The sequence below is a fragment of the Arthrobacter sp. IK3 genome (assembly GCF_051337705.1).
Lineage (GTDB): Bacteria > Actinomycetota > Actinomycetes > Actinomycetales > Micrococcaceae > Arthrobacter_B > Arthrobacter_B koreensis.
The window spans coordinates 112,763-228,105 of the sequence record NZ_JBPPSW010000006.1 but is presented as its reverse complement, the minus strand read 5'-3'; the positions used below and the strand labels follow the sequence as shown (position 1 = coordinate 228,105).

Below are 115,343 nucleotides of genomic sequence, written 5' to 3'. Positions count from 1 at the left end.
GGTAGCGGATGAAGCGGAAGTGCTCTCCTGTGACGGAAGTTCTGCCGCATCCGTCTCAAATGTGTCCGATTCAACCGAATCGTCGGCGAAGGGATCACCGTTGCGCTCTGCGTCGTAGAGCTCCGGCTGCAGCATTCCATTGCGCTTGGCAACGATGGTGGGGACCACGGTCTGTCCGGCAACGTTCACGGCGGTGCGGCCCATGTCTAGGATGGGGTCGACGGCGAGCAGCAGGGCAACGCCTTCGAGCGGCAGTCCCAGGGTGGACAGGGTGAGCGTCAGCATGACGACGGCGCCGGTGGTTCCGGCAGTTGCCGCGGAACCCAGGACGGCGACGACGGCGATGAGCAGGTACTGGCCGATGCTCAGGTCAATGCCGAAGAACTGTGCCACGAAGATCGCGGAAATGGCCGGGTAGATTGCGGCGCAGCCGTCCATCTTGGTAGTGGCACCCAGCGGTACGGCGAAGGATGCGTAGGCCCGGGGTACACCGAGGTTGCGCTCGGTCACGCGCTGGGTCAGCGGGAGCGTGCCCACGGAGGAACGGGAAACGAACGCCAGCTGGATTGCCGGCCATGCGCCGGAGAACCACTGGCGGACCGAGAGGCCGTGGGACTTGATCAGCACGGGGTACACCACGAACAGGACGATGGCCAGGCCCACGTAGATGGCGAGGGTGAACGTACCCAGGGAGCCGATGGTGTCCCAGCCGTAGGTGGCTACGGCACGGCCGATCAGGCCGACGGTACCCAGCGGAGCCAGGCGGATGATCCACCACAGGACCTTCTGGATGACGGCCAGGGCGGAGGCATTCAGTGCCAGGAACGGCGCGGCAGGCTTGCCGACCTTCAGGGCGGCGATGCCGACGGCGATCGCGATGACCAGGACCTGAAGCACGTTGAAGTTCAGCGAGGTGGTGAGCGTCTCCGAGGTGGAGGCGGTCAGGCCCAGGAAGTTGCCCGGGATCAGGCCGGTGAGGAAACCGATCCAGCTGCCGGTGCCGCCGTCGTATCCGTCCGGGGCGGTGGCATCGGCGTTGGCGCCGGGCTGCATGATCACGCCGAGCGCAATGCCGATCGCGACGGCGATCAGGGCGGTGATGGCGAACCACAGCAGTGTCTGCCAGGCCAGGCGCGCGGCATTGGATACCTGGCGCAGGTTGGCGATGGAGCTGACGACGGCGGTGAAGATGAGGGGTACGACGGCGGCCTTCAGCAGCGAGACGTAGCTCGAGCCGATGGTGGACAGCGTGGTGGTGAGCCAGTTGGGCTCGCCGTCAACGGTGCCCATGTTCTTGGCCAGCAGGCCCAGGCCGAGGCCGACCAGCAGGGCTGCGATAATCTGCGGGCCGAAGGAGGTGGCCCAGCGCGGAAGCCGGCGCCGGGTCTCGGCTGCGGCGGGGGACTGTGGGGAGGTCTGGGGTGATGTCACCGTTCGATGCTAGACGTGATCCTTTATCAGAGCCGTTTCGGTATTGCGAAATGTTACGCGGCCGCAAAGGGGGCACCCTTGGAAGAATGCGCGTGCGAGCCGTTCTGTGGCGCGGACCCGCCGAAGTGGACTTCTTATTCCCCGCCCCGCTGTGACGATTGTCCCATCCTTGCCCCCGCCCGTCCGGAGCGCTCCCGGCGTGCTGGGCAGCAGAAACACGCACCCGGCAGAAACACCTGGGCAGCAGGGGAGACGACTGCAGAAACACCCGGAGAACAGGGACGCCCGGCCGGAAACCGGCCGGGCGTCCAAAAGGGGGTTAGCTCTAGTTTTCCAGCAGGGCCCGGCGCAGGGTGTCCAGGCCTACCGAGCCCAGGCGCAGTGCCCGGGTGTGGAAGGTCCGCGCGTCGTAGGCGTCGCCCTCGCGGGTGCGCACTTCGTCACGGATCTGCTCCCAGAGGCGCTGTCCCAGCTTGTAGGCCGGTGCCTGCCCCGGCCAGCCGAGGTACCGGGTGAACTCGAAGTTCAGCTGGCCTTCGGAGATGGCGATGTTCTGCTTCAGGAAGTCGTAGCCCTTCTCCGGAGTCCAGGTGCCGGTTCCCCAGCGCTCGGGGACCTCAAGCTCGAGGTGGACGCCGATGTCGAAGACCACGCGGGCGGCGCGCATGCGCTGGGCATCAAGCATGCCCATCCGGTCTCCGGGATCGGAGAGGTAGCCCAGTTCCTCCATCAGGCGCTCGGCGTACAGTGCCCAGCCCTCGCCGTGTCCGGAGACCCAGCAGACGTTGCGGCGCCAGCTGTTGAGGGTGTCGCTGGCGGCGGTTGCCGTGGCGATCTGCAGGTGGTGGCCCGGAACGCCCTCGTGGTAGACGGTGGTGGTCTCCTTCCACGTGGTGAAGGTGTCTTCGCCTTCGGGGACGGACCACCACATGCGGCCGGGGCGGGAGAAGTCCTCCGACGGGCCGGTGTAGTAAATGCCGCCCTCGTTGGTCGGCGCAATCATGCACTCGAGCCGGCGCATGGGGCCGGTGATCTCGAAGTGCGTTTCGGAGAGCTCGCTGACGGCGCGGTCGGAGAGTTCCTGCATCCAGGCCTGCAGCTCGGCGGTGCCGTGCAGCTGGCGCTCCGGGTCGGCGTCGAGCAGGTCCATTGCCTCGCGGACTGAGGCGCCTTCCTTGATCTGGTTGGCCACCTTCTCCTGCTCCGCGATGATGCGGTCCAGTTCGGCCACGCCCCAGGCATAGGTTTCTTCCAGGTCAACGGCGGAGCCGAGGAACTGGCGGGAGAACAGTGCGTAGCGCTCTGCTCCCACGGCGTCCTTTTCCGGGGCCGAGGGCAGCAGTTCGGTTTCGAGGAAGCTGACCAGCGAGCGGTAGGCGGCGCGGGCGGCGTCGGAATTCTCCTTCAGGGCCGCCTGCAGCTGCTCAGGCAGCGCAGCCCCGTCCGGAAGTGCGGCACCGGAGGTGAAGGAATCGAAGAATCCGCCGTCGTCGGCGTACTTCGACGCCTGCTCCATGACGATCTTGACCTGCCGGCGGGCAGCTACCCGGTCCTGCTCGGCCCCGTGGCGCAGCGAGGTAATGTACCCGGCGACGGCGTCGGGAACGTTGTGCAGGCGGCCGGAGATGTGTTCCCAGGCTTCCACGGAGTTCGTGGGCATGAGGTCGAAAATGGCACGGATGTCCTGCGCCGGGGAAGCGATGTTGTTCAGGTCTGCCAGGTCCCAGCCGGATTCGTGGATCTCCAGCGCCAGGCCCAGGCGCTCACGCATGGCGTCCAGGGTGACGCGGTCCACGTCGTCCACCGGCTGCAGGTCCTCAAGGCGCTCGAGGGTCTCCCGCATTGCCTCGGCCATGGATTCAAGGCCGGCGGGGGAGTAGTCGGCGTACTCGGTTTCGTGGCCCGGAATGCCCAGCGTGGTGGCAAATGACGGATCCAGGGTGAGCAGATTCTGCGTGAAAGCTTCGGCGACGGCGTCAATCGCAGTGGGGGTGCGCGAACCGGCGTTGGACAGGTTATCTGATGAGGTTGTCTGTTCAGTCACACGTCCGAGCGTAGCGTGTCAGCGGTAGCTGCGCCGCCACGAGCCCGGCCCTGGCGTGGGCTGAAGGCTCAGCGCACGGCGCCGGGTCCACGCCCTGCGGGTGCGCGCGGGGTCCTTCTCCGGGAGTGTTCCAGAGGACAGGTCCGCCTCGGGGGAAGCGGCCCCCAGGCCAATAACGACGGCGGTAAGGGCCGCCAGCTCCTCCTCCGTCGGGTTGCCGCAGACAACCTGCAGGAACGGCTCGGCGGGTACGGCCGGGCCCGCGGCTTCGGAGCCGGAATCAAAGACGCTCACAGCGGAATGTTTCCGTGCTTCTTGTGCGGCAGGGCCGCGCGCTTTTCGCGCAGTGCCCGCAGTCCGCGGATGAGCTGCAGCCGGGTTTCGGACGGTGCAATGACGGCGTCCACGTAGCCGAGTTCAGCGGACTGGTACGGGTTGAGCAGTTCCTCTTCATAGGCGGTGATGTAGTCCTGCCGGACTTCTTCGACGTCGCGTCCTTCGGCAGCGGCGGCGGCGAGCTGGCTGCGGTACAGGATGTTCACCGCTCCCTGGGCTCCCATCACGCCGATCTGGGCGGTGGGCCAGGCCAGGTTCAGGTCCGCGCCGAGCTTCTTGGACCCCATGACGATGTACGCCCCGCCGTACGCCTTGCGGGTGATCACGGTCAGCTTGGGAACTGTGGCCTCGGCGTAGGCGTAGAGCAGCTTGGCGCCGCGGCGGATGATGCCGTTGAATTCCTGGTCCTTGCCGGGCAGGAAGCCGGGCACGTCCACGAAGGTGAGGATGGGGATGTTGAACGCGTCGCAGTTGCGGACAAACCTGGCTGCCTTCTCCGAGGCGGCAATGTCCAGGGTTCCGGCGAACTGCATGGGCTGGTTGGCCACGATGCCAACAGTGTGCCCTTCCAGCCGGCCATAGCCGATGATGACGTTCGGTGCGTAGAGGGCCTGCATCTCCAGGAAATGCCCGTCATCCACCACCTGCTCGATCACGGTGCGCATGTCGTAGGGCTGGTTGGCGGAGTCCGGGATGAGTGCGTCCAGAGCCAGGTCGCCGTCGTTGGTTTCCGGGTCCTGGTCAAACGGGACCAGCGGGGCTTCGGCGAGGTTGTTGCTGGGCAGGAAGTCCAGCAGTTCGCGGACGAAGTCCACGGCGTCTTCCTCATCGGAGGCGAGGTAGGTGGAGGTGCCCGTGGTGGCGTTGTGCTGCCGGGCGCCGCCGAGGGTTTCCATGTCCACGTCCTCACCGGTGACGGTCTTGATGACGTCCGGGCCGGTGATGAACATGTGGGAGGTCTTGTCCACCATCACCACGTAGTCGGTGAGGGCGGGGGAATACGCGGCACCGCCGGCGGAGGGGCCCATGATCAGGGAGATCTGGGGAACGACGCCGGACGCGTGGACATTGTTGCGGAAGATATCGGCGAACATCGCCAGGGAGGCAACACCCTCCTGGATGCGGGCTCCGCCGCCGTCGAGGATGCCGACGACGGGGCAGCCGTTGCGCAGCGCGAATTCCTGGACCTTGACGATTTTCTCACCGTTGACCTGGCTCAGGGAGCCGCCGTAGACGGTGAAGTCCTGGCTGTAGACCGCAACCGTGCGTCCGTCCACGGTGCCGTAGCCGGAGACCAGGCCGTCGCCGAGCGGCTTCTTCTTCTCCATCCCGAACGCGGTGGAGCGGTGGACGGCGAGGGCGTCGAACTCAACAAACGAGCCTTCGTCCAGGAGAAGATCGATGCGCTCGCGGGCTGTGTGCTTGCCGCGGGCGTGCTGCTTGGCAACTGCCGCTTCGCCGGAGGGCACCAGCGCCTGTGCCTGGCGGCGCCGGAAGTCGGCGATTTTCCCGGCGGTCGTCTGCAGATCGATGTCCTGGTCGAGGCTCATTTACTCTCCGGTGCTGGGTCTGGCGGGCGGCAGGTGGATCGCCACCCCGAGGGCCGCACGGCGGTTCAGTAGGTTTCTTACAAGCGTGCGGGCGATTCACCCAGTCTAGTGAGCACCCACACGCGGGCAGGGTGTAGGAAACCTACAATTTGTGTCTGCGTGCCTTGGCCTACCTGAAAGCGCCCGGCGGTTTGGCAGCCGACTGCCGCTGCCGGCGCGCCTCCGGGACTGCGCGTCGACCGGGAGCCGCATGTTACTGGCCAGTAACATTTTCGACGCAGGTGCATTACCCTGTCCGTATGACTTCGAACACAGCATCCTCTTCCCCGCGTTCGCTGGCCGGCCGCACCATCCTCATGTCCGGCGGAAGCCGGGGGATCGGCCTGGCAATTGCCCTCCGCGCCGCTGCCGACGGCGCCAACATTGCGATGCTCGCCAAGACTGCTGAACCGCACCCGAAGCTGGAAGGCACTGTCTACACGGCGGCCGAACAGCTCGAAGCCGCCGGCGGCAAGGCCCTGCCGATCATCGGCGACGTGCGCCGCGACGAGGACGTTGCCGGGGCCGTAGCGGCCACGGCGGAGCATTTCGGCGGCATCGACATCGTGCTGAACAATGCATCCGCGATCGACCTGCGCAACACCGACGACGTCACGATGAAAAGCTATGACCTGATGCAGGACATCAACGCCCGAGGCACGTTCCTCCTGTCCAAGACAGCGCTGCCGGCCCTGCGCGAATCGGACAACGGGCACATCCTTACCCTTTCCCCGCCGCTGAACCTGGACCCCAAGTGGGCCGGAAGCTACCTCGCCTACACAATGGCCAAGTACGGCATGTCGCTGACCACCCTGGGCCTGGCAGAGGAACTCAGGAAGGATGGCATCGGCGTGAACTCGCTGTGGCCGTGCACTTCGATCGACACCGCCGCGATCCGCAACATGCCCGGTGGATCCGAGCTGGCACAGGTTTCCCGCAGCGCGGACATCATGGCAGACGCAGCCCACGCGATCCTCACCCGTCCGGGCCGCGAGGCAACCGGCAACTTCTACACGGATGAAGAGGTGCTCCGGCAGGAAGGCACTACTGACTTCACGAAGTACAGCCTGGGTGCACCCGAAGACAAGCTGATGGCCGATTTCTTCCTCTAACCGTGGGGAGGTCAGCGGGTCCACCGGGGAGCGGGGGAGGCGGCGCGTAAGATCGGGAACATGCACCTGCACTACTCCAGCATGGAGCGCCCGCCCCTGGAACCGGAGCGCCTCCAGGCCAGCCTTGTAGCACCTGCGGGTCCGCTGGCCCGCCTGGACGTCGTCGCCGAAACCGGATCCACCAATACGGACCTGGCGGACTCCGCGCGGCTGGTGCCTTCCGAGTACCCGGACTTGTCCGTGCTGACTGCCGAGCTGCAGACCGCGGGCCGCGGGCGGCTGGGACGTTCCTGGCAGGCGCCGGAACGTTCCTCGCTGTTTGTCAGTGTGCTGCTGCGCCCGGTCAACCCTGCCGGGCGGCCGCTGCCCACCCAGTCCTACGGGTGGTTGTCCCTGCTTGCAGCGCTGTCGCTGACCAAGAGCGTGGCAGCCCGCACCGGCGTCGAGCCCCGCCTCAAATGGCCCAACGATGTCCTGGTTGACGGACGGAAACTCGCCGGGGTCCTGGCCCAGCTCGTTCCGGAAAGCTCCGGCAATCCGCCCGCCGTCGTCGTTGGCACGGGTCTGAACGTCTCACTAACGGACGAGGACCAGCCGGTTCCCACCGCCACGAGCCTGCTGATGGAGTACTCCTCCACCACAGACCGGAACATCCTGCTGCAGGACTACCTGCTGCAGCTGGCCGGGGATTACCGTGCCTTCTGCGCCGTCGACGGCAATGCGCTGGCCGCCTGGCCCGGCGGCGGGAGCCTGCGGGACCTGGTAGCCGCACGCATGACCACCCTCGGCCAGCACGTCCGCGCTGAGCTGCCCGGCGGAGGTGAGCTGACCGGCCGCGCGGTGGACCTGGACGCCCACGGCGGGCTCGTTGTGGTGGACGCGGAGACCGGAAAACGGCAGACCGTCACGGCCGCCGACGTGGTTCACCTGAGGCCCGCGCAGGCATGACCAAACTTCGACTCCCCGGATTCCGGTGCGGATGAGGCTGGAGCCCGGCGAGCAGGTGATCGTATCCGCACGGCCGCACGCGGGTCCGCTGGCCGGTCCTGTGCTCCTTGCCGTGCTGTCCTGCGCTGCTGGCGGTTTCGCTCTCGGTTACCTCGGGCGGGACTCGGTACCCGCGTCACTGGCGGAATGGACGCCGGTGCTGGCTCCCGCCGTCGCCATTCTGGTGCTCTTGATCCTGCTGCGTTTCTGCGTCCCGGCCGTGCTGCGCTGGAACGCTGCACGGTATGTGCTGACCAACCGCAGGATGATCCACCGCCGCGGAGTGCTGAGGCGGCGCGAACACGACCTTCCGCTGGCCTCCATCTACCAGCTGGAAGCCAGGCAGGGGATACTGCAACGCATGCAGCGCGCCGGAACCCTGCGCGTGGATCTGGGCAGGGGGAGGGTCATTGACTATCCGTCGGTTCCGGAAGTGCACCGGTTTAAGTCGATTGTGTTGGCCACCATAGAAGAGCTGCCAATGACCGTAATGTTCGATGGTGTAGATATTGAAGGAAGCGCGGTCTACGACGACGAATGGAGCAGCGATGAGTGAGCAGGGCCAGGACGCACCGGATGGTGCCGCCGAGCCCGAGCCGCTGACACTGTCGATGAACGCAGTCCCCCTGCCGGATAAGCCCGCAATTCCGGGATCTTCCGGTTCGATTGACCGCGAGGATGTCCGGCGGCTCGAAGCGCAGCTGATCGGCGGCCCCCGGACACTCAAGCGGCGCGAGGCCGCCGCAGGGGCAGGCGTGTCCCTGCTCTCCGCCCGCAAGCTCTGGCGCGCCATGGGTTTCCCGAACCTCGACGACGACGCCGTGTTCTTCACGGAGGCGGACAAGGACGCGCTCAGCACCGTGATCGAGCTGGTCCGCGAGGAACGGCTGACCGAGGAAGCCGCGATCTCGATCATGCGGTCCATCGGCCAAATGACGGACCGCATGGTGGTGTGGCAGATCGAAGCGCTGGTCGAGGAAATGGTGGTCCAGCGCGGGATCACGGACGCCGAGGCGCGCAAGCGGCTGGTTGCTGCCCTGCCGGACCTGGTTGAACCGCTGGAAAAGACGCTGGTCTATGCCTGGAAGCGGCAGCTGAATGCTGCCATCCAGCGGCTCGCGCTGCGGGCCGAGGCCGGCCTTGCGAGCCATGAAGGGGAAACGGATGACAATCCGCTGCCGCTGGCACGCGCCGTTGGCTTTGCCGACCTGGTTTCCTACACGAGCCTCTCCCGGCAGATGAATGAGAAAACGCTGGCACAGATGGTGCAGCGTTTCGAGCACAAGTGCTCCGAGATCATCTCGGTAGGCGGCGGCCGGCTGGTGAAGACCATCGGTGACGAAGTCCTGTTCAATGCGGAGACTCCGGAAGCGGGAGCCGAGATTTCGCTGGCCCTGGCCAAGGCGTTCACGGAGGATGAACTGCTGCCCTCCGCCCGCGTAGCCATGGTGTGGGGACGCGTCCTGTCCCGGCTTGGCGACATTTACGGGCCCACCGTGAACCTGGCTTCCCGCCTGACCTCCCTCGCGGAGCCCGGAACGGTCCTGACCGATGCCTCGACGGCGGCGGCGCTGCGCAACAACGAACGGTTCATCCTCATTCCGCATTCCCCGCGCAACGTGCGCGGTTTCGGGGAGATCCACCCGGTGACGCTCGCCCGGGGCACCGGCCCCGGCCTGGTCCTGGACTAGTCCGGCAGGCGGAGTCCGGGTCAGGGATCCACGCGTGCAGCCGGAGCGATCCCCGGAGAACTCCACACCCCTGACTTTTTTGGGCAGGAACCTTAGCAATATGCGACACTAAGTCCGTCTGCCTGCGTTCTGCCGCCCAGCGATTGGACACCGCATCAACAAGGCGCGGAGAACCGGCACGGCTTTTGGGGATCGCAACAGGGGGAACCACGTGTCAGCATTGAGGGGGGCTGTGCCCGCGCGTCTGCGTGCGCACCGCAAAGCCATCTCGGCCGGCGCGGCTGTGGCAGCCGCGGGAGCACTGGTGGCGACGGCCATCCTGTACCCCGGTTTCGCCCGTGCGGACGTGGATCTCAACGACGGCGGCGTCTGGGTCACCAACCAGACCCAGGGCATGGTGGGCCACCTCAACTATCCTTCCCGAATGCTCGACGGCGCGTACGCGGCCAACAGCGACCGCTTCAACGTGACGCAGCACGAGAGCACCGTTTTCCACTCCAACACGGACCAGTCCAAGATCTCCCCGGTGGACGTGGCCAACGTGGCCCGCGGCACCGAAGTCCAGCTCCCGGCGTCGGCCGTGCTCAGCCAGGGCGGAAACGCCGTCGCCGTGACCGACCCGGCGGCAGGAAACGTGTGGCTGACCAGCACCGGTTCCCTTCCTTTCTTCAGCGACACGGAGCTGGAGCCCGCCGTGCAGAATGCGCCGGGAGCCGCCGCGGACGTTTCGCCCGAGGGCGCGGCCGTGATTGCCGACCCGCGCGGCGGCCGCATCTACAGCTACCAGGTTGCCGCTGACGGAAGCTACGGCGAGCCGTCCGTCACCGAAGCCGAGGAGCTCAAGGGATTCGGCGACGTCCAGGTGGCTGCCGTGGGCAGCAGGCCGGTGGCGTTCGACGCCGAATCGGGAACCCTGGTGTTGCCCGGGGGACGCACCGTGGAGTTTGATGACACCCGCGGTGCGCAGCTGCAGGACTCAGGTCCCGAGGCGGACGTTGTTGCGCTGGCCACCGCCACTGCGCTCATTGAGCAGCCGCTGAACGGTTCCGAGGCAACGGTCACCGAAATCGAGGGGTCCGGGACACCTGCTCCGCCGGTGATGGTGGACGGCTGCGTCCACGCTGCCTGGGCCGGCGCCGGAACCTACGTGCGCAACTGCGAGCAGGAAGCGGACAACCTCCGCGAGGAGATCCCCGGAATCGGCGCTTCCTCGGACCTGGTGTTCCGGGTCAACCGCTCCGTTGTGGTCCTCAATGACGTCAACGGCGGCAACGTGTGGCTGGTCCTCGAAAACATGCAGCTGGTGGACAACTGGGGAGACGTGATCCCGCCCAAGCAGGATTCCAGCGACGACGAAGAGGAATCCGCCAGCGAGAACCCGGTGAACACCCTCCCGGACCGTACCGGGGAGAACCGGCCGCCGGTCGCCTCCGATGACCGCTTCGGCGTGCGGGCGGGCCGGACCACCATCCTGAACGTCCTGGACAATGACACCGATCCTGACGGGGACCTGCTGACCGTCAGGCTGACGGGTGAACAGCCCGCCGCCGGCGTGGTCCAGGAAATCTACAACGGCGCCGGCCTGCAGATTGTGGTGCCAGCCGACGCCTCCGGGACGAGCACGTTCACATACGAAGTCAGCGACGGACGGGGCGGCACTGCCTCGGCCACGGCTACCGTGCAGGTCCGCGGCGCGGGGGAGAACGCTCCGCCCGAGCCCAGGCGCTCCACCCGGATCCTGGTGGAGCAGGGCAAATCCGTCAGCCAGAACATCCTGAATGACTGGATGGACCCGGACGGGGATGACCTGGTGCTGCTCGCCGCGGAACCAACCGCCGACGGCGACCAGGTGCGCACCCGCTCCGACGGCCTGCTGACCTTCCGGGACATTGGCAAGACGCAGGGCGTCAAGGACGTTGCCGTCACCATTTCGGACGGTACTGAAACAGCCACCGGAACCATCACTTTCGACGTCCGCCCCGCCGGTGTGCTTCCGCCGGTGACGAACTTCGACCACTTCACGGCAACCGTCGGAGAGGCCGTCACCCTGTACCCGCTGCAGAATGACCTGGATCCTGCCGGCGGCCAGCTCAGCCTTGCCCGGGTGGAACAGGAGCAGGAAGACGGCTCCGCACTGGTGCCGAACTATGAGACGGGCGCAGTTTCCTTCACGCCCGCGGCGGCGTCGACCTATTACCTGGAGTACCTGGTGACCAACGGCCCGCAGAGTGCTGCCGGCCTGATCCGCGTGGATGCCCAGGAATCCGGCAGGCAGGGCGCGCCCGTGGCCGTCCGCGACGTTGCGCTGCTGCCCCGGGGCGGAAGCGTGCTCGTTGACGTTCTGGGCAATGACACGGATCCCACTGGCGGGGTGCTGGTAGTCCAGTCCGTCAGCACCGGGGCCAGTTCACCGCTGGACGTAGAGGTGCTGGACCACAACATCCTGCAGATCCATGATGTGCGCGGCATGCAGGAGCAGGGTGTCATCCGCTACACGGTGTCCAACGGTTCGGCCAGCGCCAGCGGCGAGGTGAGCGTGCTTCCGGTGGAGCCGCCGGAAACGCTGCTCCCGCCCGCCGCGTCCGCTGACACCGCCACCGTCCGTGTGGGTGACGTGGTGGATATCCCTGTCCTTGAAAACGACACTTCGCCCACCGGTGATGAGCTCACCCTCAACCCGGTACTTCCGCAGGACGTGGACCCCGCAGACGGCCAGCTGTTTGTCTCCGAAAACATCCTGCGCTTCGTTGCCGGTGACACGGCCAAGACCGTTTACGCGATCTATGAGGTGCGCGACTCCAGCGGCCAGAGCGACTCGGCCCAGGTGCGCATCAACATCCTGCCGCGGGATGACGAGAAGAACACCCCGCCGGTTCCCCGCAACCTGGAGGGCCGGGCGATTGCCGGGACCACCGTGCGGATACCGGTGCCGCTCAACGGGCTCGACGCCGACGGCGACTCGGTCTACCTGGACGGCATCGCGGCAGCCCCGGCACTCGGTGCCGCAGTTCCGGGCCCCGACTACATCGACTACACCGCCTCCGCATCCGGCCGCGGAACCGATTCGTTTACCTACACCGTGCGGGACCGCCTGGGCCTGGTGAACTCCGGAACCGTGCGGGTGGGAATTGCGCCGGCGGCGGAAGCCAATCAGAAGCCGGTGGCGGTGAACGACGCCGTTACCGTGCGTCCGGGACGCGAGGTGGCCGTTCCGGTCCTCGCCAACGACTCAGACCCCGACGGCGATCCGATCTCGCTGGACCCTGACGGCGTGAGCGCCCAGGAACCGTCCATGGACGCCCGCGCCGACGGGCCCCGGGTCCGCTTTACCGTGCCGGATGAACCCGGAACCTACAACGTCCGCTACGCCGTAAAGGACAACCGCGGTGGATCCGCGAACGGCAATGTTGCCGTTGTCTCGGACCCCAACGCTGAACTGCTGGCCCCGATCGCCCGCGATGACCGGGTGGAGGTCGCCGAGATCCGGGGCCGCACCGCGGTTGATGTGGCGGTGCTTGAGAATGACGAGGACCCCGACGGCGTTGCCGAGGACCTTGAAGTGTCAGTGGACCCGCTCCGCACCACCGCCTCGGTGGTTGCGGACAAAGTACGGGTGCAGCTGACGGAAGAAGCGCAGGCCATCCCCTACACGGTGCAGGACATGGACGGCGGCACGGCAACGGCGGTGGTTTGGGTACCGGGCCTGAGCGCGCAGTATCCGACCCTGCGCAGCTCCGCGGTCCAGGAGGTGCAGGCGGGGGACACCCTTGACCTCGAACTGGGTGACCTGGTTGAGGTGCGTGAGGGCAGGACGCCCCGCATTACCGAGACCGCCAAGGTCAGCGCTATTGGCTCCTCCAACCGGGACACGTGGGTGGCGGACGAGGACACGCTCGCCTACACGGCGGACGAGGATTACGCCGGGCTGGGGGCGATGACCTTCGAGGTGACGGACGGCTCCGGTCCGGACGATCCGGAGGGCCTCAAGGCCACGCTCACCGTCCTGATCAACGTGATTCCGCTGCCGGAGCAGAACCTCCCGCCGGTGATGAACCCCGGGTCGCTGGAAGCGGCCAAGGGCGAGGACTCGGTGCGGCTGGACCTGGCACCGCTCGCGTCAGACCCTAACCCGGAGGACGCCGACCGCCTCGAGTTCGCCCTGGCCGGTCCGGTTCCGGAAGGTTTCGAAGCGAGCCTTTCGGGCACCATCCTGGAGGTCGCCGCTGCCGACAGTGCCGCCGTCGGGACAGTGGGCCAGCTTGCCGTGACCGTTACGGACGGACGCAGCGACCCGGTACCCGGACGCGTTGACCTGACGGTGCTCGCCTCCACCCGTCCGCTGCCGGTTGCCGCGGATGATTCAGTGGACGACGCCGTGCAGGGCAAGCCAGTCACGGTGGATGTCCTGGCCAATGACGACAATCCCTTCCCGGAAACGCCGCTGCGGATCCTGGAGGCGACAGCAGACGGCAACGGCACAGCGCAGATCAGCGGCGACTCGATCGTGGTTACTCCCAACCCGGACTTCGTGGGAAGCATGAGCGTGCAGTACCGGGTGGAAGACAAGACCCGGCAGGCAGACCGGCAGGCTTCCGCGCAGATCCGGCTTTCAGTGCAGGGACGGCCTGACTCGCCGTCCACGCCGGTAGTGGAGAGCACTCGCAGCCGCACCGTTGTCCTTTCCTGGGACCCGCCGGCATCGAACGGTTCACCCATCACCGGATACACGGTCACCGGGAGCAGCGGTTTCAGCCAGGACTGCCCGGCCACCACCTGCACGCTGGCCGGGCTGACGAACAACGTTGAGTACACCTTTGCCGTAACGGCAACAAACGCCAACGGCACCTCGGACCCGTCCCCGCAGTCGGCGGCCGCCCGGCCGGATACCCAGCCCGCCCAACCGGCTCCTCCGGTCCTGGCGTTCGGTGACCGGCAGCTGGACATCTCCTGGAGCGCACCGGCAAACGACGGCTCTCCCATCGAGAGCTACGACCTGCAGATCTCTCCGGCTCCGCCCGGGGGCACCGCCCAGAAAACCGTTCCTGCATCCATGACCCGCACCACGTGGACGGGCCTGGCCAACGGCACCAGCTACCGCGTGCGGGTCCAGGCACGCAACGCGGCCCCCGAGCCGTCAGGGTTCAGCGAATACTCTTCCCCTGAGGTTCCCGCCGGTGTGCCATCCGCTCCCGGAACACCCACCACGGCCAAGGCCAATTCGGTGGGCGTGCAGAGCCAGCTCACCGTTGACTGGGCCGATTCTGATCCGAATGGAGCAGACGTTACCGCCTATGAGCTGCGGGAGTACCGCGGCTCAACCCTGGTGCGGACCCTGGAGGCCGGCGCTGCGTCCAATATGACGGTCCGGGTGGACAACTCCGAGCAGAACTATTCGTACTCCGCCCGCGCCTACAACAAGGCGGGCTGGAGCGAGTGGGGCCCAACCTCCGCGCCGCGCCGCGCCGTCGGAGCTCCGGATGCGCCTGCGGCGCCCGTACTGGCAGCTTCGCGCACCGGAGCCGAAGGGCGGGCCGTCACCATCACCTTCACTCCGCTGGCCCAGGGCGCACGCAACGGCGCGCGGGCGGAGGAAATCAGCTACCGGGCAAGCTTCAGCGACGGCCGTTCCATGATGGTGAGCAGCGGCCAGGAAATCACAGGCTTCAGCAACGGTGCCACGATCACCGCGAGGCTGACCGCCGTCGTGAATTCCGACGGCTCCTCCTACGACAGCGCCGCCTCCGCTGCGTCCGCCGGCGTGAAGGTCTTCGGCAGCCCTGGAACGCCGTCGGCGTCGGGCTCCGACGGCGGGCAGGGAAGCCGCACTGCCAGGCTGTCCTGGGCCCCGCCCAACCAGAACGCGCACGACGTCGCGCAGGTCCAGATCTCGGTCAACGGCGGCGGGTGGGAGAACGTTGGCGTCTCCGGCAGCCGCGATGTCGGTGACGGGTACAACCAGACGGTGAGCATCCGGGTGCGGGTACTGAACTCGCAGGGGACCGCCGGCGGAATCGCGGAAGCCTCCGCGCGCACCGGCAGCGAGCCGCCGCCTGCCACCTGGACCCTGACTGTGGGCAACCAGCTCTCCAGCGGGGACCGGCGCACCTGCATGGACCCTGTCAACGGCACCAACTACACCAGTGACGGACGCTGCCTCAACAACCACTGGGCCTACATCGGAGACAGCATCGAGACCCGCTGCTACATCGTCCGCCGCAGCGGGGAGATCTGGTACCGCCAGCTCTCCGGACCCAATGCGTCCAACAACGGCCTGCACATCAAGGGCATCCACACCAACTTTGGCTACAATCCGCCCGGCGGGATGGGCCAGTGCTAAACCCGCTTACGAACACCCAATCCGCACCACCTAGGGGAACACCACCATGTCCATGACCGAAGAGCAGGCCGCCTGGTTCGCCGAAACCTTCGCCAAACTGGTCACCAACGTTGGCCAGGCAGTGCTGGGCAAGCCGCAGGCCGTGCGGCTGATCCTCACCTCCATGCTGGCTGAAGGACACGTGCTGCTCGAAGACGCCCCCGGCACAGGCAAGACCATGCTCGCCCGCGCGCTGGCTGCCACCGTGCAGGGAACCACGTCCCGCATCCAGTTCACTCCGGACCTGCTGCCGTCCGATGTCACCGGCATCACGATCTACGACCAGAAGACCCAGGCCTTCGAGTTCCACCGCGGTCCGATCTTCGCGAACGTGGTCCTGGCGGACGAAATCAACCGTGCCTCGCCCAAGACCCAGTCGGCACTGCTGGAGGTCATGGAAGAGTCACGGGTCACCGTGGACGGCACCACCTACACGCAGGAGCGCCCCTTCATGGTGATCGCGACGCAGAACCCGATCGAGCAGGCCGGCACCTATCGCCTGCCGGAGGCGCAGCTGGACCGGTTCCTGATCAAGACGTCCATGGGATATCCGGATCATGCGGCCACGGTTGAGCTGCTGGCCGGGTCCGCCACACGCGACCGGTCTGCCGCGTTGACCGCCGTCATCACCTCCGCCGCAGTGCGGGACATGGCTGACCTTGCCGCGTCCGTGCATACCGATACCTCCGTGCTCGAATACATCGCCCATCTGGCGGCGGCCACCCGCGAGGCTCCCGAAACCCGCCTCGGCGTCAGCGTCCGCGGCGCCCTGGCAATGGTCCGGGCCGCGAAGGTATGGGCTGCGGCCGAAGGCCGGAACTACGTACTGCCCGACGACGTGCTGACGCTCGCACCCAGCGTCTTTACCCACCGCCTGGTCATGGATCCCGAAGCCGAGTTCGCCGGCGCCACGGCTTCCGCCGTGCTGGACCAGGTCCTTGCATCCACTGCCGCGCCGCAGCAGCGCGTCAACGCCTAGGACCACCCGAGTGCCCAGTTTCCCCCGGATTCCCGCATCCGTCCTCCGCGCGCCGAAGGCTGTCTTCGCCAGCGTCACGGCACTGGGGTGGACCGTTGCCGCCCTCGCCGCGGCGTGCTGGCTGGCCGGCGGACTGCTGGGCTGGCGCGAGGCGCTGATCGCTGCCCTGGCGCTGTCGCTGGTGCTCGCCGCAGGGCTCGCCTTCGTCCTGGGACGGCAGGCCTATTCGGTGCGCCTGGACCTCACCCGCACCCGGGTAGCCGTGGGGGATGACGCCGTCGGCTCCCTGACCGTTGGCAACCCCGGGGCGCGTCTGCTGCTGCCTGCACTGCTGGAACTGCCCGTGGGGGCAGCGACCGCCGTCTTCGAACTGCCGCGCATGGCACCGGGAACCGAACACGAGGAACTGTTCCGGATCCCCACGCAGAAGCGGGCAGTGATTGTGGTGGGGCCGGTGGAATCGGTTCGCCGGGACCCGTTCGGCCTGCTGGGCCGCCGGCTGCGCTGGACGGACCCGGTGGACCTGTTTGTCCATCCGCGGACCGTGAACCTGCAGGGCTCGGCCACGGGATTCATCAAGGACCTGGAGGGACTGCCAACGCGGATCCTCAGCACCGCCGACGTGTCCTTCCACGCGCTGCGGGAATACGTACCGGGAGACGACCGCCGGCACATCCACTGGAAGACCACGGCACGGACCGGCACGCTGATGGTCCGCCAGTTCGAGGAGACCCGGCGTTCCCACCTGGCGGTAGCGCTCTCCGGACGCCGCGCGGACTACGGCAGCGAGGACGAATTCGAGCTGGCGGTGTCAGTGGCGGGATCCCTGGGCCTGCAGGCACTGCGCGAGCAGCGTGACCTGAGCGTGCTCACCCAGGACGGGTTGATGCGCAGCGGCAGCGGAACAATCCTCCTGGACGGCCTGACCCGTCTTGAAAGCACGGACCGCCGGGAGGGAACCCGGGAACTGGCCGGCCTCACTGCCGACGCCGTGCCCAACGCCTCAGTGGTCATCCTGGTGACCGGTTCAGTTCCGGGCGCCGCAGAACTGCGGTCCGCGTCGACTGCGATTCCTCCGGGTATCCGTACCCTTGTGGTCCGGTGTGCCGAGGGCGGAGCGCCGGGTCGCCGGGACATCGCCGACCTCACGGTGCTGGCGTGCGGCAACCTGGATGATCTTCCAGCGCTGATTCGGAAGGGCACGGCGTGAGCACCGAGACACCCCTGCGGCCCCGCGAACGCAACCGGCCGCGCCCCGTCAGGCCGGCCGGCACGGAACTGCTCACCCCCGAGGCAACGCGGCGGAGCCTCGAAGCGGCTGCACTGGCGCTGCTGCTGACCGCCGGCGTGCTGGGCTTCGGCCCGAGCTTCGGCGGGGACGCACGCTACCTGGTTGCCGGACTGGGCGGAGTAGTACTCGGGCTTGGCCTGGCTGCAGCTGCTGTTGCCCGCCGGTGGGGCGGTTGGGCGATTGCCGGAGCTGCCGGTGGAACCTACCTCGTCTTTGGGTCCGCCCTGGCGGCACCGGTCGAAGCAGCCGCGGGAGTGCTGCCAACCCCCGGATCGCTGCGGGTGCTGGTGCTCGGCCTGGTCTTCGCCTGGAAGGACCTGCTGACCGTTGCCCCGCCGGTAGGGACGGCAGGCGGCATGCTGGTGGTCCCGTTCCTGCTCAGCCTCCTGGCCGCACTTGCCGCCGGGCTGCTCGCGTGGCGAGTCCGCGGCGCGTACTGGCCTGCCCTTCCCATCCTGGCCCTCTTCGCCGCCGGCATTGCCTTTGGCACCAAGGATGTTCCGCTGCCGGGCCTGCGGGCACTCCTGCTGGCTGCCGGGCTGCTGGTTTTCCTGTCCTACCGCCGCGCCCGCGCGCAGTCCGCTTCCGCAGCACCGCAGGCTGCCCTGGGTTCGGCGCCGGCACGTGCTGCCCGGCTGCGCCGCAGGGTATACGGGGCGGCAGTCCTAGCCGCAGCGGCCGCGCTGTCGCTGGCGGCGGCACCGCTGCTCGGGACGGACCTGGACCGTAAAGTCCTCCGCGACACGGTGGAACCGCCCGTAGACCTGTTCAACTTCCCGAGCCCCCTGACTGACTTCCGGCGCTATGTGAAGGACAACGCGGAAACCACGCTGTTCACCGTCCAGGGCCTGCCGGAAGGCCAGCGGGTCCGTCTCGCGGCGATGGATGCCTACGACGGCGTGGTGTACAACGTCAGCGGACAGGCTGCAGGCGGTTTCGCCCGGGTAGGAGACGCAGGCACGCTTGGCGGCGGCTCCGCAGACGGCGAAGCGGCAACCCTGCAATTCGAAATCCGTGACTACAACGGTGCCTGGCTGCCCTCCGGGGGGGACGTCCGTGCCCTCCGCCCCGGCGGTGACCGTGCACGGGACATCGCTGCCGGGCTGTATCACGATGCCGGGACCGGCACGATGCTCGCCACGGCCGGCGTCCAGTCCGGCGACAGCTACGAGACGGCGGTGGTGTTCCCGGAGGAATACGACGACGCCCAGCTGGCCCAGTACGGTTTCGCCCAGACCGCGATGCCGCGGCTGCAGCAGGACCCGCCCATTATCGGGGCCAAGGCAGCGGAGTTCGCGGGAGAGGAAACCACCCCCATCCAGCGGGTCAGGCAGCTGCAGCAGATCCTCGCCACCGAGGGATACTTCAGCAACGGCAAGGACGGACAGACTCCTTCACTGCCGGGTCACGGTGCCGCCCGGATGGTCAGCCTGCTCGACGCCGAGCAGATGGTCGGGGACGACGAGCAGTACGCGGTGGCCATGGCGCTGATGGCGCGGAAGCTGGGAATTCCGGCGCGCGTAGTGATGGGTTTCTATCCTGACTGGGAGGAGCTCGAGGGCATGCCGGAGAAGGTTGAGATCACCGGCGATGACGTACATGCCTGGGTGGAAGTCGAGTTCGAACGGGTGGGCTGGGTGCCGTTCTTCCCCACCCCGGATGAGGACAATGAACCCGTCCCGCCGCAGCAGCAGCCCAAGTCCACGCCCAAGCCGCAGGTTCTCCAGCCGCCGCCCCCGCCGCAGGAACCCGCTGAACTGCCGCCGGACACGGCAGCGGACCCGCAGGACGCCGATGAGAAGGACGAGGATCTCTGGAAGAGCGTTTCCGGGATCCTGCGCATGCTGGGACTGGCATCCCTGCCCCTGGTTCTCCTGTTCGGCCCGCTGCTGCTGATCCTGGCGATCAAGCGCAGGCTGCGCATCAAGCGCCGCACTTCGGGAGGCACCGCCCAGCGGGTCGCCGGAGGCTGGCGGGAAGTGCTGGGTGCCGCAGCGGACCTGGGCGTTATGGTCAGCGGCCGGCGAACACGCCGGCAGGACGCCGCTGCCCTGGGCCGGGCCTTCCCGCTCGGGGCGGAAGCCACTGCCGCACTGGCGCGGCGTGCCGACGCCGGCGTCTTCGGCCCCGGCGATCCCACCGAGGAAGAGGTGGGCGCCTATTGGGAGGACGTGGAAAAGGTCCGTGTATCCCTGACCGGAACCGCAGGCTTCTGGCAGCGCCAGCGCGCCCGCTATTCGCTGCGTTCCCTCCGCCTTGAATCCAGGCTGGCGTCGCGGCCACGGCCTCATGGCGCGCGCCGCGGATGGTTCGCGGGACTGTTTGGGCGGCTGCGTGGAGGAGCGTCGAAGGTGACCCGCCGCACCGGCGCTGCTCAAGATCCCCGGGGTCCGTTAGGGTAATGGAGAGAACAGGTAAGACAGATCACTACAGTGAGCAGCTTCCGGATAGGGCATGAATGAACTCCGACGAAAAGACATCTGAGCCCCTGGAACTAGAAGCAGTCTTTGGGTACGCCTCAGACCGCGGACTGCGGCGGGAGCTGAACGAAGACTCGCTGATCGCGGCAGACCCGGTGTTTGCCGTGGCAGACGGCATGGGCGGACACGAAGCCGGCGAGATTGCCAGCAGCATCTGCGTCCGCACCCTGGGGGATTCGCGGCTGGTGGGCGAACACCTTCCCGAGGTCCCGGCTGCGGAGATCGAGGAACTGCTGGCCAAGGCAGACCGCCAGATCCGCGAAGCCACCGGAGGCCGTGCCGGAACCACCCTCACCGGTGCAGTGCTGGTCCAGGAAGAATCCCGTCCGTACTGGCTTGTCTTCAACGTCGGTGACTCCCGTACCTACCGGCTGTCCAACGGCGCGCTGGAACAGATCACCGTGGACCACAGTGAAGTGCAGGAACTGGTTGACCTTGGCCAGATCACCCCGGACGAGGCGCTGGTTCATCCACGCCGGCACGTCGTCACCCGTGCCCTGGGCACGGGCAATGACACCAACGCCGATTTCTGGCTAATTCCCGTTGAGCCGGGGGACCGGCTGATGGTCTGCTCCGACGGTCTCACCGGTGAAGTCAGCGACGGGCATATCTTCCAGGTCCTTTCCTCCGTCAGCAACCCCCAGGACGCCTGCGCGGCGCTGGTGCAGGCAGCCCTGCGCGCCGGCGGCCGGGACAACATCACCGTGCTGGTCATCGATGCGCACTCCGGAACGTCAAACCCCGATTCAGGCGCGATCACGCTCCCAGGACTCGCAGCACCGAACCCGGCGGACAGCACACCGGCATCCCCCGCGGCGGAGCCGGCAGAAAACGGACAGTGATTAGCTGATGGACGGACTGCGGTATCGGCAGCACCCCGGCGCGGCCTGGCTGGTGCTGGTGCGCGGCACCCGTGTGGTGCTGCTGCCGGCGGAGACCAGCCAGGAGCGGCTGGATGGAGTCTGGGCGTCGCTGCAGGGCAGCGCGCCGCTGGAGGACCTCTTCGACGCCGTCACGGGCGGACTCGCCGGCTCGCTGAGCAGGCTTCCCTCTTTCGGGCTGGTCTCGGTGGACAGCCAGGTGACTGTCCTGCTGCGTGGCCCGCTGGAACTGGATGTTGACGGGGCTGCGGCTGCCTCCGGCAGCAACCTCCGTACCTGGAGCGAGCAGGTCTTCCCCGCTTCCGGCAGGCTGGTGCTGCGCCCGGCCGGCAGCCGGGAGGAGCAGCCGTCGTCACCGCTTCTGCTGCTGCGCGAGGGCATGGCGCCCGTGCAGGGCATCGAAATCGACCTGGCGGCTGCCCCGGCCCCCGCATCCTCCGGGCCTGCCGCTGCGGTCCCCGCAGAAGCGGCTTCCATCGATATTCCGCCCGTCCCGGCGGAACCGCCGCCCGCTTCCTCCGAGACGGCGCCTGCCCCTACTGAATCGGCCCTACCGGCCGGCGCGGGACCGGCCGAACGTGAACCGTCCATACCGGATACGGCCCCACCGGCCACGCCCGATACAGCCGTGCCGGCCCCGGCCCCGGCCCCGGTCGAACCCGAACCGGTTGAGCCGGCACCTGCAGCAGGGCCTGACCTCAGTGCCGCTGTTCCCTGGCTGAACCTCACGCCGCCCCCGCTGTCCCCGGACGACTCCGCGCTCACCCGGGAAACCGAATCCGCTCCGGATGGCGGCGAACCCACCGAGACCCTCCCGCCCATGGACCATGACGGCAACACGGTCATGGGGTTCAGGCCCCAGCCCGGCACGGCGGTACCCGGTACCCCGCTGCCCGCCACGCCTGCCCCGGACGCCGGAACGGGTGAAGCCGCGGATTCGCCTGTGGGAGACGAGGACGACGGCGAGACGATCCGTTCTGCCCCGGCTGGGCCGCGCCCATCCACCCCGTCAGCGGGGACTGCACCCGTCACGGACACCGGGCCCACTGTGCTGGCCCGTACCTGCAGCCGGGGCCACGTGAATCCTCCAACCGCTGCCGCCTGCCGTTTCTGCGGAGCGGAACTGTCCGGGGATCCGCAGCCCGTTCCCCGGCCCAGCCTGGGGCTCATGCGTCTGTCCACCGGTGCCGTGTATGAGTTGGACCGGAACATCATCATCGGACGCCAGCCGTCGGCGTCGCGCGTGGCCGGAGCACAGCTGCCAAGGATGGTCCAGGTGCCCAGCGACAGCGGAGACATTTCCCGCTCCCACGCCGAGGTCCGGCTGGAAGGCTGGCACGTGATGCTCCGGGACCTGTTCTCGACCAACGGGACGGTACTCATCCGGGACGGTGCGCTGCCGCGGCGCCTGGCACAGGGCGAGACGGCGATCCTGCTGGACGGAGACGTCGCCGAACTGGGTGACGGGGTCACGCTCCGCTTCGAAGGGCTCGCATGAAGAAGCGGCCGCCCGCGCCGCCGCCCGCCATCCCCGGTTTCCGTTTCCTGGAGCACCTGGGATCGGGTGGCTTCGCCGACGTCTATCTGTACGAACAGGACCGCCCGCGCCGCCGAGTGGCCGTCAAGGTCCTGCTGTCCGATCTGCGGAGCGACTCAGCACGGGCCGGGTTCGAGGCTGAAGCGAACCTCATGGCGCAGCTTTCCTCCCATCCGTACATCGTCACGATCTACGAGGCGGACACGACCGCCGAAGGCCGTTCCTACCTGGCCATGGAATACTGTTCCCGGCCAAGCCTCGATGCCAGGTACCGGCAGGGCGGGCTCCCGCTGGCCGAGGTACTGGCCGTCGGTGTGCAGGTGGCATCGGCCGTGGAGACCGCGCACCGGGCAGGAATCGCCCACCGTGACATCAAGCCGGCGAACATCCTCACCACGGACTACAACCGGCCCGCGCTGACGGACTTCGGAATATCCGGGACGATGGACGGCGACGAGGACGATGATGTGGGGATGTCCATTCCCTGGTCGCCTCCGGAAGCCCTGTCCGGCGCCCGCGTGGACGGCATTCGGGCGGACGTGTATTCCCTGGGGGCCACGCTGTACACGTTGCTTGCCGGCAGGTCACCGTACCTCCGCCCCGGGCGGAGCAACGCACCGCGGGATTTGGTGGACCGGATCGTTTCCGAGCAGCTGACCCCCACCGGGCGCAGCGACGTGCCAGAATCCCTGGAACTGGCGCTCGCCACAGCCATGGCGAAGAGCCCCGAATCCCGGTACTCATCCGCCTATGCCTTCGCCCTGGCGCTGCAGCGGATCCAGGCGGAACTGAACCTGTCCGTCACGGAGTTCGCGGTGCTGGACGAAGCCGGCCGCCAGGAACCTGCACAGGACGACGGCGAACGCACCCGGGTGCGCAGGGTCGTCTCGATCGATCCGGCGGCAACCACCTTTCCTCCGACACTGCGGGGCGGCACGGGCCTGGCTCCGGAAACGTACGAAGACACCGCCGACGGAACCGTCCTCCGTGCCCCGGCCGTACTTTCTGCCGGCGCCCAGCCGGATAACGCCGGCGTGGACGCTGCCGGAACGCAGGCGGCAGCCCCGTCCGGGGCGGGGGTGCCCGGGGGACCCCAGACGCACCCGGATCCGAACGGCACACCGTCCCGCGCAGCAGCCGGCCGGCAAGTCCCGCCGGATCCTGATCCGGGCATGCCGGTTGCCGGAAAACGAGCTCCGCGGGGACGCCTCATCGCCGGACTTGCCGGAGCGGCGCTGGTGGCTGCCGTAGCGGCTGCGGTGGTCCTGGCTCCGGACCCGGACCAACGCCCGGATGCTGCGCAGCCGTCCCAGCCGCCGTCGAACGCACTGGGCGGGCTGGAAGGTTCGGTGGCGCCGCCGTCGGACCTCACCGGTGTAAGGGAAGCGGATAACGCGGTGTTCCGCTGGGATAATCCGGCCCCCCAGGAAGGGGACATCTACCTTTGGCGGAGCGTCACCGCCACGAGCAAGGGTGAGCTGGTCCGCACGTCGGAAGCTGAGGCCGTGATACCGGCGACGGGGGCGCAAACCTGCATTGAGGTCCAGGTGGCCCGGGCCAACGGACGGGCCTCGGAGCCCGCGGCGGTGTGCACCGGTTAGCACACGCGCCGCGCGCCGGGAGCACCGGCACGGGGATGGGCCGCGGATAGGACATAATAAGCCGTTGGGGAGCGCCAACACCGTGCTGCCCAGGCAAGGCTTCCGCTGCAGGAAATGCGCCGGGGCCGCTACGAAGGAGAGGGATCTTGGGGGATCTGGCGATCGATTTTAGCGGGGAGTGGCACGAGCCCGGTGACGGGGCTGTGTTCCGGATCGGACGCGAGGGGGACCTCGCCATCGATGACAACCCGTACCTGCACCGGCAGTTCCTCACCATTTCGCAGGAACACGGCATCTGGTGGCTGACCAACATCGGAAGCCGGATCTCAGCGACGATCTCCGACTCAAAGGGCGGCATGCAGGCCTGGGTTTCGCCGGGTGCCCGGATACCGCTGGTGTTCGAGCAGACCCGGGTGATCTTCACTGCCGGTCCCACCACCTATGAGTTCGATGTCCACCTCAAGACACCGTCATTCCGGCCGGACCCGCTGGACGGATCCGGATCGGGGGAGACCACGATCGGCCCGGTAATGTTCACCGAGTCGCAGCGCGCCGTGATCGTGGCGCTTGCCGAACCAATGCTGCGCCGCGACGGCACCGGCTACAGCGCACTGCCAACATCGGCGGACGCAGCGGCACGGCTGGGGTGGTCCCAGACCCGGTTCAACCGCAAGCTGGACAATGTGTGCGACAAGCTGGACCGGGTGGGAGTCGCCGGGCTACGCGGCGGGCCTGGAAAACTGGCGGTGAACCGCAGGGCACGCCTGGTGGAGCACGCCGTGACGTCGCAGCTGGTGACGTCGGCGGACCTCGTCCTGCTGGACCAGGTCTCCGCTGAGCCGGAGGCTTAGGACGGAAGCTGTTCCCACCCCGGGCACGCGGAAAGAAATAACGCTAGGAACGAAGAGGCAAAGGTGACCAACCCGAATCTTGTGAACGCGACGGCAGGCCAGAGGCTGGCAGCCCGCGCGGTGGACAGCGTGCCCCTGGTTGTTCTTGCGCTGGTCGCAGTGCTCGTTCCGGGCCAGCCCGCGCTCCTGGTGTGTGCCGCCGGCGCTGCCGGATACCTGGCCTGGATCTGGTGGTGGGAAGCGGCCAGCGGGCAGACTCCTGGCAACCGGGTCCTAGGACTGAGGACGGTGAATGAAGACGGCCTTGCTCCGGGCTTCGCCGCTGTGCTGGTCCGCAACCTGCTCCTGACCGTCTCGGCCGTAACCGTGGTGGGCCCCTGGATCATGACCGTCTCCAACCTGTGGGATCATCCCACCCGCCGCCGGGGCTGGCATGACAAGGCCGCCCGTACGCTCGTTGTCGATATCCGGGCCGGCCGCGACCCGCTCTTGACCGGTGGACGCTGGGCCGGGGCAGCCGCGCCGGCGCCGGTCCCTGCCGGCGCGTCGGCTACCGGGTGGGTGCCGGGGCCTTCGACGACGCCGGGGCCTTTGACGACGCCGGCCGCACCCGCTGCGCCGATCAGCAGCGTGCCCGGGGCCCGCAGCACGCTTGAAACAGCCGCACCCGCAACCGCACCCGCAGCGCAGACCGCTGCCGGCATCCCTGCCGCGGAAGATGACGAGGACGTTGAGCTCACCCGCATCGTCTCCCGCGGGCAGGGGACCGGATGCCGCTTGGTGTTCGACGACGGCGCCGCCGTCCGGGTCACCGGCACCGCCCTGCTGGGCCGGAACCCCGCGGCGGCCATCGGTGAGACAGTGAACCAGCTGATCGACTTCGCCGACATGGGCCGCTCCGTGTCCAAGACCCACCTGCATCTGCAGTCGGACGGTTCAACCGGGCTTTGGATTACGGACCGGGGCTCCACCAACGGCAGCTCGATCGTGGCTCCGGACGGCCGGCACGAGGCCCTGGCGCCCCACAGTCCCGTGCTCGCGCCGTCGGGCAGCACGGTCTATTTTGGCGACCGCCACTTCACGGTCGGCTGACCCTGCACGGGACTCCTGGCCGGGACGTTCCACCGCCCCTTAGACACCTCGCTCGTTCCTCGCTCGGCGATGCGGGGCTACATGGAACGTCCCGGCTAGAGAAGCGGCTCGGGTGCCAGCTCCACGGCCAGGCGGGCGTAGGCCTCCAGCGGATGGAGTTCTCCCGGCAGCTGTTCCAGTGAATACCGCACACCCAGGGACTGGGCCGGCGCCGCGCCAATGAGGTCCGCACGGGGGCCGGCGGAAGCCAGGGCGGACGCTGCCTGCCGTCCGGCAAGGGCCTCCGGACCGAAGAGGGCAGCGCCGGGAACTGCTGTGCCGGTAAACCGGGCCGGCCGCAGCAGATCGCGGTATCCGAGGCCGTAAGCCAGCACTGCAGTGCGTGCCCGGGCGGTGTGCATGGACCACAGGAACTCATCCAGCCCGGCATCGTCCAGCGGAGCCCGGGCACCGGCCAGCAGCTCGACGCTCTCCATCACACCGGAGCGTGTCCGCTCCACGGTGACTACTGCGATTGAACCGCTGCGTTCCCCCGGGCCGGATACCGAACCCGGGGCGGAACCAAGGACCACCAGGCGGCTGGGCAGCGGAGCCCGGCCGTAGCAGTAGTCGGAGAAGGCCGCGGCGTCCCACGTTTCGCTCACCGGTTCATACAGTCCCCAGCCCACGGGCAAAGATCCCGTGACAGCGTCAAAGACGCGCTCGGTGAACGTTCCGGCCCGGGTGGAGAGCGACGCCGGGTGCACCACGGACGCGCGGACATGGAAGTAGGCGCCTGGGCTCCGTTCCGCGGCGAGGAAATCGTCCGCCACGGTGCCGGCGGGCTGCAGGGTGCCGCCGTCCCAGGTTTGGGCCTGGCCGGTCACGGCGTCGAAGAACCCGCCGTCGGAACCGGTGGCCATCCAGGACGCGCTGTCGCCGTTGAACAGGGCGGACAGCGGAAGCGTGAGGGAAGACGCGGAGGGAGTCAGCAGCACGAACCGGCGGCCGGACTCCACCGCTCCGGCGTGGGCCCGGGCGAGCCAGGGACTCAGGCCGGCCACCGGCTGGTCGCAGAAGACCATCGCAGTGGACGCGGTGAGGAAGTCGTACGCAGAATCGTGCATCAGGAACGCACCCCGTCAGGCAGGAGGACCACGCCGCCGGTTAGCCGCGCCAATGTGTGGCTGAGCGCGTCAGCCAGCCTTCCGCCGTCGGGCACCCCTCCGGTGGCATGAACCTCGAGCCACCACAACGGTGCCGCGGACCCGGTGCCCTCGGCGGTGAAGAACTCCGGAACCGCGGACCCTGCCGGAGCGCTGACGTCCGCGCCGGAGAGCAGCCGCAGCACTTCCCCCGGCAGCCGTATGAGGCGGGGGAGCTCCAGGACCAGGGGGACGCTGTCTCCGTCGAGTATTTCCAGGACCTGCCCCGCCGCGGCTTCGCGCATGCTCTTCTCCGGCATGGTCTCGGCGAGGGCCTGGACCACGGTTCGGCGATCCGGTTCTCCGGTGCTGACCACCACCCACCGCGCACTCACTGGCCACCCACAGGGGCCACGGCGCCGGCCGGATCATTGAGGAACAGCTGGATCATTTGCACCGGACGCCCGGGCTGGATCAGCTGGGCACGGCCGGGGGGCAGCGTACGGGCCCGGACACCGTTGATCAGGCCTCCCTCGGTCCGGTCGCCGGAGAGGATCAGGGCCGCGCTGCCGGAGTCCCGCAGGGCAGTAAAGAAGGATTCATACATGCCGCGGCTGGCGCCCCGCACCCGGCGCGACAGCACTGCGTGCAGCCCAATCTCCGGGGCCAGGGGAAGGTACGGCGTGAGGCGCGCGAGCGGTGAGGAACCGCCGGCCGTCAGCACGTCATAGTCATCGATTACCAGGACCACACGGGGGGCCGCCGCGATCTCCTCGGGGGAGGCACCCACGCGTTTCTCCAGCTCGGACGCGACGGCAGCCGCCAGCTTCTCGGCCATCGCCGCGCTGGTCGCGTAGCCGCCCAGGTAGTCCTCCTGCACCTCGCCGGCGAGAGCCCGGCGGGGATCGAAGACAGCAAAGACGATGTTCTCGGCAGTGTGCTGGGCAGCGAGGGTTCGGACCACGCTCCGAAGCACGTTGGATTTGCCCGAGGCATCATCACCCATGACCACCAGGTGGTGCTCACGGCCCTGGAGATCCAGGTTCTCGGTCCCCAGATCGGTTTCCCGCAGTCCCAGCGGCACCAGGCCCGGCACGGACGGCACCGCCGCGGGATCCGCCGGTGCCACGGCAGGCAGCACACGGACCGCCATTGCCCGGCCGTCGGTGGACGCGGCAACGGCAGCAACCAGGTCCCGCGTTCCCTGGATGGCGGACCCGTCATCCGGATTTCCGTCGATGCGCGGCAGGGCGACGTGGCCCTGCAGTTTGCGGTCCGTCAGTGCCCGGCCCGGCGTGCCGGGGCTTAGGGCTTCGGCCAGCTTGCGGCCGTGCGCGGACTCGCCGGGATCGGCCAGCCGCAGCTCGATCCGGTTGCCGAAGAAGCTCTGCTGCGCAATCCGGATTTCATTCATGCGCGAGCAGGTGACCACCACGTGGATGCCGTAGCCGCCGCCGCGGGAAATGAGGGCGTGGACGGACTTTTCAATGTCCTCGAACTCGTCTGACAGTTGTCCGTAACCGTCGACCAGCAGCACAATGTCCGCGCTGGAAAGTTCCGGAATCCGGCCCTGGGCATGCAGGGTCCGCAGCGTGCCGAGCGAATCGATCTGGTACTTCTCGAAGATCCGCTCGCGCTGGTTCAGCATGCCCAGTACCTCGTCCACGGTCCGGCGGACGACCTCCCGGTTGGTGCGCACGGCTACGCCGCCCACGTGGGGGAGTCCTTCCAGCGGGAGCAGGGAGCTGCCGAGCAGGTCCACCGCATAGATCCCTGCCTCGGACGGCGTGTGGGTCAGGGCGAGCGACGCCGCAATGGTGCGCAGGGCGGTGCTCTTGCCGGTGGAGGGCCCGCCCACTATGGCGGCGTTCCCGCCGTTGGCGGCCAGGTCCAGGTGCCAGATGCCCTGCCACTGCTTGGCCGGGTCATCCAGCAGGCCAATGGGGATGGACAGGTTACCGCCGGCGTTCAGCCGCAGCCCCTGGCTGGTGGTGAGCACTCCGCCGGCAGCGGTGTCCAGCGCCAGGCCGCGGGGAAGCGGCGGCAGCCAGATGGGGTCCACTGCGCGGGGGAAACGGGCCAGGGTGTCCATGAGCGTGGACAGCACGGTAGGCCCGGTGGTGCGTTTGGCTGACGACGCCGAGGCAGGCGCGGGAGCGCCGCCGTCCCCGGGAGACTCCAGCGAAGCCGCGTAGCGGGGAACTTCGAGGACCGGCGGCTGTTCATCCGCTTCCTGTTCTGCGGGGGCAGCTGCGTCTTCCAGGGGGCCTGAGACATATCCGGCCTTGAAGCGGGTGTAGGTGGTGGTGTCCACCTTGAGGTAGCCGAAGCCCGGCACGGGCGGAAGGTGGAAGGCGTCCGGCGTGTCCAGGACAGTCCTGGACTCGGATTCGGAGAGGGTCCGCAGGCCGATCCGGTAGGAGAGGTACGTGTCCAGGCCACGCAGTTTGCCGCCCTCGATCCGCTGGCTGGAGAGCAGCAGGTGCACGCCGATGGACCGCCCGATGCGGCCAATGGAAAGGAAGAGTTCAATGAAGTCGGGGCGTGCGGTGAGCAGTTCACCGAATTCGTCGATGATGACCACCAGATGCGGAAGCGGCGGGAGGTCCTCGCCCTGGCCCTGGCGGTGTTTGCGGTGCAGCTGGTAGTCCGTGATGTTAGCCAGGTTGCCGGCGTCCTTGAGCACTTCCTGGCGGCGCTGGATTTCGCCGGACAGGCTGGCATAGACGCGTTCGATCAGGCTGACGTCATCGGAAAGGTTGGTGATGACGCCGGTGACCTGCGGGGCTTCCTCGAACGGTGCGAAGGTGGCTCCGCCCTTATAGTCCACAAGGACCATGGCCAGCAGCTCGGGCGGATGCGTGGCCAGCAGGCCCACCACCAGGGAGCGCAGCATTTCGGACTTGCCGGAACCGGTGGCGCCCACGCAGAGGCCGTGCGGGCCATGGCCAAACTGTGCTGACTCCTTGAGGTCAAGCAGCGCCGGACGGCCGCGATCGTCGGCCCCGAGCGGTACCCGGAGGAAGTCCACCTCGCTGCGCGGCTGCCAGAGCCTGCGGATATCTGCCTCATCCAGCCGCGGAGAAAGGCCGAGCATGTCCAGGAACCCTTCGGAGCTGCCGGTGCTTTCATGTTCCAGGGAATCGGGGGAGAGCCGCAGCGGAGCCAGGCTCCGTGCGAGTGACTCGGCCAGCTCCACGGGAAGGGAGTCCAGCGTGCCGCTGTCCAGGCGCGGCTGGACCGGATCCTCGCGGTAGTTCTCCAGCAGGAACCCCGAGTCGGTTTCGGAAATGCGAACAGCTACCTCGCCCGGCTCCTGCCCTCTGTCCGCGGCAAGGTAGAGGGTGGTGATGCCCAGCTGGCCCGGAGCGGCCTGCCGGTCCGGCAACGTCAGTTCGGACGGCAGCATGCCGTAACTGTCCGAAACCACCAGCAGGCGCGGAAGGGCTGAGCCGATTCCGCCGCGCAGGAAGTTCTTGCGGGCCTCGGCGGCCAGGTTGGAGCGGCGGGAAAGGTCGTCCTGGACCAGGTCGGCCAGCGAATCCATGCTGGGCGCGATCCGGCGGACGGGACCGGTGCGGTGGGTTTTGTCCTGGTCCGCCAGGTGCGGAAGCCAGGAAGCCCATTCCCAGTCCGCGCGCGTCTGCTCAGGGGAGACCACTGCCAGGTGCAGGTCTTCGGGTGAGGAGAATGCCGCAGACTGGAGTACCAGCAGGCGCGAGACCCGGAGCACGAATTCCCGCGAGCCCACCACGCTCACCGTTCCGGCGCCGTCCAGCGGAACGGTTACCGGCAGGTCGGGACTCGCCTCATAGCGCCGCTTAAGGATTTGCAGTTCTGCAGTCATGAAGGTGTCGTCGCGGGCCAGCGCGGACCCCGAATCCATAACCGTGATCTCCCGGTTGCTCCGGGTTCCGGTGCCAATCCTGGTGCGGAGGAAATCTTCGTTGTGCCGGCGGCGTTCCCAGACCCGGCGGTGATTGCGGATGATGTCGAACAGCGCCTCGGGCGGCGGATTGGCTGCGCGCGCGACGGCGGCCGCCTCCTGTTCCTGGACCCGCAGTGTAGTGCGGCAGCGCTCCAGGTACTCGAGGTAGTTTTCCCGCTGTTCCCGGCGCGCGCGTCCCTGTTTTCCGCGCTGGCTGACCATCATCACGATCGAGGCGAGGATGGTCACGATCATCATGAGCGCACCGACTGCCGCGAGCGGGGAGCCGCGGAAGAGCATCATCACGGTCATCGAAACGCCGGCGCCGAGCAGCGGCACCAGCGACATCATGTTCATGCCGCCTTTTCCGCCCTCGATCTGCGGCGGCGCGTCCAAAGTGAAAGCTTCCATGCTGCGGGCCGGCGGGGTAGTGCGGGCGGGGCGGTGCAGCAGTTTCACGCTCATACCCGGGCCCTCCTCCCGGAGTTGTTCTCCGCTTGCCTGGCTGCGGCGGGCTTTCCGGGCCGGCCGGGCGCGGAAGACGCAGCCGCGAGTACCCTGGCGGCCAGTTCGGCGGCCTGCAGCCGGGCGGCACGGGACAGGAGGCGGGGCTGGATCTCCACGCCGGCGGCCAGATGGGCGTCGTAGTCCAGCACTGCGGTGTCTATCCCGGAACGGGCGAGCCTGCGGGCCTCGGCTGCGGGCTTGAACGCACTGCGGGCGGAACGGGTGAGCAGCACCAGCAGCGGCACCTGTGCCAGTGACTGGTTGCTGCGCCAAAGCTCGGCGGCCTGCACTGCATCGTCGATTCCGGCCACGCTGGCCGGGGTGACGAAAAGGGCCAGATGGGATTCGGCCAGGGCCCAGTGAACGGCGTCGGATCCGAGACCCGCCGGGCAATCGAAGAGGGTGACCGGGCAGTACCGGGAGAGTACCCGGGAGAAGTGCGTGGCGTCGTCGTGCGTGGCTTTCCGGGTTCCCGCCGCGGACCGCCGCCCGGTGACCAGCAGGTTCTCCGGACCGGGAGACGCCACAATGTTCCGCACTTCGGCGAGCGAACCGGGGATGGTGCGTGCCAGCCTGGACGACGCGGCGTCCAGGGAAGGTGCATCCGGCGCCGCGAGGCGCAGTGCGAGCGTTCCGGCTTCGGCCAGGTCAACTGCGGCAGCGGCGTCGGCGCGGAGGGAAGCATAAGTGCGTGCCAGCAGGGCCGCGGCCGTGCTCCGTCCGGCACCCCCGCGGAAACCCGTCACCGCGATCCGCCTGCCGGTTGTCACAGGACGCTGCACGCCCGCGGCGGCTTCCGCCAGGGACTGAGCGTAGTCGTCCCCGCGGAACATGTCCGCGGCCTGCTGCAGCACCCGGCGTGCTGGGCCTTCCGCCGGGCGGGTGCGCAGCGTGCGCCGGAGGCGCTGGGGCGTGGACTCGAAGCCGTCGCCCTGGGCTGCTGCAGGCGCCCCAAAACCGTTACCGGGAGTTATCTGTGTCATCTAGAAGCTCTCCAGCAGTTGCGCGAAGATACCGAACATTCCGGCCGCGAGCGGGACGGACGCGAGGATGGCGAGGGTTTCCAGCCGCTTTGCGGCCAGCCGGAACCTGGCCTGGGCATGGTCCGGAAGGTCCAGGGACAACGCGATCCAGACTGCGGCGGCGAGCACCAGCACCGTAACCCCGGTTACCCAGGGCTGGTCCGCGAACCAGCGGCTGCCGCCGGCCGCGAGTGCGGCCAGCCCGACGGCGGTGGCGGCGTAGAGTGCCAGCCGCTCCGGGGCCAGCGGGAAGGCCCGGGCACGCAGGAACACCGCCAGCGTCAGCACGGCGACCAGCGGCAGCGACCAGGACTGCTGGGCTGTATCCGTGCCAAGGATCCACAGAGCGAGGGCAGCGGAAGCGGCGGCGGCTGCGGTGCCTGCTACCAGTCCGCCGTGTGCCGAAGCGATGGCCTCGAGGGCGTCGGGGCGTCCCACGTGGCCGCCCTTGGCCCGGCGGTCATCCAGTGCCGCTAATCCGGAGGCGGCCAGAGCCAGGCCCGGAAGCAGGCCAAGCAGCAGTACGCTGGCGATTCCGGCGAGGGCCGCGGCCAGGACAGCGGTTCCCGTGAGAACCACCGAGGCGCTCCAGAATGCCGCGGTGAGAGCCGTTACCAGCGCGCCGCTGTACATGACCCTGGGGTGGCGGTTCGCTGCGCCGAGGGCCAGGAGTGTTCCCGCGGTGGACCCGGCGAGAAGCAGGCCGGCGCGCGCGTAGTCGCCGTCGGTCCCGCCGAGGACTCCCGCTGCGTGGAGGGAGGATCCCAGCCCGGCCAGCCAGCCGGCTCCGAGTGCGGCGGGTCCCGCCGGAGAGGAGGGGCTGCGTCGGCAGACCAGGATTCCTGCGCCAGCGGCCAGCACGGCGAGGGCGGCGAGCAGCCACCAGGCTGCCTCCGGTGCGGTCGCTGCGATGATTAGTTCGGCACCGGCCCAGAGACCGGCGGCTGCGAACACACCGGCGGTGGCGTTTTTCCAGGTCCTGGTCCATCGTCCGCGAACTGCCTCGGTTTCGGCGACCACGAGGTCAGTGACGTCGTAGACGACCGGGGCTGGCGGGGCCTCGGACGCATTGCACAGCGCAAGTGCAGTGCCATCCAGCACCTCGGCCTGGGCAAGGGTATCTGTGGGGGTGAGTTCGGACCCGTCCGGGGTGACGAGGACCTTGGCGGCTACGTCCTCGGCAGGTTCGTCGCCCAGGAGATCCAGTACCTGCGGCAGAAGAGCCGCAACCGGCTGGTCCGAGGGCAGCAGCAGGTCCAGATGGCGCTGCCGGCCCACCAGCGTTACCCGTGTGTAGGCATGCGCCATGGCTGCCAGGCTCCCGTCTCGTGGCTCAGGTGTTCACTGCGTGTGTCTTGGGGGTCCAGACCGGCGCCGGCTGGTCCCGCTGCACTTCCGCCCTCGTGCCGTGGACCGGCTGCGGTGCTTTGCTGCTGCTGTTCCTGCTTGGCACGGTTCTGCTCGAGCAGGTTCGTGACGAACGAGTAGCCAACGCAGACGGCTGCAATAAGGGCGGCCACGGCAACGCTGAAGAGGAACAGCTTCACGGTGTCCGCCCAGCGGCGTTCGTTGGGGTTTCCCCCGTAGAGCAGGGCTGTAAGCAGCCGGTTTCGGCGGACGGCAACAGACTCAATGAGCTGGTTGTCGTAGTCGCTTGCCATGATGCATGTCCCCCCAATCACAAGTACGCTACATATCCTTACATGCCCCGGGCAGATTACCGGCGCGGCCGGGCGGTTATCCACATGGGTAGTTCTCCCCATTGCGGGTCGGAGGAAGTGCGGCTTGTATGAGGGGGTACCGCGCGGAAGCCAGGCCACCCTGTGTGGCCCTGGACGGCCGGAGCACCGGCAGCGGGGGGAATGACCGGACGAATGGCACGCAGGTGCCGGAGGTGGTAGACGAATGAAATTTGATATGGGGTCCTCGACCCTGGGCACACTGACGCAGCAGACGGGACACTCCAATGAGGACCTGGGCCAGCTGGTCCGCAACCTCATGGACGCCGTCACCCCGCTCCAGGGCAAGTTCAACGGCCAGGGCCGGGTGCGCTTCGATGAGTTCAAGGCCCGCACCGATGAGATCGCCAATGAGCTCAACAGCTCCCTGTCGGCGATCCTTATGGGCCAGTCGGAAATGGACCGTTCCTTCCAGATGGGCGACCAGGAGTCCGCGGACAACGCAGCCCAGCAGCAGGGCGCGGCCAGCTTTGACGCCGCACGCTTCGGCTCCTCGCGCTAACTCCGTCCCGTTTCCATAGTCTTAGAGAAGGAATTGCCATGTCCCAGGACCGTTTGAGCTATGACACCGATACTTCCGCTGCCGTGCAGGGAGACATCCAGACCATTGTTGCCCGGCTTGAGTCCCTGATCGCAGAACGCGAGAAAGCCGTGAACGCGGCTATGTCCGACTTCCAGGCGGACGGCGTCTCCGAGGAGTACCAGGCGGTGGAGAACCGCTTCCGCAATGCCGCCAACGAGACCCGCAACATCATCGCGCTGGTCAAGCAGACGCTTAACCTGAATGACCAGACGGCCTCCAGCGCGGGCTCCCGTGCCAGGAGCGCTGTCCAGAACATTGGCTAGCCGATGAGCTACAACGTCAACCCCGGCGCCGTAGCCGGAGTCCTCCAGCAGGTGGCACCCCTGCTGGAGGAATACGGTACCGAATTTGCTGCCGTGGGGGAGAAGATCAGCGAGCTGGCCACGGCCTGCATGGCTGAGCCGGTGGCAACCGAACTGGGTTCCCTCACCGAGAAGCTGATCAACCCGGCTTTCACCAATATTGCCGGACGCTCCTCGAACGCTTTGAACGCGGTCAACAACGTCTTGGCCATCCTGCTCGAATCAGACGGGCAGATGGCCAGCGATGCCCGCGAAGCGTCCATGCGTGCCGCGCAGTCTGCGGCGGACGATCCGCCTCCGCCTCCCGAACCTGCGGCCCACTACGGGCCAGGACCGCAGCCCCTTTAAGCCAGCCGCAGGCCCGACCAGTACTCGTATCCAGTTCAACCCGGGGGAAACCATTGAGCATCGACATCGCAGCGTTCGAGGCTGTGCTGCCGGATCCGGAAGTGATCCGCACCGCGGCTTCCGCGCTGGTCAGCGCCGTCGGCGACGTCGTAGGTACCGCTGAGGAGTCCGCAGCCGCATGGGGACACCTGCAGTCACCGGATGTGTATGACATTGCCGGTTCCGAGGTGGTCTTCAACGCCTTCCGGCCGGTTACGTCATCCGCCGCCGATCTCGATGCGGACGTCGGTACCGTCGACAAAGCTGTCCTGGCCTACGCGGATACCGTGGATGCCCTGAAGGTGCGGCTGGACGCGGTGAAGGCAGACGCCGCCAACTTCTTCTCCCGGATCCGTGGACGCAGCCAGGACGACTGGGACGACGACGAAGGCCTGATCCAAGCTGAGCAGAACATTATCGGCGATCTGAACCGGCTGTACTCGGACCTCCAGGAAGCCCAGCGCGTCTGCGCCAACGCGATCAGTGCCATCTACGGCGGCCCGAAGTATGTGCTGACCACTGAAGAAGGCGCCGGAACAGGCGAGGTGGAGTTCGGCTTCAGCGGAGAACAGCTCGATGCCGCTGCGTTGGAAGGCAACGTTCCCTGGGGGCAGCCTACCGAATGGGATAAACCCTGGTACCGGGACGCCTGGGACGGCGTGGCCTCCTTTGGCAAGGGTGTTTGGAGCGGTGTTACCGGCACAGTCACCGGACTCGGCAATATGGTTGGTCTCGGCGGCGCGGAGGCCTTCGAACAGACCTGGAAGGGACTGGGGAACCTCGCGGTCAACCTCGCCATCATGACCAGCCCCGTGGTCCAGATTGCCCTGCATGCCAGCGGCAACAGTGACCGTGTTCAGCAGGCGGGGGATGAATTGCTGGCGGTTGGCAAGGCAGCCATCCACTGGGATGAGTGGCAGACCGATCCCGCGTACGCTGCCGGAGCGACGTCGTTCGACCTGGCTTCGATCCTGCTGACGGCCGGTGCGGGTGCTACGGCGAAGGTCGGTTCCGTGGCGGGGAAGATCGGTGACATAGCCAATGCCTCCGGCAAGGTCTCGGCCGTGGTGAATGCCTCTGGCATCGGCAAGGTAGCCGGCGTGACGGTGAAGGTTACCGACGCCGCGCAGGCGTTCAAGATCAATGCGATCACCACGGTGGTGGATACCTCCCGCGTGACCGTGGGGAAGGTCGGCGCTGCGTGGCAGGCAGCGGATCAGTTCCTGATCGACTCGGGCCGGGCGGCTGTGAACAAGGTGGATGCCGCGCTGGCCAACGCCGGCCACGGCCGCTTTGGCACGCCCGCGGTGGCCGGTGCTGGCGGAGGGGGCACCCGCGTCATGGCCTTCACTCCGGATACTCCGCTGGCTCGGACCGGCAGTGGTTCGGGGGGCGGGGCCACCGTCCCGCATTCCACGACGACGCCGGATGCTCCGGTGCGTACGAACGTTCCCGAGTCCTCCGGCGGCGGCCGGACATCCGCTCCGGATGCCCCGGTGCGCAGCAACGGAACTGGTGCCGAACCGGCGTCAGGCAGGCCCGGGCATGCCGTGCCGGAGGACCGCACGCCGTCGGGAAAGGCAACGGATACTTCTGCTCCAGCGGCGCACGTTGACGTCGACGACGCACGCCCGGGTGCGAAGGGCGATCCCGACGATGTGCGCCCTGGTGCTGCAGCGGTTGACGATGCCGCCGGCGGACCACGGAACGGTGACGCTGATTCGCCAGCGTCAGCTGACGCGCCGGATGCGCCGAATGCACCAGCGCCCAAGCCCGTTGTGCACTACGACGCTGAGGGCCGGGTAGAGAGGGTGGACCTCGGGGACCGCACGCATGCTGTCTCGACCCGGAACGACCAGATTGCGCAGCTGCAGCGTTCCCTGGATCCTGCGACGTGGAAGAACACCGACGATTTCCTTGCGACCCATCTTCCGACGGCGGAGTTCCAGGCCCTGGATGGGCTGCGCGGCCCGGACGGTAAGCTGCCGCCGAATGTGGTGGAGACGCAGGTTGCTGACCTGTTGGAGAAGGCTTTCGACGGCGAGGTCCGTGGACCTGTTCGCCCCGGTGCCGGCCCGCTGGAGAACGCGCTGCGGGGAATCCCAACTCGCTACTACTACGACCTGACCGATGCGCAGGCGGTCCTGGTGCACGACGTCCGGCATTTGCTGGGCAGCGGGGACATCAGCCAACCGTTCCAGAAGATCATGGGGGCTGAGGATGCCCGCATAGTCCTGGCCAATCAGGACCGCTATGCAGGCAGTATGGGCGGGTTCATCTCGCAGGCGTCGGACACGGCACTACTGCGGACCGTGGACGAGATCATTCTCGGCCTAAGGCTGGATTACACCCTTCCGCACAACGGCGGAATGCCCTACAAGGTGGGAGAAACCGAAGCCGTATACGCGGTGCGTTTCCACGCGCAGAACGCAGCCCCCATACACATCCCGGACTATTCCAACCATCTCCGCGTCGAGGAGCTGCGCCGTGACCGGGTCGCAGAGCAGGTCAGAGAGGCCAACGGAGCCCTCACGCCCGAAGATATTCGGCTCATGGAGCAGGATGTCGCAACCTACCGGGAACACGCGAACACCGAAGGGGGAGCAGGAACACTTGCTGACCGCGCGGAATGGCCGAACACCGGTCATGGCCTCACGAGCAGCAGGGTTGAAGCTTTGCCTGTGGTGCCGGAACTCAAGGTCGACAGGGGTGTGATAATGGAATCGGGTGCGGAAATGTGGCGGATCGACAGGGACGGAAACGAAGTATTAGTGGGAGTCTTTAATCAAAAAACTGGATGGATGAGCCTGTAATTATGTGGCGAAAAGACGGGACAAAACTCACAGGAAATTACGGGACATGGAAGGGACGAGAATTTGAGCTGTGGTCGCTGAAGCCATATGAAGGGTATCTGACCTTGGTGCAGAACGGCGGCGATTCGCCAGGACCGGAATGGCACACTGCAACCTTTCCGAACCGATTTGCAAAAACGCCCCTTGCCCACAGCTTGGATGTCCCGGCAGACGAAGTTACCAACCGACACAGCGTCGAGGTGACGGGGAATATGGGTCCGGGACGTAAATTTGTGCTCATCGCGGAAGATGATGAGGGGAATCTGGCTGTGGAAAGCATTGACCCGATGGCTGCGCAGTACAAGCGCCAACTCATCAACAACCACAATTTCAAGCCGTTTAGCGAGAATGAACCGTTGGAACACGTATTTGTCGGTGGCTGGCTTCCCGCAGACCGAGTTCGGGATATCAGAGTAGAAACTATTCCATATGGCACTGACTGATTGACCTACCGAAGGGTAGTAATGACTTTTTTGCAGAAGGCGTTGAGTCCGGCGCAGGTTGAGTTCCTGGTAGGTGGTAACCGGGATACGGTTTCGGGGTTTGTGGTGAACGCCGGGGATGCTGTGAATGCGCGGACGCCGGAGGACTTGTTTGCTGTTCATGGCCTGGATTTCCCGGGGTCGCCGTGGGACCGGGGCGCCGGGTACGTTGATGTGCTGCGGTTCCAGGTGCCGTTGTCCGTGTCTGTGCACGATGCGGCGGATCCGGAGTTTGTGGACCGTCCGCCGTTTACGGGGACGGGTTTCGCGGCGTGGTCCGGTGGTGTGGTGCCGTCGTATTTCCTGGATGAATGTGCCATTCCGCCGGGAGCCGAGCTGTGGCGTATCCGGGCCGGGCAGCCCGAGGAACTGATTGCCGTCTATTTTGAGGTGGCGACCGGCTGGGGTGTGTCCGATGCCTCGGGGATTTCCCGGCCTGGTACGCATACCCCGTCGCACATTATGGGCTGGTCCGCGGTCTGGCAGGGGCAGGTGTTCCGTGCAGACTTGGTGAATGAAGGCCGTTCCGTTGAAGTGGCGGCCACGTCGGATCCCGGGGTGGAGGGTTTTGAGCGGACCCCGAAGGGGGTTTGGCGCCGGACGGTGGGACTGGGGGAGATCCAGGACTTCTATGAGCTGCTGGCAACGTGTTCGTGGCAGGGTGAGCCGTTCAGGATCACCGACGTAGCCCAGGGCGAGGATGGGCAGGTCTACCGGTTGTTCTATACGGGGCATAACGCGGACCGGGCCGAGGCGTTGGGGCTGAACAAGGCTGATGCCGGCGTGTATTGGACGGTCGTGCCGGAGTCGCAGGTGCAGGATGTTCAGGTGGTCCAGAACCGGTTGCCGTCCCTGGCGTTCCGGGGGTGATCAGGTGAGATTCGCCGAGGAGAAATCCCGGAGATCATTATTGCCGGACGGGGCGAGTATCACCGAGCGTTCCGCTGGGAAGACCTCAGCGACGTCGTGCTGACCGAGCACGATCTGCTGACGCGCTAAGGCATTCCAGCCGCACGGCGCTCCAGGACCTCCCGCTCCCGGTCATTGCGCGCCAGCGAGGCGGCAGCACTGAATTCAGCCCGTGCCTCTTCCGCCCGGCCGAGGCGGGAGAGAAGTTCAGCCCGTACGCTGGGCAGCAGATGCGAGCCGCGGAGCGCACCCGAGGCAGCAAGCCGGTCCACCATCTCCAGAGCCGTTGCCGGACCGGTCGCCATGGAAACCGCAACGGCGCGGTTTAGCTCCACCACAGGAGACGGTGCCAGCCGGCCCAAAGCCTCATACAGCAGCACGATCCGCTGCCAGTTCGTACCCTCCACACTCGGCGCAACCGTATGGCACTGCGCGATCGCGGCCTGCAAGGCATAGTTACCGCGGCCCCGCCCCAGAGCATCAGCTTGGGCCATGGCAGCCTTTCCGCGCTCAATCTGTGCTCGGTCCCACAGCGTGCGGTCCTGCTCGTCGAGCAGCACTGGGGACCCGTCCGCGCGGGTTCGAGCGTGGAACCTCGATGCCTGGAACTCCATCAGGGCCACCAAGGCGAGGGCCTCAGGCTCCTGCGGAACGAGCCGGGACAGCAGCCGCCCCAGCCGCAGTGCCTCTGCTGCCAGGTCCTGGCGCATCCACGACTGTCCGGCGGACGCAGCGTATCCCTCCGTGAACAGGAGGTAGATCACCGCGAGCACCCCGCCGAGCCGGGCTCCCCACTCATTCGGTACCGGAACATCAAACGGCACCCTGGCCGCCGCCAGCGTCTTCTTTGCCCGGACAATCCGCTGCTGCACAGCGGCCACCGGAAGCAGGAACAGCCGGGCAATCTCCGCGGTGGACAGCCCACCCACAATCCGAAGGGTCAACGCCACCTGCGCTTCACGGGACAGCACCGGATGACAGGCCACGAAGATGAGTTTCAGGACGTCATCCGGCAGCGGATCCCACTCCGGGGCGGCTTCGTCCCGGAGCCCCCGACCCAGGTCCGCGTAATGCTCCTGAAGGCGCTCAGCCCGCCGCCAGGCGTCGATCGCGCGGCGCTTCGCGACGGCGGTCAACCACGCAGCCGGGTTCCGCGGCACGCCCTCGGCCGGCCAGGAGGCCAGGGCCTCAGCCACCGCTTCCTGGGCAACGTCCTCCGCCAGACCCAGATCCCCGGTGGCACGGGCCAGGGCCGCGACAATCCCGGCACCGTCAATCCGCCAAACGGCGTCTATCCTGTGGCGGACTGCCGCGGCCGCCGCGTCCTCACCAGCCGCGTCCTCTGCCGCCGGGTTTACGGAAGCCATGGCGCTAGGGGTTCTCGGCGCGCAGCTTCTCCTCCTGCTCGCGCCAGCCTTCTTCCTTCTGGATGTACTCGTTGTTCGCGAAGTCCTCGAAGTCGGAGGCATCGGTAACCCGCCGGACTTCCAGCTTCGCGCCGGGGCCAAGCGGGCACCGGCTGGCCCACTCCACAGCCTCCTCTTTCGAGGAGGCCTGAATGATCCAGAATCCGTTGAAGAGCTCGTGGGTCTCGCCATACGGTCCGTCGGTGATCAGCGGCGGGTCCTGGGCGAAGTCCACCAGGAAGTTGGCATCCTCCGTGACCTCGGCCAGTCCTTCGCCGGCCAGCAGCACTCCGGCGTTGATCATTGACTCGTTGTAGGCGCCCATGGCATTGATGATCTCTTCAAACGGCATGTCCTTGGACGCTTCAACGGCCGCATCAGTGGTCCGCATAATCATCATGTACTTCATGGCATTCTCCTGACCTCTTTGGGGGAGTGCGTTGTGCGCCTCCTACTATGCCGTCGAACGGACCGCCTGGATATCGACAGCAGGCGGGAATTTTTTCCCGGACCCGGGACGCGCGGCAGCCGGCAGGCCCCGCAAAGCTCCCGCCGCCGTCGTACATACGGCAAGATTGGGTAGGTGAGCACAGCCAAGACCTCCCCCGAAGAAGCCGTCGACGCCGTCAGCACGGACACCCCTCCCAGCGACAGCCTGCGCGAAGAATATGAGACTCTCTCCGACCAGGTGCGGAAGTACCGCTTCGCGTACTACAACGAGGACGCGCCGCTGGTCTCTGATGCCGAGTTCGACGAGCTGTACCGCCGGCTTGAGAAACTCGAGGCACTCCACCCGGAACTGGTGACCAACGATTCCCCCACCCAGGAAGTTGGCGGCGAAGTGTCTGCGGCGTTCGCCCCGGTGGAACACCTCTCCCGCATGTACAGCCTGGAAGATGTCTTCTCGCTGGATGAACTCGACGCCTGGGTCAAGCGCGCCGAAGCGTCCATTGCCTCTATCGCACCCGGGTCGAAGGTCCGCTGGCTGACCGAACTGAAGATCGACGGCCTGGCGGTGAACCTGCTGTACCGCAACGGCGAGCTGGTCCGGGCCGCCACCCGCGGCGACGGCACCACCGGCGAGGACATCACCCACAACGTCCTCACGATTACCTCCATCCCGCGCCGCCTCCAGGGGGAGAACCTTCCCTCCGAGGTCGAAATCCGCGGCGAGGTCTTCATTCCGTCCAAGGAGTTCACCCGCCTCAACGAGAAAATGGTCGACGCCGGGAAGGCGCCGTTCGCAAATCCGCGCAACGCAGCCGCCGGCTCGCTGCGGCAAAAAGACCCGAAGGTCACTGCGGAACGCCCGCTGAGCATGTACGTGCACGGCATCGGCGCCCGGGAAGGCCTGGGAGCCGCCAGCCAGTCGGAGACCTACGAGCTGCTCAAGGCCTGGGGCCTGCCCACCTCGCCCTATTACAAAGTGCTGGACACCTATGACGAAGTGCTGGAGTTCATCGCTGTGAACGGCGAGCAGCGGCACAGCCTGGCCCACGAGATCGACGGCATTGTGGTCAAGGTGGACGACTTCGCGCTGCAGCGCGCGCTCGGCCACACCTCCCGGGTGCCGCGCTGGTCCGTGGCGTACAAGTATCCGCCGGAGGAAGTGAACACGAAGCTGCTGGACATCCGGGTGAACGTGGGCCGCACCGGGCGCGTCACGCCGTACGGCATGATGGAGCCGGTCAAGGTAGCCGGATCCACTGTGGAGATGGCCACCCTGCACAACCAGGACGTGGTGAAGGCCAAAGGCGTCAAGATCGGTGACACCGTGGTGCTGCGGAAGGCCGGCGACGTCATCCCCGAAATCGTGGGTCCCGTCGTCGCACTCCGCGACGGCAGCGAACGCGACTTCGTAATGCCCACGCACTGCCCCTCCTGCGGCACCGAGCTGAAGCCGGCGAAGGAGGGCGACGTCGATATCCGTTGCCCCAACGCCCGTTCCTGCCCGTCCCAGCTGCGCGAGCGGGTGTTCCACCTGGCCGGACGCGGAGCCTTCGATATTGAGGCACTGGGCTGGGAAGCTGCGATCGCGCTGACGTCCCCGGCGGAACCGCAGACCCCGCCGCTGACCAGCGAGGCAGGGCTTTTCGACCTGAAAATCGAAGACCTGGCAGACGTTCGGATCGAACGGCCCAAACGGTCCAAGGGCGTCGTGGTGGGTACCGAGCTGGTTCCCTACTTCTACACTAAGGGCACCGCGAAGAAGCCCTCCGAACCGTCGGCCAACACCCGCAAGCTCTTCGAAGAACTCGAAAAGGCCAAGTCCCAGCCCCTCTGGCGCGTATTGGTGGCACTGTCCATCCGGCACGTAGGCCCGACGGCGGCACGCGCCCTCGCCACTGCGTTCGGCTCCATGGAGAACATCCGGGCAGCCACCGAGGAGCAGCTCGCGCACGTGGACGGTGTTGGCCCGACCATCGCGGCAGCACTGGAGGAATGGTTCGCCGAAGACTGGCACGTGGAAATCGTCGACTCCTGGGCCCGCGCCGGCGTCCGCATGGCCGACGAACGGGACGACTCCCAGCCCCGCACCTTGGAGGGCCTCACCGTCGTCGTCACCGGCACCCTGCCGAACTTCAGCCGTGACGAGGCCAAGGAAGCCATCATCACCCGCGGCGGCAAGGCCTCAGGCTCCGTCTCCAAGAAAACCGACTATCTGGTGGCGGGGGAGAACGCCGGCACCAAGCTGGACAAGGCTGAGTCGCTGGGAGTTCCCGTCCTGGACGAGGACGGATTCCGCCAGCTGCTTGAAAACGGACCTCTGGACTCAGGTTCGGCAGACAACGCAGAAGATAACGCAGAGGACGAGGAAACCACGCCATGACCAAAGCACCCGCCCCTGACCCGCTGGAACTGCTCGACGTCGCCCGGCAGGCAGCTGCCGCCGGGGCAGCTGTGCTGGCCAAACGGTCGGAGGCGGGGCTGCACGTTGAGAACAAGGGTGCCTCCGGCGACTGGGTTACCGCCTATGACACCGAGGCGGAATACGCGGTCCGGGAGATCATTCACCGGCTGCGCCCCTTCGATGCGGTGACCGGTGAGGAACTGGAGGCCAGCGTTCCGGAGGATCCCTCCGGTATCCGCTGGTCCGTGGACCCGCTGGACGGGACCACCAACTTCATCCGCAACATTCCCTTTTACGCCACGTCCGTGGCCGCGGTGAACGCCGACGGCGAGTGGCTGGCCGGGGTGGTCCACGCACCGGCGCTGGTGCGTGTCTACTGGGCTGCGAAAGGCCACGGCGCCTGGCTGGCAGAGCACGGCACCCTTCGGCAGCTCAACGGCCCGGACCCCGACCAAACGGGCCGGCTGCTGGGCACGGGCTTCTCCTACGAACCTGTTGTCCGCGCCGAACAGTACTCCGCGCTGGGGGAGCTGATGGACGGATTTGCTGACCTGCGCAGGCTCGGCTCGGCAGCACTGGACCTGTGCATGGTGGCTGACGGCACCCTGGACGCCTATGTGGAACGCGGCCTAAACGAGCACGACTTCGCGGCCGGTGCGCTCATCGCCGAGGAGGCAGGGCTGACGGTCAGCCGTCCCGGCTCGCCCGACCGAAAAATGGGCGACGCCGAGCGGCTGGCAGCGGTGACCACGGCCTGGCTGGTGCCCCCGGCCTAAGCGGGCTCAAGCGTGGCCGTGTGGATGCCGGACGCTTAGTAGGCGCCGGTCCAGGACGGGACAGACGTCTTTGAGTCGACCGTGATCTTGTTCCGGTCCATCACAATGACGTGCCCTTTCCAGTAATGGAAGTTGTCCACCACGGCGTCTTCCATGACCTGGACAATCACGCCCATGGTGCTGCAGCCGTCACAGCGGCTGGCCCCCATGACACGCAGCTTCACGGAGCTGATGCCCTTTTGGCAGCTGACGATCATGCCCGGAGCAAGCCGGATTTCCTGCTTCATGTCTACCCCCAGTAATAGAACTCCGTTGCGAGACCAATCAGCAACGGTGAAGTGAGACTAGCCAAAGATCGCCGGAAAAGGGCCGGTCCGGACTACCCGATCTCTGCCCGAGGCGAAGAATTATGGGTTTCCTGCGTCGGTCTTGAGCAAATCTTGAGCTTTGGGCCACTTGGGCCACACCGGCCCCTCCCGCCGCGGGGATGTAGCGGAGATTTAAGCCCAGAGGAAAGCGGCCGTTGAAGGGGCAGGAATTTGGCGTTCCCGCGCGGATAATGGGACAACTTAGCGAGATCCATGGACCCGGAAGGACGCCCCATGCCACGTAAAGTTACAGCGGCATCGCGCAAGCTGGCACCAGTCGTCACCGCACGTGTCCAGGAACAGAAGCTCCAAACGCCCAAGGGCCTGGACACCGCCCGCTTCGCCGCGATTCTCGACGAGCACATAGACTCCGCCCGCGCCAAGATCGACGCCGTGCTTGCGGATATCCGGGAAGTGACTGCGGCTGCCAAGGACACACCTGCGGATGACGAGCATGATCCAGAGGGCACCACCGTCACCGTGGAGAGGGCGAATGAGGTTGCCATGCTCTCCGCGCTCGAAGCTTCCCTTGTGGAACTGCTGGACGCCAGGGTGCGGCTCGACGACGGCGCCTACGGAATCTGCGAACGCTGCGGCGAACCCATTCCCGAAGCCCGGCTGGAGATCCGTCCCGAGGCGCGCTTCTGCGTTGCCTGCGCCGCTGCCGCCCGACGCCGCTGATGACCGCCCGCTGACGGATGCCCGCCTGCCGCCGGACCCTCCGGCCTGAGCCGCTGTGTGCGCCGTCACCACCGGCGCATGGAGGTGCGGGTGCGCCGATAGAATCATCCGTGGAAATCAACCACCACGTAAGGATTCGTAACACCCATGAGCATCACCGTCCGGCGGGCAACACCGGCTGACTATGAAGACATCCGCCGGATCACCCGCGAGGCATACCTCAAGGCGGGGTTCATAGACGCTGACAATCCCTACGTCCAGGAGCTGGAGAACGTTGAACACCGGGACCAGCACGCCGAACTCTGGGTAGCGGAGAAGGACGGCGCCGTGGCTGGTTCCGCGGCCGTTACGTTCGCCGGGCAGCCCTACACGGACATCGCCGTCGAAGGTGAACTCGAATTCCGCATGCTGGCCGTTGACCCTGCCGTCCAGCGCGGGGGAGTGGGCCGCGCCCTGGTCACCGCAATCGTGGAGCACGCCCGGAGCCTGGACGGAATCCACGCCGTTTCCCTCACCAGCATGACCAGCATGCTCGGCGCGCACAGCATGTACCTGTCCCTGGGCTTCGAGCGCGTGCCCGAAAGGGACTGGACTGTTCCGGGCGAAGACTACGTGCTGTGGGTCTTCCGGCTGGAACTCTAGCTCCCGGTCAAACGCAGGCATCGGCGTCGGACGCTGCCTTCACACCCGCCGTGAAGCAGCCGCGCCCTGCATGTCCGGCCACCGAACCGGCAGCCCAAACGCCGTAGACTGGTACGGATACCGGCGTAAGGCCGAAAATACTGCATAAGACGCATGGGAGACTCATGTCTGAGATCAATCGTGAGGCTGTGGCGCATCTGGCGCGGCTGGCCCACATTGAGATGACCGATGACGAGCTGGACAAAATGGCCGGCGAACTCGATGTCATCGTGGATTCGATCAAATCCGTAAGCGAAGTTGCCGGCGAGGACATCCCGGCTACCTCCCACCCGATCCCGCTGGCGAATGTGTTCCGCGAGGATGTCGTGGGGCAGACGCTGACCAATGAGCAGGCCCTGTCCGGTGCTCCGGACAACGCCGAAGGCCGCTTCAAGGTCCCTGCCATCCTGGATGAGGAGTAAAGACTTCCATGAGTGAACTGATTACCTCTCCCGCTGCCGTTTTGGCGGAGAAGCTCGCCGCCCGCGAGGTTTCCGCCGTCGAGGTCACCCAGGCCCACCTGGACCGGATTGCCGATGTGGACGGCGAGATCAACGCCTTCCTGCACGTCAACACCGACGAGGCACTCGAGGTTGCCGCCGGTGTGGACAAGGCCCGCGCTGCCGGCGAAGAGCTGCACACGCTTGCCGGCGTTCCCATCGCCATCAAGGACCTGATTGTCACGGTGGGCCAGCCCACCACTGCCGGATCCAAGATGCTTGAGGGCTGGATGAGCCCGTACGACGCCACCGTGATCTCCCGGATCCGTGCCGCCCGCATGCCGATGCTCGGCAAGACCAACCTGGACGAATTCGCCATGGGTTCCTCCACCGAGCACTCCGCCTACGGCCCCACCCGCAACCCGTGGGACCTGGACCGCATTCCCGGCGGCTCCGGCGGCGGCTCGGCAGCAGCAGTGGCCGCTTTCGAAGCACCGCTGGCCCTCGGCACGGACACCGGCGGCTCCATCCGCCAGCCCGCGTCCGTCACCGGTTCCGTGGGCGTGAAACCCACCTACGGCGGCGTCTCGCGCTACGGTGCGATCGCCATGGCCTCCTCACTGGACCAGATCGGCCCGGTGTCCCGGACCGTGCTGGACGCCGCGCTGCTCCAGGAAGTCATCGGCGGACATGACCCGCGCGACTCCACTTCCCTGACCGACCCGGTGGGCAACCTCGCCGAAGCCGCCCGCAACGGCAGCGTCGCAGGTATGCGCATCGGCGTCATCAAGGAACTGCAGGGTGAGGGCTACCAGCCCGGCGTGCAGGCCCGCTTCGACGAGTCCCTGGAACTGCTCAAGGACGCGGGAGCGGAAATCGTTGAGGTTTCCTGCCCCAACTTTAAGTACGCCCTGGGCGCGTACTACCTGATCATGCCCTCGGAGGCCTCCTCCAACCTGGCGAAGTACGACGGCGTCCGTTACGGCATGCGCCGCCTGCCCGCCGACCCGCCGCTCACCATCGAGCGCGTCATGGGCGCCACCCGCGCCGCCGGTTTTGGCGACGAGGTCAAGCGCCGCATCATCCTGGGCACCTACGCCCTCTCCGCCGGCTACTACGACGCCTACTACGGCTCGGCCCAGAAGGTCCGCACCCTGATCCAGCGCGACTTCAGCGCCGCCTTCGCGCAGGCTGACGTGCTGATCTCCCCGACCTCGCCGAACACCGCGTTCAAGCTGGGGGAGAAGCTGGACGATCCGCTGGCCATGTACCTGAATGACGTCGCCACCATCCCGGCCAACATGGCCGGCGTGCCCGGCATCTCCATCCCCGGCGGCCTGGCCGACGGACTGCCGGTGGGCATCCAGTTCCTGGCACCGGCCCGCGAAGATGTGCGTCTCTACCGTGCCGGCGCGGCACTCGAAGGCCTGCTGGAGCAGAAGTGGGGCGGCCCGCTGCTTGCCTCGGCACCCGTACTCGGAGGAGGAAAGTAATGTCCGTGCACACCCAGGAAGAGACCCTTCCCTTCGAAGAGGCCATGGAGAAGTACGACCCGGTGCTGGGATTCGAGGTCCACGTGGAGCTCAACACCAAGACCAAGATGTTCTCGGACGCTCCGAACGTGTTCGGCGACGAGCCCAACACCAACGTGACCCCCGTGGACCTTGGCCTGCCCGGCGTGCTGCCGGTGGTGAACAAGACCGCCGTGGAGTACTCGATCCTGATCGGCCTGGCGCTGAACTGCAAGATCGCCGAATCCTGCACCTTTGCCCGGAAGCAGTACTTCTACCCGGACACCCCCAAGAACTTCCAGACCTCCCAGTACGAAGACCCCATTGCGTACGACGGCTGGCTGGACGTTGAGCTTGAGGACGGCTCCGTGTTCCGAGTCGAAATCGAACGCGCGCACATGGAAGAGGACGCCGGAAAGCTCACCCACATGGGCGGCGCCGCGGGGCGTATCCAGGGCGCCGACTTCTCCCTGGTGGACTACAACCGTGCCGGTGTCCCGCTGGTGGAAATCGTCACGAAGCCGATTGAGGGCGCCGGTTCCCGCGCGCCTGAACTGGCCAAGGCCTACGTGGCAGCCATCCGGGAAATCGTGAAGAACCTCGGTGTTTCCGACGCGAAGATGGAGCGCGGCAACGTCCGCTGCGACGCGAACGTTTCCCTGCGCCCGCACGGCCAGGAAAAGTTCGGCACCCGCTCGGAAACCAAGAACGTCAACTCGCTGCGCGCCGTCGAACGCGCCGTCCGCTTTGAGATCCAGCGGCACGCCGCCGTCCTCGAATCCGGTGAGAAGATCGTCCAGGAAACGCGCCACTGGCACGAGGACACCCGTTCCACCACCTCGGGCCGGCCGAAGTCCGACGCCGATGACTACCGGTACTTCCCGGAACCGGACCTGCTGCCCGTGGTCACCACGGAAGAGTGGATCGAGGAACTGCGCTCCCGGCTGCCCGAGCCGCCTGCCGAGCGCCGCAAGCGCCTGAAGGCAGACTGGGGCTACTCCGACGCGGAGTTCCGTGACGTCGTCAATGCCGGCGTGATGGAAGCCATCGAGGAGACCATCGCAGCCGGCGCCTCCGCCCAGGTGGCCCGCAAGTGGTGGATGGGCGAAGTCGCCCGCCGCGCCAAGGAAGCCGAAGTCGATCCGGTGGACACCGGCGTGACGCCCGAGCTGATCGTTGAGCTGGACCGCCTGGTCCAGGCCGGCAAGATCAACGACAAGCTGGCCCGCCAGGTCCTCGACGGCGTCCTCGCCGGCGAAGGAACCCCGGAGGAAGTCATCGAAAAGCGCGGCCTGGCCGTGGTTTCCGACGACGGCGCCCTGCTCGAAGCCATCGACGCCGCCCTCGCGGCAGCACCGGACGTTGCGGACAAGATCCGCGGCGGCAAGATCCAGGCCGTCGGCGCGATCGTCGGCGGGGTCATGAAGGCAACCCGCGGACAGGCAGACGCCGGCCGCGTCCGGGAGCTGATCCTGGAACGCCTGGGCGTTTCCGCCTAGCTGCACCAAACCTGGAACGGCCCCGGGGCCGGTGCTGACGGTCAATCCCACCCGATGCACCGGAACCGGGGCCGTTCCGCGTCTGCAGCCCTGCCGCTGCGCCCGGCGCCAAGGTAGGGTGCCAGGCATGCCAACGTCCCAGCTCCGGGTTGATGCGGGGCTGGTCCGCGGCTTGCTGCAGGCCCAGCAGCCCCAGCTGGCGGACCAGTCGGTTACTCCGGTGGGTGACGGGTGGGTCAACCACGTTTTCCGGCTGGGCCGCGAGTATGCCGTCCGCCTTCCCCGGCGGGATGAGGCCGCCGAGCTGATGGCCAAAGAGCAGCAGTGGCTGCCTCTGCTTACCGCCGGACTGGCAACGGCAACCTCCGTGCCGATTTACTGCGGGGTGCCCCAGGAACCGTATCCCTACCCCTGGAGCATCAGCTCCTGGTATGACGGACTCGATGTGTCCCTGCAGCCCAGGGACCGCAACGTGACGCTGGCGGCTCCGCTGGCAGCGTTCCTCAATGCCTTCCATAAACCGGCCCCGCCGGACTATCCCCGTAATCCCGCCGTTGGCGGTCCGCTGGCCTCCCGGGACCAGGCCGTGCAGGAACGGCTGCACTCCGGGATGGTGCCGCACGCGGCCCGGGTCGAGGAGCTCTGGGCAGAGGCGCTGGAACTTCCGGGCTGGAACTCTGGGCCGGTATGGCTGCACGGGGACCTGCACCCGGCCAATCTCATTTCAGGCAGCGGGACCCTGCAGGCCGTGATCGACTTCGGCGACCTCACTGCGGGAGATCCCGCCGCTGACCTTGCCGCGGCCTGGCTGGTGTTCGACGCCGCGGGACGCCACGCGTTCCGTACCTCCCTGGACGGCCAATACGACGCCGATCCAGCTGTCTGGCTGCGGGCGCGGGGCTGGGCACTGTGTATGGCCTCGAACCTGCTTGCGGGCGCGCAGCGCCATCCCGGGTTGTACCTGGTGGGCTCGGAGACCCTCATGGAGATCCTGACGGACGACCTCTCCTGGCTCTAGGGCGCGTGCCAGAATGGGCTATGCCCATTTCCTGGAGTCACTCCGTCCGTGTCCAGACCGAAGGGGACGGGCACGTCACGGAGGACACCTGCGGCTATGCAGCCGCCAGCGCCTGGGTTATTGACGGGGCAACGTCCCTGCTGCCGGAACTGGACCTCCCCGGAGCGTCCAACCCGTCCTGGTATGCCCGGACCCTGGACCTGCTGCTCAGCGAAAGCGCTGGTGCCCAGCCGGGCCCCGAAAGCGGTTCCGAGGCCGGAGGCGTACTGGCTGATGCCCTCCGCGGGGTAGCCCGGGTGGCCGAGGAGAGGGCCGGAAATGAGCACAAACGGTTTCCCAGCGCGGCCCTGGCCCTAGCGCAGCTCACCACGGACGGCGTCGACGTGATGGTATTGGCAGACTGCCACGCGGCAGTGGAACTGGAGGACGGATCAGTCGTGCACGTGACAAGCGAACCTGCGGACCAACGTGTCCACAGCGAACACCCCGCCAATCCTGACCAGGCGCTGGAACTGCTCCGCCGGGACCGGGAGCTGCGCAATACCCCGGGACGACTCTGGGTTGCCCGGCGTGAGCCGGAAGCGGTGCAGCACGCCCACCTGGTGCGGCTTCCCGCACCGCGGCGCGTGGTCCTTGCCTCCGACGGCGCGTGGCGCGCGGTGGACCTGGGCCTGGTGGATGGGCCCGGGAGTTTCCTCCGGGCGGCATCAACGCCCGTTGGAGCGCAGCAGCTGATGCTCGAACTCCGCCGCCGACAGGAAGCGATTGGGGAAAAAGCCGACGACGCGACGATCCTCACGGTGGTGCCCGGTGCATGAGATTCCCGTACTCATCATTGGCGGCGGCATCGCCGGACTTTCCCTCGCCTCGCGCCTGGCCCGGGAGACCGGCGTCGTGCTCCTGGAAGCCGAGAACGAACTTGGCTACCACACGTCCTCCCGCTCCGCGCGGCAGCTTATTCCCAGCTACGGGCCGCCGGTAGTCCAGGACCTCACTGTTCGCACCCTTGCCCTGATCCGCGAACTGGAGGCCGGCCTGCCTGAGCCGATCCTGCGGCCCAGGTCCTTCATGCTCGTGGGCCGCGAGGAGGACGTCCGGGACAGGGCGAGCGGGCATATGCACCCGATCACCATCGCCGAGGCGATGGGCCTGGCCCCGGAACTGGCCGCCGGCAGCTTTGAGGCCGCAGGGCTGGACACAACATCCGTCTCCTGCAACACGGACATCCTGATGGATTGGCACCGGGCCCGGATCCTGACCGGCGGGGGCCGTATCCTTACCGGACGCCGGGTGGGTGCCGTCAGCCGCGGCGAGGGGGAGTGGCTGGTCTCTGCGGGCGGGGACACTTTCAGCGCGGCGGTAGTCGTGAACGCGGCCGGTGCCTGGGCCGATTCAGTGGCGGGCCTGTTCGGAGTCCGCCCGCGCGGACTCCAGCCATACCGGCGGACCGCCGCAATAGTCGAGGCCGGCAATCCGCCCGCTGCGGACGGTCCGATGGTTGCAGGCGCGCTGGACAACTTCTACTACCGGCCGGACCTTGAAGGTGTGCTGATCTCCCCGTCCGAAGCGGTTCCCAGCCCGCCGGAGGACGCCAGGCACCGGCCTGAGGACGTGGCAGACCTGGTAGGACTGGTCAACTCGCTGACCCGCCTTGAGTTGGGACGAGTTGTCCGAGCCTGGACAGGGCTGCGCACGCAGGCCGCTGACGGTGTGCCCGTGGTGGGTTTCGACGACGCCGTTCCCGGCTTCTTCTGGCTGGCCGGACAGTGCGGCTATGGGTTCCAAACCTCGTCCGGTATAGCCGAACTAGCCGCCGCGCAGCTGCTTGGCCAGCGGCCTTTCCTGGACGTGTCTGAAGCACTTTCCCCCGCGCGAACGGGGCTGTGACGAATCTCTCATCCCAGACGGATAACGAATCGCGGAAACGGCGCGGGAATGGTCAATCGAAGGGCCCGGGAAACCTACAGTTGAAGGGCAGGCCGGCTCCGGCCAATTTCCTATTTCAGTCCTGCTGTTTGTGCTTTTGAGAGGTCTCGTCAGTGCCAGAAATCATGCCGCCGCAGCTAGCGGGCGTGCAGCAGCGTCCCTTCTACGTCAAAGCCCGTTCCGTGATTACCGTGGTGAGCCTGGTGTGGCTTGTCCTGGCAGTCGCGGGGTATGGATCCTTCTCCGGCGGGACGACTTCCCTGGCCCTGTCCCTGGCCATGATGTATGGAACGGGCGTGGCAATCCTTGTGGTGGTTTCCGCTGCGTACCGGCTTCTGAAGCGCTCCGCCGTGCGCAGGGTTGAACATTCACCCGAAGATGCAGCTGCTGCAGCGTTCATTGATGCGACCCGGTTTGCTGCCGAAGAAATCCGCGCGGCCCTCACCCCGGCGCGTCCCGGAACCCGTCCGGCAGTGTCCCCGTGGGCCGCAGACACCGCGCAGGTGGCTGCCGCCGTCCCGGTTCTCCGTGAACCCGGTGCCGAAGGTGCATTTGCCCGCGAGCTGCTGGGGCGCAGGCATGGCGCCGGGGGCGCCTCCGCGTTTGCTGTTCCTGCCGTCGCTGCGCACGCTGATCCAGCGCCGGCCGCGGCTGCACCCCACCTCCCCGCGAAGGCTGCGGGCACACCCGATGCGCCTGCCCCCGAGGCCACGACCCAGGCCGCGAAGAATACGTCCGCAGGCAAGTCAGTGGTGAACAAGAGAGCTTCGTCCAAAAAGAAGAAGGGCAGCAAGCCTCGCCCGGTCCAGGCGAACAGCCAGGGCGGCAAGCAGGCTTCGGCTCAGGCCGGCGGCAAGGGAAGCGGCAAAAAGACCGCGGCTCCGGCTGCAAAGAAGGCAGCTTCTTCCGGAAAGGGGCCGGGCAGCGAGACCGCACATCAGGCCTGCAGGGGCCCCGCAGCAGCCCAGGATATGAAGCGCGCAGCGTAGGCCTCCTGCCACTCTCAGGAAGTTGCCAGCTTGCTGACAGGAGCTTTCCAGACCCCTGTCCTAACGTAGTTATTACCTCATAAGGGTGCGAGTGATGAATGGATAGCGTAGTGAACTATCCGGCGCCGGCAGACTAGGGTTGTTCCCCCCAACCAACCCCACAGTCTGCCGGCGTTCTTCATGTCCGGGGTCTTTGTTCCTCTCATCCGGGGGCTTTCATTCCCGGGTCGCCGGCCTGCGGACCCGCCTCAATTTCCCGGCGGTCTCCAAAGGCGGTTACCCGGCGTCGAAGCTGCTGAACTCTCCCGTTGCCGGTGAATGGTGTTCCTCGACGCTCTCGACCACGCCCGGCGCAGCGGGGGAGCGAACCCACTCCAGGAGCCCGTCCACTGCGGACGGCAGCCCTTCGGCAGTAATCACCACGGAGCCGTCCGGCTGGTTCACCGCGGACCCGGTCAGATTCAGCTTCGCTGCCTGCCGGAGTACCCGGTACCGGAAGCCGACACCCTGGACCACGCCGCGCACCACTGCCGTGACGCGTACTTCGTCTCCTGATGCGCCGGTGGAGTCCGGGGTACGTGGCGAATTCATGCCTGCAGCCTAGTGGAGAGGAGCCTCCAGTACAGCGTTTGCGGCAGTAACGAGGGATCCGTCCGCCACCAGCCGGTACACAGCCTCAATCTCGGGTGCCAGGTACCGGTCGGGTCCCGGCCCGTCCACGACGGACCGGACGGCAGCACGGACTGCCGCGGAGACCGGCGCGCTGCGGGAGGAGTGAAGGCCGCCGTCGCGCATATCCAGGGCCCGTGCCGAGGTGAGAATTTCCACGGCCAGGACCCGGGTGAGCCCATCCAGGGCTTTGCGGAGCTTCAGTCCGGCCGCCCATCCCATTGAAACGTGGTCTTCCTGCATGGCGGAGGACGGAATCGAGTCCACTGATGCTGGTACGGCGAGCCGTTTGAGCTCGGAGACGATTCCGGCCTGGGTGTACTGGGCAATCATGTGCCCGGAGTCCACGCCGGGGTCATGGGCAAGGAAAGCATTCAGTCCGTGGCTGCGGTTGCGGTCCAGGAACCGGTCGGTGCGCCGCTCGCTCATGGAGGCAAGGTCCGCGACGGCGATTGCGATGAAATCCAGGACGTAGCCCACGGGAGCGCCGTGGAAGTTGCCGTTGGACTCAACCCGGCCGTCCGGGGTCACCACCGGGTTGTCCACGGCGGAGGCCCGCTCACATGCCGCCACGTGCTCGGCATGCGCCAGGGTGGACCGGGCCGCCCCATGGACCTGCGGAGCGCAGCGCAGGGAGTAGGCGTCCTGCACCCGGGTGAACTCTCCGGTTTTCTGTTCCTCCACCAGCACGGATCCGCGCAGGACCGTCCGGATGTTCTCAGCGGACTCTGCCTGTCCGGGCTGCGGACGGAGCGCCTGGAGGTCAGCGGCGAACACGGCGTCGGTCCCCAGCAGGCCCTCAACGCTCATTGCCGCCGCGATGTCCGCAACCGTCAGCAGCCGGTGCAGGTCCGCGATGGCCAGGGTGAGCATGCCAAGCATGCCGTCAGTGCCGTTGATCAGCGCCAGGCCTTCCTTCTCCTGCAGTTCCAGGGGTTCCAAGCCAGCCGCCGCCAGTGCCGCGGAGGCCTCCAGTTCCTTCCCGTCGGCGTCGCGCACCCTGCCCTCGCCCATGAGCGCCAGCGCGCAGTGGGACAGCGGGGCCAGGTCACCGGAGCAGCCGAGCGAACCGTACTCGCCAATGACGGGAGTGATGCCTGCGTTGAGCAGATCGGCATAAGCCGATGCAACTTCCGGGCGGACACCTGTGCGTCCGGTAGCGAGGGTGGAAAGCCGGTTGAGCATCAGTGCTCGAATCACCTCCCGGTCCACCTCCTGGCCGGACGACGCCGCATGGCTGCGCACGAGCGAGCGCTGCAGGACCGTGCGCTGGCTGGGAGGTATCTGTTTCGTCGCCAGTGCCCCGAATCCCGTGGAGACGCCGTAGTGGGGCTTCGAGTCTGCGGCAAGTGATTCGATCACTGAACGTGAGGACCGCATGCCCGCCAGGGACTCGGCAGTCAGCGCCACACGGGCACCTCCGCGGGCCACGGCCAGGATCTCCCCGGGCTCCAGGGGCCCTGTGCCAACGTTGACGGTGCGGACCGTGCCGGGGGCGGATTCCTGAGAAAAGAGAACCAAAACGTCATCCTGTCTGTGTGCTGCCGGCATTGCCCGCCGAACCGTCAAATGCCGCACAGCGGTACTGGCATTTCAACCAGTGAAATGCACCGGGTGGTAATCCGCAAGTGGGGGATGAACGGCCCGCGAGGGTGATCAGGCACAATAGGCACATGCCTACCGCCTCTGCTGATGCTGTGCCCGATGCCGGGACTCGGCGCAGGATCACGGTCGAAATCCTGATTGTGCTGGGACTTTCCCTGGGGCAGTCAGGCGTGTACGCCGTCGTGCGCCTGCTGGACAAGATGACCCAGGGGCCGCTGCAGGGACAGACCACCACGCTCAACCCGGTCCTGGATGACAGGGCCGTGTTTGACCTGGTGTACCAGCTGCTGGGAATTTTCTTCTCACTGGTCCCGGTGGCGCTGGTCCTTTTCCTGCTGACCGAGCCCGGACGCTCGGCCTTCCGCCGGATCGGCTTCACGTTCTCCCGTCCGGTGCTGGATTTCGGGCTGGGGTTTGCACTGGCGGCCGTCATCGGCGTGGGTACGCTCGGCGTCTATGCGGCAGGGCGGGCGACGGGCATCACCACCGCAATCGTCCCGGCGGCCCTGGACACGTACTGGTGGACGCTTCCGGTCCTGGTGCTGTCCGCGATGCGGCATGCCGTCCTGGAGGAAGTCATTGTGGTGGGTTACCTCTTTACCCGGCTGCACGCCCTGGGATGGTCGGTACCGGCGATGATCATCACCAGCGCACTCATCCGGGCCAGTTACCACCTGTACCAGGGAATCGGCCCCGGAATCGGAAACTTCCTGATGGGACTGCTGTTCGGGTACGCCTATTACAAGACGAAGCGGGTGATGCCGCTGGTCATTGCCCACGCGCTCGTGGACATCGCCGGGTTCGTTGGGTTCGCCCTGTTTGGATCCGCCATTGGAATTGGAGACTGACGCCTTCATGGCATTGCTGACACCCTGGGGAGAAGCCCTGGACCCGCAGAACGTCCTGCCCGACTATCCGCGGCCCCAGCTTGCGCGCGGAAACTGGCTGAACCTCAACGGGTACTGGGACTACGCCATCACCCCCGCAGCCCAGGCGGACCCGCCAGCGTCCTGGGACGGCAGGATCCTGGTGCCATTCTCGCCCGAGGCGCCGCTGTCCGGCGTCGACCGCCAGCTGCAGCCGGACCAAGCGCTCTGGTACCGTCGCACCTTCGAGGCACCGGCGGGCCGGGGAGGCCGGGTTCTGCTGCACTTCGGAGCCGTGGACCAGTCCTGCACCGTCCTGGTCAACGGACGGAAAGCGGGGGAGCACGACGGCGGCTACCTTCCTTTCGCCCTGGACATCACCGCGATGCTGGATGATGGTCCTCCTGGCGCGGAGGCCGTGCATAACGGGCGTGCTGGAGCCGCGGCTGCCGCGGAAACCGGGGAGGCTGCCGGGCAGGAGATTGTGGTGCGGGTCCTGGACGGCAGTGAGACGAACGGGGCATCACGCGGCAAGCAGAAGCTGGACCGCGGAGGAATCTGGTACACGGCGCAGTCCGGGATCTGGCAGACGGTCTGGCTGGAACGGGTCCCGGAAACCTGGATTCGCGATGTGGTGCTGACTCCGCTGGACTCGCTCGACGGCGTCGAAATCACTGTGTCGATTGACGGTGCTGCTGCTGGTCCGGGTGCGGAAACCGGGCGGGAAACGGAGACCGAACGGAATCCGCCTGCCGAACTGAGCCCGGAGGCCGGACCGAGGCCGCCCGCCGAACCGAGGCCGGAGGCCGGACCGAAAATCTCCGGCGAGGTGGCGGTCTTTACCGGTGGCACCGAAGTCGCAGCGGCGGCCTTCGTCCCGGGGCAGCCGCTCCGGCTGGCCCTGCCAGACCCACGGCTGTGGAGTCCGGAGGATCCGTTCCTCTACGACGTCCGGGTTCGCTTTGGCGCGGACGAGGTCAGGTCCTACTTTGGTCTGCGGACGTTCGGCACCGGTATTGATCCCGCCGGACACAAGCGCCTGCTGCTCAACGGCAAACCCTACCTGCACGCCGGCCTGCTGGATCAGGGCTACTGGCCGGACGGGCTGTACACGCCGCCTTCGGACGATGCCATGGTGTTCGACATCCAGACGGCCAGGGACCTAGGCTTCACGATGCTGCGCAAGCACATCAAGATCGAGCCGCTGCGCTGGTACCACCACTGCGACCGGCTGGGCATGCTGGTCTGGCAGGACATGGTGAACGGCGGAATGGGGGATGGGCGGGCGCCTGAACCTGTGCCGCTGCCGGGCCGGGGAAGCAGGAGCGACCGCCGGTATGCGAAGTTCGGCCGCAGCGACGCCTCCGGCCGCGAGGCGTTCCGCCGTGAAGTGCGGGAGACCGTTGGGCTGCTCCGGAGCGTTCCCAGCATCGCCGTCTGGGTTCCGTTCAACGAGGGTTGGGGCCAGTTCGACGCCGCCGACGTCGCTGCTGAGCTCCGGGAGCTGGATGCTACCCGGACCATTGACCATGCCAGCGGTTGGCATGACCAGGGTGCCGGCGACGCCAAGAGTCTGCACGTGTACGCCGTTCCCTTCCATATCCGCCGGCGGTGGCAGCGGGACCCGCGGGTCATCGTCCTCTCCGAGTACGGCGGCTTCAGCCTCCCCGTCGAAGGACACACCTGGAACACCAAAGTCTTTGGCTACGGCAAAACCCTGCGCAGCCGGGCCGAGCTCGAGAAAGCGTTCACGGCACTGCACCGCGAACAGATCGAGCCGGCTCTGCGGGAAGGCCTTGCCGCCACCGTCTACACCCAGCTCACCGACGTCGAGGATGAGGTCAACGGGCTGCTCACCTACGACCGCCGGGTGCTCAAGGTGGATCCCGCCGTCGTCCGCGGTTTGAACGCGGACCTGCTTCGTGCCTTCGTCCGGTAGCCTGCCGGTTCTGCTGCCGGTTTCCACGGAATCGACCGCCTAGCAGTTCTGCTCCCGGTTAGAACCGGCAGCAGAACTGCCAGTCGTGAGCGGATATCGGAACTGGCAGCGGGATCATCGACGTCGTTTTCGGGGCAGACCCGCCCTCACCAGCCGCTGGACCAGTCCGTCGGGATTCTGCGGTGAACCTTGGAGATCGGTCCAGGACCATCGCACGAATCCCACACCAGTCGCCCGAATGGCGTCTTCACGCCGCTTCTCCCGAACGAGCGTCTCCCAGGACGGCTGCATTGTTTGGGTGCGGGGATCCCCAACGTTTCGTCCGTACTTCACAGCACCGTCGAATTCGCCGACCAGTCTGTGTTCGCGCCAAAAGAAGTCAGTGCGGCCGAGGAGTTTTCCGCCGGGGGACCGGAATTCCTGCTGCAGTTCCGGTGCTGGAAACCCATGCCGGCGGAGGATAGCTCGGGAGAACGACTCACCCGGTGATTCAGAGCGGGCGTCAGCGAACTCCAGGACCCGTAATGCCCGGCTACGTTTGGCGGAATCCGGAAGCCTGCCTGCAACAAGGCGAAGGTCATCTTTGCTGAGCGGAGAGAACCCTTTCAACATGTCAGGACGGAGGGCATGGTCCATAGCTGGAAGGGCCCGTTCAAAGGGCAGATAGGCGGCCATGTCAATAACGGTCTGCGCGCGGGACGTGAGTTCCACCCCGGCATACACAACCAGTGGATCCAGCAGTTTCCGCCTGGTCCAACGCAGGTCGCCCCGGCGCCGGCCGTGCGAACGGGTGGATGCCAGAAGCAGAATCTCAGGCAACGCACCGACGACGGGAATGCCCCAAATGACTGCTGCCGTCTCCTGTACCAGGACGCGGGTCCCCACGGCGGACTCGACAGCCGCCAGTATCCTTAGCCGTTCACGCTCCCGGGGAGGCAACCGGCCCCATGCGACAGCGTCGACGTAAACGCCGCGCCTCAGACGAACCAGTTCCCCGGCCAGGCAACGTTCGGACAGTGGCTTGCCCAGTCCGGCATGACCGTCGGCTACGAATAAAAGTTCTGCATCCATTCCGTAGCTCTACGGGCAGGCAAGCAATCCCACCAGTGTCCTGGCCCCAAATGTGGATGACAGGGAGCCGACTGGTTTGCGGTTCTGCTGCCAGCTGCAACTGGCAGCAGAACCGCAGACCGGAGCTAGAACTAGATCTCGACGAGACCCTTCTCGGTGGCAAAGGTGACGGACATGATGCCGGGGGTGCCCTTGGGAGAGACCCAGGTGACATCCACGGACTCGAGCGGCTTTTCGACGGGCATGCCCAGCCACTCGGTCACCCGTGCGGCCGAGCCGGCAATGGTGAGCGACTGCAGCGAGACGGTGCCTTCCAGGGCACGGGAGGGGTGAAGGTCTGCCTTGTCCTCATCCCAGCGGAGCATGTAGGGAACCTGCGGGTCGGCGATCAGCCCGTTGATGCCGATCTGCCGCCAGGTGAGTTCCTGTCCGTCGGGGAACTTGCGGTTGCCGGGGACGGAGGAGCGGCCAAGGCGTTCTTCGAAGGGAGCAAGGTCCTCAACGGCAACACACCAGCCCATCCAGCCGCCGCCGGCGTCGGAGCGTGCACGGACGGCTTGTCCAAACGGGGCCTTGTCCGAGGCGGGGTGGTTCAGTACTTCAACAACCTCAACATACTGGTGGTTGGCCAGCGGGAGGATCATGTTGCGGGTACCGAAACGGGGATGGACTCCGCCTTTGACGAAGTCAGTTCCCAGGGCAGCAGCAATGCGTTCCGTGGTGGCCAGCAGGCCGTCGGATTCGCAGGCGTAAGAGACGTGATCCAGGCGCATGCGAACATCTTGGCACGTTGTGACCTGTGTCTCGACTAAGGCAAGCCTAAGCGCCGTAATGCGGCACTTTCACGCTGCGTCATATGGGTTGCACAACTGCCGGAGCGTTGGTTCTATTGGTACAGGTCATGAGTGCCAGCAGATAGCCCCGGCTTGCTGGCCGGCAACCCTCCAACCGCGGTGGGGTGCCCCGGGTGAAGACCTGGCCGTACGCAAACAGGCGTACCGGCAAGCGCGGGCCACACGTGTCGCTCCGGAGTATCCCGGACTCGACCCTGTGGGGCCCCTGGTCATAAAGGGAGCACACAATGTCTGCCAACTGGTCCTTCGAAACACGCCAGATCCATGCAGGTCAGGAGCCCGACGCCGTAACCGGCGCCCGCGCCCTGCCCATCTACCAAACCTCGTCCTTCGTCTTTCCCAGCGCCGAAGCGGCAGCCAACCGGTTCGCGCTGGCGGAACTCGAACCGATCTACACCCGGATCGGCAACCCCACCCAGGAAGCGGTGGAGAACCGCATTGCGTCCCTGGAGGGGGGCCTCGGAGCGCTGCTGCTCGCCTCCGGCCAGGCAGCCGAAACGTACGCCATCCTGAACCTCGCCCAGGCCGGCGACCACATTGTGGCCAGCCCCAGCCTTTACGGGGGCACGTACAACCTCTTCAAGCAGACGCTGAAGAAGTTCGGCATCGACGTCACGTTTGTTGCTGACCCGGACAACCTCGACCAGTGGCGCGAAGCGGTGCGGCCCAACACCAAGGCCTTCTTCGGCGAGGTGGTGTCCAATCCCCGCCAGGACGTCCTGGACATTGAGGGGATTTCCGGCGCGGCGCATGAGGCAGGCGTCCCGCTAATCGTGGACAACACGCTCTCCACTCCGTACCTGATCCGTCCCATTGAATGGGGAGCGGACATCGTGGTGCACTCGGCCACCAAGTACCTCGGCGGGCACGGCACCGTTATTGCCGGCGTGATCGTGGACTCCGGAAACTTCGACTTTGGTGCGGACCCGGAGAAGTTCCCCGGCTTCAACACCCCTGACGAGAGCTACAACGGACTCGTCTACGCGAGGGACCTCGGCGCCGGCGGCGTCCTCGGGGCCAACCTGGCCTACATCCTCAAGGCCCGGGTCCAGCTGCTCCGGGACCTCGGTTCGGCGCTGTCTCCGTTCAATGCGTTCCTCCTCGCCCAGGGGCTGGAGACCCTCAGCCTGCGCGTGGAGCGGCACGTCGAAAACGCCGTCGCCGTCGCGCAGTGGCTTGAAGCGCACGACGACGTTATCTCGGTTGCGTACGCAGGGCTTGAGTCGAGCCCGTGGTACGAGAGGGGACGCAAGTACGGTCCCCGGGGAACCGGAGCGATTGTGTCCTTTGAAATTGAAGGCGGTGTGGAAGCAGGCAAGCGCTTCGTCGATGGGCTCGAACTGCACTCGCACGTGGCCAACGTGGGGGACGTGCGCTCCCTGGTGATCCACCCGGCGTCCACGACCCACAGCCAGCTCGGGGCCGAGGCCCAGGCGGCGGCGGGCGTCAGCCCGGGGCTGGTCCGCCTCTCGGTTGGCCTTGAGCACATCGATGACATCATTGCGGATCTCGATGCCGGTTTCCGCGCCGCCAAGGGAGCATGAAGTACAGCGTGACCACCTACCCGCCTGCACCGCAGCACCCTGTCCGCGTTCTTGACGGGGTGCTGCGGTACGCCCCCATCGGTGACCTCAAACTCGAAACCGGCGGTGTCCTTCCGGACGTTGTGCTGGGCTACGAAACCTGGGGCGAGCTGAACAGCGACGCGTCCAACGCCGTCCTTGTTCCGCATGCCTTGACGGGGAGTACTCACGTTGCGCAAGGCAGTTCGGATGAGCCGGGCTGGTGGGACGGACTGGTCGGCCCGGGGAAGACCATCGACACCGACCGCTTCTTCGTTGTCTCCATCAACATGCTCGGGGGTTGTTACGGTTCCACCGGGCCGGGGTCCGCGGATCCGGACGGACTGCCGTGGGGTTCGCGCTTTCCGTTCGTGACCATTCGGGATTCCGTGCACGCCGAAGCCCGGCTGGCGGACCAGCTGGGCATCCGGCGCTGGCACACGGTGCTGGGCGGATCGCTCGGCGGCGCCCGGGCACTCGAGTGGGCGGTAACGGAACCCGAACGGGTGGCCCGGTGCGCGGTGATAGCAGCGACGGCGGCCAGCACCGGTGAGCAGATCGCCTTTGCCCAGGCGCAGGTGGCGGCAATCCGTTTGGACCCGGACTACAACGGCGGGGACTACTACAACGGCCGTGCCCCCGTGGCGGGACTGGGCCTGGCGCGGCGGATTGCGCACATTACCTACCGGTCCGAGGCCGAACTTCAGTACCGGTTCGGCCGGACGCCGCAGCCGGGGGAGGACCCGCTCGGTGCTGCCCTCCCGGCAGAACGCGGCCGCTACCAGGTGGAGAGCTACCTGGACCACCAGGGGACAAAGCTCGCAGGAAGGTTCGACGCCAACAGCTACGTCATCCTCACCGAGGCGCTGATGAGCCACGATGTCACCCGGGGCCGGGGCAGCCTGAGCGAAGCGCTTGCCGCTGTCCGGGCTCAGTTCCTCGTGGCCGCGGTGGACTCGGACCGGCTGTATTTCCCGGAACAGTCCTACGAACTGGCAGCCGCGCTTCCCGGCGAGAACCGCGTGCACCTGATCAGCGCGCCCATTGGACACGACGGGTTCCTCACCGACGTGCTCCAGCTCGGGGACGTGCTGCGGAAGGATTTCTTCGGCTAGGCGCCTGCTCCGCGGAGGAACCTAGCCCTGGCCCGCAGGCCCGGCGCCGGCGGTTTGCGCCCCGGCAGCCTCGGAGGAGCCCTGCGGCATCCGCTTTCCGAAGAACGGGCCGGCGTCCGGGCGCTTGGGTGAGATGCCGTCGCCGGAGGAGCGGCGGCGGACCCGCCGCATCACCCACGGCATCAGGTATTCACGGGCCCAGAACAGGTCCTCGGAACGTGCCGTCCGCCAGTTCTTGGGCGGCAGTTCCTTCACCCGTGCCGGTTCCAGGGTGTGCGGAACACTGAGCGTCTCCAGCACCATGGCCGCAATGGTCTGGTGTCCCATGGGGGAGAAGTGCAGCCGGTCCGGGGCCCACATCTGCTGGTTGCTCAGCTCCCGCAGCGCCCACATGTCCGCGATGACGGCGTCGTGCCGCATGGCCACTGTCCGCAGGTTTTCGTTGTAGATGGCCACCCGGCCGCGGACGCTTCCCAGTACCGGGGTGGCTCCGATGTCCGGGCCGGTGAAGAGCACCACCGTGGCGCCGGTCTCCCGCAGCCGCGCGATGGTGCCGTCCATGGTTTCGGCGAGCCGGTCCGGATCCCCGCCCGGCCGGATGACGTCATTGCCGCCGGCGCAGATGGTCACCAGGTCCGGCTTCAGGTCGATGGCCGGCTGAACCTGCTCGGCAACAATCTGGTTCAGCAGGCGTCCGCGGATGGCCAGGTTCGCGTAGGCGAAGTCGTCATGCCCGGCGGCGAGTTCCTCTGCCAGCCGGTCGGCCCAGCCGCGGTGCCCTCCCGGGCTTTCCGGGCTCGGATCGCCGATCCCCTCCGTGAACGAGTCGCCCAGCGCCACGTAGCGGTTGAAGGGGTGGTCCGGGTGTCCCTGCTGCTGGGCGGGCTGCACCGGCGGCTCGGAATGGTTCTGGGGATCGGATGGCACGGAGGGGAGCTGGGCATTTTCGGTCACCGAACCATGATTGCCCCTGAGGGCCTGGCTACGCGACCGTAGGTTGGAAGAGCCGCATGCCAGAATGGAATTTATGACGAACAACTCTCCCTGGAACCCTGTTGTGCTCTTCTCCAAGCCGGAGGAAGAGCGGGCCGGAACCCCGCTGCTGGTGCTCTTCCACGGCTACCTGGCCAACGAGGAAGACCTCATGGGCCTGGCGCAGTACCTGCCGCAGGAGTTCACCATCGCCTCCGTCCGCGCACCCCAGGCGCTGGGTCCGGGCTACTCCTGGTTCCCGCTGATGCACGAACCGGATTATTCGGTGGACCGGGTGGTTGCGGCAGTCCAGGACGTCTCGGACTGGCTCGACGGCCTCAGGGAACAGCACTCGAGTGTGAGCCTGCTCGGCTTCTCCATGGGAATGGCCGTGGCCAGCACGCTGATGCGCCACCGGCCCGAGGAGTTCGCCGCCGTCGTCGGGCTTTCCGGTTTTGTGGTGCCGGCCGAAGGAAACGGCTTCTTCCACGACGAGGAGCTGGCGGCGCTAAAGGTGCCGTTCTTCTGGGGACGGGACCAGGCGGATCCGGTGATCGACGCCGAGCGCATCGAATACACCCACGCCTGGCTGAACGGCCATACCAAGCTGACCAAGGTGCTCTACGCCGGCATGGGGCACAGCATCAATATGCAGGAACTCGGACACGTGCGGGAATTCCTCACCCACACAGTCCTCGGTTCCCGGTAGGTTCTATTCGCCGGAGACGATCCGCACGGCCTCGCCGTTCACCTCGATGGTGTCCCCGGCGTGGAGCTGCCGGCCGCGGCGCTCCTCGATGTCTCCGTTGACCTTCACCAGGCCGTTCTCGATCAGTTCCTTGGCCTCAATGCCGTCCTCGGCAAGGCTGGCGAGTTTCAGTGCCTGGCCAAGGCGGATCATGTCGTCACGGATGGGAAGGTCCTGGGGATCGGTTGAGCTCATGGAACCTATTCTGCCGGAGAAAGCGCCCGACGCCGTTACGGGGCCCGGGGGTGCAGGCTGCGGAAATCGGGGCGGGGACAGGCGGGGTGCCGAAGCGGGAGTAATGTGAAACGGTGCCACAGCCTGCCCGTATCCCTGTCTCCGTCGGTCTGCCACTAGCTCTCGCCTCCGGGGTGGCCATTCCCGCCCAGTCCCGTATCAATGGTGCCCTCGGCGTTGCCCTGGATGATTCCCTCGCCGCCGCGCTGGTGAGCTTCGGCACCGGGCTCGCCGTGATGATCCTCGTCACGGCCGTGTTTCCGCGCGGACGGGCCGGCTTCGGGCAAATCCTGCCCGCGCTCCGGGAGAGGCGCTTTCCGCGGATCTACATCCTTGCCGGCGTCATTGGCGCCTGGTTCGTACTCACGCAGACACTGACCATAGCCGTACTGGGTGTTGCCGTGTTCACCGTAGCCACGGTTGCCGGACAAACCCTGACCGGGCTGGTGGTGGACCGGATGGGCATTGGTCCCGGCGGCAAGAAAACCCTGACCATCATGCGGGTAGTGGGGGCCGTGCTGACCATCGCCGCCGTCGCGTGGGCGGTGAGTCCCAAGCTCTCCGGCAGCGGGGGCGGCGCGGACTGGCTGCTGACCGTGCTGCTGCCGCTGAGTGCCGGCATGGCCATGAGCTTCCAGCAGGCCATGAACGGGACCACGGGAATGCACTACGGCACGCCCATCACGGCAACCCTGATGAACTTTGTCTCCGGATTCACCGCCCTGCTGGTGGTGTGGCTGGTGAAGGTGGCGGTCTCCGGATTCGGCAATCCGCTGCCGGACACCTGGTGGTATTACCTGGGCGGCGTGATGGGCTGTGTCTTCATTGGCGTCAGCGCCATGCTCGTGAAGACACTCGGCGTCCTGCTGACCAGCCTTGGCCTGATCGGCGGGCAGCTGGTGGGGTCCCTCCTGCTGGACCTTTTCCTCCCCGCCCCGGGCTCCGCCGTCGTCGCGGCAACGGTGCTGGGCACCGCCCTGACCCTGGTTGCAATCGTGGTAGCCACGCTGCCCTGGAACATGCCCGGATTCCGGCCGTGGGCGCGGCGGCGCAACGGGTAGCCGGCTTTCGCCGCCGTGACCTTAAGCTGGTATCTATAGGTTTTGCCCTCCGGCCCGCACCTGCGCACTTCCGCGCCGGAAAGCGAGGCGGAACGGGATCAAAAGCGGACCGCACCCAGCGGCCTGCGTGAGCAGAAAGAACGGCGGTACCATTCACATGGCTTCGACCAAATCCAAACTGGATCCGATCATCTCCCTGGCCAAGCGCAGGGGCTTCGTCTTCCAGTCGGGTGAGATCTACGGTGGTTCGCGTTCCGCCTGGGATTACGGGCCCCTCGGCGTCGAGCTGAAGGAAAACATCAAGAAGCAGTGGTGGCAGTCCATGGTCCGCGGACGCGACGACGTCGTCGGCCTGGATTCCGCGGTCATCCTGCCGCGCGCCGTGTGGGAAGCCTCAGGCCACGTCGAGGTCTTCTCCGACCCGCTGGTCGAGTGCCTCAGCTGCCACAAGCGCTACCGTGCGGACCACCTCGAAGAGGAATACGAAGAGAAGAAGGGCCGCGCGCCTGAAAACGGCCTGGCGGACATCGCCTGCGCCAACTGCGGCACCAAGGGCCAGTGGACCGAACCGCAGGAATTCTCCGGCCTGCTTAAGACCTTCCTTGGCCCGGTGGCCAGCGAAGAAGGCATGCACTACCTGCGCCCGGAAACCGCGCAGGGCATCTTCGTGAACTTCAACAACGTGCTCACCACCTCCCGCAAGAAGCCGCCGTTCGGCATCGGCCAGATCGGCAAGAGCTTCCGCAACGAGATCACCCCGGGCAACTTCATCTTCCGCACCCGTGAGTTCGAGCAGATGGAAATGGAATTCTTCGTCGAGCCGGGCACGGACGAGGAATGGCATAAGTACTGGATTGAAACCCGGAAGAACTGGTACACGGACCTGGGCATCAACCTGGAGAACCTGCGCCTGTTCGAGCACCCGCTGGAGAAGCTGAGCCACTACTCCAAGGGCACCACGGACATCGAGTACCGCTTCGGTTTCCAGGGTTCGGAGTGGGGCGAGCTGGAAGGCATCGCCAACCGCACCGACTTTGACCTGGGCACGCACTCCAAGCACTCCGGCACGGACCTGAGCTACTTCAACCAGGCCACCAACGAGCGGTTCACCCCGTACGTGATTGAGCCCGCCGCCGGCCTGACCCGGTCCTTCATGGCATTCCTGGTGGACGCCTACACCGAGGACGAGGCACCCAACGCCAAGGGCGGCGTGGACAAGCGGACCGTGCTGCGCCTCGACCCGCGCCTGGCCCCGGTCAAGGCAGCCGTGCTGCCGCTCAGCCGCAACGAGGACCTGTCCCCGAAGGCCAAGGAACTGGCCGCCCAGCTGCGCCGGAACTGGAACATCGACTTCGACGACGCCGGCGCCATTGGCCGCCGCTACCGCCGCCAGGATGAGATCGGCACGCCGTTCTGCATCACGGTGGACTTCGACACGCTCGAAGACCAGGCCGTCACCGTCCGCGAGCGGGACACCATGGCCCAGGAGCGCGTGAGCCTGGACAAGGTACAGGGTTACCTGGCCGAACGGCTGATCGGCGCGTAATGGCCATCTCTTTCCGCGAATGGCGTGAGGACGACGACCTCGCCCTGATCCAGCTCTGGGGCGACCCAGAGACCGGTGAAGCCGCACAGTTCCGCTCCGTTCTGCGTCCCTCGGCGAACGAGCCGTGGAGCCGCTGCATCGTGGCGGAGGACGACGGCGTGCCGGTGGCTGCCGGGGTGGTCTACGAGACCAGCCTGCACCCGGACCGGCTATGGGCGTACATAGAGGTGGCACGGGACAACCGGCGTGCCGGCCTGGGCTCCACCCTGCTGGGCATGCTGCGCAAGGAAGCCGAGAACGCGCCGTCGGGCGTTACCAGGCTTCGTGCCAAGGTGGCGCCGGACTCCGCGGGCGCGGCGTTCTCCGCCGCTGCCGGCCTGGAACCGATCCAGCGCTCGCGGTCAGTGATCGTTGAACCGGGCAAGCTCAAGCTGCCCGTCTTCGAGGACCACGGACCGCAGCTGGAGGAAGCGGCAACCGGTTCGGTTGAACTGACCCGCGCCGTCGCCGACTTCTACAACGCTGTCCACGACTGGGACCGGGCGGACATGGGACTTGGCCGCGCCCAGCAGATGCTGCTCCACGAGGCCACCGGCGCCTCGGGTGCCGTGGTGCTCAGGGACAAACCGAAGCACGAAGGCGGAAAAATTGCCGCATTTGCGGTGAGCTACACCTCCGAGCGCACGGACGCCCCGGCGGACGTGCTGCTGGGCTGGGACACGTCGCTGGAGGAGACCGAGGCGGAAGCTGCGGTTGAATCGCTGCTGGCCATGCTGGCCTATCAGTACCCGGTGCAGCTGGAGGTCGATGACTCGATGACCGCCCTGGCCAAAGTGCTGGACCGGCTGCTGGCCGCCGGCGCCGCCCGGCAGAACGGGCCGGAGACGCTGATCCTCAGCAGCTAGCCCCACCCATCGAGATAACAGAAAGTGCACGTATCAGGCTTGATACGTGCACTTTCTGTTATCTCGATGAGGGGAAGGCTCAGGCAGTGAGCCGTCCCGAGAGGGTAAAGAGCACCGACGCGGACACTTCCTCCACACTGCGTTCGGGGGAGAAGGCCAGCCACTCGATGCCGCCCACCAGCACGGCTCCGAAGATGGTGCCCGCCATCAGCTCAGCGTCCGGACGTTCCGGGTGGGTTTCCCGGATCACCGTCACGATTTCCGCCAGCGCTTCCCGCCGCACAGTTTGCAGGTGGGTCTGCCAGGACCTGTCCGTCCGGAAGATCTCCGCGGCAATCAGCTTGGCCAGGGGCTGGTTCCCGGAAATGAGCTCCAGCATTGCAGTGACCATGGAGGCCAGGGCCTGCCCGCCTGTTTTCCCGTCCCGAGACTGCCGCAGCGTTTCCGCCAGCGCCCCGATTCCGTCCAGGAGGAGCTGTTCGAAGAGCTTGTCCTTGGACGAGAAGTTGTAATAGACGCTGCCCTTGGCCACGCCGGCGCGCACCGCTACGTCTTCCATGGTGGTGCCGGTGATCCCGTTCAGCGACGCCAGCTCCAAAGCGGCGTCCAGGATCGACCGCTTGGTGCCTGATACCCGTGGCATGCAATGAGTCCTTTGTTTCTCCGGTGGTTCCCTTTGATCTTAGAGGTGCAGCTCCGGGTGCAGCCGCTTGATGGTCCACATCCGCTGGCGGCCGGCGCTGAGCGAGCTCACGGCCACGCATACTGCCGTGAGGATTCCCAGGACGGCGACGGCGGTCCACATCCGGGCGTCCACGCCTCCGGTAATCAGCGCCCGCAGCCCGTTCACCACATAGGTTGCCGGCATGAACGGATGCAGTGCCTGGAAGAAGCCCGGGGTGGTTTCCACCGGATAGGTGCCGCCGGAGGAGCTGAGCTGCAGCATCAGCAGCACCAGGGAGACCACCCGGCCGGCCGCGGTTCCCAGCACGATGATCAGCATCTGCTGCAGGGCAAGGAAGGCCACCGTGGTCAGGTAGAGGAAGGCGCCGGTGCCCAGCAGGTAGGCAGGATGGATGTCCAGGCCCCAGACCAGCACGGCCATCATGATCAGCACCTGGCCCAGGCCGATGGCCAGGGCGGGGATGAGTCCGGTGGCGGCAGCCCGGAAGCCGGAGATGCCGGCAGCCAGGGCCCGGGTAGGCAGGGCGCGGAGCAGCAGCCAGGTGATCAGCGCGCCAACGAAGGTTGCCAGTGCCAGGAAGAATGGCGCGAAGCCTTCGCCAAAGCTGTCCGCCTGGGTGGCGAATCCGGCGTCGAGTTCGACGGGATCCGCAGCGACGGCTGCCTTGGCATCTATCGCGTCGGCTGAGTCCTGGGGGAGCGCTTTTCCTCCCTCGGCGAGGGCGTCGGTGAGGGTGTGGCTGCCGGCTGAGAGCTGACCTGCTCCTTCGGACAGGGCGGTGCCGCCGTCGAGCAGTTCCCCGGCCCCGGCCGCCAGGTCGCTGGTGCCGCCGCTGAGGGTGGCGGCCCCGGCGTTCAGGTCGGCGGCGCCGCGGGCGGCCGCCTGGGCTCCGGCATCAACCTGAGAGGCTCCGGTCGCCAGGTTGCCTGCGCCGGAGGAGAGGGCGGCAGCGCCGTCGGCAGCGGACTGCGCTCCGGCGGATACCTGCGCGGCGCCGGCGGAGAGGTCTGCACTTCCGGCCGCCAGCTGTCCGGCGCCGTCGGCTGCCTGCCCGACGCCGGTCTGCAGCGTCTGCGTCCCCGCGGCAACCTGGCGCGCTCCTTCGGCCAGCGGTTTCAGCTGGGCCAGGAGCGGACTGTCCGGGTTCTGGGCAGCAATTCCCGCGACCACTGAATCCAGGCCGGAGGAGACCTGTGAAGCGCCCGCATTCAGCTCCGAGGACTGGGGAACGGCGCCGCTGAGCTTGCCGGACAGGGCAGTCAGATTATTCTCCAGCCACTGCGCTCCGGAGGCCACACCGGCTGCCCCGGTAGAAAGCTGCGCCGTGCCGTCGGAGAGGGACTGCGCGCCGGCCGCGAGGTCGCTGCTGCCCGCGGACAGTGCGGACGTTCCTGCGGTGAGGTCCGTGAGGCCGGAGGCCAGGGTGTTCGCGCCGGCAGAGAGGCGGAAGGCGCCGTCCTGCAGGGTGAGGGTCCCGTCGGCCAGGCTTCCCAGCCCGGCAGTGAGCTGTCCTGCACCGTCTACGGCGGAATCGATTCCCTCGGTGAGTTCACCGGCACCGGCCGCGGCGTCCCGGAGGCCCTCGCCGGCGTCGTTCAGGCCGACCAGCAGGCTCGAGGCGACCTGGTTGCCGAGCTGGGAGGAGACCGCCGCCTGGACCTGGGCCATTGCCTGCTTGCCCAGTACACCGGCCAGGAAGTTGTTGGAGTCGTTGTAGTCGACCTTCAGGGTGGCGGATGACGGGTGTTCCGTGCCCACTGATACGGCGTTCGCGGAGAAGTCCCGCGGGATGGTCAGGGAAAGGTAATAGGTCCCGTCCGACACGCCGCTGGCAGCATCCGCAGCGTCCGTGGCATGCCAGTCCAGGTCAGCGCCGTCTAGCAGCTTGTGCTCGAGTTCATCCCCGGCGTTGAGGGGTTCGCCGTCGCGGACTGTTCCTTCATCTTCATTGACCAGCGCGACGGACAGTCCGTCCAGGTGCTTGTCGGGGGAGTCGAAGGCCCACAGGTACAGTGCGCCGTAGATCAGGGGAATGAACAGCATCACGACGACGGCGATCCTGGGCAGGGTGCCCCGCCGAAAACGGCTGAGTTCGGTCCCGGGGGAAAGCATTGCAAACATCAGTGCGCCTCCATCAGCACGGTGGATGGCTCAATCCCAGAGCCGCTCCAGGGAAGGGTTGGCAGCGAGGCTGCTCCGACAACGACGGCGGTGCCGGCCGCAGCGAGCGCAGCCAGCCGTTCCTGAACCAGGGCACGCGCGCTGCTGCCCTGCAGCTGTTCAATGTCGTCGACGAACAGCACAGCGGGGTGGGACAGCATGGCCAGCGAGACGCGCAGCAGGAACTGTTCCGCTTCTCCCAGGTCCCAGATCACGGTTCCCGCGGAGGGGACTTCCAGCTGCCCGAAGACCGGTCCGCAGATCCGGGCCATCTGGCGGTCGGACACCCTGGGAACAAAACGCCACCACGGCGCCAGCCAGGCCAGGCGCTCACGCACGGCGGCGCCGGCGGTGACCCCGGGCTCCAAGTCGTCGATGTCCCTGAACCCGGCGATGCCCGTTTGCCGCTGTACCTGCCGTGCCTGCCGGGGAAGCTGCAGGCCAAGGACTTCAAGGGTGCCGCTGTCCGGCTTCATGCGTCCGGCGAGGGTCAGGAGCAGGCTCGTCCGGCCACTCCCGGCGGGGCCGCACAGGACGCTGAGCGGATCAGTGACAGTGAAACTAAGCGGGCCGTAGACGCGGCCCCTGGCTGCGGAGAGGCTGAGCTCCTCCGCGAAAATAACCGGTTGCACGAAGTGCCTTTCACGAAATCGATTTTTTGTACTGACCAGTCAGTCTAGACCCTCCGAAGGGTAAATTCGGAAATCGGCCCGCGGCATGGGGAGAATGGGAGTGCTCGCCCGCACCGGGCATCCGGTCAGCCCAACCCAGTGAGGACCTGCATGGGACACACCCACCTGCACGACGCCGGAACACCCACCCGAGCGGCCCTCGCCGCGCGTCGAAAGGCCAACCGGCTGCTGACGGCCATCCTCGTGCCGCTCGGCCTGCTTGCCGTCGCCGGAATGATTGCGCTGTGGCCCAGCGGCGATCCGGGCGAGATCACCATTGCGGACCCCTACGCAACCGCCGAGGGCGTCACCATCGACACCGGATCCGTCCAGCGCGTGGGCGTTGAGGACTGTCCGTCCTCCGTCACGCTCACCCAGGCCGGGGTGCAGGCGCCCCAATGCCAGGTGGCCCATGTGCTGCCCTCCTCCGGCGGTTCCGCCGTTCCCGTGGAAGTGCCCCCGGAAGTCGCCAAGACCAATGCCATCGAGGCCGGGGATACCGTCCGCTACCTGAACCTCGAAAACGTGATGGTGGACAGCGGGGCGCCGCCGTACATCTTCATGGACTTCGTGCGCAGCGTTCCCATCGCGGCGCTCGCCGTGCTGTACGCGGCAGTGGTCATCGCCGTCGCCCGCTGGCGCGGAGCGCGCGCACTGATCGGGCTGGGCGGTGCCTATGCGGTGCTCGCCGGGTTCATCCTGCCGGGGCTGGTGGAGGGCAAGCCGCCGCTGCTGCTGGGCCTGGTGGGATCCAGCGTGATCATGATTGGAGTGCTCTACTTCGCCCACGGATTCTCGGCCAGGACCTCGACGGCGCTGCTCGGCACCCTGTTCGGGCTCGGGATCACCGCCGGGCTGGCGGCATGGGCGACGGACGCCGCCCATCTGATCGGCGTGGACAATGAGAACGCCTATGCCCTCATCAATGCCTCGGACGAACTCTCGATCTCCGGCATCATTCTCTGCGGCCTGATCATTTCCGGGCTGGGCGTGCTCAACGACGTGACCATCACGCAGTCCTCGGCCGTGTGGGAGATGTATGAACTGGCACCCGGGGCCTCCGCCCGGCGCCTCTTCACCGGGGCCATGCGGGTGGGGCGGGACCACATTGCCTCCACGGTCTACACCATCGCCTTCGCGTATGCCGGTGCGGCACTGCCGGTCCTGATCCTTGTCTCCCTGTATGACCGCACCCTGATGCAGACACTGACCAGCGGTGAGCTGGCCGAGGAAGTGGTGCGCACGCTCGTTGGATCCATCGGCCTGGTACTTGCCATCCCGGTGACCACCGCCGTCGCCGTCCTGGTGGTGAAGGCCGTCGGGCTGTCCGGGGCCCGGGCGGAACACGCCGGCGATTCACCGGACACCGGCCCCGGTGCCGCAGGGAACGGGCGTGAACCGGCACGGACTGCGGCCGGGGCCGGCGGCTCCGCGGCACTGGGCCGGCCGTCCGGCAGAGCCGCTGCGGGTGAGCCCGGAACGCGCCGCGGGGCGCGGGCAAGGCGTACCGCCCCCGGCTTCCCCACGGAGGACCAGGTTCCGGAGTGACCGCGGAGAGGCCTCCGCGACGACACCCTTCGTGCAAACCCGCGCAGGATTTGCACCCGCTTGCGAGAATAGGAGGGTGAGCGTTGCAACCACTAAGACCAGGCTTGAACTGCCGCCGCTGCAGCTCGGCAAGCTGACCATTGATACGCCGGTGATCCTGGCTCCCATGGCAGGCATTACCAACAAGGCGTTCCGCCGGCTGTGCCGCGAGTACGGCGGCGGACTCTACGTCACCGAAATGGTGACGTCCCGGGCCCTCGTGGAGCGCTCGCCGGAGTCGCTGCGCATTATCCAGCACGACGACGACGAATCCATCCGCTCGGTCCAGCTCTACGGCGTGGATCCCGTGACCGTCGGCGCGGCCATCCGGATGCTCGTGGAGGAAGACCGGGCAGACCACATTGACCTCAACTTCGGCTGCCCCGTTCCCAAGGTCACCCGCAAGGGAGGCGGCTCCGCCCTGCCCTGGAAGCTGGACCTGTTCACGGCGATCGTCCAGACCGCCGTCCGGGAAGCCTCCAAGGGAGAGATCCCGCTGACCATCAAGATGCGCAAGGGCATCGACGAGGACCACCTCACCTTCCGCGAAGCCGGCAAGATCGCCCGCGACGCCGGAGTGGCGGCAGTAACCCTGCACGGACGCACCGCTTCCCAGTTCTACTCCGGCAAGGCGGACTGGAACGCCATCGCCGAACTGCGCGAATCCCTTCCCGACGTGCCGGTGCTGGGCAACGGTGACATCTGGTCCGCGGAGGACGCCATCGCCATGGTCGAGCAGACCGGTGTTGACGGCGTCGTCATTGGCCGCGGCTGCCAGGGCCGCCCGTGGCTCTTTGCTGACCTGCAGGCAGCCTTCGAAGGCCGCGAGGACCGCCACCGCCCCGGACTGAAGGAAGTTGCGGACAGCGTCTACCGGCATGCCGAGCTGCTGGTGGAAACCTTCGGCGATGAAGTCATTGCCCTCCGGGACATCCGCAAGCACATGGCCTGGTACTTCAAGGGCTACGTGGTCGGGGGAGAGCTGCGGGCTAAGCTGGCCACTGTGCCCTCCCTCGAGGTCCTCCGCGGACTCCTGGCGGAACTCGATCCCACCGCTCCGTATCCCGGCGCGGATGCCGAGGGTCCCCGCGGCCGGGCAGGCACACCCAAGAAGACAGCACTGCCGGAAGGCTGGCTGGACGGCCGGGAACTGAACCCCGCCCAGAAAGCCATCATTGCGGCAGCCGAACTCGATGTATCAGGTGGCTAAGAACACATGACCCTTCCGCAGGTTTTCCGTACCGCCGGCTACACCGACGTGGACCAGTCACGCTGGGTCACCGAGCCGGCCAAGAGCACGCACCGGACGCAGTTCGGCCGCGACCGTGCCCGGGTACTGCATTCCTCGGCCCTGCGCCGGCTGGGTGCCAAGACGCAGGTAGTGGCTCCGGATACCGACGACTTTGTCCGCACCCGCCTTACCCACAGCCTGGAAGTGGCGCAGGTGGGACGCGAACTGGGCAACGCCCTGGGCTGCGACCCCGACGTCGTCGACGCCGCCTGCCTCTCCCATGACCTGGGGCACCCGCCCTTCGGGCATAACGGCGAAACCGCATTGAATGACATTGCCCACGCCATTGGCGGGTTCGAAGGCAACGCCCAGACCCTGCGGCTGCTGACCCGGCTTGAGCCCAAGATCATTGGACCGGACGGATCCCCGGCCGGCCTGAACCTCACCCGCGCCAGCCTGGACGCGTCCTGCAAGTACCCGTGGTCCGCCGTCGACGCCCCGCTGGTCAACGGGCACCGAACCACCAAATTCGGCGTGTACGAGGATGACCTCCCGGTCTTCACGTGGCTGCGTGACAGCGCGCCGGCCGGCCGGTCCTGCCTGGAAGCGCAGGTCATGGACCTGGCGGATGATATTTCCTACTCCGTGCACGACGTCGAAGACGCTATCGTCGCCGGACACGTGCAGCTCAAGTGGCTGGACAATCCCGACCAGCGCGCCCGAGTGATCGGCTACACCCAGCAGTGGTACGTGCCCACCGCGGATCCCGCTGCCGTGGACGCCGCCCTTGCCCGCCTGGAATCCGAAGGCGTCTGGGTCCGCGAAGCCGACGGGAGCCGCCGCTCGATGGCAGCGCTGAAGGACATGACGAGCCAGCTCATTGGGCGCTTCTGCTCCAGCGCCATGGACGCCACCCGGGACATCTACGGATTGGATCCGCTGACCCGGTACAACGCTGAAATGGTTGTTCCCGAGGAAACGCAGCTGGAGATCGCCGTGATGAAGGGCCTGGCGACCACCTTCGTCATGACTACGGACCAGCGGCAGCCGCTGTACGAACGGCAGCGCGAAGTCCTCACCAACCTGGTTGCCCAGCTCTCCGCCACCGGTGACCGCCACCTTGAACCGATGTTCGCGGCGGACTGGCGGGAAGCGGCCGACGACGGCGCCCGGCTGCGCGTGGTCATCGACCAGGTGGCCTCGCTCACGGACGGATCCGCTCTGGCCCTGCACGAACGCCTGGTAGGCCCGGTTCCGGCTCTCTGGTAGGAACCCGGGTTTGGTCCCGGGGAATAAGGTAGAACCATGGCCGGCCTGATTAAACGCGAAGACATTGATGAAGTACGCTCCCGCACCGATATCAAGGCGGTAGTGGACGGGTATGTCACGCTGAAATCCGCCGGAATCGGCTCCTTCAAGGGACTGTGCCCCTTCCACGACGAACGCTCCCCGTCCTTCCACGTCCGTCCCCAGGTAGGCACCTACCACTGCTTCGGCTGCGGGGAGAGCGGTGACGTCATCTCTTTCGTGCAGAAGATGGACCACGGCACCTTCTCCGAAACCGTGGAGAAGCTCGCCTCCCGCCTGGGCTACGAACTCCACTATGAAGACGGCGGAACCGGTCCGCGCCGCGAGGACGTGGGCAAGCGCCAGCGACTGCTGGACGCGCACAAGGTTGCCGCGGAATTCTTCCGTGAACAGCTGCTCACTCCGGGAGCTGCCGCGGCCCGCAGCTTCCTGGCCGAACGCGGCTTCGACCCCGCCGCCGCAGAGCACTTCGGAGTCGGCTACGCGCCGCAGGGCTGGGATTCGCTGCTCAAGCACCTCACCGGGCGCGGGTTCACCCGGGAAGAACTGGCCCAGACCGGCATGTTTTCCACCGGGCAGGATGCGTCCCGGTTCTACGACAGGTTCCGCGGGCGGCTGATCTGGCCGATCCGGGACCTGACCGGCGCCACCATAGGGTTCGGCGCCCGCAAGCTGTACGAGGATGACCAGGGACCTAAATACCTGAACACCCCGGAAACCCCGCTCTACAAGAAGTCCCAGGTCCTCTACGGCATTGACCTGGCCAAGCGTTCGATTGCCAAGGACCGCCAGCTGGTGGTGGTGGAAGGCTACACGGACGTCATGGCGTGCCACCTCGCCGGCATTACCACCGCAGTGGCCACCTGCGGCACCGCTTTCGGTACGGACCACATCAAGATTGCCCGCCGGCTCCTTTCCGACGACGGCACCGGGGGAGAGGTCATCTTCACGTTCGACGGCGATGCCGCCGGCCAGAAGGCGGCGCTCCGTGCGTTCGAGGAAGACCAGCGCTTCAACGCGCAGACCTTCGTCGCCGTCGACCCCCACGGCATGGACCCCTGCGACATCCGGCAGCAAAAGGGTGACGCCGCCGTGGCGGAACTGATCCGCTCCCGCCGGCCGCTGTTTGAGTTTGCGATCCGTTCCACGCTCGCCAAGTTCGACCTGAACACGGTGGAGGGACGCATCTCTGCCCTCCGCGCCGCGGCTCCGGTGGTGGCCGAAATCCGCGACTCCGCCATGCGTCCCGCCTATGCCCGGGAACTGGCCGGCTGGCTGGGCAGCGAGGTTGACGACGTCCTGCGCGCCGTGAACGCCGCAGCCAAGCGGCAGCGCGAAGCCCGGGATCCGAACAGCCCGCAGTACCAAAAGGGCCAGCAGGCCGTCCACGGACAACAGGGCCAGTATGGCCAGCACGCCCCGCAGCAGGCGGAACCGCACCCGGCGCAGGAAGCCGCCCCCGAGGCCCAGTCCTTCGCCCGCCCGGATCCCAATGACCCGGCGGCACGAATGGAACGCCAGGCCCTGGAGGTGGTGCTCCAGCAGCCAGGACTCCTGGACGCCGGCCAATGGGAGCGGTTCAAGGCAGCACGGTTCACCGTCCCGGCCTACGTGGCGGTCCACAACGCGGTGCGGGCTGCCGGGGAGGTTCCGGCGTCTGCCGCAGCATGGGTGGAGCAGGTCCGCCAGGAACTGCCGGACGCCCTGCGCGGTTTCGTCAGCGAACTGGCGGTGACACCCATCCCGGCCCGAGACGCTGATGCGCTTGCGATGTACTGCCGGGACATCCTCAACCGGCTCTTCGAGCTTCAGGTGACACACCTTAAAGCGGAGAAGCTGGGGCAGCTGCAGCGGCTGGATCCCAGCGCGGATCCGGCGCTGTTCCAGCAGCTCAACCGCGAGCTGATGGAGCTCGAAATGCAGCGGCGTGCCCTGCGCGAGATGCAGTGAGACGCGGATTTCGTTTCTTGGCTCTTCGTCTGTAAAGTAATAGTCGCGCTTTCCCCCGTAGCTCAATTGGCAGAGCATTCGACTGTTAATCGAAGGGTTACTGGTTCGAGTCCAGTCGGGGGAGCAACTGGGCTCCTGACCTGTACAAAAGCAGGTCAGGAGCCTTCTTCTCGCTTCCGTCTCCGGCAGCGGGGAGCAGGCCGGGCAGGCGGTGACAGCTGCCGGGCCGGTGTAGACTGATTGTCGCCGCTTTCCCCCGTAGCTCAATTGGCAGAGCATTCGACTGTTAATCGAAGGGTTACTGGTTCGAGTCCAGTCGGGGGAGCAACTGCCGAAGGCCCGTAACGCTGTTACGGGCCTTCGCTGCATCCGGGGCGCATCCGCCCCGGGCCCGGGAAGCGCCGGTGCCGCGCCGCCGTCGGCCGCAGTTTGCCCACCATGCCCGCCCCGCGGCTACACTGGGGGTCTGCCGCCGCGCAGGCCACCGGATCCACAACATATCCGCACGCCGCAGGCGGCCGGGGCGTACCTATCCTGATGCCCATGCCGGAACCCTACTGTTCCGCCGCATACGTGTTTATGAGGCTGCTGATCCAGCGGACCCCTCAACCGCGGTCCTTTTTTCTTCCTTCATCAGGAGTACAACCATGACCTCTACCGCCGTACCTGCACCCATCACCGAGCAGGAAATCTTCGCGTTCCACGAAGGCGGCAAGCTGTCCGTCGAGACCACGCAGCCGCTGGATTCGCAGCGGGCCCTCTCTATCGCGTACACCCCGGGCGTGGCGCAGGTGAGCCGCGGAATCGCCGCGGAACCGCAGCTGGCCGAGTCCCACACCTGGGCATCCCGGCTGGTGGCCGTTGTCAGCGACGGCACCGCCGTCCTGGGCCTGGGCAACATCGGTGCCTCCGCCTCCCTGCCGGTCATGGAGGGGAAATCGGCGCTGTTCAAGACCTTCGCCGGGCTGAATTCGATTCCGCTGGTCCTGGAGACCACGGATGTCGACGAAATCATCGAAACCCTGGTGCGCCTGCGGCCCAGTTTTGGTGCCGTGAACCTGGAGGACATCTCGGCGCCGCGCTGCTTCGAGCTGGAGAGCCGCCTCATTGAGGCGCTGGACTGCCCGGTAATGCACGATGACCAGCACGGCACCGCCATCGTCGTACTGGCCGCGTTGACCAACGCGGCCCGGGTCACGAACCGCGGGCTGGCCGGGATGCGTGTGGTGATTTCCGGCGCAGGCGCCGCCGGGGTTGCGTGCGCCACGATCCTCCTGGAAGCCGGAGTGCACGACGTCGTTGTCCTGGACTCGCGCGGAATCCTCTCCGCCGGGCGGGGGCTGGATGGGGCCAAGGGCGAACTTGCCGCCCGGACCAACCCGCGCAACCTCGAAGGGGGACCGGCCGAGGCGATGGCCGGCGCCGACGTCTTCATCGGTGTGTCCTCCGGAACCGTCCCGGAAGACATCCTGGCAACCATGGCACCGGACGCCATCATCTTTGCCCTCTCCAACCCCGATCCCGAAGTCCATCCGGACGTTGCCGCCCGCCACGCTGCCGTCGTTGCTACCGGCCGCAGTGATTTCCCCAACCAGATCAACAACGTCCTGGCGTTCCCGGGGATCTTCCGCGGCGCGCTGGACAGCGGCGCCCGCCGGATCACCTCCGCGATGAAGGTGGCCGCCGCAGCCGCCATCGCGGACCTGGTGGGGGATGACCTGGCTCCGGACCACATTGTCCCGAGCCCGCTGGATCCGAGGGTGGCGCCGGCCGTGGCTGCTGCCGTAGCTGACGCTGCCGGCTAGGCGGGCGGCGGCAAACTGCCGGTTCCGGCGCCCGCCGGGGGTGTGTCCTCCGCCGTTTGTGCGGAACGTACCCCGGGCGGGCGCTGTGCCGGAATCCTGCGGCCACAGTTCCCAGTGATCCAAAGGATGCTTAGTGTTGGAGTAGGCTTTATTGGTTATTTCCCAGCACTAGGAAAGCCGAGGAACCGATGGGTGCCAGCCAGACAGGCCCTAGCCAGGGAAACGCCGGACACGTTTCACACCCGGCAAAAGTCATTGCAGTAACCGTTGCCGCAGCAGTCGGCGGGCTGCTTTTCGGCTTTGATACAGCCGTTATCAACGGGGCCGTCGACGCGATTGGCGGCGAATTTTCGCTCAGCGCAGGAGTGCTGGGCTTCACGGTTGCCATCACGCTGCTTGGCTGCGCGGTTGGCGCGTGGTTTGCCGGCCAGCTTGCGGACCGGCTGGGTCGCAAGACGGTCATGGTGGCGGCTGCCATCCTCTTTGCCGTCAATTCAATTGGCTCTGCCTGGGCGTTCAGCGTCTGGGACCTGATGCTCTGGCGCCTGATCGGCGGCCTGGCCATCGGCACGGCGTCGGTCATCGCCCCTGGCTACATTGCCGAAGTAGCCCCGGCCAAGTGGCGCGGGGCGCTCGGATCGGTGCAGCAGCTGGCCATCACCCTGGGCATTTTCGCGGCCCTGCTCTCCGATGCCTGGCTCGCCAACAGTGCCGGCAGCGCGTTCAACGAACTGTGGTGGGGCATGGCCGCCTGGCGGTGGATGCTCCTGGTGGGCGTAGTCCCGGCCATCGTGTACGGAATCCTGGCGCTGACGATCCCGGAGTCGCCGCAGTATCTGGTGAGGAAAAACCGCGACGAAGAAGCCGCCCGGGTGCTCCGGAGCATCACCGGTGTCCAGGACACGGACCGGAAGATCCGCGAAATCCGGGAAAGCTTCGAAAGCGAAGAGCGCGCCACCTACGCGGACCTGCGCGGAACCATGCTGGGCCTGAAGCCCATCCTGTGGATTGGCATGTCCATCGCCGCACTGCAGCAGCTGGTGGGCATCAACGCCATCTTCTACTACTCCACCACCCTGTGGCAGTCGGTTGGCTTCAGCGAATCGGACTCCTTCACGACGTCGGTGATCACCTCCGTAGTCAACGTGCTGATGACGATCGTCGCCATTGCCTTCGTGGACCGGGTTGGCCGCCGCAAGCTGCTCATGACCGGCTCGATCGGCATGTTCGTGGGCCTGCTGGCGGCAACCGTGTCCTTCTTCCAGGCAGACAGCAGCAGCGGAGAAGTAGTGCTGCCGCAGCCCTGGGGTGCTGTCGCGCTGATCGGCGCCAACCTGTTCGTCGTCTTCTTTGCAGCAACCTGGGGACCGGTCATGTGGGTGACGCTGGGGGAGATCTTCCCGAACAACATCCGATCGCTCGCGCTGGGCCTGAGCACCATGGTGAACTGGATCTTCAACTTCATCGTCACGCTGTCCTTCCCCTGGGTCAGCGAAAACTTCGGGTTGTGGATCATGTACGCCATCTTTACGATCTTCGCGGTGGTCTCGTTCTGGTTCGTCAAGACGAAGCTTCCGGAGCTCTCCGGCCGCGAGCTGGAGGAGAACCGGGACAAACTGTGACTCATGGTGCTGGGGCGCCTGGGCATCGGCTAGTGAAAGCTGAGGAGAATGGTAATTTTGGGTAATGGCAACGGCGAACAGTAACGAGCAGACGGAGGCAGAGCCGATGAACAGCTCCGCAAGCACCAGGACCCAGCGGGCTAACGGGAGCTCCTCCCTCGCTGGACTGACCAAGGTGATGGCGCGGCTGCTGCCCCGCCAGGTCAGCGACGAACTGTCCCTGGCCCTGGCCGAGATGAAGCAGAAGGGCATCAAGGCCGGTGTCGCCGCCGCCTTCGTCGTCGTCGCCCTCCTCTTCCTGGCTGCGCTCGGCGTCGCCCTGATCTCCGCGGCCATCCTGGGACTCGCCACCGTCATGCCGGCGTGGCTCGCCGCACTGCTCGTCGCTGCACTCTTCCTGGTGATCGCCGCGGTTGCCGCCCTGGTGGGAATCAACCGGTTCAAGAAGACCATGCCGCTGGTCCCGGAGGATGCCCTCCGCGGCATCCGCTACGACCTTGGCGTCCTCAAGGAAGGACGCAGCTTCGATCCCGCAACCCTGGACGCGCCGAAGAAGCCCAAGGAGCAGAAGCCCGAAGAAGGCAAACAGGACAAGCCCGAGGACGCCGTGCAGAAGCCGACCCCCGAGGAACTGCGGATCCGGCTGCGGCAGCGCCGCGAGCACATTGCCGCCGTCCGCGACGGCCTGGGCGAGAAGACGGACGTCAAGAAGCAGATGGCGGACCTCAAGGCACGCCGCGCCGCAGACCGCAGGAACGGCACCGCCGGCTCCGGCGCCCAGCAGGGCGAGGGCATGGCGGACGAAGTCGGTGCCATGTTCCGCGAACGCAAGCAGCCCCTCGCGGTTCTGGGCGCCTCCCTCCTGGCCATGGGGATCCTGCTGCGCAGGCTCCTGCGAAAATAGCGCCTTGAACAGGAAGGCAGAAGGAGTTCGGCAGTGATCAGGCTCATCGGCGCCGGAACACGACCGGGCCGGGGTGAGCGGGTCCTTGATACCTTCTGGACAATTCCCAACCTGATCACCATCCTGCGGTTCCTCGGCGTACCGCTGTTCGTCTGGCTGATCATCCGGGACGACTACGGGGCAGCGTTCATCACCCTGGTCCTCGTGGGCTCCACGGACTGGGTGGACGGCTACCTGGCGCGGCGCCTGGACCAGGTGTCGGCGACCGGGAAGTGGCTGGATCCCGTAGCGGACCGTCTCGCCCTGATCATTGTGGCGACGGTGTTCGTCGTAGACCGGATCGCGCCGAGCTGGTTTATCTGGGCGATCGTCATTCCGGACCTCATCCTGATCATCAATTCGCTGATCCTGTTCCGCGGCAGTCCAAACCTCCCGGTGAGCAACATCGGAAAGATCCGCACGGCACTGCTGCTGGTGGGTGCCCCCATGCTGCTACTCCACAAGGTGCCCGGCTTCGACTACGAGTGGCTGGCCATCGTCGGGAACTCCGTGCTGGTCCTTGGCTGCATCGGCCATGTTGCAGCCTTTGCCGGCTATCTGCGGGCTTCCTGGCACAAGCACCGGAGGCAACTCGAAGCAGCAGGCGAAGCCCATGGTTCCTAGGCACGGACCGGGGGAACCATGACCGCCGTCGCAATTGCCTGTGCCCTTGCCAGCGCCGTCTTCCTCGCCTTTGGTGCCCAGCGCCAGGGAAGCGCGGTCAGCGCAGACACCGGCGGACTCAGCCTGAGTTCCGCCGGACTCGGCCGGCTGCTGCGCAACCCGCGCTGGCTCTTCGGCCTGCTCCTGCTGGGGACAGGTACTGCCCTGAACGTTGCGGCACTCGCGATGGCGCCGCTCACCGTGGTCCAGCCCATCGGTTCGCTTGCGCTGGTGATCACCACGATCGTGAACTCACGGGACCAGGGCCTGCGCCTGAACCGGGTGACGGTCGTGTCCATCGTCGCCTGCGTCGTGGGCAGCATGCTCTTCGTGCTTCTCGCCGTCGGGGCCACCCGGACCGAACAGGTGGTGGAACCCCGGCAGGAAATCGTGATCGTTCTGATCCTCGCCGTCGTTGTGGCGTTCTTCGGCCTGCTGAACCTGCTGTTCGGCAAACGGCTGGGTGCAATAGCGCATATCCTTGGCGCCGGCATCCTCTTTGGCTTCGTCGCGGTGCTGACCAAGACCATCGCCGCGGACCTCCTGGATCCCAACGGCCGTTTCCTGCTGAACGTGCCCTGGTACACCATCGTGGGGATCGCCGTCGCCGGCGGGCTGGGTGCCTGGTTTGTGCAGAGTGCTTATTCCAGCGGTCCGCCGGACCTGGTAATCGCGGGACTGACGGTTATCGACCCGATGGTGGGCATCGCCATCGGAATCGGCGTGCTCAACGAACTGCGGCCGGATGTCCCTGCCGTACTGGGCGTCGCCATGGGTGTCTGCGCCGTGATTGCTATTGTGGGGGTGGTCGCTTTGTCCCGCTACCATCCGGACGTCATCAAGCGCCGGGAAATGAACAAGCGGCGGCAGAAGCCCGCGTCCACCCGGACCGGGGCCACCCGCAAGCCCTGATACCGTACGGCCCGACCGCCACAACACCAATAGAGGACTTTTTACGTGACCGAGGAACCGGCAGACAAACCGCTGACCATCCTGATCGCCTGCGACACCTACCCGCCGCACCTCAACGGCGCAGCCCAGTTCGGCTTCCGCCTGGCGCAGGGCATGCACGGACGGGGCAACAATGTGCACGTCCTGGCTCCGAGCCCGGACAGCGGGCCCGCGCATTCCGAGACCGACGGACCCTGGACAGTGCACCGCCTCCGCTCGCACGGAGTGCCGACCCATGACTACTGGCGGATCTGCCTCCCGTGGGAAATCAAGAAGCACATCTCCATGCTGCTGGACAAAGTGAAGCCCGACGTCGTGCACATCCAGTGCCACTACATGGTGGGGGAGTACACCCTCTACGCTGCGCGCAAGCGCGGGATCCGGGTGGTGGCCACCAACCACTTCATGCCGGAAAACCTGGACCCGTTCCTGCCCTTCCCCAAATGGTTCAAGCGCATTGTCGCCAGGAACTCGTGGCGGGACATGGGCAAGGTCATGGGAAGGGCCGCTGTCGTGACAACGCCGACCCCGCTGGCTGCCAAGGCCATGGTGGAGCACGCGCGCCTGACGGACGTTCTGCCGCTGTCCAACGGAATCGACGCGTCGACCTATGAACTCCGTGCCGGCGAATCCGTCGACCGACCGGACCACCCCACCGTGCTGTTCGTGGGCCGGCTGGCCGAGGAGAAGCACGTCGACGTGCTGATCAACGCCGTAGCCAAGACGCCGCGCGAACTGAATGTGCACGCCGAGATCGTCGGCGGCGGTGAGGTTAAGCCCGCCCTCATTGCGCTGGCCAAGCACCTGGGCATTGAAGACCGTGTTCAGTTCCGCGGGCTGGTCAGCGACGAGGAACTGCGCCAGGCCTACCTCCGCGCGGATATCTTCTGCATGCCCGGTACTGCCGAACTGCAGTCGCTGGTGACCCTCGAGGCAATGTCCGCGTCCACTCCCGTACTGCTCGCCAACGCCATGGCGCTGCCGCACCTGGTGGAACAGGGCCGGAACGGGTTCCTGTTCCAGCCCGGAGACAGTACCGAAGTTGCCGGCCGCATCACCGAAATCCTGCAGCTGCCCGAGGACGAGCGGCTGAAAATGGGCCAGCACAGCCGCAGCATGGTTGATGCACACAGCCTGGAAGGCACCCTGGCCACCTTCGAGAAGCTCTACCGGACGGACAGCACCGCCTAGCCTCGCCGCACCCCGGGCACCGCCTGATTCGGTGCCCGGGGCCGCAGCCGATTAGGATGTTCCTACTGCCTGTCAGGACACTGGCAGCACGCGGGGCTGTAGCTCAGCCGGTCAGAGCAGCGGACTCATAATCCGTGGGTCGTGGGTTCAAGCCCCACCAGCCCTACCCGCACGGCGCGCCATCTGCCATTCCGGCGGGTGCAGCGTACAACACCCCGGTCTTCGGACCGGGGTGTTTTTTGTTTGGTCCTGCAGGGAGTCGCCGTACGTGCCCGGCAAACTGACCAGCCCGGGGGATTGTGCCCGATGTTACTCATGGGTAACATAAGGGGCAGCCGGCTTCACGGCCCGGATCGAACTGGATCAGCGAAGGACATTCCATGGCAACTATCGACGTCGATAACCTCCCCTACGCGGACGGCGACTTCTACGCATTCGAAGACCTGCTCAGCGACAAGGAGCGCGACCGCCTTCACGAGATCCGTTCGTGGCTGGCGGCCGAGGTCAAGCCGTACGCCAATGACTGGTGGAACGCCGGTACCTTCCCCACCCACATGATTCCCAAGCTTGCCGAGCTGGATGTTGTGTCCCCGGTCTACCGCCAGGGCTACTCCAACCTTTTCGCCGGACTTTGCCACGCTGAATTCACCCGCGCCGATACCTCCTTTGCCACCTTCATGGGCGTGCATGACGGCCTGTTCACCGGATCGATCGAAGCCCTGGCCTCCGAAGAGCAGAAGGAAGCCTGGCTGCCGGACATCTACTCCCTGAAGAAGATCGGCGCCTTTGGCCTGACCGAACCGCTCGGCGGTTCGGACGTTGCCGGCGGAACCCGCACCACTGCCCGCCGCGAAGGGGACAACTGGATCCTCAACGGCGCCAAGCGCTGGATCGGCAACGCCACCTTCTCAGACTGGGTGGTCATCTACGCCCGCGACGAAGCGGACAACCAGGTCAAGGGGTTCCTCGTGGACACCAAGACCCAGGGCTACACCGCCACCAAGATCGAGAACAAGATCGCCCTGCGCACCGTGCAGAACGCGGACATTGTGCTGGACAACGTGGTGGTCAGCGACGACTACCACCTCAAGGGTGCCAACAGCTTCCGGGACACCAACAAGGTCCTGAAGGTCACGCGCCTGGCCGTTGCCTGGCAGGCTGTGGGCCAGCAGATGGCAGCGTTCGACGTTGCCCGCCGCTACGCCGTCGAACGCCAGCAGTTCGGCAAGCCCCTGGCGTCCTTCCAGCTGGTGCAGGAACAGCTGGTACAGATCCTCGGAAACACCGTCAGCTCAATGGGCATGATGGTCCGGCTGGCACAGCTCGAGGATGAGGGCCGCGCCAAGGACGAGCAGTCAGCCCTGGCGAAGGCCTTCACCACCGCCCGGATGCGCGAATCGGTTGCGCTGGGCCGCAGCATCCTGGGCGGCAACGGAATCGTTACCGACTACGGAATGGCCAAGATCTTCGCAGACGCCGAGGCCATCTACTCCTACGAGGGCACCTATGAGATCAACACCCTGGTGACCGGCCGTGCCATTACCGGAATCGCTGCCTTCGTCTAGGCTCTCCAGTGGCCCGGCGCCCAGTGGGAGCAGGACGCTCGGACGCCGGTCCATGACGAAGGCCAACGGGTCCACGTAGTCCCCGTCCAGCCGTACTCCCCAATGCAGGCAACTGCCGGGGCAGTGCGGCTGTCCGGTTCTAAGCCCCGCAGCGCCGCGCTGCTCGAGCTCACCAAGACGCTGGCCGGGCAGGACAGGATCGCCGGGGGAGAGGACGCCCGCCACCGGTTCGAAGCTGCTGAGCAGGCCACCCCCGTGATCGACAGTCACGACGCCGCGGTCCACCACCCGCCCCGAGAAGCGGACCGTGCCGAAGGCGGGCGCCAGCACTGCGTCTCCCGGCGCGGCAGCCAGGTCAACGCCGCGGTGGCCGGGAAGCCAGCGCTGCGCAGGCTTGTCGAAGACCCGGAGAACGCGCGGCTCGGGATGCAGGGGCCATACCCACCCGGGCGCGGCTGGTGCAGGTTCGGCCCGGCTTGAATCGGCCACCGTCCACAGGCATGCCAGGACCAGGACGGCGATCCACGCCGTGCCTGCACCCGCGCGGAGTCCGGTCCTCCGGGTCTGCCCGGGCGCGGCGGGGGAAACCACGGGTGGCAGATCAGGGGCTGGCAGTCCAGGGGCCGTCGAATGTGCCGGAACGAAACACGTCATGGGGCCAGTCCACTCCAGCAGCGGCTGGTACGGCGCCCGCGTACCCGAACGCGGGGACAAGATTTCTCCGGGCCGGGGAAGATGCGTTGCTGGGGAGGAAGGCAGGCACAGTCGCGGGCCGAAGTGCTCCGGCGCTGTAGTACACTTGACGAAGCAGTTTGCTGCGCGCTGATCCTCCCTGCCCAACCGGGAAGCTCCCTCCTGCCGCCACTGGCGCAACGGAGAACCGCCCGGAGAAGCAGGACGGATCAGGAGAACGCGCTTCAGGCTGACTACGCGTGCCCCAACTATCCACGCTTTTCGCAAGGAAAAACTGGGTGCGTTCCTGCGGTCCGGTGAACACCGGGATAGGGACGCACGCCACCGGCCTCTAACAGGCGCGAGGGCTGATGGGCACCAGGAGCAACACCCGCCGGGTGCTGCTGATAACCGTCAATTGGCAGCTTATCCAAGCGTGCGCACAGCGCCGCACTGCTGCCGGAAGGAGTGACGACATGCCCGTCGTTACCATGCGCCAGCTGCTCGACAGCGGCGTTCACTTTGGTCACCAGACCCGCCGTTGGAACCCGAAGATGAAGCGCTTCATCTTCACCGAGCGCAACGGCATCTACATCATTGACCTGCAGCAGTCGCTGTCCTACATCGACCGTGCATACGAGTTCGTCAAGGCCACCGTTGCCCACGGCGGAACCGTGCTGTTCGTCGGCACCAAGAAGCAGGCGCAGGAAGCCATCGCAGAGCAGGCCACCCGCGTGGGCCAGCCCTACGTCAACCAGCGCTGGCTCGGCGGCATGCTGACCAACTTCCAGACCGTTGCGAAGCGTATCCAGCGCATGAAGGAACTCGAAGAGATCAACTTCGACGACGTTGCTTCCTCCGGCCACACCAAGAAGGAGCTGCTGCTCCTCAAGCGTGAACTGACCAAGCTGGAATCCAACCTGGGCGGCATCCGTAACCTGACCAAGGCTCCGTCCGTGGTCTGGATCGTGGACACCCAGAAGGAACACCTCGCAGTTGACGAGGCCAAGAAGCTGAACATCCCGGTTGTTGCCATCCTGGACAGCAACTGCGATCCGGACGACGTCGACTTCCCGATCCCGGGCAACGACGACGCCATCCGCTCCGTCAACCTGCTGACCCGCGTTATCGCCGACGCCGTTGCCGAGGGCCTGATCGCCCGCCACAACAAGTCCGGCAACACCGAAGCCCCGGCTGAGCCGCTGGCTGAGTGGGAGCGCGAACTGCTCGAAGGCGCAGCTGCCCCCGCCGCCGAAGAGGCTCCGGCCGCTGAAGCCGCTGCTGAGGCTCCGGCCGCTGAGGCTGCTCCGGAGGCTCCGGCCGCCGAAGCTCCCGCAGAAGAAGCAAAGTAATTCGATTTCCACTGTGACGGCAGCTGCTTCCTAGCAGCTGCCGTCGCGGAACCTTCGCCTGTGCGGCGGGCCGGAACCCCGGCCCGCCGCACAGCCGGAACTGCACCAATACTTTTATTACGGGAGGACTGGAGTCCAAATGGCGAACTACACCGCTGCTGATATCAAGGCTCTGCGCGAGCGCACCGGCGCCGGCATGATGGATGTGAAGAAGGCTCTCGACGAGGCCAACGGCGACGCCGACAAGGCCATGGAGCTCATCCGCATCAAGGGCCTCAAGGGCGCTACCAAGCGCGAAGGCCGTTCCACCGCCGAGGGCCTGGTTGCTGCCAAGGTCATCGATGGCACCGTTGGCGCGATGATCGAACTGAACTGCGAGACTGACTTCGTTGCCAAGTCCGCAAAGTTCATCGAACTCGCAGACCGCGTCCTGGCCGCAGCCGTGGAATCCGGCGCCGCTGACGCCGAGACCCTCCTGGCCTACGAGGTTGACGGCAAGCCGCTGTCCGAGGTTGTCGTCGAAGAAGGCGCGATCCTGGGCGAGAAGGTTGTTGTCCGCCGTGTTGCACGCGTTGAAGGCAAGACCGTCGACGCCTACCTGCACAAGACCTCAAAGGACCTGCCTGCACAGGTTGGCGTTCTGTTCGCCGTCGACGGCGAAGGTGACGCAGCCTTCACCGCCGCCCACGACATCGCCGTGCACACCGCTGCCTACGCTCCCACCTACCTGACGCGCGACGAAGTTCCGTCCGACCTGGTTGAGAACGAGCGCCGCATTGCTGACGAAACCGCACGCGCCGAAGGCAAGCCCGAAGCTGCCCTGCCGAAGATCGTCGAAGGCCGCCTGACCGGCTTCTTCAAGGAGATCGTGCTGCTCGACCAGCCGTTCGCCAAGGATGCCAAGAAGACTGTTGCCACCGTCCTGAACGAAGCCGGCGTTCAGCCGACCGCCTTCGCCCGGTTCCGCGTCGGAGCCTAAGGTACCGAAACGGCGCGTACGCAAAGCGAACGCGAAATGATGGCATAGAGGGGGTGGCCACCGAAAGGTGGCCACCCCTTTTGTCTGTCCAAATCCCCTTATTACCCTTGAACCAGCTGACACGTTCACTCACCAGCACTGCCCCGGGAGGCATCATGGACCACGCCCTGAAAGACACCGACACTCCGCGCCGCCGCGTACTGCTCAAGCTCTCCGGCGAGGTGTTCGGCGGAGGGAAGCTGGGCGTGGATCCGGAAACCGTCCGCTCCGTGGCCAAGCAGATCGCCGCTACGGTAGGCGAGGTGGAGACGGCGATCGTGGTGGGCGGTGGTAACTTCTTCCGCGGTGCCGAGCTGTCCCAGAGCGGCATGGACCGATCCCGCGCCGACTACATGGGCATGCTTGGCACGGTCATGAACTGCCTGGCCCTGCAGGACTTCCTGGAGCAGGCTGGCGTTGAAACCCGCGTCCAGAGCGCGATCACCATGGGCCAGGTGGCAGAGGCCTACATTCCGCGGAGGGCCATCCGCCACCTCGAAAAGGGCCGCGTTGTGATCTTTGGAGCCGGAGCCGGCCTGCCCTACTTCTCCACGGATACCGTTGCTGCCCAGCGCGCCCTGGAAGTCCACGCTGACGAGGTGCTGATGGCCAAGTCCGGTGTGGACGGCGTTTACACCGCGGACCCGAACAAGGACCCCAACGCACAGCGCCTGGAAACCCTGACGTATGACGACGCGCTCCGCCAGGACATCCGGGTCATGGACCAGACGGCCATGACCATGTGCAAGGACAACGACCTGTCCATGGTGGTCTTCGGCATGGAGGGCGAAGGCAACGTCACCCGCGCCATCCGCGGCGAGAAGATCGGTACCGTGGTCTCGAACTGAGCCGCCTCCCGCGCGGCTGACCGCCCGGCACTCCGGCGGCATCGCCGCAGGTGCCGGCGCGGGAGCCGCGCGGGTTAGGATGGTAGAAGAGACCAATTTCGCCACTGCACGGTTCATTTCCGGCGCTGGCAATTCCCTTCCAATGAGGAGACACCGTGATCGAAGAGACCTTGAAAGAGGCAGCCGACAAGATGGACAAGGCTGTGGAGGTTGCCAAGGAGGACTTCTCGACCATCCGCACCGGCCGTGCGAACCCCGCACTTTTCTCCCGCGTCCTGGTGGACTACTACGGCTCGCCGACGCAGCTGCAGCAGCTGGCATCCTTCGCGACGCCGGACGCCCGCACGCTGCTGATCACCCCGTACGACGTCACTGCCCTGCGCGCCATTGAGCGGGCACTGAGTGACTCCGAGGTAGGGGCCAACCCGTCCAATGACGGCAAGGTCATCCGGGTCGTCATGCCCGAACTGACCCAGGACCGGCGCAAGGAATACGTTAAGATTGTCCGCAGCAAGGGCGAAGACGCCAAGGTTTCGGTCCGCAACATCCGCCGCAAGGCCAAGGATGGCCTGGACCGGCTGGTCAAGGACGGGGAAATCGGCGAAGACGACGGCAACCGTGCCGAAAAGGACCTGGACGCACTGACCAAGGCTCACACGGATTCAATCGATGAGCTGCTCAAGCGCAAGGAAGCCGAGCTGCTCGAGGTCTGATGAACCAATCCCAGCCTTCAACCCAGGCTGGCGGTTCCCCGTCTCCTGAGGCAGACCCGGCAGCGAAGGGCACGGACATGACTGTTCCCGATGGCCGCAGGGCCCGCAGTGCGGCTGCCCGTGCCGGCAAGCAGCGCAAGCCTTCCAAAGCCGGACGCAACCTCCCGGCGGCCATCGCCGTCGGCGTCGTCCTGCTTGGTGCGCTGCTGGTGGGCCTGCTGTTTTCCCCGGTGGCCATCGCGGTGATCGCCGCGGCGTTCTCCGCAGTGGGCGTCTGGGAAGTCTCCCGCGCACTGGAAATCCGGGGAATCAAGGTTCCGCATGTTCCGGTGCTGGTCGGCTCCGTAGCAGTGCCGCTTGCAGCCTACTTCGGCGGCACGGAGGCACTGGCGATGGCCCTGGCCGGTACGGGCATAGCCGTCCTGCTCTGGCGGACCATCGACACCGCGCAGGACGCTCTGCGCAGCATTCTTGCCGGTGTGTTCGTGATCCTCTGGATTCCGTTCCTGCTGAGCTTCGCGCTGCTGCTGCTGCGGGAGCCCGAAGGGCAGACCCGGGTAGCGGTCCTGCTGCTGCTAGTGGTTGCCAATGACACCTTCGGCTACCTCGTGGGGGCGATCTTCGGTAAGCACCCCATGGCGCCGAAGATCAGCCCCAAAAAGTCGTGGGAGGGCTTCGGAGGCTCCGTTGCGGGTGCCACAGTGGTGGGCGTCCTGGCCGCCGTGCTGTTCCTGGACCAGCCCTGGTGGTTCGGCCTGGTGCTGGCGGTAGCTACCGTCGCCGCAGCCACGGCGGGGGACTTCTCCGAGTCTATGGTCAAGCGCGAGCTTGGCGTCAAGGACATGTCCAACCTGCTCCCCGGACACGGCGGCGCGATGGACCGGCTGGACTCGGTGGTCTTCGCCTCGCCGGTGGTGTTCCTTCTCTCGGTCCTGCTCGTTCCGGGTGCAATGTAGCGCCGTCCCGGGGAGTCCTGCCCAGGTCCTGGGCGGGGAACACGTAAGATATTTTCGACGGTCCCGCATCCCGTGGCGGAAACAGACTTGACACCTAAGGATTAGCTGAACATGAACGATGCGAGGCAGGCCAGTGCCCCCTTTGAGCGTGTGGGCCGCAGGGAATACGGATACAACGTCCGCCAGGTAGATGATTTCCTGACCCGGGCCCGGAACTACTACAACTCAGAGACACCGGGAGCCAAGGTCATTACCAGCCGCCACGTCCGTTCCATGGCTTTCGATCCCGCCAAGGGAGGCTACGAGGCACAGGCCGTCGACGCCGCCCTTGACCGGCTTGAGGACGTGTTCGCCCAGCGTGAGCGGGACCGGCTGATCCAGGAAAAGGGCGAAGAAGCCTGGCTGCTGCAGATCGGCCGCACCTCGGCCGTGCTCCGGGCCCGGCTGCACCGCAAGCCGGGGGAGCGCTTCCGGCGCCCTACCAAGAAGCGCGCCCACAGCTATAACGTGCGCGACGTCGATGCGCTCTGCAACGAACTGCTGGGCTACTTTGAGCACGACCGTCCGCTGAGCGTCGACGTCGTGCGCCGTGCAGTGTTCCGCGAGGCCAAGGGCGATGCGGGCTACGAAGAGACCCAGGTCGATGCGTTCCTGGACCGGGTCGTCGAGCTGATGGCCGCGATCGACTAAACCCGTCCCAAGCCTTTCGAGAGGCCAGTTACGGCTCATATCAGCACCCAAACGAGCCGCAACTGGCCTCTCGGCGTGTGGGCGGGAAGAGATCAGGGGCGCAGGGCGCGCTCGGGAGTGTGCAGCCGGGCCAGGAAGCGTCCGGTCCCGGCCGGAACGGATCCCGGGCCGCGCAGCGAGACCAGCACCGTGACCGCGAAGGCCGCGGGAACCGTCCACGCCGCCGGCTGCTCCAGCCACACCGGGGTGGAGCCGCCGGAGACGGACAGCACGCCGCCGGCAACGATCGCCCCGCCGCAGAGGACCGCACCGGTGAGCATTCCGCAGACCGCACCGGCCGCGGTCAGCCGACGCCACCAGATCCCCAGGAGCAGCAGCGGACACAGCGTCGAGGCCGTGAACGCGAACACCATTCCCACGCTGCCGGCCAGGGCCTGAGTGTTGGTGAGCAGCGCCAGCCCCAGCGGAACCGCCGCCGCCAGCAGCGTTGCCGTGCGGAAGCCGCTGACGCTGCCGCGGAAAAATTCCTGGCTGATCACCCCGGCGAGGGACACGATGAGACCGCTGGACGTGGACAGGAACGCGGCGAAGGCGCCTGCGGTAACGAGCGCTGCCAGCAGGTCCCCGAGGGCACCGTCGAACACCTGTGCCGGCAGCAGCAGGACGGTCGCGTCCGCATTGCCCTCAGCCGCCAGCCCCGGCAGATAGGTGCGGCCCAGGATCCCGTACAGCGTGGGGAAGACGTAGAAGACCGAGAGCAGTCCCAGCACGATCAGCGTGGTGCGACGGGCGGACACTCCGTCAGGGTTCGTATAGAAACGGACCAGCACATGCGGCAGTCCCAGCGTTCCGCACAGCAGCGCGATACTCAGCGAAATGTTGCGGTACACGGAATCCGCGCCGGGGGAGTGCCCGCCAAAATCGAAGGCTGCCCCTCCATTGGTCCAGGACACGCCGTCGGCGCCCAGACGGAACAGGATGAACAGGACCGGCACCGCCAGCGCCACCAGCTTCAGCCAGTACTGGAACGCCTGCACGAAGGTAATGGACCGCATCCCGCCGCTAAGCACGCTCAGGCAGACAATAACGACGACGGCGGCAGATCCCGCCCAGCCCGGCAGTCCGGTGGTCAGGCCGACGGTCAATGCCGCCCCGTGCAGCTGCGGAACAATGTAGAGCCAGCCGACTGCCACCACCAGTAGGCTGGTGACCCGCCTCGCCGGCAGGGAATCAAGCCTGGCGCGGGCGAAGTCGGGCACGGTGTACGCACCCGAGCGTCGCAGGGGGGCGGCTACAAACAGCAGCAGCATCAGGTAGCCGGCGGTGTAGCCGATGGGGAACCAGAGGGCGTCCGCACCGGAGACCAGCACCAGTCCGGCCACGCCGAGGAAACTCGCGGCGGACAGGTACTCCCCGCCAATGGCGGACGCATTCCACCACGGCTTCACCGTGCGGGACGCGACGTAGAAGTCGCCGGTGGTCCGCGAAATGCGCAGGCCGTAGGCGCCGATGAGCAGCGTTGCGGCCGTCACGGCGGCAAGCGCTGCATACCCGACGCCGGGGCTCACCTCCCAGTTCAACGCTTCCTACCCCTCATCCAGCAGGTCCTGGAACCGCTTCTCGTTCCGGTTGGCGCTGCGCACGTAGAGCGCTCCGCTGATGATCACCAGCGGATAGACGCCAAATCCGAGCAGGACCCACGGCACCGGAATGCCGAAAAGCTCCAGCGTGCCCAGGTGCGGATAGGCCGCGAGCAACAGGGGAACGCCGAGCAGGATGAGGCCAAACCCGCCGGCCACCACCAGGGCCAGGCGCAGCTGGGACCGGATCAGCGAGGAGAGGAACACCTCACCGACTTCGGACTGTTCATCCAGTTCCCGGGCCACCGGGAATGCCGGGGGAACGGCGCCGGGACGCGGGGGAGCAGTGACCCGGACGCGCTGCGGACGGTTCTCACCGTTCATGCCGTGGGCCGCACTCTTCCGGAGGCCATCGTGCTGCGCACGGTGGGCAGGTGCCGGCGGCTGACCGGCAGCTCCTCGGAACCAATCCGGATGCTGGCCCGCCCGCCGCTGAGCCGAACCTGGGTGATCTGGCTGCGGGCAACCAGATAAGACCGGTGGATGCGCAGGAACCCGGCATCGGCCCACTGTGCTTCCAGCTCCGCCAGCGGGATCCGAACCAGGTAGCTGGTCTCGGCCGTGTGCAGCCGGGCATAGTCTCCCTGCGCCTGGACGTAGCGGATGTCCTCGCGGCGGATCATGCGCGTAGTGGCGCCCTGGACCACGGTGACCACGTCCCCGGCCTCCGTGCTGTCCGGCCCCGCTCCGGCCAGCGCGTCGCTGATCCGGCGGATGGATTCGGTGAGCCGTTCCTGCCGCACCGGCTTGAGCAGATAGTCCAGCGCGGCGAGGTCGAACGCCGCCAGCGCGTGGTCCTCGTCAGCGGTGACGAAGACGACTGCGGGCGGGCGTTCCTTGCGGGCCAGAGCCCGGGCTATGTCCAGTCCGGAAAGGGCAGGCATATGGATGTCCAGGAACACGGCGTCGACGTCGGCGGTTTCGATGGCGTGGAGGGCCTGGGCCCCGCTTGAGGCACGCAGTACGGTGCCAATGCGTGCGTCCCGGCCCAGCAGGAACGCCAGCTCCTCCACGGCGGGGGCCTCGTCGTCGGCCACCACCACCGTCAGCGGCTTTGCGGATTTCGGCATGGCAGACAGCCTACTTCCTTCACGCCCGGTGGCCCGGCTGCGACTTGGGGATCCGCATGGTGATTAGGGTGCCGGCGCCTTCCGCGGTGTCAATCACCAGGCCGTGGGCATCGCCGTAGACCTGGCGCAGGCGCAGGTCAACATTGCGCAGGCCCACGTGGTCGCCGTCGGCATGGCCGGCCAGCAGCGCCCGCAGCTTCTCCGGATCCATGCCTACGCCGTTGTCCTCCACGGTGATTTCCGCCAGGGCACCGGCGTCCCGGGCGGAAATGGTGATGCGGCCTTCGCCGTCGATCGAGTCCAGTCCGTGCCGCACCGAGTTCTCCACCAGCGGCTGCAGCGACAGGAAGGGGATCACCGTACCGAGGACCTCCGGGCTGATCTGCAGGCTGACCTTGAGCCGTTCACCGAAACGCGCCCGTTCCAGAAGCAGATAGCGGTCGATGGACTGCAGCTCTTCGGCCAGTGTGGTGAAGTCCCCGTGCCGGCGGAAGGAATACCGGGTGAAGTCGGCGAACTCCACCACCAGTTCCCGGGCGCGCTGCGGATCCGTATTGATGTAGGAGGCAATTGCGTTGAGTGAGTTGTAGATGAAGTGCGGGCTGATCTGGGCCCTCAGTGCCTTGACCTCGGCCTCCATGAGCAGGGCACGGTTTGTGTCCAGCTCGGCGAGTTCAAGCTGGGCAGCAACCCAGTCAGCTACGTCATTGGTTGCCCTGATCAACCCGGCGCTGATCGTCGGCGCAAAGACCCCCAGGGTGCCCACGGCCTGCGCGTTGACGCGCAGCGGGCAGATAAGCAGCTCGCCGCCGTCCTGCAGTCCCAGCGCCCGAAGGACGGGGCCACGAAAGACCTTGGTCCGGCCGCTGTCCAGGACTCCGCGGGAGGCGACGAGAATCCTTTCGCGCCGCATGGAGCTGTCTGGCAGGGCGCCTTCCCAGGCCAGGACGGCCGCGGTGTCCGTCATGAGCAGGGTCTCGCACCGGAGCAGCCCGCGCAGGTGCCGGCTGGCCCGGGACGCACCGGCAGGGGTCAGGCCCGCTCGCAGGTGACGGGAGGCGAGCGACGCCGTGTGCAGGGTTGCGTAGGCGGCCCGCTCGGCGTCCGAACCGAGATCGCGCTGGGACCGGCTCAGCCGGTAGCCCAGGGCAGCCACCGCTGCGAGCGTCAGGACGGCAACGGCGCAGACCAGAGCGACTTCGACGGCAGCGGGCATGCGTCCCAGACTACCGACACCGGGGAGGGGCCGGGGGCCAAATCATGCCGTTTGGCGCACGGATTGCTCCGTTCACCGACGCGGGGGCGGGATAAGTGGCACCGGATGCATCCGCATTGGAAAAGTGATCCCCATCACAGCCGGCGTGCTGGCGGCCCGGGTTCCCGATGGACCCGCGGTTCGAATGCCGTACCGCCGCACGTGCCCAACCCAAGGAGGAGAGATGGCTGCACACCAGCCACAATCACACCCCGAAAGCGAGGCGCCGGTCGACTTCCGGGAAGTCCAGCGGTCCCCGCAGTTCCAGGAGCTGCGCAAACGCCAGCGCAGCTTTATCTTTCCCATGGCCGTGGTCTTCCTCGTCTGGTACTTCGCCTACGTGCTGCTCGCTGACTACGCGCACGAGTTCATGTCCACCCCGGTCATCGGCAACATCAACATTGGTCTGATCCTGGGCCTGCTGCAGTTTGTCAGCACCTTCGGCATCACCATGTGGTACGTCAGCTACGCCAACCGGCGCCTCGATCCGATCGCCTCCGAACTGCGCGGCGAGCTGGAGGCCAAGGGCGTGTCCCTTCCCGAGGAGACCAAATGAACACCCTCTACATCCCCGCCGCCGTCTCCGCCGATGCCGTCCGGGAAACCGGCTGGCTGAACATGCTGATCTTCGGCCTGTTCGTGGCCGTAACCCTTGTGGTGGTGCTCCGTGCCAGCCGCAACAACAAGACCGCCGCTGACTATTACGCGGCGGGACGTTCCTTCACCGGACCTCAGAACGGCACCGCCATTGCCGGCGACTACCTGTCCGCAGCGTCCTTCCTTGGCATCGTCGGCGCCATCGCCATCAACGGCTATGACGGCTTCCTGTACTCCATCGGGTTCCTGGTGGCATGGCTGGTAGCGCTGCTGCTGGTAGCCGAAATGCTCCGGAACACCGGCAAGTTCACCATGGCCGACGTTCTGTCCTTCCGGCTCAAGCAGCGTCCCGTCCGCATCGCCGCGGCTATCACGACGCTCGCCGTCTGCTTCTTCTACCTGCTGGCCCAGATGGCCGGCGCCGGCGGACTCGTCTCCCTGCTTATGGGCATTGACTCGCGGATCGGGCAGTCGCTGGTCATCGCGATCGTCGGCGCGCTGATGATCATCTATGTACTCGTCGGCGGCATGAAGGGCACCACGTGGGTGCAGATCATCAAGGCGTGCCTCCTCATTGCCGGCACTGCCGTCATGACTGTCTGGGTCCTGGCCATCAACGGCTTCAACCTCTCCGAACTGCTCGGTTCCGCAGTCGAGATGTCCGGCAACGCCGCGATCCTCGATCCGGGACTGCAGTACGGCAAGTCCGAGACCTCCAAGCTTGACTTCGTCTCCCTGGGCCTGGCACTTGTGCTTGGCACCGCAGCCCTGCCACACGTGCTGATGCGCTTCTACACGGTTCCCACCGCCAAGGAAGCCCGCCGCTCCGTGGTGTGGGCCATCTGGCTGATCGGCCTGTTCTACCTGTTCACCCTGGTCCTCGGCTACGGCGCCGCGGCCCTGATTGAACGGGAGACCATCATCGGCGCTCCGGGCGGCGTCAACTCGGCGGCTCCGCTGCTGGCCTTCGCTCTAGGCGGACCGGTTCTCCTGGGGCTTATCGCCGCCGTCGCCTTCGCCACCATCCTGGCAGTAGTGGCCGGCCTGACGATCACGGCAGCCGCCTCCTTCGCCCACGACATCTACGCCAACGTTGTCCGCAAGGGCAAGGTGGACGCTGACGGCGAGGTGAAGGTTGCCCGCCGGACCGTGCTGGTGATCGGCGTCGTCTCGATCCTGGGCGGCATCGGCGCGCAGGGGCAGAACGTGGCCTTCCTGGTGGCCCTGGCCTTCGCCGTCGCGGCAAGCGCCAACCTGCCCACCATCATCTACTCGCTCTACTGGCGGCGCTTCAACACCCGCGGCGCTGTGTGGAGCATGTACGGCGGCCTGGGTTCGGCCATCCTGCTGATCATCCTCTCGCCGGTTGTCTCCGGTGCCGAGACCTCGATGATCTCCGGAGCGGACTTCGCAATCTTCCCGCTGAACAACCCGGGCATCGTGTCCATACCGCTGGCGTTCTTCCTGGGCTTCCTGGGGACGGTCACCAGCAAGGACGACGAGTCCCCGGAGAAGCAGGCGGAAATGGAAGTCCGCTCGCTCACCGGCGTCGGTGCGGAGAAGGCCGTGGACCACTAGGTCCGGTTCCCCTCCAGCTGAGCCAAAGGACGCCTCCCCACACAGGGGAGGCGTCCTTCCATATGTCTGGCGGCCGGCGCGGCGGAATCTTTGCGGGAGCCGGGATCCTGTGGGGAGATGAGGCTGTTTTGGAGCGGGGCCGGGATCCTGTGTGGAGATCAGGCTGCTATCACCGCCGTATGGGGACGTTATCTCCCCACAGGGTGCGGGGAATGTGCGCTTAGGGACGTTATCTCCCCACACGATCCACGGGACTGGATGCCAGGCGTGTTGCAAGCGGAAACGGTGCGACGCCGCGCGCGGCAGGCCCGCTGGCACGCCGCGCGCGTGCACTCCCTACCGCCCCGACTCGGAACGCTAGCTGCCGGCGGGCCCGCGCTCGAGCAGGGGCGCCACCCGGTAGGGGATGAGCTCGCCCATGGCCAGGGTCGTGTCCGAACGCTCCACACCCGGGACGGACAGGATGGCTTTGTTGACGCGGAAAAGGTCCTCGGCGTCGAGCGCCACAATCCGCAGCAGCAGGTCCGCCGCCCCTGTCAGCCCGTGTGCCTCGATGACCTCAGGGATGGCTGACAGCTCGCCGGTGATCTCAGCCAGGCGCTGCTGCTGGACATGCACGTGCACGAAAGCCATCAGGGGGTAGCCCAGCGCCACCGGGTTGATCCGGCGCTCGAAGGAAAGGAAGGCGCCCTTCTTTTCCATTCCGGAAAGCCTCGCCTGCACCGTGTTCCGGGAGATCCCCAGGCGGGCGGCGAGGGCCACCACGGTCCGGCGGGGATCCGTGGCCATCGCCCGCAGAACGCGGAAGTCGGTGCTGTCCAGAATCTGCATAGTGCGCAACGCTAGCACGGCCCGGGAGCCGGAAGCAGGGCAGTATGCGCAATCCGACGGCACATGGTTGTGCCGCCTGCAAGGTGTGAGTAGGGTCACACCTAACTGGGCAACGGCGCCCGGCATCAGGTTCGGACCCCACCACCCCCGGGGCCCCAACACGGAAGGATGCGCATCAAAGTGTCCCTGCATACCCCGGTAGGACATCCCGAAAACACCGGGATGGAACCCAACGATCCCTACGTCCAGCTCGTCCGCCCCGGCGGCGCACGCGTCGAGGACGCGTTCTATGCCCGCTGGGTCCAGGACGTCGACGCCGAGGCCCTCCGGGGCCTCTACCGGGACATGGTCCTGGTGCGGCGCCTTGATACCGAGGCCACTTCCCTGCAGCGCCAGGGCGAGCTGGGCCTTTGGCCGCCGCTCCTGGGCCAGGAAGCCGCGCAGATCGGCTCGGCCCGGGCGCTGCGCCCTTCCGACTTCGTCTTCAGCAGCTACCGGGAGAACGCCGTGGCCTGGTGCCGCGGTGTCGACTTCGCGGACCTCATGCGAGTCTGGCGCGGAAACGCGGCCGGCGGCTGGGACCCCTATTCCGTCAACATGGCGCCCACGCAGGTGATCATCGGCGCGCAGGCACTGCATGCGGCGGGTTACGCCATGGGCATCGCCCAGGATGGTGCGGACGACGCCGCCATCAGCTACTTCGGTGACGGCGCCACCAGCCAGGGAGACGTCAACGAGGCAATGGTTTTCGCCGCGAGCTTCCAGGCGCCGGTGATTTTCTTCTGCCAGAACAACCAGTGGGCCATCTCCGAGCCGGTAGGGCTGCAGGCCCAGGTGCCGATCGCCAACCGGGCACCGGGATTCGGCATCCCCTCCATCCGCGTTGACGGCAACGACGTCCTCGCCGTCCTGGCAGCCACGCGGGAAGCGCTGGACCGTGCGCGCAGCGGCGGCGGACCCACGTTCATCGAAGCAGTGACCTACAGGATGGGACCGCACACCACTGCGGATGATCCCACCCGCTACCGCGACGCCGCGGAACTGGAGGACTGGCGGCTTAAGGACCCCATCAGCCGGCTGGGAGCCCTGCTGCAGAACGAGGGGCACGCAGACGGGGCATTCCTCGCCTCCGTGGAGGCCGACGCCGATGCGCTCGCTGCCGCACTGCGCGAAGCCTGCCTGACCCTGCCGGACCCCGGCCCCGCGGACGTGTTCGCCCATGTCTACGCCGAACCCAACAGCTGGCTGGACCGACAGCAGGAGCACTACGCGGCTTACCTGGCCATGATGGACGGCGCGGCGGAAGGACAGGCCCGATGAGCAGCATGACCTTTGGCCGTGCCATCACGGCAGGACTGGACGACGCACTTGCGGCGGATCCCAAAGTGGTGCTGATGGGGGAGGACATCGGCAAGCTGGGCGGAGTCTTCCGGATTACCGACGGGCTGCAGGCAAAGTACGGGCCCAAGCGCGTGATGGACACCCCGCTCGCCGAATCCGGAATCATGGGCACCGCCGTCGGGCTGGCCTTCCGCGGTTACCGGCCGGTGGTGGAAATCCAGTTCGACGGATTCATCTACCCGGCGTTCGACCAGATTGTCTCCCAGGTTGCCAAGATGCATTACCGCACCCGCGGCGCGGTGAAACTGCCCCTGACTATCCGTGTGCCGTTTGGCGGCGGGATCGGTTCGCCGGAGCATCACTCGGAGTCGCCGGAGGCCTACTTCACGCACACGTCGGGCCTCCGCGTGGTCAGCGTGTCCAACCCGCAGGACGCCTACACGATGATCCGCCAGGCCGTCGCCTGTGACGACCCGGTGCTCTACTTCGAACCCAAGCGCCGCTACCACACCAAGGGAGAGGTTGAGCAGACACTTGAGGGTGCCCTGCCCCTGGGTGCTGCGCGGGTTGCCGCCGCGGGAACGGACGTCACCCTGGTGACCTACGGGCCCCTGGTCATGACGGCGCTGGATGCCGCCACGGCTGCCGAAGACGAGGGTATCTCGGTGGAGGTGATAGACCTGCGCTCCCTGTCCCCGGTGGACTACCCGGCGGTGGAAGCCTCGGTCCGCAAGACCGGCCGCCTGGTGGTCACCCATGAAGCCGCCCAGTCCGGCGGTCTTGGTGCGGAGCTGGCCGCCAGTATTACTGAGCGCTGTTTCGACTTCCTGGAGCACGCACCGGTGCGGGTCACGGGCTTCGACATTCCCTATCCGCCGGCCCGACTGGAGAAACACCACCTGCCGGATCTGGACCGGATCCTGGACGGCGTGGACCGTGTGATGCGCCGGCCCAACTCCCTGGCGCCGTCGGCTGTCCTGGAAGGAGCCGGACGATGATCCGTGAATTCCGTCTGCCGGACCTCGGTGAAGGGCTCACTGAATCCGAGATCCTGTCCTGGCGGGTTACCGAAGGCCAGAGCGTCACCCTCAACCAGGTCATTGCCGAGGTGGAGACGGCGAAGGCCGTCGTCGAACTGCCGTCCCCGTTCGAGGGTGTGGTGACCCGGCTGCACGAGGCCGAAGGCACGGTTGTTGAAGTGGGGAAGGCGATTATCAGTTTCGACGTTCCGGATGCCGGCGGTGTCCCCGCCCCGGCAGCGCCCGCAGCCGACGCAGCAGCGCAACGCCGCCAGCCAACCCTGGTGGGGTACGGCGCTGAACCTGAGAAGGCCGGACGTCCTGCCCGTCGGGCGCGCCGCGGCTTCGTTAGCCCCGAGCCGGCAGTCCAGCCGGCACGAGCAGTCCAGCCGGCACCGGCAGTCCAGCCGGCACGAGCAGTCCAGCCGGCACCGCCAGCCCGGCCGGCACCGGCCCCGGGCGCAGCGGAACCTCCGGTGCCGGCAGCCGGAGCGGAAAGCGCGGGGACCAACGGAACACCCGCGGTACAGGAACGTCCGCGCTCCACGCCGCCGGTCCGCAAGCTCGCCCGGGATCTCGGAATCGACCTGTCCACGGTGGACGGTACCGGTCCGCAGGGCCGGATCCTGCGCGGCGATGTGGAAGCCGCGATCCTGCGCAGCTCCGCGGAGCCGTCCCGTACCCCGGACCGGTCACAGCCGGTGGTTGCGGATGCTCCGCACCTGGGCCAGGGCAGGGAGGAGCGGATTCCCATTGCGGGCATCCGAAAGCACACCGCAGCGGCCATGGTCTCCAGTGCCTTCACGGCGCCGCATGCCACCGTGTTCCTCACCGTGGACGTCACTGCCTCGATGAACCTGCTGGAGAAGCTGCGCAGCCGCCGGGAATACGACGGCGTCCGGCTCACACCGCTGGTGCTCGCGGCCAAAGCCGTCTGCCTGGCCTTGCGCCGCCATCCGGAACTGAACGCACGCTGGGACGAGGCTGCCCGGGAAATCGTCCGGTACCGCTACGTGAATCTGGGTATCGCGGCAGCCACGCCGAGGGGACTGATGGTTCCCAACATCAAGGACGCCCAGGACCTTGGCCTGAGGGAACTCGCCCTGGCAATTTCGGACCTTGCAGGAACTGCCAGGGAGGGGCGGACGCCGCCGGCGGCGCTGACCGGTGGCACCGTTTCGATCTCCAATGTGGGGGTATTCGGCGTCGATGCCGGTACGCCCATCCTGAACCCGGGCGAAGCCGCCATCCTGGCGCTGGGCGCCGTCCGCAGGCAGCCCTGGGAACACGAAGGCGGCATTGCCCTGCGCCAGGTCACTACGCTCAGCCTGTCCTTCGACCACCGCCTGGTGGACGGAGCCGAAGGGGCGGCCTTCCTGCGCGACATTGGTGATGTCCTGGCGGAACCCGCCATGGTCCTGGCCCTGGACTGAGGATCCGCCCTTAAGCGGCAGCAGGGCCCCTTTCCACCGTCCGCGGATAAGGGGCCCTGCTGCAGTAAGGCTGTGTGCTGCTAGGCGAGCTCAAGTTCCAGCTCGCGGACTACCGCGCCGCGGGCATTGGCGAAGGACTGGGCCTCGCCGATGACCTTGAAGCCGTAGCGTTCAAGGATGCGGATGGAGCTCACGTTGTCTGCGACAGCCCGCGCCCGGATGGGGCGCTCGGGGAACTCTTCGAGGAAGAGGCCCACGGCCGCCGTCGTAATTCCCTGCCCCCAGCGCTCGCGGTCAATCCAGTAGCTGATCTCCGGGATGCTGCCGTCCCGGTAGGCGAGGATGGAGCCCACAACCTCTCCGTCGGCAACGATGGTGCGCACGGTGATGCCCGGGTCGCTGAGGATCTGCTGCCAGTGGAGGTCGAAAACACCCCGGTCCGCAGGATTCTTGGCGGCAAAAGCAGCCATATGGTTGGCGCCCGGGTCCAGCTGATGGGTGAAGAACTCATCAACGTCGCCCGGTTCTACGGCACGAAGCTCAATCACGGCAGGTCTTTCTGCTCGGGGGTTTTTCTTAGCCTACTAGGCATTCAGTGCAGCCCAAGCCATGCGTTCAAGCAGGCCGCGCAGTTTGACCGTCTCACGGGCGGTGGTTTTGCTGTTCAGTGTATGGGAAGTGGAGTTGATCAGTCCGAACACTGCCTGCGCCCGGTGGCGCAGCAGCGCCAGTTCAGCCTTGGGGTGCAGGGCGGAAATGGCGTCCACCCAAACCTCCACGTACTGGCGCTGGAGCTGGCGGACGGTACGCTCGTCCTCTTCGGGCAGGCTGGCCAGGTCACGGTCCTGGACCCGGATGACGTTGGACTGCCGCAGTGCAAAATCCACCTGGAACTCGATCAGTCCGCTCAGGGCGGCTTCGGCGGTGTCAGACTCGGCGACGACGGCGATCCCGCCTTCCAGCAGATCCTTGCTGACTCCGATCAGCAGGGCGGAGAGCAGAGCCGGTTTGCCGCTGAAATGGCGGTAGACAGCCGGTCCGCTGACACCCGCAGCTGCGCCGAGTTCCTCGATGGAGACACCGTTGTAGCCTTTCTCCGCGAACAGCGCGGCTGCAGCGTCCAGCATCGCCGCGCGCCGGGAGGCCTTCGCGGCGCTCCGGCCCGTTACGGTGCGCGGGGTGCTCTTAGTGGAATCCATGCCTGCCTTTCCGCGGTTTTCTGTTGGCAACCCTTCCATTGTGGTGGACACGTCAGTTAATAGCCACTAACCTAATTTGAGTTAGCGGGCATTAACCAACGCCGGTGCTCCGGCGGGCAGTGCCGGAGACGCTCAACCTAAGGAAGTCGATGGAGACCCTTGCCACAGCGCTGGACCCGGCATCTGAGCAGTATGCCGCCAATGAGGCGGCCCAGCGGATGCTGGCCGGGGAGCTGCACAAACGCCTGGCCGAAACCGCGCAGGGCGGACCGGCCCGTTCCCGGGAGAAGCACACTTCCCGGGGCAAGCTCCTTCCGAGGGAAAGGATCGAGGCGCTGCTGGACGACGGCAGTCCATTCCTGGAGATTGCGCCCCTGGCAGCGAACGGCATGTACGGAGGCGAGTGCCCGGCGGCAGGACTGATTGCCGGCATTGGGCTGGTTCACGGACGGCACGTCATGGTGCTTTCGAATGACGCGACGGTCAAGGGCGGAACCTATTACCCCATGACGGTGAAGAAGCACCTGCGTGCCCAGGAGATCGCCCTGGAAAACAGGCTTCCCTGCATTTACCTGGTTGATTCCGGCGGTGCTTTCCTGCCGCTGCAGGATGAGGTGTTCCCCGACCGGGAACACTTCGGCCGCATCTTCTACAACCAGGCACGGATGTCCGCCGCGAAGATCCCGCAGATCGCAGCCGTCCTGGGGTCCTGCACCGCCGGCGGCGCCTATGTACCGGCCATGAGCGACGAAACCGTGATTGTGCGCAATCAGGGCACCATCTTCCTGGGTGGGCCGCCGCTGGTGAAAGCGGCCATCGGGGAGGTGGTGACGGCGGAGGAGCTGGGCGGCGGCGAGCTGCATTCGCGCACCTCCGGAGTAACCGACCACCTGGCCGAGAACGATGCCCATGCACTTGAAATTGTCCGGGACATCGCCGAGACGTTCCCCGAACCGCTGCGTGCCTGGCAGCCTGTCCCGGCCGTGGAACCGGAAGCGGATCCCGGGGAACTGTACGCGGCCGTTCCGGCAGACCTGCAGAGCCCGTATGACGTGCGGGAGGTTATTGCCCGGATCACCGACGGAAGCGAATTCCACGAATTCAAAAAGGAGTACGGCAGCACCCTGGTCACCGGCTTCGCCCGGCTGCACGGCCACCGCGTGGGAATTGTGGCCAACAACGGTGTGCTGTTCAGCGAATCCGCACAAAAGGGGGCGCACTTCATCGAACTGTGCGACCAGCGCGGCATTCCGCTGATCTTCCTCCAGAACATCTCCGGCTTCATGGTGGGCCGCGACTACGAAGCCGGCGGAATCGCCCGGCACGGCGCCAAAATGGTCACCGCCGTGGCCACCTGCCGGGTCCCGAAACTGACCGTGGTAATCGGCGGTTCCTTCGGCGCAGGAAACTACTCCATGTGCGGCCGGGCGTACTCGCCGCGCTTCCTCTGGATGTGGCCTGCCGCGCGGATCTCCGTGATGGGCGGAAACCAGGCCGCTGCCGTGCTGGCAACGGTCCGCCGGGACGGACTCGAGGCCCGCGGCGAAGAGTGGAGCGTCGAGGAGGAGGAATCCTTCCGCGAACCCATCCGCCAGGACTATGAGGCGCAGGGCAGCCCCTACTACTCGACCGCACGCCTGTGGGACGACGGGATCATAGATCCGCAGGACACCCGCACCGTGCTGGGTCTGGCCCTGGACGTCTGCGCCAACGCACCGCTTCCCGAAACTTCCTTCGGCCTCTTCCGGATGTGAGCACATGAGATTTACGACTGTTCTGGTAGCCAACCGCGGAGAAATAGCCTGCCGGGTCATCCGCACGCTCAGGAAGCTGGGACTGCGCAGCGTTGCCGTCTACAGCGACGCCGACGCCGGTGCCCGCCACGTGCGCGAGGCGGACACCGCAGTGCGCCTCGGCCCGGCGGACCCGCGCAGCAGCTATCTCAATGCCCAGGCGGTGCTCGCCGCCTGCCGCCTCTCAGGCGCGGAGGCCGTGCACCCGGGTTACGGGTTCCTCAGCGAAAACGCCTCCTTTGCCCGGCTGCTCGCTGAAAACGGCATCACCTTTATTGGCCCCGGCATCAAGGCGCTGGAGCTGATGGGGGACAAGATCCAGTCCAAGAACCATGTGGCCGGGTACGGCGTACCTGTCATCCCCGGGATCGCCGAGCCCGGACTGGGCGACGGGGAGCTGAGCGCTGCTGCGGCCGGAGTGGGCTATCCGCTGCTGATCAAGCCGTCGGCAGGGGGCGGCGGCAAGGGCATGCACGCGGTCACCGATCCTGCGGACCTGCCCGCCGCGCTCGCCTCGGCCCGGCGCGTGGCTGCAGCGGCATTCGGGGATGACACCCTGTTCCTGGAGCGCCTTGTTTCCGCCCCCCGGCACATTGAAGTGCAGGTCCTGGCCGATACGCACGGGAACGTGATCCACCTGGGTGAGCGTGAATGCTCCCTGCAGCGCCGGCACCAGAAAGTGATCGAGGAAGCTCCCTCGGTACTGCTCGACGCCGCCACCCGCGAACGCATCGGGGCGGCGGCCTGCGAGGCGGCACGGTCCGTTGACTACACCGGGGCGGGAACCGTTGAGTTCCTGGTCTCCGGAGAGGCTCCGGACGAGTTCTTCTTCATGGAGATGAACACCCGGCTGCAGGTGGAGCACCCCGTCACCGAGATGGTCACCGGAATAGACCTGGTGGAATGGCAGGTCCGCATTGCGGCCGGAGAGCGGCTGGACATAAGCCAGGGACAGGTCCGGCTTGAAGGGCACGCAATAGAGGCAAGGGTCTACGCAGAGGATCCGGCGGCCGGGTTCCTTCCCACCGCCGGACGGGTCGAAATGCTCCGGGAGGCCGGCGGCGATGGCATCCGCACCGATTCGGGACTGCTTACCGGACAGGACGTCTCTTCCAGCTATGATCCGATGCTCGCTAAGGTCATCGCCTGGGGTGCAGACCGGCAGCAGGCGCTCCGGCGGCTGGACACCGCCCTGGCCCAGACCGTGATCCTGGGAATCGGAACCAACACCGAGTACCTCCGCCTGCTGCTTGCGGACCCGGCCGTGCAGGCCGGGGAGCTGGATACCACGCTGATTGAGCGGCGCCTCCCCGAACTGGCGTTCCAGCATCCCGGAATGCCCGAACTTGCAGCTGCCGCGCTGCTCCGGCTCGCGGTCCTGCAGGGCAGGATCCCCGGGCCCGGCGGCCGTGGGGAGCCTAACCCGCCGTCTGCATGGAGCCGGGCAGACGGATGGCGGATCGGCCGAAGGCACCCGCTGGCGATGACCGTCCAAGCCGCCGGCACGACCCGCGTCGTCGAGGTACTCGGCGGCCCGGAGAACGCGGAGATCAGCATCGACGGACAGCCGGCAGTCCGGGCCGGAATTGACCTGGACGGAACCGGCCTGCGGCTGGTGCTGGACGGCGTCGTGCATTCGATGCTGTACGCCTTTTCCCGCGGGCCCGGCGGAACGCCGCTGCTCTGGACCAGCCGGGACGGCTACACCGCAGCGATGGAGCTGCCCGGCCGCCGCGAAATCCTGCGGGCCGAGCTGGCAGCCGCGGGCAGGAGCGAAGGCGCAGCGGACCCCGTGCTGCGCTCGCCGATGCCCGGCACCGTGGTCACCGTGGCCGCCGCGAACGGGGACACGGTTGAAGCCGGCCAGACACTGCTCGCGGTGGAAGCCATGAAGATGGAGCACCAGCTCAGCGCCCCGGTGGCCGGACGCGTATCAATCACCCTCCGGCCGGGGGATCTGGTCAAGGCCGGGCAGGTGCTGGCCACAGTCGTTCCTCCGGAAGATCCCGGAACCACAACCCAAGGAGCAGGCGATGCCGAGCTTTGAACTCAGTGAAGAACACCAGGTCCTCTCGGACACCGTCCGGGAGTTCGCCGAGGAAGTCGTTGCGCCGGTAGCCGCCCAGCACGACGCCGAACACTCCTTCCCGTACAAGGTGGTGGAGCAGATGGCGGAGATGGGATTGTTCGGCCTGCCCTTCCCGGAGGAGTACGGCGGCATGGGCGGGGACTACTTCGCCCTGGCCCTTGCACTGGAGCAGCTGGCCCGCGTTGACCAGTCAGTAGCCATCACCCTGGAGGCCGGTGTCTCCCTCGGCGCCATGCCCATCTACCGGTTCGGTACCGAGGAGCAGAAGCAGCGGTGGCTGCCGCCCCTCGCCTCGGGCACCGCGCTCGCCGGATTCGGGCTGACCGAAAGCGAAGCAGGCTCCGACGCAGGCGGAACCAAGACCACCGCCCGTCTGGAGGACGGCCAGTGGGTGATCAACGGCAGCAAGGAATTCATCACCAATTCCGGCACGGACATCACCTCGCTGGTGACGGTGACGGCCGTAACCGGGACTACCGAAAACCCGGACGGTTCGGTGCGCAAGCACATCTCCACCATCATCGTTCCCTCCGGCACTCCCGGTTTTACCGTGGAGAAGGCCTACAACAAGGTGGGCTGGAACGCGTCGGATACCCATCCGCTCGCGCTCGCGGACGTACGGGTTCCGCAGGAGAACCTGCTGGGCGCTGAGGGCCGGGGCTTCGCGAACTTCCTGCAGATCCTGGACGAAGGCCGGATCGCGATTGCCGCCCTGGCCACCGGTGCGGCGCAGGGCTGCGTGGACGAGGCCCTGCGCTACGCCAACGAGCGCACGGCCTTCGGGACCACGATTGGGAGCAACCAGTCCATCTCCTTCAAGATTGCCCGCATGCAGACCCGCGCCCATAACGCCCGGCTGGCCTATTACGACGCCGCTGCCCGGATGCTGGCCGGCAAACCGTTCAAGACACAGGCCGCCATGGCCAAGCTCGTGGCCGGAGAAGCGGCAATGGACAACGCAAGGGATGCAACCCAGGTGTTTGGCGGCTACGGTTTCATCAACGAATTCCCGGTGGCACGGCATTACCGGGACTCGAAGATCCTTGAAATCGGGGAAGGCACCACCGAAGTCCAGCTCATGCTCATTGCCCGGGAACTGGGACTGTAGGGCCGGAACGGGTTAGTCAACGGCGATTAACGAACGGACACCACCATGATCGACAAGACAGTGGCCACGGCGGAAGAAGCCGTGGCAGACATCCCCAGCGGTGCATCGCTGGCCGTAGGCGGGTTTGGGCTCTGCGGAATCCCGGAGGTCCTGATCTCCGCCCTTCATGCGCAGGGGGCGGACGAACTCGAGACGGTCTCCAACAACTGCGGCGTGGATGACTGGGGGCTGGGCCTGCTGCTGGCCGACCACCGGATTCGCCGCACCGTCAGCTCCTACGTGGGGGAGAACAAGGAGTTCGCCCGGCAGTTCCTGGCCGGTGAACTCGAGGTGGTGCTCACCCCGCAGGGAACCCTGGCCGAAAAGCTGCGCGCCGGCGGCGCAGGCATTCCTGCCTTCTATACGGCGGCGGGCGTGGGAACGCAGGTCAGCGAAGGCGGGCTGCCGCAAAAGTACGACGCCGGGGGCCAGGTGGCGCAGGCATCGGAGCCCAAGGAAGTGCGCAGCTTCGGGGGACGGGAGTACGTGCTGGAGGAGGCCTTGACCCCGGATTACGCCCTGGTCCACGCGTGGAAGGGCGACCGCCACGGAAACCTTGTGTTCCATGCCTCCGCCATGAACTTCAATCCGCTCTGCGCCATGGCCGGAGGGATCACCATTGCCGAGGTGGAAGAGCTGGTGGAGCCCGGCGAACTTGACCCGGGGGAAGTCCATGTTCCGGGTATCTTCGTCCAGCGGGTAGTGCTGGCCGGGCCGGGAGAGAAGCGCATCGAGAAGCGGACGGTCGCATCAGCATCAGCCAGCGCCCGGGACAACGGCACCAAGGAGGCAAACTAATGGCACTCACCCGCAATGAGCTGGCCGCCCGCGTGGCGCAGGAGCTTGAAAACGGCCAGTACGTGAACCTCGGCATCGGCATGCCCACCCTGATCCCCAACTTCATCCCCGACGGCGTGGAGGTGGTGCTGCACTCGGAAAACGGAATCCTCGGCGTCGGGCCCTACCCGCAGGAAGCAGCCCTGGACCCGGACCTGATCAACGCAGGCAAGGAAACCGTCACGGTGAACAGGGGAGCGGCTTTCTTCGACTCCGCGCTGTCCTTCGGCATGATCCGCGGCGGCCACGTGGACGTGGCGGTTCTTGGTGCCATGGAAGTTGCCGCCAATGGGGACCTGGCCAACTGGATGATCCCGGGAAAGATGGTCAAGGGCATGGGTGGAGCCATGGACCTGGTGTTTGGCGCCAGACGCGTGATCGTCATGATGGAGCACGTTGACCGCGCCGGCAGGCCCAAGATTGTCTCTGAGTGTTCCCTGCCGCTGACCGGACGCGGCTGCGTGGACCTGGTCGTCACGGACCTCGCAGTCATCGAGGTTGGCCCGGAAGGGCTGATCCTACGCGAAACTGCCCCCGGCGTCTCGATCGAGGACGTGGTTGCCGCCACCGGAGCGCCGCTGGAGGTGGCCCTTGGCGTCTGAGCGGGCCGGCGGAGCCGCTGGCCCAGACGCGGCCCAGGGGAAGCTGGTAGTGCAGCGCGGACTGTTCTTCGATGAACTTGAGCCCGGCACTGTGTATGCGCACCGTCCAGGCCGCACGCTGACCGAGGCGGACAACGTCCTTTTCAGCACCCTGACCATGAACACCCAGCCGCTGCACCTGGACGCCGCCTACAGCGCGGGCCAGCCCTATGGGCAGCGCCTGGTCAACTCAATGCTGACCCTGGCCGTCATGGTGGGGCAATCGGTCAGCCAGCTCACGCAGGGAACACTCGTGGCGCAGCTGGGCCTGACGGACATCGCCTTTCCGCATCCGCTCTTCCACGCAGACACCCTGTATTCACAGACCCGCGTAGCGGCGAAGCGGCTCTCCGGATCCCGGCCGGGACAGGGCATCGTGACGCTGGAACACACCGGACACAACCAGGACGGAACCGTGGTGGCGACATTCACCCGAACGGCACTGATGTGGACCTCCGACGGCTTCCCGCAGGCCGGTAACGCCGGGTAACCGGGTGGATGGGGCCCCAGTGCTCCGGCTACCGTTGAATCCCTCTGCCCGGCCGTGGTCCTCGTACGTTCGCGGTTTCGCAGGACATAAAAGAACACTTTCGGCTCGGGCCGCACCGAAAACGCACGCTGTGAAAACTCTCTGTTACGCGGATGTAAATTAACACCGATTCGCACTGTCTCGCCAAATGTGGGCATTAGATTCCTACATATCGAGAATTCAGTGGCAGAGAGGCAGCGTGCAATGCAGATTCCTTTGACTCAGTCATCCCGGGCAGGACTCGAATTCCTGGGGGCTACCCAGTCCTACGCCGGGGGTGTGCTGCAGACCCGCGCTGCTGCTGAATACCGGGAAGCCGAGCCGAATCCGCCGGTGCCGATCCTGGAGCGCAAGGCTTCCGTTGAGCACCACCTCGCTGACAGTGCGGCCTGGGCTTTCGACCGGTTCCTGACCCGCTGGGTCGCGGAGGAGGCATATGTCAAAGCGCTGCCTGCTGCGGAGAGCGCCAGGGAGGAGATCACCGGCTGGGTCGAGTCACGGACCCCTGCCGGCACGCTCACCCTGAACCCCGGCTTCGAGGCCCCGGAATACTGGGAAAACGGGTTCCACCTGGCCCCGGGCGGCTGGGACGGCCACGAGCTGATGGGCCCGGCCATCCACGAACTGGTCTTCGGCTACATTCTCCGCCCCGGAGGCGTCGGCGCCGTCCGGCATGACGAGAACCTCAACGACCAGCGGCACGTCAGTGCGCGTTGTGCGCCAAGGGATCGCTACGAGTGGATTGTTGAACTGGGCGCCGGCACCGGGCGCTTCACCACGGCGCTTGCCCGCACCTACCCCGACGCGCGAATCACCGCCGTCGAGCTCTCCGCCAGCTCCCTCAAGTACGCCCATGCCCTCTCTTCCGATGCCGGGCTGGCCGTGGACTGGTACCAGGCACCGGCGGAGGAAACCCGTCTCGAATCAGGTGCAGCGGACCTGGTGACCGCGTACACCCTGATGCACGAGGTTCCCACTGCAGCGAACCAGCAGATCCTGCATGAGGCGTTCCGCCTGCTGGCGCCGGGCGGGGACCTGATGATCTGCGAAGTCGCCCCGTATGAGGAACACGATGCCTTCCGCGCCGTGATCCTCGACTGGGAGACGGAGAACCGCGGCGAACCCTACTGGCGGGACGCCCTGACCATGGACCTGCCAGGCATGCTGCGCATGGCCGGCTTCACTGGCATTCGGTCCTTCGGCGCCACCGAACGCAAATACCCCTGGATCACGCTGGCCAGCAAACCGCAGGCCTGACAACGAACGCACCGCTTGACGCACCAACTACTGCAAAGGACACCCAACATGGCCGGTGGCGATGTACCCAACCGCCCCACCTATCTGGGCGACAGCCGCCTCGACGACGTCGCCCGCATGGTTTTCGAACTCACCAGCGAACTCTGGATCCTCCAGGACCGCGTGCTGGTCCTGGAAGACCAGCTGCAGCGCTCCGGCGCGCTGGCTGCCGGAGCAGTCGACGCCGCCGTTCCCGACGAGGAACTGGCCGAACGGCTCGGCGCCGAACGCCGCCGCCTTGCCGCCCGGGTCTACGGCGCCGTGCTGGGCTCCGATGAGCGGGTCTCCGCAGCCCTGAGCTAAAGCAGCCAGGGCGCCGCCCAACCGCCTTTCCCGTCTTTACCCTCCCTGCCCTGCCATTCCCTGCCCAAAAACCGTCCGTGGGCTCCATGCGGACCTCCCTGAAGCGAGAGAGAAGAACCATGAATACACCCCGGTCCCGCCGCCTTTTTGCCGGAGCAGCGCTCAGCCTCGCCGGTGTGCTGGCCGTCAGCGCATGCGGGAATTCTGCCGGCTCCGATAAAGCCGCAGCCGATTCGGTCTCCGTCGGCTCGATCGTCAGCACCAGCGCGATCAACCCGCTGATGTCCTACTACGGCACCTGGCTGCTGGCCGCCTACGAACCCCTGGTCACCGTGGACCGGGCTACCGGCGAAGGGCAGCCGAGCCTGGCCGAAAGCTGGGAAATCGCTGAGGACAACCTCACCTGGTCCTTCAAGCTGCGCGAGGGCGTCACCTTCCACGACGGGAGTGAGTTCACGGCCGAGGACGTGGTGTTCTCCCTGACGACCATCAAGGAAAAGGGCTACCAGCCCGCTACCTACCTCACCCAGGTTGAATCCGTGACGGCGCTGGGGGACTACGAGGTGCAGATCGTCACCAGCGAACCTACACCGCTGCTCCTTTCGCAGCTGAGCCTGGCGTACATTGCGCCGTCGGACGCCTGGACCGAAGAAGGGTTCAACAGTGCAGGAGCCGGCACGGGCCCCTACGAGATCAGCGGTTTCGATGCCGGCCAGAGCATCACGCTCACCGCCAACGAGGACTACTGGGGCGAAGCG

At 66.6% G+C, this 115,343-nt stretch carries 98 protein-coding genes, 3 tRNA genes, 1 pseudogene and 1 riboswitch (2 of these 103 running past the window's edge); of the genes and pseudogenes, 72 read left to right on the top strand and 30 right to left on the bottom strand.

The annotated features are described in order from the left end of the window. The 4 genes from ACSLGO_RS10195 to ACSLGO_RS10180 all read right to left on the bottom strand — a co-directional run. A protein-coding gene (locus ACSLGO_RS10195) for a dicarboxylate/amino acid:cation symporter (RefSeq protein ID WP_387005149.1) crosses the window boundary here: on the bottom strand, positions 1-1,431 show its 5' portion. The gene continues 24 nt to the left of window position 1, outside the view; only the first 1,431 of its 1,455 coding nucleotides appear in the window; its start codon is at positions 1,429-1,431; its stop codon lies beyond the left edge, outside the window. Positions 1,432-1,756: 325 nt separating this feature from the next. Beyond that, positions 1,757-3,475 carry a DUF885 domain-containing protein gene (locus ACSLGO_RS10190; RefSeq protein ID WP_436401040.1) on the bottom strand — a complete coding sequence of 573 codons (1,719 nt, stop codon included), beginning with the start codon at positions 3,473-3,475 and terminating at the stop codon, positions 1,757-1,759. Between the two features lie 18 nt (positions 3,476-3,493). Beyond that, complete coding sequence (locus ACSLGO_RS10185; protein ID WP_436401039.1) at positions 3,494-3,769, bottom strand: acyl-CoA carboxylase subunit epsilon; 276 nt, start codon at positions 3,767-3,769, stop codon at positions 3,494-3,496. After that, the gene (locus ACSLGO_RS10180) at positions 3,766-5,361 is read right to left on the bottom strand and encodes an acyl-CoA carboxylase subunit beta (protein WP_091606494.1); all 1,596 of its coding nucleotides are present in this window, start codon (positions 5,359-5,361) and stop codon (positions 3,766-3,768) included. Before ACSLGO_RS10180 ends, ACSLGO_RS10185 begins: the two co-directional genes overlap by 4 nt. Before the next feature lie 299 nt (positions 5,362-5,660). Here ACSLGO_RS10180 and ACSLGO_RS10175 point away from each other — a divergent pair, with 299 nt between their 5' ends. The 13 genes from ACSLGO_RS10175 (at position 5,661) to ACSLGO_RS10115 (ending at position 26,278) form a co-directional block, all read left to right on the top strand. Beyond that, the gene (locus ACSLGO_RS10175) at positions 5,661-6,512 is read left to right on the top strand and encodes an SDR family oxidoreductase (RefSeq protein WP_152275175.1); all 852 of its coding nucleotides are present in this window, start codon (positions 5,661-5,663) and stop codon (positions 6,510-6,512) included. A gap of 60 nt (positions 6,513-6,572) precedes the next feature. Then, positions 6,573-7,460: a biotin--[acetyl-CoA-carboxylase] ligase gene (locus ACSLGO_RS10170; protein ID WP_419242286.1), complete on the top strand. Its 888-nt coding sequence runs from the start codon at positions 6,573-6,575 to the stop codon at positions 7,458-7,460. A gap of 31 nt (positions 7,461-7,491) precedes the next feature. After that, complete coding sequence (locus tag ACSLGO_RS10165) at positions 7,492-8,055, top strand: PH domain-containing protein (RefSeq protein WP_263128640.1); 564 nt, start codon at positions 7,492-7,494, stop codon at positions 8,053-8,055. Next, positions 8,048-9,190 (top strand): adenylate/guanylate cyclase domain-containing protein, encoded by a 1,143-nt coding sequence (locus ACSLGO_RS10160; RefSeq protein WP_091606482.1) that lies wholly within the window; start codon positions 8,048-8,050, stop codon positions 9,188-9,190. The genes ACSLGO_RS10165 and ACSLGO_RS10160 overlap by 8 nt, the downstream gene beginning before the upstream one ends. A 232-nt stretch (positions 9,191-9,422) precedes the next feature. Beyond that, positions 9,423-15,527 (top strand): Ig-like domain-containing protein, encoded by a 6,105-nt coding sequence (locus ACSLGO_RS10155; RefSeq protein ID WP_436401038.1) that lies wholly within the window; start codon positions 9,423-9,425, stop codon positions 15,525-15,527. Between the two features lie 46 nt (positions 15,528-15,573). Then, positions 15,574-16,545 (top strand): AAA family ATPase, encoded by a 972-nt coding sequence (locus tag ACSLGO_RS10150; protein WP_091606475.1) that lies wholly within the window; start codon positions 15,574-15,576, stop codon positions 16,543-16,545. A gap of 10 nt (positions 16,546-16,555) precedes the next feature. Next, entirely contained in the window at positions 16,556-17,755 is a 1,200-nt protein-coding gene (locus ACSLGO_RS10145) for a DUF58 domain-containing protein (RefSeq protein WP_436401037.1), read from the top strand. Then, complete coding sequence (locus ACSLGO_RS10140; protein ID WP_436401036.1) at positions 17,752-20,238, top strand: transglutaminase-like domain-containing protein; 2,487 nt, start codon at positions 17,752-17,754, stop codon at positions 20,236-20,238. Before ACSLGO_RS10145 ends, ACSLGO_RS10140 begins: the two co-directional genes overlap by 4 nt. A 56-nt stretch (positions 20,239-20,294) precedes the next feature. After that, positions 20,295-21,158 carry a PP2C family protein-serine/threonine phosphatase gene (locus ACSLGO_RS10135; protein WP_152275181.1) on the top strand — a complete coding sequence of 288 codons (864 nt, stop codon included), beginning with the start codon at positions 20,295-20,297 and terminating at the stop codon, positions 21,156-21,158. 7 nt (positions 21,159-21,165) lie between these two features. Further along, on the top strand, positions 21,166-22,695 hold the full coding sequence (locus ACSLGO_RS10130) for an FHA domain-containing protein (protein WP_436401035.1): 1,530 nt from the start codon (positions 21,166-21,168) through the stop codon (positions 22,693-22,695). Continuing rightward, complete coding sequence (locus tag ACSLGO_RS10125; protein WP_436401034.1) at positions 22,692-24,335, top strand: protein kinase domain-containing protein; 1,644 nt, start codon at positions 22,692-22,694, stop codon at positions 24,333-24,335. Before ACSLGO_RS10130 ends, ACSLGO_RS10125 begins: the two co-directional genes overlap by 4 nt. A 146-nt stretch (positions 24,336-24,481) precedes the next feature. Continuing rightward, positions 24,482-25,186, top strand: a complete 705-nt coding sequence (locus ACSLGO_RS10120; protein ID WP_263128646.1) for a hypothetical protein — start codon at positions 24,482-24,484, stop codon at positions 25,184-25,186. 63 nt (positions 25,187-25,249) lie between these two features. Beyond that, positions 25,250-26,278, top strand: a complete 1,029-nt coding sequence (locus ACSLGO_RS10115) for an RDD family protein (RefSeq protein WP_436401033.1) — start codon at positions 25,250-25,252, stop codon at positions 26,276-26,278. A gap of 95 nt (positions 26,279-26,373) precedes the next feature. On the opposite strand, the gene ACSLGO_RS10110 is transcribed toward ACSLGO_RS10115, so the two are convergent. The 6 genes from ACSLGO_RS10110 to ACSLGO_RS10085 are packed head-to-tail and all read right to left on the bottom strand — an operon-like array spanning position 26,374 to position 34,520. After that, positions 26,374-27,384, bottom strand: a complete 1,011-nt coding sequence (locus tag ACSLGO_RS10110) for a DUF6177 family protein (protein WP_436401032.1) — start codon at positions 27,382-27,384, stop codon at positions 26,374-26,376. Then, on the bottom strand, positions 27,384-27,797 hold the full coding sequence (locus tag ACSLGO_RS10105; protein WP_386886350.1) for a hypothetical protein: 414 nt from the start codon (positions 27,795-27,797) through the stop codon (positions 27,384-27,386). The genes ACSLGO_RS10110 and ACSLGO_RS10105 overlap by 1 nt, the downstream gene beginning before the upstream one ends. Continuing rightward, positions 27,794-31,795: a type VII secretion protein EccCa gene (eccCa, locus tag ACSLGO_RS10100; protein ID WP_436401031.1), complete on the bottom strand. Its 4,002-nt coding sequence runs from the start codon at positions 31,793-31,795 to the stop codon at positions 27,794-27,796. Before eccCa ends, ACSLGO_RS10105 begins: the two co-directional genes overlap by 4 nt. After that, positions 31,792-32,820: a MinD/ParA family ATP-binding protein gene (locus ACSLGO_RS10095; protein WP_325786608.1), complete on the bottom strand. Its 1,029-nt coding sequence runs from the start codon at positions 32,818-32,820 to the stop codon at positions 31,792-31,794. The genes eccCa and ACSLGO_RS10095 overlap by 4 nt, the downstream gene beginning before the upstream one ends. Further along, positions 32,821-34,167 carry a type VII secretion integral membrane protein EccD gene (gene eccD, locus ACSLGO_RS10090; protein ID WP_436401030.1) on the bottom strand — a complete coding sequence of 449 codons (1,347 nt, stop codon included), beginning with the start codon at positions 34,165-34,167 and terminating at the stop codon, positions 32,821-32,823. It lies immediately after the preceding gene. Then, positions 34,143-34,520 (bottom strand): hypothetical protein, encoded by a 378-nt coding sequence (locus tag ACSLGO_RS10085; protein WP_193313286.1) that lies wholly within the window; start codon positions 34,518-34,520, stop codon positions 34,143-34,145. The genes eccD and ACSLGO_RS10085 overlap by 25 nt, the downstream gene beginning before the upstream one ends. A 244-nt stretch (positions 34,521-34,764) precedes the next feature. On the opposite strand from ACSLGO_RS10085, the gene ACSLGO_RS10080 reads away from it, so the two are divergent. Genes ACSLGO_RS10080 through ACSLGO_RS10055 form a run of 6 tightly spaced genes read left to right on the top strand, consistent with a single transcriptional unit; the run spans position 34,765 to position 40,074 of the window. Next, positions 34,765-35,100 (top strand): hypothetical protein, encoded by a 336-nt coding sequence (locus ACSLGO_RS10080; RefSeq protein ID WP_055240353.1) that lies wholly within the window; start codon positions 34,765-34,767, stop codon positions 35,098-35,100. 38 nt (positions 35,101-35,138) lie between these two features. Next, positions 35,139-35,444, top strand: a complete 306-nt coding sequence (locus tag ACSLGO_RS10075; protein WP_436401029.1) for a pore-forming ESAT-6 family protein — start codon at positions 35,139-35,141, stop codon at positions 35,442-35,444. A 3-nt stretch (positions 35,445-35,447) separates the two neighbouring features. Beyond that, entirely contained in the window at positions 35,448-35,831 is a 384-nt protein-coding gene (locus ACSLGO_RS10070) for a DUF6507 family protein (RefSeq protein ID WP_436401028.1), read from the top strand. Positions 35,832-35,884: 53 nt separating this feature from the next. Next, positions 35,885-38,683: a hypothetical protein gene (locus ACSLGO_RS10065; RefSeq protein WP_436401027.1), complete on the top strand. Its 2,799-nt coding sequence runs from the start codon at positions 35,885-35,887 to the stop codon at positions 38,681-38,683. Continuing rightward, positions 38,668-39,165 carry a hypothetical protein gene (locus tag ACSLGO_RS10060; RefSeq protein WP_263128655.1) on the top strand — a complete coding sequence of 166 codons (498 nt, stop codon included), beginning with the start codon at positions 38,668-38,670 and terminating at the stop codon, positions 39,163-39,165. Before ACSLGO_RS10065 ends, ACSLGO_RS10060 begins: the two co-directional genes overlap by 16 nt. A 21-nt stretch (positions 39,166-39,186) precedes the next feature. After that, a complete protein-coding gene (locus ACSLGO_RS10055) occupies positions 39,187-40,074 on the top strand; it encodes a hypothetical protein (RefSeq protein WP_436401026.1) in 888 nt (295 codons plus the stop codon). A gap of 125 nt (positions 40,075-40,199) precedes the next feature. Here ACSLGO_RS10055 and ACSLGO_RS10050 read toward each other — a convergent pair whose 3' ends face one another. Together ACSLGO_RS10050 and ACSLGO_RS10045 are read right to left on the bottom strand one after the other, a co-directional pair. Next, positions 40,200-41,480, bottom strand: a complete 1,281-nt coding sequence (locus ACSLGO_RS10050; protein ID WP_386886337.1) for an RNA polymerase sigma factor — start codon at positions 41,478-41,480, stop codon at positions 40,200-40,202. A gap of 4 nt (positions 41,481-41,484) precedes the next feature. After that, entirely contained in the window at positions 41,485-41,928 is a 444-nt protein-coding gene (locus ACSLGO_RS10045; protein ID WP_436401025.1) for a YciI family protein, read from the bottom strand. A 174-nt stretch (positions 41,929-42,102) separates the two neighbouring features. Between ACSLGO_RS10045 and ligA the strand changes: the two genes are divergently transcribed. Beyond that, positions 42,103-44,349 (top strand): NAD-dependent DNA ligase LigA, encoded by a 2,247-nt coding sequence (gene ligA / locus ACSLGO_RS10040; RefSeq protein ID WP_436401024.1) that lies wholly within the window; start codon positions 42,103-42,105, stop codon positions 44,347-44,349. Then, positions 44,346-45,146 (top strand): inositol monophosphatase family protein, encoded by an 801-nt coding sequence (locus tag ACSLGO_RS10035; protein ID WP_436401023.1) that lies wholly within the window; start codon positions 44,346-44,348, stop codon positions 45,144-45,146. Before ligA ends, ACSLGO_RS10035 begins: the two co-directional genes overlap by 4 nt. 35 nt (positions 45,147-45,181) lie before the next feature. On the opposite strand, the gene ACSLGO_RS10030 is transcribed toward ACSLGO_RS10035, so the two are convergent. Beyond that, positions 45,182-45,433 (bottom strand): hypothetical protein, encoded by a 252-nt coding sequence (locus ACSLGO_RS10030; RefSeq protein ID WP_091606418.1) that lies wholly within the window; start codon positions 45,431-45,433, stop codon positions 45,182-45,184. Between the two features lie 315 nt (positions 45,434-45,748). Here ACSLGO_RS10030 and ACSLGO_RS10025 point away from each other — a divergent pair, with 315 nt between their 5' ends. The 9 genes from ACSLGO_RS10025 to ACSLGO_RS09985 all read left to right on the top strand — a co-directional run bounded on the left by ACSLGO_RS10025 (position 45,749) and on the right by ACSLGO_RS09985 (position 54,259). Continuing rightward, the gene (locus ACSLGO_RS10025) at positions 45,749-46,195 is read left to right on the top strand and encodes a TraR/DksA family transcriptional regulator (RefSeq protein WP_263128661.1); all 447 of its coding nucleotides are present in this window, start codon (positions 45,749-45,751) and stop codon (positions 46,193-46,195) included. Between the two features lie 147 nt (positions 46,196-46,342). Then, positions 46,343-46,837, top strand: coding sequence for a GNAT family N-acetyltransferase (locus ACSLGO_RS10020; RefSeq protein ID WP_325786600.1), 495 nt, complete (start codon positions 46,343-46,345; stop codon positions 46,835-46,837). A gap of 164 nt (positions 46,838-47,001) precedes the next feature. Beyond that, positions 47,002-47,298: an Asp-tRNA(Asn)/Glu-tRNA(Gln) amidotransferase subunit GatC gene (gatC, locus tag ACSLGO_RS10015; RefSeq protein ID WP_091606413.1), complete on the top strand. Its 297-nt coding sequence runs from the start codon at positions 47,002-47,004 to the stop codon at positions 47,296-47,298. Between the two features lie 8 nt (positions 47,299-47,306). Continuing rightward, positions 47,307-48,809: an Asp-tRNA(Asn)/Glu-tRNA(Gln) amidotransferase subunit GatA gene (gene gatA, locus ACSLGO_RS10010; protein WP_091606411.1), complete on the top strand. Its 1,503-nt coding sequence runs from the start codon at positions 47,307-47,309 to the stop codon at positions 48,807-48,809. Beyond that, positions 48,809-50,326, top strand: a complete 1,518-nt coding sequence (gene gatB, locus ACSLGO_RS10005) for an Asp-tRNA(Asn)/Glu-tRNA(Gln) amidotransferase subunit GatB (RefSeq protein ID WP_091606402.1) — start codon at positions 48,809-48,811, stop codon at positions 50,324-50,326. The genes gatA and gatB overlap by 1 nt, the downstream gene beginning before the upstream one ends. A gap of 127 nt (positions 50,327-50,453) precedes the next feature. Further along, positions 50,454-51,344, top strand: coding sequence for an aminoglycoside phosphotransferase family protein (locus tag ACSLGO_RS10000; protein WP_436401022.1), 891 nt, complete (start codon positions 50,454-50,456; stop codon positions 51,342-51,344). A 20-nt stretch (positions 51,345-51,364) separates the two neighbouring features. Beyond that, on the top strand, positions 51,365-52,162 hold the full coding sequence (locus ACSLGO_RS09995) for a hypothetical protein (protein WP_436401021.1): 798 nt from the start codon (positions 51,365-51,367) through the stop codon (positions 52,160-52,162). Further along, positions 52,155-53,231, top strand: coding sequence for an NAD(P)/FAD-dependent oxidoreductase (locus ACSLGO_RS09990; protein ID WP_436401020.1), 1,077 nt, complete (start codon positions 52,155-52,157; stop codon positions 53,229-53,231). Before ACSLGO_RS09995 ends, ACSLGO_RS09990 begins: the two co-directional genes overlap by 8 nt. Positions 53,232-53,395: 164 nt before the next feature. Then, the gene (locus ACSLGO_RS09985; RefSeq protein WP_386917372.1) at positions 53,396-54,259 is read left to right on the top strand and encodes a hypothetical protein; all 864 of its coding nucleotides are present in this window, start codon (positions 53,396-53,398) and stop codon (positions 54,257-54,259) included. Positions 54,260-54,535: 276 nt separating this feature from the next. Here the strand turns inward: ACSLGO_RS09985 and ACSLGO_RS09980 are convergent, their stop codons facing one another. Further along, a complete protein-coding gene (locus tag ACSLGO_RS09980; RefSeq protein ID WP_091606390.1) occupies positions 54,536-54,850 on the bottom strand; it encodes an acylphosphatase in 315 nt (104 codons plus the stop codon). A gap of 9 nt (positions 54,851-54,859) precedes the next feature. Further along, entirely contained in the window at positions 54,860-56,479 is a 1,620-nt protein-coding gene (gene hutH / locus ACSLGO_RS09975; RefSeq protein WP_436401019.1) for a histidine ammonia-lyase, read from the bottom strand. A 122-nt stretch (positions 56,480-56,601) separates the two neighbouring features. Between hutH and ACSLGO_RS09970 the strand changes: the two genes are divergently transcribed. Beyond that, positions 56,602-57,381: a CPBP family intramembrane glutamic endopeptidase gene (locus ACSLGO_RS09970; protein ID WP_436401018.1), complete on the top strand. Its 780-nt coding sequence runs from the start codon at positions 56,602-56,604 to the stop codon at positions 57,379-57,381. Beyond that, entirely contained in the window at positions 57,365-59,338 is a 1,974-nt protein-coding gene (locus ACSLGO_RS09965; protein WP_436401017.1) for a glycoside hydrolase family 2 protein, read from the top strand. The genes ACSLGO_RS09970 and ACSLGO_RS09965 overlap by 17 nt, the downstream gene beginning before the upstream one ends. Positions 59,339-59,452: 114 nt before the next feature. Here the strand turns inward: ACSLGO_RS09965 and ACSLGO_RS09960 are convergent, their stop codons facing one another. Both ACSLGO_RS09960 and ACSLGO_RS09955 read right to left on the bottom strand, forming a co-directional pair. Next, positions 59,453-60,409: a hypothetical protein gene (locus tag ACSLGO_RS09960; protein ID WP_436401016.1), complete on the bottom strand. Its 957-nt coding sequence runs from the start codon at positions 60,407-60,409 to the stop codon at positions 59,453-59,455. Between the two features lie 131 nt (positions 60,410-60,540). Beyond that, entirely contained in the window at positions 60,541-61,182 is a 642-nt protein-coding gene (locus tag ACSLGO_RS09955; RefSeq protein WP_091606374.1) for a VOC family protein, read from the bottom strand. Between the two features lie 124 nt (positions 61,183-61,306). Then, positions 61,307-61,423: riboswitch (SAM riboswitch) on the top strand. Between the two features lie 67 nt (positions 61,424-61,490). Between ACSLGO_RS09955 and ACSLGO_RS09950 the strand changes: the two genes are divergently transcribed. Together ACSLGO_RS09950 and metX are read left to right on the top strand one after the other, a co-directional pair. Beyond that, positions 61,491-62,807 (top strand): bifunctional o-acetylhomoserine/o-acetylserine sulfhydrylase, encoded by a 1,317-nt coding sequence (locus tag ACSLGO_RS09950; protein ID WP_436401015.1) that lies wholly within the window; start codon positions 61,491-61,493, stop codon positions 62,805-62,807. Next, positions 62,804-63,940: a homoserine O-acetyltransferase MetX gene (metX, locus tag ACSLGO_RS09945; protein ID WP_387005069.1), complete on the top strand. Its 1,137-nt coding sequence runs from the start codon at positions 62,804-62,806 to the stop codon at positions 63,938-63,940. The genes ACSLGO_RS09950 and metX overlap by 4 nt, the downstream gene beginning before the upstream one ends. A gap of 21 nt (positions 63,941-63,961) precedes the next feature. Here the strand turns inward: metX and ACSLGO_RS09940 are convergent, their stop codons facing one another. After that, positions 63,962-64,831, bottom strand: a complete 870-nt coding sequence (locus tag ACSLGO_RS09940; protein ID WP_386917473.1) for an SGNH/GDSL hydrolase family protein — start codon at positions 64,829-64,831, stop codon at positions 63,962-63,964. Between the two features lie 136 nt (positions 64,832-64,967). Here ACSLGO_RS09940 and ACSLGO_RS09935 point away from each other — a divergent pair, with 136 nt between their 5' ends. Then, positions 64,968-65,621: an alpha/beta hydrolase gene (locus ACSLGO_RS09935; protein ID WP_091606363.1), complete on the top strand. Its 654-nt coding sequence runs from the start codon at positions 64,968-64,970 to the stop codon at positions 65,619-65,621. A gap of 3 nt (positions 65,622-65,624) precedes the next feature. Here ACSLGO_RS09935 and ACSLGO_RS09930 read toward each other — a convergent pair whose 3' ends face one another. Next, complete coding sequence (locus ACSLGO_RS09930) at positions 65,625-65,855, bottom strand: RNA-binding S4 domain-containing protein (RefSeq protein WP_263128675.1); 231 nt, start codon at positions 65,853-65,855, stop codon at positions 65,625-65,627. Between the two features lie 113 nt (positions 65,856-65,968). On the opposite strand from ACSLGO_RS09930, the gene ACSLGO_RS09925 reads away from it, so the two are divergent. The 3 genes from ACSLGO_RS09925 to ACSLGO_RS09915 all read left to right on the top strand — a co-directional run bounded on the left by ACSLGO_RS09925 (position 65,969) and on the right by ACSLGO_RS09915 (position 69,406). Continuing rightward, positions 65,969-66,955: a DMT family transporter gene (locus ACSLGO_RS09925; RefSeq protein ID WP_325786588.1), complete on the top strand. Its 987-nt coding sequence runs from the start codon at positions 65,969-65,971 to the stop codon at positions 66,953-66,955. A gap of 157 nt (positions 66,956-67,112) precedes the next feature. After that, a complete protein-coding gene (locus ACSLGO_RS09920) occupies positions 67,113-68,501 on the top strand; it encodes a glycine--tRNA ligase (protein WP_436401014.1) in 1,389 nt (462 codons plus the stop codon). Further along, positions 68,501-69,406 (top strand): GNAT family N-acetyltransferase, encoded by a 906-nt coding sequence (locus ACSLGO_RS09915; protein WP_091606351.1) that lies wholly within the window; start codon positions 68,501-68,503, stop codon positions 69,404-69,406. The genes ACSLGO_RS09920 and ACSLGO_RS09915 overlap by 1 nt, the downstream gene beginning before the upstream one ends. A gap of 79 nt (positions 69,407-69,485) precedes the next feature. On the opposite strand, the gene ACSLGO_RS09910 is transcribed toward ACSLGO_RS09915, so the two are convergent. The 3 genes from ACSLGO_RS09910 to ACSLGO_RS09900 are packed head-to-tail and all read right to left on the bottom strand — an operon-like array spanning position 69,486 to position 72,883. After that, complete coding sequence (locus tag ACSLGO_RS09910) at positions 69,486-70,049, bottom strand: TetR/AcrR family transcriptional regulator (protein WP_436401013.1); 564 nt, start codon at positions 70,047-70,049, stop codon at positions 69,486-69,488. Positions 70,050-70,088: 39 nt separating this feature from the next. Next, positions 70,089-72,212: a YhgE/Pip family protein gene (locus ACSLGO_RS09905; protein ID WP_436401012.1), complete on the bottom strand. Its 2,124-nt coding sequence runs from the start codon at positions 72,210-72,212 to the stop codon at positions 70,089-70,091. Further along, complete coding sequence (locus tag ACSLGO_RS09900; RefSeq protein ID WP_386917365.1) at positions 72,212-72,883, bottom strand: ATP-binding cassette domain-containing protein; 672 nt, start codon at positions 72,881-72,883, stop codon at positions 72,212-72,214. Before ACSLGO_RS09900 ends, ACSLGO_RS09905 begins: the two co-directional genes overlap by 1 nt. 150 nt (positions 72,884-73,033) lie before the next feature. Here ACSLGO_RS09900 and ACSLGO_RS09895 point away from each other — a divergent pair, with 150 nt between their 5' ends. The 14 genes from ACSLGO_RS09895 to ACSLGO_RS09830 all read left to right on the top strand — a co-directional run bounded on the left by ACSLGO_RS09895 (position 73,034) and on the right by ACSLGO_RS09830 (position 87,738). Then, complete coding sequence (locus ACSLGO_RS09895; protein WP_436401011.1) at positions 73,034-74,470, top strand: YibE/F family protein; 1,437 nt, start codon at positions 73,034-73,036, stop codon at positions 74,468-74,470. A 76-nt stretch (positions 74,471-74,546) separates the two neighbouring features. Further along, entirely contained in the window at positions 74,547-75,719 is a 1,173-nt protein-coding gene (dusB, locus tag ACSLGO_RS09890; RefSeq protein ID WP_263128681.1) for a tRNA dihydrouridine synthase DusB, read from the top strand. 6 nt (positions 75,720-75,725) lie between these two features. Then, a complete protein-coding gene (locus tag ACSLGO_RS09885; RefSeq protein WP_436401010.1) occupies positions 75,726-77,009 on the top strand; it encodes a deoxyguanosinetriphosphate triphosphohydrolase in 1,284 nt (427 codons plus the stop codon). 36 nt (positions 77,010-77,045) lie between these two features. Further along, positions 77,046-78,998 (top strand): DNA primase, encoded by a 1,953-nt coding sequence (gene dnaG / locus ACSLGO_RS09880; protein ID WP_436401009.1) that lies wholly within the window; start codon positions 77,046-77,048, stop codon positions 78,996-78,998. A 51-nt stretch (positions 78,999-79,049) separates the two neighbouring features. Continuing rightward, positions 79,050-79,122 (top strand) — tRNA-Asn (locus ACSLGO_RS09875). A gap of 128 nt (positions 79,123-79,250) precedes the next feature. Further along, positions 79,251-79,323 (top strand) — tRNA-Asn (locus tag ACSLGO_RS09870). A 322-nt stretch (positions 79,324-79,645) separates the two neighbouring features. Continuing rightward, on the top strand, positions 79,646-80,803 hold the full coding sequence (locus ACSLGO_RS09865) for an NAD(P)-dependent malic enzyme (protein ID WP_325786583.1): 1,158 nt from the start codon (positions 79,646-79,648) through the stop codon (positions 80,801-80,803). Positions 80,804-80,991: 188 nt separating this feature from the next. Further along, positions 80,992-82,425, top strand: a complete 1,434-nt coding sequence (locus tag ACSLGO_RS09860; RefSeq protein ID WP_091606327.1) for a sugar porter family MFS transporter — start codon at positions 80,992-80,994, stop codon at positions 82,423-82,425. A gap of 106 nt (positions 82,426-82,531) precedes the next feature. Continuing rightward, positions 82,532-83,329: a phage holin family protein gene (locus ACSLGO_RS09855; RefSeq protein WP_091606939.1), complete on the top strand. Its 798-nt coding sequence runs from the start codon at positions 82,532-82,534 to the stop codon at positions 83,327-83,329. 33 nt (positions 83,330-83,362) lie between these two features. Continuing rightward, a complete protein-coding gene (locus ACSLGO_RS09850) occupies positions 83,363-83,992 on the top strand; it encodes a CDP-alcohol phosphatidyltransferase family protein (protein WP_436401008.1) in 630 nt (209 codons plus the stop codon). 18 nt (positions 83,993-84,010) lie between these two features. Continuing rightward, the gene (locus tag ACSLGO_RS09845) at positions 84,011-84,943 is read left to right on the top strand and encodes a DMT family transporter (protein ID WP_091606324.1); all 933 of its coding nucleotides are present in this window, start codon (positions 84,011-84,013) and stop codon (positions 84,941-84,943) included. Between the two features lie 45 nt (positions 84,944-84,988). Next, a complete protein-coding gene (locus tag ACSLGO_RS09840) occupies positions 84,989-86,173 on the top strand; it encodes a glycosyltransferase (RefSeq protein WP_436401007.1) in 1,185 nt (394 codons plus the stop codon). A gap of 92 nt (positions 86,174-86,265) precedes the next feature. Continuing rightward, a tRNA-Ile gene (locus tag ACSLGO_RS09835) sits at positions 86,266-86,339 on the top strand. A 214-nt stretch (positions 86,340-86,553) separates the two neighbouring features. After that, positions 86,554-87,738: an acyl-CoA dehydrogenase family protein gene (locus ACSLGO_RS09830; protein WP_263128686.1), complete on the top strand. Its 1,185-nt coding sequence runs from the start codon at positions 86,554-86,556 to the stop codon at positions 87,736-87,738. Between the two features lie 126 nt (positions 87,739-87,864). Here ACSLGO_RS09830 and ACSLGO_RS09825 read toward each other — a convergent pair. After that, a pseudogene (locus tag ACSLGO_RS09825) lies at positions 87,865-88,392 on the bottom strand (peptidoglycan DD-metalloendopeptidase family protein); the annotation flags it as partial. Between the two features lie 494 nt (positions 88,393-88,886). Between ACSLGO_RS09825 and rpsB the strand changes: the two are divergent. From rpsB to ACSLGO_RS09795, 6 genes are all read left to right on the top strand, one after another. Next, entirely contained in the window at positions 88,887-89,762 is an 876-nt protein-coding gene (gene rpsB, locus ACSLGO_RS09820) for a 30S ribosomal protein S2 (RefSeq protein ID WP_091606317.1), read from the top strand. A 139-nt stretch (positions 89,763-89,901) separates the two neighbouring features. Beyond that, positions 89,902-90,741: a translation elongation factor Ts gene (gene tsf / locus ACSLGO_RS09815; protein ID WP_436401006.1), complete on the top strand. Its 840-nt coding sequence runs from the start codon at positions 89,902-89,904 to the stop codon at positions 90,739-90,741. Between the two features lie 155 nt (positions 90,742-90,896). Further along, positions 90,897-91,628, top strand: coding sequence for a UMP kinase (gene pyrH / locus ACSLGO_RS09810; protein WP_091606313.1), 732 nt, complete (start codon positions 90,897-90,899; stop codon positions 91,626-91,628). Positions 91,629-91,783: 155 nt separating this feature from the next. Beyond that, the gene (gene frr, locus ACSLGO_RS09805) at positions 91,784-92,341 is read left to right on the top strand and encodes a ribosome recycling factor (protein ID WP_091606310.1); all 558 of its coding nucleotides are present in this window, start codon (positions 91,784-91,786) and stop codon (positions 92,339-92,341) included. Between the two features lie 77 nt (positions 92,342-92,418). After that, positions 92,419-93,297 carry a phosphatidate cytidylyltransferase gene (locus tag ACSLGO_RS09800; RefSeq protein ID WP_226802571.1) on the top strand — a complete coding sequence of 293 codons (879 nt, stop codon included), beginning with the start codon at positions 92,419-92,421 and terminating at the stop codon, positions 93,295-93,297. Positions 93,298-93,408: 111 nt separating this feature from the next. Next, positions 93,409-93,987, top strand: a complete 579-nt coding sequence (locus tag ACSLGO_RS09795) for a DivIVA domain-containing protein (protein ID WP_176697612.1) — start codon at positions 93,409-93,411, stop codon at positions 93,985-93,987. Between the two features lie 92 nt (positions 93,988-94,079). Here ACSLGO_RS09795 and ACSLGO_RS09790 read toward each other — a convergent pair whose 3' ends face one another. From ACSLGO_RS09790 to ACSLGO_RS09775, 4 genes are read right to left on the bottom strand one after another with little or no spacing between them, the layout of a single operon-like run. After that, positions 94,080-95,555 (bottom strand): cation acetate symporter, encoded by a 1,476-nt coding sequence (locus ACSLGO_RS09790; RefSeq protein WP_091606934.1) that lies wholly within the window; start codon positions 95,553-95,555, stop codon positions 94,080-94,082. 18 nt (positions 95,556-95,573) lie between these two features. Beyond that, a complete protein-coding gene (locus tag ACSLGO_RS09785) occupies positions 95,574-95,951 on the bottom strand; it encodes a hypothetical protein (protein WP_152275216.1) in 378 nt (125 codons plus the stop codon). Next, positions 95,948-96,697 (bottom strand): LytR/AlgR family response regulator transcription factor, encoded by a 750-nt coding sequence (locus ACSLGO_RS09780; RefSeq protein WP_436401005.1) that lies wholly within the window; start codon positions 96,695-96,697, stop codon positions 95,948-95,950. The genes ACSLGO_RS09785 and ACSLGO_RS09780 overlap by 4 nt, the downstream gene beginning before the upstream one ends. A gap of 19 nt (positions 96,698-96,716) precedes the next feature. Beyond that, positions 96,717-97,913, bottom strand: a complete 1,197-nt coding sequence (locus ACSLGO_RS09775) for a sensor histidine kinase (protein WP_419243404.1) — start codon at positions 97,911-97,913, stop codon at positions 96,717-96,719. 223 nt (positions 97,914-98,136) lie between these two features. On the opposite strand from ACSLGO_RS09775, the gene ACSLGO_RS09770 reads away from it, so the two are divergent. Together ACSLGO_RS09770 and ACSLGO_RS09765 are read left to right on the top strand one after the other, a co-directional pair. Beyond that, the gene (locus ACSLGO_RS09770) at positions 98,137-98,508 is read left to right on the top strand and encodes a DUF485 domain-containing protein (protein WP_091606293.1); all 372 of its coding nucleotides are present in this window, start codon (positions 98,137-98,139) and stop codon (positions 98,506-98,508) included. Beyond that, complete coding sequence (locus ACSLGO_RS09765; RefSeq protein WP_091606292.1) at positions 98,505-100,127, top strand: solute symporter family protein; 1,623 nt, start codon at positions 98,505-98,507, stop codon at positions 100,125-100,127. The genes ACSLGO_RS09770 and ACSLGO_RS09765 overlap by 4 nt, the downstream gene beginning before the upstream one ends. A gap of 357 nt (positions 100,128-100,484) precedes the next feature. On the opposite strand, the gene ACSLGO_RS09760 is transcribed toward ACSLGO_RS09765, so the two are convergent. Beyond that, positions 100,485-100,958: an Lrp/AsnC family transcriptional regulator gene (locus ACSLGO_RS09760; protein WP_152275218.1), complete on the bottom strand. Its 474-nt coding sequence runs from the start codon at positions 100,956-100,958 to the stop codon at positions 100,485-100,487. 168 nt (positions 100,959-101,126) lie between these two features. Here ACSLGO_RS09760 and pdhA point away from each other — a divergent pair, with 168 nt between their 5' ends. Genes pdhA through ACSLGO_RS09745 form a run of 3 tightly spaced genes read left to right on the top strand, consistent with a single transcriptional unit; the run spans position 101,127 to position 104,751 of the window. Next, positions 101,127-102,278, top strand: a complete 1,152-nt coding sequence (gene pdhA, locus ACSLGO_RS09755) for a pyruvate dehydrogenase (acetyl-transferring) E1 component subunit alpha (RefSeq protein WP_436401004.1) — start codon at positions 101,127-101,129, stop codon at positions 102,276-102,278. Continuing rightward, positions 102,275-103,297 carry an alpha-ketoacid dehydrogenase subunit beta gene (locus tag ACSLGO_RS09750; RefSeq protein ID WP_091606284.1) on the top strand — a complete coding sequence of 341 codons (1,023 nt, stop codon included), beginning with the start codon at positions 102,275-102,277 and terminating at the stop codon, positions 103,295-103,297. Before pdhA ends, ACSLGO_RS09750 begins: the two co-directional genes overlap by 4 nt. Then, complete coding sequence (locus ACSLGO_RS09745; RefSeq protein ID WP_325786578.1) at positions 103,294-104,751, top strand: dihydrolipoamide acetyltransferase family protein; 1,458 nt, start codon at positions 103,294-103,296, stop codon at positions 104,749-104,751. The genes ACSLGO_RS09750 and ACSLGO_RS09745 overlap by 4 nt, the downstream gene beginning before the upstream one ends. Before the next feature lie 80 nt (positions 104,752-104,831). Here the strand turns inward: ACSLGO_RS09745 and ACSLGO_RS09740 are convergent, their stop codons facing one another. Together ACSLGO_RS09740 and ACSLGO_RS09735 are read right to left on the bottom strand one after the other, a co-directional pair. Further along, on the bottom strand, positions 104,832-105,299 hold the full coding sequence (locus ACSLGO_RS09740) for a GNAT family N-acetyltransferase (protein WP_091606279.1): 468 nt from the start codon (positions 105,297-105,299) through the stop codon (positions 104,832-104,834). Positions 105,300-105,335: 36 nt separating this feature from the next. Continuing rightward, entirely contained in the window at positions 105,336-105,950 is a 615-nt protein-coding gene (locus ACSLGO_RS09735) for a TetR/AcrR family transcriptional regulator (protein ID WP_091606276.1), read from the bottom strand. A gap of 149 nt (positions 105,951-106,099) precedes the next feature. On the opposite strand from ACSLGO_RS09735, the gene ACSLGO_RS09730 reads away from it, so the two are divergent. The 9 genes from ACSLGO_RS09730 to ACSLGO_RS09690 form a co-directional block, all read left to right on the top strand. Beyond that, entirely contained in the window at positions 106,100-107,704 is a 1,605-nt protein-coding gene (locus ACSLGO_RS09730) for a carboxyl transferase domain-containing protein (protein ID WP_436401003.1), read from the top strand. A gap of 4 nt (positions 107,705-107,708) precedes the next feature. Continuing rightward, complete coding sequence (locus ACSLGO_RS09725; RefSeq protein ID WP_433123340.1) at positions 107,709-109,790, top strand: biotin carboxylase N-terminal domain-containing protein; 2,082 nt, start codon at positions 107,709-107,711, stop codon at positions 109,788-109,790. Further along, positions 109,777-110,940: an acyl-CoA dehydrogenase family protein gene (locus ACSLGO_RS09720; protein ID WP_377955830.1), complete on the top strand. Its 1,164-nt coding sequence runs from the start codon at positions 109,777-109,779 to the stop codon at positions 110,938-110,940. Before ACSLGO_RS09725 ends, ACSLGO_RS09720 begins: the two co-directional genes overlap by 14 nt. 45 nt (positions 110,941-110,985) lie before the next feature. After that, on the top strand, positions 110,986-111,777 hold the full coding sequence (locus tag ACSLGO_RS09715) for a CoA transferase subunit A (RefSeq protein WP_377955829.1): 792 nt from the start codon (positions 110,986-110,988) through the stop codon (positions 111,775-111,777). After that, positions 111,777-112,418 (top strand): CoA transferase subunit B, encoded by a 642-nt coding sequence (locus tag ACSLGO_RS09710; protein WP_436401002.1) that lies wholly within the window; start codon positions 111,777-111,779, stop codon positions 112,416-112,418. Before ACSLGO_RS09715 ends, ACSLGO_RS09710 begins: the two co-directional genes overlap by 1 nt. Further along, positions 112,408-112,947, top strand: coding sequence for a MaoC family dehydratase (locus ACSLGO_RS09705; protein WP_325786572.1), 540 nt, complete (start codon positions 112,408-112,410; stop codon positions 112,945-112,947). Before ACSLGO_RS09710 ends, ACSLGO_RS09705 begins: the two co-directional genes overlap by 11 nt. Before the next feature lie 243 nt (positions 112,948-113,190). Further along, the gene (locus ACSLGO_RS09700) at positions 113,191-114,243 is read left to right on the top strand and encodes a class I SAM-dependent methyltransferase (protein ID WP_386886270.1); all 1,053 of its coding nucleotides are present in this window, start codon (positions 113,191-113,193) and stop codon (positions 114,241-114,243) included. 48 nt (positions 114,244-114,291) lie between these two features. Further along, complete coding sequence (locus ACSLGO_RS09695) at positions 114,292-114,585, top strand: hypothetical protein (RefSeq protein WP_436401001.1); 294 nt, start codon at positions 114,292-114,294, stop codon at positions 114,583-114,585. Between the two features lie 119 nt (positions 114,586-114,704). After that, positions 114,705-115,343, top strand: partial view of an ABC transporter substrate-binding protein gene (locus ACSLGO_RS09690; RefSeq protein ID WP_436401000.1) — the beginning only. Its footprint extends 852 nt past the window's final position; the window shows 639 of its 1,491 coding nt (coding positions 1-639); its start codon is at positions 114,705-114,707; its stop codon lies off the right edge, out of view.

Coding starts and splice junctions, on each gene's coding strand:
- ACSLGO_RS09845 (WP_091606324.1), top strand. CDS start 84,011: ATGACCGCCGTCGCAATTGCCTGTGCCCTTGCCAGCGCCGTCTTCCTC.
- ACSLGO_RS10085 (WP_193313286.1), bottom strand. CDS start 34,520: ATGGCAAGCGACTACGACAACCAGCTCATTGAGTCTGTTGCCGTCCGC.
- ACSLGO_RS09725 (WP_433123340.1), top strand. CDS start 107,709: ATGAGATTTACGACTGTTCTGGTAGCCAACCGCGGAGAAATAGCCTGC.
- ACSLGO_RS10160 (WP_091606482.1), top strand. CDS start 8,048: ATGAGTGAGCAGGGCCAGGACGCACCGGATGGTGCCGCCGAGCCCGAG.
- gatA (WP_091606411.1), top strand. CDS start 47,307: ATGAGTGAACTGATTACCTCTCCCGCTGCCGTTTTGGCGGAGAAGCTC.
- ACSLGO_RS10170 (WP_419242286.1), top strand. CDS start 6,573: ATGCACCTGCACTACTCCAGCATGGAGCGCCCGCCCCTGGAACCGGAG.
- ACSLGO_RS10125 (WP_436401034.1), top strand. CDS start 22,692: ATGAAGAAGCGGCCGCCCGCGCCGCCGCCCGCCATCCCCGGTTTCCGT.
- ACSLGO_RS10095 (WP_325786608.1), bottom strand. CDS start 32,820: ATGACACAGATAACTCCCGGTAACGGTTTTGGGGCGCCTGCAGCAGCC.
- ACSLGO_RS09950 (WP_436401015.1), top strand. CDS start 61,491: ATGTCTGCCAACTGGTCCTTCGAAACACGCCAGATCCATGCAGGTCAG.
- ACSLGO_RS09760 (WP_152275218.1), bottom strand. CDS start 100,958: ATGCAGATTCTGGACAGCACCGACTTCCGCGTTCTGCGGGCGATGGCC.
- ACSLGO_RS09750 (WP_091606284.1), top strand. CDS start 102,275: ATGAGCAGCATGACCTTTGGCCGTGCCATCACGGCAGGACTGGACGAC.
- ACSLGO_RS09885 (WP_436401010.1), top strand. CDS start 75,726: ATGACCCTTCCGCAGGTTTTCCGTACCGCCGGCTACACCGACGTGGAC.
- ACSLGO_RS09905 (WP_436401012.1), bottom strand. CDS start 72,212: ATGTTTGCAATGCTTTCCCCCGGGACCGAACTCAGCCGTTTTCGGCGG.
- ACSLGO_RS09865 (WP_325786583.1), top strand. CDS start 79,646: ATGACCTCTACCGCCGTACCTGCACCCATCACCGAGCAGGAAATCTTC.
- ACSLGO_RS10070 (WP_436401028.1), top strand. CDS start 35,448: ATGAGCTACAACGTCAACCCCGGCGCCGTAGCCGGAGTCCTCCAGCAG.
- ACSLGO_RS09920 (WP_436401014.1), top strand. CDS start 67,113: ATGGCTTCGACCAAATCCAAACTGGATCCGATCATCTCCCTGGCCAAG.
- ACSLGO_RS10180 (WP_091606494.1), bottom strand. CDS start 5,361: ATGAGCCTCGACCAGGACATCGATCTGCAGACGACCGCCGGGAAAATC.
- gatB (WP_091606402.1), top strand. CDS start 48,809: ATGTCCGTGCACACCCAGGAAGAGACCCTTCCCTTCGAAGAGGCCATG.
- ACSLGO_RS10080 (WP_055240353.1), top strand. CDS start 34,765: ATGAAATTTGATATGGGGTCCTCGACCCTGGGCACACTGACGCAGCAG.
- ACSLGO_RS10060 (WP_263128655.1), top strand. CDS start 38,668: ATGGATGAGCCTGTAATTATGTGGCGAAAAGACGGGACAAAACTCACA.
- ACSLGO_RS09995 (WP_436401021.1), top strand. CDS start 51,365: ATGCCCATTTCCTGGAGTCACTCCGTCCGTGTCCAGACCGAAGGGGAC.
- ACSLGO_RS10150 (WP_091606475.1), top strand. CDS start 15,574: ATGTCCATGACCGAAGAGCAGGCCGCCTGGTTCGCCGAAACCTTCGCC.
- ACSLGO_RS09735 (WP_091606276.1), bottom strand. CDS start 105,950: ATGGATTCCACTAAGAGCACCCCGCGCACCGTAACGGGCCGGAGCGCC.
- ACSLGO_RS10175 (WP_152275175.1), top strand. CDS start 5,661: ATGACTTCGAACACAGCATCCTCTTCCCCGCGTTCGCTGGCCGGCCGC.
- ACSLGO_RS10045 (WP_436401025.1), bottom strand. CDS start 41,928: ATGAAGTACATGATGATTATGCGGACCACTGATGCGGCCGTTGAAGCG.
- pyrH (WP_091606313.1), top strand. CDS start 90,897: ATGGACCACGCCCTGAAAGACACCGACACTCCGCGCCGCCGCGTACTG.
- ACSLGO_RS09980 (WP_091606390.1), bottom strand. CDS start 54,850: ATGAATTCGCCACGTACCCCGGACTCCACCGGCGCATCAGGAGACGAA.
- ACSLGO_RS09795 (WP_176697612.1), top strand. CDS start 93,409: ATGAACGATGCGAGGCAGGCCAGTGCCCCCTTTGAGCGTGTGGGCCGC.
- rpsB (WP_091606317.1), top strand. CDS start 88,887: ATGCCCGTCGTTACCATGCGCCAGCTGCTCGACAGCGGCGTTCACTTT.
- eccCa (WP_436401031.1), bottom strand. CDS start 31,795: ATGAGCGTGAAACTGCTGCACCGCCCCGCCCGCACTACCCCGCCGGCC.
- ACSLGO_RS09895 (WP_436401011.1), top strand. CDS start 73,034: ATGGGACACACCCACCTGCACGACGCCGGAACACCCACCCGAGCGGCC.
- ACSLGO_RS09780 (WP_436401005.1), bottom strand. CDS start 96,697: ATGCCGAAATCCGCAAAGCCGCTGACGGTGGTGGTGGCCGACGACGAG.
- ACSLGO_RS09720 (WP_377955830.1), top strand. CDS start 109,777: ATGCCGAGCTTTGAACTCAGTGAAGAACACCAGGTCCTCTCGGACACC.
- ACSLGO_RS10055 (WP_436401026.1), top strand. CDS start 39,187: ATGACTTTTTTGCAGAAGGCGTTGAGTCCGGCGCAGGTTGAGTTCCTG.
- ACSLGO_RS09770 (WP_091606293.1), top strand. CDS start 98,137: ATGGCTGCACACCAGCCACAATCACACCCCGAAAGCGAGGCGCCGGTC.
- ACSLGO_RS09960 (WP_436401016.1), bottom strand. CDS start 60,409: ATGGATGCAGAACTTTTATTCGTAGCCGACGGTCATGCCGGACTGGGC.
- ACSLGO_RS09715 (WP_377955829.1), top strand. CDS start 110,986: ATGATCGACAAGACAGTGGCCACGGCGGAAGAAGCCGTGGCAGACATC.
- ACSLGO_RS09785 (WP_152275216.1), bottom strand. CDS start 95,951: ATGAACGGTGAGAACCGTCCGCAGCGCGTCCGGGTCACTGCTCCCCCG.
- ACSLGO_RS10130 (WP_436401035.1), top strand. CDS start 21,166: ATGGACGGACTGCGGTATCGGCAGCACCCCGGCGCGGCCTGGCTGGTG.
- ACSLGO_RS09985 (WP_386917372.1), top strand. CDS start 53,396: ATGCCGCCGCAGCTAGCGGGCGTGCAGCAGCGTCCCTTCTACGTCAAA.
- ACSLGO_RS10025 (WP_263128661.1), top strand. CDS start 45,749: ATGCCACGTAAAGTTACAGCGGCATCGCGCAAGCTGGCACCAGTCGTC.
- ACSLGO_RS10000 (WP_436401022.1), top strand. CDS start 50,454: ATGCCAACGTCCCAGCTCCGGGTTGATGCGGGGCTGGTCCGCGGCTTG.
- ACSLGO_RS09915 (WP_091606351.1), top strand. CDS start 68,501: ATGGCCATCTCTTTCCGCGAATGGCGTGAGGACGACGACCTCGCCCTG.
- ACSLGO_RS09745 (WP_325786578.1), top strand. CDS start 103,294: ATGATCCGTGAATTCCGTCTGCCGGACCTCGGTGAAGGGCTCACTGAA.
- ACSLGO_RS09765 (WP_091606292.1), top strand. CDS start 98,505: ATGAACACCCTCTACATCCCCGCCGCCGTCTCCGCCGATGCCGTCCGG.
- ACSLGO_RS09800 (WP_226802571.1), top strand. CDS start 92,419: ATGACTGTTCCCGATGGCCGCAGGGCCCGCAGTGCGGCTGCCCGTGCC.
- eccD (WP_436401030.1), bottom strand. CDS start 34,167: ATGGCGCATGCCTACACACGGGTAACGCTGGTGGGCCGGCAGCGCCAT.
- ACSLGO_RS10035 (WP_436401023.1), top strand. CDS start 44,346: ATGACCAAAGCACCCGCCCCTGACCCGCTGGAACTGCTCGACGTCGCC.
- ACSLGO_RS09710 (WP_436401002.1), top strand. CDS start 111,777: ATGGCACTCACCCGCAATGAGCTGGCCGCCCGCGTGGCGCAGGAGCTT.
- metX (WP_387005069.1), top strand. CDS start 62,804: ATGAAGTACAGCGTGACCACCTACCCGCCTGCACCGCAGCACCCTGTC.
- ACSLGO_RS10020 (WP_325786600.1), top strand. CDS start 46,343: ATGAGCATCACCGTCCGGCGGGCAACACCGGCTGACTATGAAGACATC.
- ACSLGO_RS09935 (WP_091606363.1), top strand. CDS start 64,968: ATGACGAACAACTCTCCCTGGAACCCTGTTGTGCTCTTCTCCAAGCCG.
- ACSLGO_RS09970 (WP_436401018.1), top strand. CDS start 56,602: ATGCCTACCGCCTCTGCTGATGCTGTGCCCGATGCCGGGACTCGGCGC.
- pdhA (WP_436401004.1), top strand. CDS start 101,127: ATGCGCATCAAAGTGTCCCTGCATACCCCGGTAGGACATCCCGAAAAC.
- ACSLGO_RS10165 (WP_263128640.1), top strand. CDS start 7,492: ATGAGGCTGGAGCCCGGCGAGCAGGTGATCGTATCCGCACGGCCGCAC.
- ACSLGO_RS10030 (WP_091606418.1), bottom strand. CDS start 45,433: ATGAAGCAGGAAATCCGGCTTGCTCCGGGCATGATCGTCAGCTGCCAA.
- ACSLGO_RS10075 (WP_436401029.1), top strand. CDS start 35,139: ATGTCCCAGGACCGTTTGAGCTATGACACCGATACTTCCGCTGCCGTG.
- ACSLGO_RS10050 (WP_386886337.1), bottom strand. CDS start 41,480: ATGGCTTCCGTAAACCCGGCGGCAGAGGACGCGGCTGGTGAGGACGCG.
- ACSLGO_RS09695 (WP_436401001.1), top strand. CDS start 114,292: ATGGCCGGTGGCGATGTACCCAACCGCCCCACCTATCTGGGCGACAGC.
- ACSLGO_RS09700 (WP_386886270.1), top strand. CDS start 113,191: ATGCAGATTCCTTTGACTCAGTCATCCCGGGCAGGACTCGAATTCCTG.
- ACSLGO_RS09775 (WP_419243404.1), bottom strand. CDS start 97,913: ATGCCCGCTGCCGTCGAAGTCGCTCTGGTCTGCGCCGTTGCCGTCCTG.
- ACSLGO_RS09930 (WP_263128675.1), bottom strand. CDS start 65,855: ATGAGCTCAACCGATCCCCAGGACCTTCCCATCCGTGACGACATGATC.
- tsf (WP_436401006.1), top strand. CDS start 89,902: ATGGCGAACTACACCGCTGCTGATATCAAGGCTCTGCGCGAGCGCACC.
- hutH (WP_436401019.1), bottom strand. CDS start 56,479: ATGCCGGCAGCACACAGACAGGATGACGTTTTGGTTCTCTTTTCTCAG.
- ACSLGO_RS09955 (WP_091606374.1), bottom strand. CDS start 61,182: ATGCGCCTGGATCACGTCTCTTACGCCTGCGAATCCGACGGCCTGCTG.
- ACSLGO_RS09855 (WP_091606939.1), top strand. CDS start 82,532: ATGAACAGCTCCGCAAGCACCAGGACCCAGCGGGCTAACGGGAGCTCC.
- gatC (WP_091606413.1), top strand. CDS start 47,002: ATGTCTGAGATCAATCGTGAGGCTGTGGCGCATCTGGCGCGGCTGGCC.
- ACSLGO_RS09860 (WP_091606327.1), top strand. CDS start 80,992: ATGGGTGCCAGCCAGACAGGCCCTAGCCAGGGAAACGCCGGACACGTT.
- ACSLGO_RS10110 (WP_436401032.1), bottom strand. CDS start 27,384: ATGCACGATTCTGCGTACGACTTCCTCACCGCGTCCACTGCGATGGTC.
- ACSLGO_RS09730 (WP_436401003.1), top strand. CDS start 106,100: ATGGAGACCCTTGCCACAGCGCTGGACCCGGCATCTGAGCAGTATGCC.
- ACSLGO_RS09830 (WP_263128686.1), top strand. CDS start 86,554: ATGGCAACTATCGACGTCGATAACCTCCCCTACGCGGACGGCGACTTC.
- ACSLGO_RS10135 (WP_152275181.1), top strand. CDS start 20,295: ATGAACTCCGACGAAAAGACATCTGAGCCCCTGGAACTAGAAGCAGTC.
- dnaG (WP_436401009.1), top strand. CDS start 77,046: ATGGCCGGCCTGATTAAACGCGAAGACATTGATGAAGTACGCTCCCGC.
- ACSLGO_RS09910 (WP_436401013.1), bottom strand. CDS start 70,049: ATGCCACGGGTATCAGGCACCAAGCGGTCGATCCTGGACGCCGCTTTG.